Source organism: Amycolatopsis samaneae (genome assembly GCF_039541975.1).
Lineage (GTDB): Bacteria > Actinomycetota > Actinomycetes > Mycobacteriales > Pseudonocardiaceae > Amycolatopsis > Amycolatopsis samaneae.
The window spans coordinates 57,672-168,968 of record NZ_BAABHG010000007.1 but is presented as its reverse complement, the minus strand read 5'-3'; the positions used below and the strand labels follow the sequence as shown (position 1 = coordinate 168,968).

Here is a 111,297-nt window from a genome sequence, read left to right as displayed (position 1 = left end):
AGCCGCTGCACCTCGCGCAGCAGCGCGATGTCCCGCATCGAGTAGCGCCGCCCACCGCCGGAGGTCCGGCCGGGGGAGACGAGACCCTGGCGGTCGTAGGACCGCAGGGTCTGCGCGTGCATGCCGGAAAGCTGTGCCGCCACCGAAATGACGAACACCGGCGTGTCCTCGTCCGCGCCGTGGGGCAGTCCGCCGAACATCGCACTCACCTGCCTTCGAGCAGTTTGGTGATCTCCGGCCGGGGGTCGTGCCCGGCCATCGCCTCGGCGTAGGTCTCCAGCGCCGCACGCGCCTTGTCGTCCAGCTCGGCGGGAACCGCCGCCTGGAGGGTGACCAGCAGGTCGCCCTGCGAACCGTCACGCTTGGCGATGCCCTTGCCGCGCACCCGCAGCACCCGGCCGCTCGCGGTGCCCGCCGGCACCTTCAGCGACACCTTGCCCTCCAACGTGGGCACGGTGATCGTGGTGCCGAGCGCCAGCTCGGTGAAGTCCACCGGCACCGACAGCGTCAGGTCGAGTTCCTTGCGGCCGAACAGCTCGTGCGGCGCGACGTGCACGCGGACGTACAGATCGCCCGCCTGCGCCCCGCCGCGGCCCGGCTCGCCCTGGCCCGCCAGCCGGATGCGCTGGTTGTCGTCGACACCCGGCGGGATCCGGACGGTCAGCGTCCGCGTGCGGGTGCTGACGCCCTCGCCACCGCATTCGGGGCACGGGTCGTCGATGATCGTGCCGCGGCCGCGGCAGTCGCGGCACGGCTCGGAGAACGCGAACGCGCCCTGGCTGCGGCTGACCAGCCCGGAACCCTGACAGTTCGGGCAGGTTCGCGGCGTGCTGCCCGGCTTGGCGCCGTTGCCGCCACACGTCGAGCAGGTCGCCGGGCTCGACAGCCGCAGCGGCAGGGTCGCGCCCTTGACCGCCTCGGCGAAGTCGATCCGGACGTCGGTCTCGACGTCCGCGCCGCGTTGCGGCCGGTTCGCCGTGGCACCGGCGGAACCTCGGCGGCCGAACAGCCCGCCGAGGATGTCGCCGAGCCCGCCGAAACCGCCCTGCTGCCCACCCTGCTGGCCGAAGATGTCGCCGACGTCGAAGCCGCCCGAACCGCCACCGGGGAAGTTGAACCCACCGGCACCGCCGGAGCCGAAGAGGCGCCGCGCCTCGTCGTACTCCTTGCGCTTCGCCGGGTCCGACAGCACGCCGTACGCCTCGGAGACCGCCTTGAACTTCTGCTCGGCCTCCGCGTTGCCCGCGTTGGCGTCGGGGTGGTTCTCCTTGGCGAGCTTGCGGTAGGACTTCTTGATCTCGTCGGCCGTGGCGTCGGAGGAGACGCCCAGCTCACGGTAGAAGTCCTTACCGATCCATTCACGCGCACTCACCGAACGTCTCCTCCTTCCTCACGTGACGACTTACTGCTGGTTCTGCTGCTCATCGAGGCCGTCCAGCGGCAGCTCGCCGCCGACCGGCGGGTCCACCGGCTGCTCCGCCGGCGCGGCGCCCGGCTCGTGGTCGGTGACCGCGACGAGCGCGGCCCGCAGCACCCGCTCCCCGAAGCGGTAACCGCGGCGCATGACCACGGTGACCGTCGGGCCCGACACCTCGGGCGAGGTGTTGTGCTGCACCGCCTCGTGCACGCTCGGGTCGAAGGGCTCGCCCTCCGCGCCGAACGACTCGAGGCCGGCCCGCTGCAACGCGCCGACGAGCTTGTCGGCCACGGCCTTGAACGCGCCGGTGAGGTCACCGTGCTGCTCGGCCCGCTCGAGGTCGTCGAGCAGCGGCAGCAGGTCGTTGACCACCGAACCCTTGGCCGACTGCACCACGGCCTCGCGGTCGCGGTCGACGCGCTTGCGGTAGTTCGCGTACTCGGCCTGCAGGCGCTGCAGGTCCGCGGTGCGCTCGGCCAGTTCCTTCTCGACACCGGAGGCGGGCTCGACGGCTTCGTCCACTGTGGACTCGCCGAGCGAGGGGCCCGCGGCGTGCTTGGGCTCGCGCACGGGCTCCTCGGCGGGCTGTTCGCTCTCCGGGGCGGGCGGGCGGACCTGACCGGTCTGCGGGTCGATCCGCCGCCGATCCCTTACGACCACCGGTTCGTCCGGGCCCCGGCCCTCGGTTTCGTCGTAGCTGTGGGTCACTTCTTCGAGTCCTTCGGCTCTTCCTCGACGATCTCGGCGTCCACGACGTCGTCGGCCTTGGCCTTGGCGCCCGCGTCGGACGCACCGGCCGCACCCGCGGCGCCACCGGCGGCACCCGCGGCACCGGCCGCGGCGTCGGCGTTCGAGTTGGCGTAGAGCGCGGTACCCAGCTCCTGCGAAGCGGTGTTCAGCTTCTCGATCGCCTCGCGGATCTTGGTCGAGTCCGTGCCCTTGAGCGACTCGTTGGCCTCGTCGATCGCGGTCTTGACCTTGCCCTTGAGCTCCTCGGGCAGCTTGTCCTCGTTGTCCTTGACGAACTTCTCGGTCTGGTAGACCAGCGTCTCCGCCTGGTTGCGGGTCTCCGCCTCCTCGCGGCGCTTCTTGTCCTCCTCGGCGTGCGCCTCCGCGTCCTTGACCATGCGCTCGATGTCGTCCTTCGGCAGCGCGGAGCCACCGGTGATCGTCATCGACTGCTCCTTGTTCGTGCCGAGGTCCTTCGCGGTCACGTGCACGATGCCGTTGGCGTCGATGTCGAACGTGACCTCGATCTGCGGCACGCCACGCGGGGCGGGCGGGAGACCGGTCAGCTCGAACATGCCGAGCTTCTTGTTGTGCGCGGCGATCTCGCGCTCACCCTGGAACACCTGGATCTGCACCGACGGCTGGTTGTCGTCCGCGGTGGAGAAGATCTCCGAGCGCTTGGTCGGGATCGTGGTGTTGCGCTCGATGAGCTTGGTGAACACGCCGCCCTTGGTCTCGATGCCCAGCGACAGCGGGGTCACGTCGAGCAGCAGGACGTCCTTGACCTCGCCCTTGAGCACACCGGCCTGCAGCGCCGCGCCGACCGCGACGACCTCGTCCGGGTTCACGCCCTTGTTCGGCTCGCGACCGCCGGTCAGCTCCTTGACCAGGTCGGACACCGCGGGCATGCGGGTGGAACCACCGACGAGCACCACGTGGTCGATGTCGCCGACCGCGATACCGGCGTCCCGGATGACGTTGTTGAACGGCTGACGGGTGCGCTCCAGCAGGTCGGAGGTGATCTTCTGGAACTCCGCGCGGGACAGCTGCTCGTCGAGGAACAGCGGGTTCTTGTCCGCGTCCACGGTGATGTAGGGCAGGTTGATGCCTGCCGAGTTCGAGCTGGACAGCTCGATCTTCGCCTTCTCCGCGGCCTCACGGATGCGCTGCAGCGCCATCTTGTCCTTGGTGAGGTCGATCCCGTTGGTGGCCTTGAACTTGTCGACCAGCCAGGTGACGATGCGCTCGTCCCAGTCGTCACCACCGAGGTGGTTGTCACCCGAGGTCGCGCGGACCTCGACGACGCCCTCGCCGATCTCCAGCAGCGAGACGTCGAAGGTGCCGCCACCGAGGTCGAAGACCAGGATGGTCTGTTCCTTCTCGCCCTTGTCCAGGCCGTACGCCAGCGCGGCGGCGGTCGGCTCGTTGACGATGCGGAGCACGTTCAGGCCCGCGATCTGGCCGGCCTCCTTGGTGGCCTGGCGCTGCGCGTCCTCGAAGTAGGCCGGGACGGTGATGACCGCGTCGGTGATCGGCTCGCCGAGGTACGCCTCGGCGTCGCGCTTGAGCTTCATCAGCACGCGCGCGCTGATCTCCTGCGAGGTGTAGTTCTTGCCGTCGATCTCGGTCTTCCAGTCGGTACCGATGTGCCGCTTGACCGACCGGATGGTCCGGTCGACGTTGGTGACGGCCTGGTTCTTCGCCGGCTGGCCGGTCAGCACTTCACCGTTCTTGGCGAAGGCGACGATGGACGGGGTGGTGCGGGAACCTTCCGAGTTGGCGATGACCGTCGGCTCGCCGCCCTCAAGGACGGCGACGACCGAGTTGGTCGTGCCGAGGTCGATGCCGACCGCTCGCGCCATGGTGTGCTCCTCCTGTGTAACGCAGCTTTGCTGTGGGGTTGTTCGTGACCTGCGGGTTCGGTGTCGCCTTGAGCGACCCCGAAGCAAGTTCTATCCGGCCTCGGCGCACCTCGTCAAGCAGACTTGAGTCGGCTGCGCTCAACCTTCGTACTAGGCTAACGGGCAGGTCTCGGTTCTTGTTCCCGAGTTCGCGGAAAATCTGAAGGTAACCCCGCTGACCAGGAGATACACCACCGGCGCCACTCGAAAGCGTGATCGTTTCACCCCGTCAAACCCGGCGGGGCGGGACGAGCTAGCCGCGTACGCCGGGCGCGGGGACCCGCTTCACCGTGACGGTCCTCATACCGTGCTCCGGGGCGTCCCGGTCGATCGGCACCAGCAGCGAAGCACACTCCGCGCCGGGCTCCTGTGCCGTCGCGCACGGCACCCAGACCGGCGCGGACTCGGCCCGCGCGTGCCCCGCGGCGGACGGCAGGAACAGGGCGGCCGCGACCGCGGCCGCCCCGAGCCAGAGCTTCACGCCGCACGCACCGTGACGCTGCCGCTGTCGGTGCTCAGGTCGAGCGTGTGCGTGGCCGATCCCTCGTTCGGGATCTTGATGTTCCGGCGACCGCTGTCGGTGTTCCCGACGACGTGGTAGGGACCGCCGGGCACGTCGAGCTGGACGTTCCCGCTGTCCGCGTACACCTTGACGTCGTTCGCCGCGGCCAGCTTCAGTTCGACGCCACCGCTGTTCGCCTTGACGTCGATCCTGCCGCGCAACCCGGTGCCCTTGACCGACCCCGACTCCGCGCGCACGGTGACGTCCTGGCCGATGTCGCGCAGTTCGGTCGCCCCGGAGTCGACGGTCAGCTTGACCGGTCCGGCGACGTTGGCGACCTCCGCCCGCCCGGAGTCGACGGTGACGTCGACGCTCGCCACCCCGGCGATGCGGACGCCGCCGGAGTCGTTCTTGCCCGTGACGGGGATCCCGGCAGGCACGACGACGTCGTAGTCCACCGAGCAGTTCCGCCCGCAGCCGGCGAGCACGAGCGTGTCGCCCTCCACCCGGTAGCTGCCGGACGGTTTGCTCCACCGGTACGAGAACTCCTGGTGGACCCGGACGGGCCCGCTCTCGGCGCGGATCCTCACCGAACCCGAGTCGTTGTCCAGCCGCACCTGGTGGATCTGTGCCGTGACCTCGGCGTCGGCCTGCGCCTTTGAGGGCCACAGGAACCCGAACCCGGCCGCCACCCCCACGCCGATCAACACGATGCCACCTATAGCGAGAAGCGGGCGTGCCATGGTCTGTCCCCTCAGTTCCCCTCAGTACCGATTCGCGTCCAGACGACGGTAGAAGCGGCAGCCCCCCGCCGACATCCGGGAAGCCCCCCAATCTTCCCTGAGGGCCACCCCCGCCTCTCCCTGCCATCCGCCCTAACCTGGCAACGTCGGATTCCGTGATCGGGAGGTTCCATGCCGCAGTCACCCAGCCCGTACGACTTCCTGCCCCAGCTTCCGTCGTTCACCCTGCGCAGCAACGACATCGCGGAGGGTGAAACGCTCGCGACGCCGCACCTGTCCGGCATCTTCGGTGCGGGCGGCGAGGACCGGTCGCCGCAGCTGTCCTGGGAGGGGTTCCCCGCCGAGACCAAGAGCTTCGCGGTGACCTGCTACGACCCGGACGCCCCGACCGCCAGCGGCTTCTGGCACTGGGCCGTGCTCGACATCCCGGCCTCGGTCACCGAGCTGGCCTCCGGCGCGGGCGACGCCAGCGGGTCGGGCCTGCCCGAGGGCGCGGTGACCCTGAAGGGCGACGGTGGCGTCCGGCAGTTCCTCGGCGCCGCGCCGCCGGCGGGGCACGGGCCGCACCGCTACATCTTCGCCGTGCACGCGGTCGACGTCGAGAAGCTGGAGGTCGGCGAGGACGCGACCCCGGCGTTCCTCGGCTTCAACCTCTTCGGCCACGGCATCGCGCGAGCCACGCTCACCGCGGTCTACGAGAACAAGGGCTGAACCCGCGCACCGCTCCCGGCGCACCGGGTGCGGTGCGTCTCCCGGCCGTCTGGCCGACCAGACAGATTCGGCCGACCGGGGCTAGGCCGCGCCACCTCCGCTGCCCTTAATGACTCCAGGCACGAACGGCTGGAGGTCCGATGGCGGCAGCGGCGCTGGAACAACGCTCGATCGACCCGATCCCCGCGAGCGAGCGGCACGGGCATCCGCGCAGCCTGTTCACACTGTGGTTCGCGGCGAACATGCAGATCACGTCCGCCGTCACCGGCGCGCTCACCGTGCTGGTCGGCGTCCACCCGCTGTGGGCGATCGTCGCCGTCGTGGCGGGCAACGCGCTCGGCGGCGTCCCGATGGCGCTGCACGCCGCGCAGGGCCCGAAACTCGGTATCCCGCAGATGATCCAGTCGCGGGCGCAGTTCGGCGTGTACGGCGCCGTGCTGCCGCTCGTGCTCGTCGTGGTGATGTACCTCGGGTACTTCGCGAGCGGCAACGTGCTCGGCGGCCAGGCCGTCGCGCAGATCACCCACCTGCCCACCGACGTCGCGATCTGCGTGTACGCGGCGGCCTCCGCGCTGATCGCGATCGTCGGATACAAGCTGATTCACCGGTTCGGCTGGATCGCCTCGGCGCTCTCGGTGATCGTGTTCGTGTACCTGAGCGTCCGGCTCGTCGGCGGGCACGACCTCGGCGCCGTCCTCGCCATGCCGACGCTCGACTTCCCCAAGTTCCTGCTCGCGCTGTCACTCACCGCGTCCTGGCAGCTGACCTTCGGCCCCTACGTCGCGGACACCTCGCGTTACCTGCCCTCGTCGACGTCCGTGCGCGCGACGTTCTGGTGGACCTACGGCGGCACCGTGCTCGGCGCGATCTGGGCGATGTCCTTCGGCGCGCTGGCCTACGCCGTGGCGGGCAAAGCCTTCAAGGGGCACGAGGTCGCCTACGTCGTCGGTCTCGGCGGCGAGGCGCTGCTGATCCCGCTGCTGCTCGCGATCGCGCTGGGCAAGTTCACCGTCAACGTGCTGAACATCTACGGCGGCTACATGACCGTCGCGACCACGCTCACCGCCTTCAGCCGCCGTGCCGTCCTTTCGCAGGGCGCGCGCGTCGGCTACATCGCGATCGTCGGGGTACTCGGCGCCGTCATCGCGGTGCTCGGGCGCGGGGAGTTCCTCGGGAACTTCGTCCTGTTCCTGGACTTCCTGCTGTACTTCCTGACGCCGTGGAGCTCGATCAACCTCGTCGACTTCTACCTGGTACGCAAGGAAGCCTACGATCTCGAAGCCGTCTACGACCCGAACGGTCGCTACGGACGCTGGTCCGCGCCGGCGCTGATCGCCTACGTCATCGGGATCGCCGTGCAGATCCCGTTCTCGAACGTGGAGGGCATCTTCGTCGGCCCGATGGCACCCGTCCTCGGCGGCGCCGACATCTCGTGGCTGCTCGGCCTGATCATCCCCGGCGCCGTCTACCTCACCGTCATGCGCCGCCACGCCCGGGTGAGCCTCGCTGTTACACAGTAATTCAAAATTGTCACCCTGTTTCTCCCGTTGATAACACGATAGAGGCATCAAGGCGACTATCCATCCAACTGTGCCACTCAGTGGGCGATACCCGAGAAGAAACGACGACCTCTCGTGTACTGTGCACGTCTTCACAGATCTTTTGTTGTCGACTATCGCCATACCTGGGTCCGGAGTTGGGGAATGTCATTCGAATCGATCGACGGAACCGTCGTGGCCGTCGACGGGCCGGCGGCCGCGGGGAAGACGACGGCCAGCCTGCGCCTGGCGCGTGCCTTCGGGATGAGCTACCTCGAAAGCGGCCGCGCCTACCGGGTGCTGGCCTACGAAGCCTTACGTAACAACATCAATCCCACCGACCAGGCGGCCATGCTCGCGCTCTGCGCCGCGGTGGGCGGGCGGAGCCGGGCGGAACTACTGGGCCTGAATCGGTACACCTCGGGTGAACTGCGCACCACCGAAGTCGGCCGTGTCGTCAGCGCGGTCGCGAAAATCGCCGAACTCCGGACAAGGGTCACCAATACCCTCCGCGCCTGGGCGGCGGGCAACCGGCGAAGCATCGTCGAAGGCCGTGATATCGGCACCGTGGTTTTCCCCTCGGCCGCGCTGAAGTTCTATCTGACGGCCAGCGTGGAGACACGGGCGGCGCGCCGGGTGGCGCAGGAGGAATCGGGGACATATCAGGAAGTGCTGGCCGACGTCCTGCGCCGGGATCAGGCCGACCTGACGCGTGCCGCTTCACCGTTGCGACAGGCTCCCGACGCCATCCTCATCGACACCACCACGCTGACCGTGGACCAGGTGGTGGATCGCATGTCCCACCGGTGCCGGGACGTGGGGCTGACGGTTCCATGATCATCGCTTCCCGAGCGACGGGCGAGGCGGCTCTCGTGTGCCATCCCCCGTGAACCCTTTCACCACCTCACTCGAACGAGCCGCGTTCTATGATGTTTCGACCGATCGGCGCTATGTTGACGGTCGTCACCCGATGAGCCGGCCAGTGGAATCAGAGGTGAGATCGAGCAGCAGACGAAGGTTTGCACGATGTGTAACTGGCCGGTAACTACATGCGAGTCGAGGTGCTTGATGAACCAGGCGGTCGCCATCGACCCTGCCGAACACCCCTCCGATCAGGAGGAGGGATGCCTGTTCTGCCAGTTCACCGACAGGTCCCTCAACAGAGTGCTCGAGGAGACCGCTCATTTCTATGCCCGATGGGACAACTACCCGGCGGCGAAGGGGCACGTCGAAATAGCTCCCAAGAAGCACATGCTCTCGTTCTTCGACCTGAACCCCGATGATCTCAAAGAGATGTACGGCTTGATGAGCGTGGTGAAATCCCGGCTCGAAGAGAAATACCAGCCGAACGGCTACACGATCGGCGTCAACGACGGCCGCGCCGCCGGGCGGACGGTCGATCACCTGCACATCCATCTCATTCCGCGTTACACCGGAGACGTGACCGACCCACGTGGTGGCGTCAGGCGGATACTGCCGAACTGCGATCCGGACTCCTGGAGTTCCCCCGGGCGGGCTTGACCGCCTCCGCGACGAACCACGGAGGGCGGGGGCACGGATGTGTCCCGACCTCGGCGAATCCCGCCGCGCGCAGCAACCCGGCGAACTCGTCGCGGCAGACATGGGTGAACCACCGCTTCTCGGTCAGCTGCTTGCCCGCGGACCACCCCTCACCCCGGCCCTCCTTCATGCTGATCGCGACCGCCCCGCCAGGACACAGCACCCGGTACAGCTCGTGCAGTGCCTGCCCCAGCAGGCAGCCGGGCAGGTGCACCATGCTCGCGCACACCCACGCGCCCGCGAAGCTACTGCCCCCGAACGGCAACTCGGTCATCTCCAGCTGAACGCCGAGTGCCTCGCCGGTCCGTCCGGCGACGAGCTCCAGCATCCGGTAGCTGAGATCCCCCGCCACGACACGAAACCCCTGTGCGGCAAACCAGTCGACGTCCCTTCCCGTCCCGCAGCCGAGGTCGAGCAGCGACCCGCCCGATGCCAGTCGCCGCGAAAACCGGGCCAACTCGTCTTCGAAGCCAGGGAAGAGGCCGATATCATCGGTGGCCGCGGCGTAGCTCGAGGCACCTCGGTCGTACACCGCCCGCATGGTGGCGGCTATCGGATCCATGAACACACCGTCACGCACACTGGAACTCGTCCTGTCCGATCGCCAGGCCGAGATTGCTCATCTCTTCAAACAGCTCGCGCCTGTTGAGGTACTTGTAGCCATGACTCGCGTCGACACTCACGCAGCCGACGAAGCGGTTCCGTCCGTCCCTGATCGGTACCGCGAACAACGCCGTCCGGTGCTTGACGTGATCGAACTGCCGCCACGTCAGGTGCATCACCGCCTCGGCACCGTGCTCGGCGACGTATCGGTCATAGTCCTCTTCGGACTGGATCTTCTCCGCCGCGTCCGCCGCGTCGAACCGGATCTCGCGATCCCGCTCCCAGCACATCCCGACCACACCGACCCCTTTGGCAGGCGAGAAGGACCGGTTCATCGGAAAGGTCGCCATCCGATAGGTGGCCACCCTGGTCAGTTTTCCGCCGAACGGATGCCGAATTCCCCGCGTCCGCCGCCACACGTGCAACGCCAAGTCTCCGGTATCGAGCGGTGGATCGACCTGGTTCCCGATTTCGAGAACGCGCCCGAAGCTGGACAATATCCGGCGCCGTATCGTGACGCTCCGATTCAGCAGAGAACGTCGATACCAGCTTTCGAACGGCATGAAGGCGCCGAACACACCCACGATCACCAGCAGCACGAGCAGCAGGTAAGGGCGACCACCCAGAATCGCGGACCAGGTGCCGGCGGAGGGCACATGGTAAGCGTTTCCAGCGAGACCGAGAGTGGCCAGCAGCAGCACCGAACGGTCCAGTACCTTCGCCGTGCCCAGCTTCATGGCGACAAGCTAGCCGAGCCCGCAGGGCAAGTAAACGCCTCCTCGGCGACTTTCCTTGATGTTGATCAATGATGCGGCGGCGATTCCGGCGTGTGCCGCCACGCCTTCCCCGGCAATGGACTCAGTTTTCCGGAACTGGCCTCGAAAACGACCTCACCGCCGTCAACCACTACGCCGATGGAGTGAAAGTCGATTCCCGCCCGTTCGAACTCTCCGCGAAGGCGGTCGCAATCCACCGGGGACACTGTGAAGACGAGCTCGAAGTCGACCGAATCCCCCATGATCACCGGCAGTGGTTCAAGATTCAAATATTCGCAGACCTTCCGGACCGCCTCCGGGATACGCAGCTCCCGTTCGAACACCGTCATGCCGACACCGCTGGAAAACGCGATCGACTCCAGCGTTGCCTTGAGTCCGTCGGAGGTGTCCTGACAACTGGTGACCACGCCGCTGTTGCCGAGAACGACGCCCTCGGTGGTGCGCGCCAGCGGCCGGGTCCAGCTGGACAGAAGCTCCTCGCGGTAGTTTTGTTCGATATCGGCACAAACTCGCGGAGAACGGAAATAGGCAGCCGCGGCGCCCGCCATTCCGGTCGGCGCCGTGAGGCAGACCAGATCGCCCGTCTTGGCCCCGCTGCGCAGCAACGCGCCACCGGGGCGGCAGACACCCAACGCGGTCGCGGACAGGATCAATCGTTCCGCGCCACCGATGTCGCCGCCGACGTTCGGCGCGCCGAACGCTTCACACGCGTCCCGAATTCCCTGCATGACCTGCCGGAACACCGAGTCGCTCATCTCCGGCGGGTAGCGCACGACCGACAGCAGTCCGATGGGCTGCGCGCCCATGGCCGCCACGTCGCTGACATTCGCGGCCACCAGGTAGTAGCCGAGATCGTATTCGCCGAGCAACCCGTACTCGTACAGCCGGAACTTCGGGCCACGTACGTAGTCCGACCCGATGACGAGCTGCTGCTCGCCGGAGAAACCGAAAACGGCGCAGTCGTCCTGGGAATCCGCGCCCACGAGCAGCCGCACGCGTCCGGACGGCGTCGCCTCTCGGCTGCGATAGGCCAGAGCCTGGTCACCGAACATGACCTTGACCAGTTCGGCCAACCGGGTCGGCTCGTCGGAATAGCGTTCTTCCCCTGACATCTGTTCCCCTTGTTCCCACATCGGCCGTGCTGGTGCTCAATGCATGGTCCAGTTCGCCGTCCTGCGCACCGTCGAACGCAGGTACTCCTTCCGGATGACCACCGCGTAATCCCATTCGGGATCCGCGATCGACAAGACCGCACCCACCACCGAACGCAGATACTGCCGTTGATGCCGTCCAGCCGGGAGGTAGATCCGGCCCCGCCCGCGATAAAGGCGGAAGTAGTAGGAAACCCGGGTCCACGGCTCGGTGCCCAGCTCACCGAGGTCATCGATGTCGTAGTAGGCGAGGCCGTCCCGTTCGAGCAAGGCGTCGACCGCGTCCCCCGACACCGGGAGCAGATGCCAATGCGCATGGGTGATACACGCCTGCTGGCCGGCTTCTTCGGTGGAGCCGTGCTCCAGGACCAGCGGAGCCGAGAACGCGTCGGTGTACCGGGATGTCACCCAATCGAGTAGACACCTGAGTTCGGTATCGCCTTCGGCGATGACCCTCGCGAACGACAGGTGATGCTTTCTCGGGAGCAGCAACAGATGGCCGACCGCCAACGGCGACATGTCGGCGACGAGCTCGAACCCGCGAAACGACACAATCCGCCTGTCCGGTGGATCACCGCCGTACACCCTGGCAAACGACGTATCGCCGGAGCCGGACAGTTCCTGGCAGAAGTCGGCCCCCTGGCAGAGGGGTGGACTGGTCATGGCACTCCCATCGCGTAGATGGTTCCGGCGCCAGACTACGGGATGATAATCGCGATCAAAACCACCATTCGGCTGGCCGCGAAATGACAAAGAGTTGACAAATCCAGGACAGATACCACTCACAAGGGCTTTTGGAAACAATTGAGGAAATACTGCGATCCAGTGTAACGAAATCCGGATCTTCACTGCGAAGCACCGGGGTAAATCGTGGCAGCGGCCCGTCCGCGGGAGACCGGACCTCGCCGACGGGCCGTACCGCCGCGCGTCAGCTCGACGCCGCGGGCGCGCCGCTGGTCGCGGCGCCCGCCGCGCGGACGGTACGCGCCAGGAACTCCTCCCAGGTTCCCCGGCCCAGCGCGGCACCTTCGAGGGTCAGGTTGTCGCCCGCGCGGTAGGCACGGCCGGCCTTTCCCGGGATTCGCACCGGCAGCGCCAACCGGCGCTTCCCAGTCGCCGTCAGATAGCCGCGCACCAGTTCGTCCATGCCGTAGACCCGCGGCCCGGCGAGGTCGGGCACCAGCCCGGCCGGTTCGCCGAGCACCAGCTCCACCAACCGCTCCGCGACGTCACGCGCGTCGACCGGCTGCAACCGCAGCCCGCCCGGCTTCGGCACCACCGGCAGCTTGACCAGCCCGCGCACCATGGTCAGTGCCAGATCGTGGAACTGCGCGGCCCGCAACGTCGTCCACGGCACGCCCGACTCCGCCACCGCCTGCTCGGCGGCGAGCTTCGAGCGCATCCACGCCAGCGGCACCCGGTCCGCGCCGATCACCGAGATGTAAACCAGGTGCCGCGCCCCGGCGGCGGCCGCGGCACGCGCCAGGCTCCGGGTCGCGACGTCGTCCCCCTTCGGCCCGCCGGCGAGGTGCAGGACGATCGGCGCGTCCGCCACCGCGGCTTCGACACCCTCGCCCCGCACCAGGTCGCCGGTCACGTACTCGACGCCGTCGTGTCCCTCCCGCTCGGTCCGGCTCAGCACCCGTACCCGCTGCCCCGCCGCGCGCAGCCGCGGGACGACCAGCCGGCCGAGTGTGCCGGTACCGCCGGTGATCAAGATGGTCGAGGTCATGGCTTCCTCCGTGGGATTCGGTTCCACCGCACTGACGGACCTCGCCGGATCGATGTGACACGACGTGCGCCACGCCACAGGTCACGTGCAGGAAGGTGGCTCCACGGAGCAGAAACGCACCTCCGGATAACGCGGCGACGGCCGGTCCAGCAGCGGATTCGGGCGCTGCCGGAGGTGCTGGTCGAAGAACGCCAGTACATAGGCGCGGGTGAGGTCCATCGTGCGAGCCCCGGGCTGCTCCGCGCCGAAGTCGAGGCCGAGCTGGTCGCCCAGCAGGACGAGATCGGTGAACGACTGGTGGACGACACCGTCCACCAGCAGCCAGCGTTTCCACCCGGTCAGGTGCTTCCAGTCGTGCTCCCAGCTGAGCGCCTCGGGACGCCCGCTGCCCGGCGTGTAGGTCACCGGCTTACCGAGGAACAGGAACGGCCGGGCCAGCGTGGTGGTGTCCGGGATCGGGTCCTGCGTCGTCCCGTCGATGTCGATCCCGGCGCGGATCCGCGCATCCGCCAGCATCGCGGGAATGGTGCTCGCGCCGCCGACGGAATGCCCCGCCATCGCGATCCTGGCCGGATCGATCAGCTCGGCGCCCCGCCACTTCGGCCGGTGCCCGGTCAGCTCGTCCAGCACGAACGAGACGTCCGCGGCCCGGCCCCGCACCACCTTCCGCCAGAACTCGTCGTTCCGGGGATTCGCACAGGCGAGACACGTCGTGACCCGACCGTCCGGAAAGGACTGTCCGACGTTCTCGTAGGTGTGGTCGATCGCGGCGACGACGTAGCCGTGGCTCGCCAGGTCCTCGGCCAGCGCGGTCAGCGTTCCGCGTTGCTTGGTGAACCCCGGCGAAAGCACGATGAGCGGCAGGCTGTGCCGACGCCCCGCCGCCGGGGCGTCGGCGAAGGCGTTGGTCCTCGTCCGGCTCAGGATGTCCGGCGGCAGGGTGGTGATCTTGCCGTCCTTGAGCAGGAGTTCGGATTCGGCGGGTGTCAGGTACTGCGCGTGCCGTCCGGTCGCCGATTTCGCCGGGTACCACAGGGAAACCAGCAGTTCCCGCGCGTTCACCCCCGGTGCCCACGGATCGGGGCGGGCGGTGTCCTTGAGGTACAGCGACGTCGTCCCCACCGGTGCCCGGCCGGTCGGCGCGGGCAGTGCCGCCGTGGTGTCCGCGGCGGCGGGCGTGACGCCTGCCGCGAGCGGGAGCATGGCAGCGACGACCGCCAATCCGTGAAGCGCTTTCTTCATGGAATTCCCCTTGTCCGATCAGGAAAGACGGGTACGAACCCAGCGGAGACCGAGCGCGGCCAGCAGGGCGGCGAGCGTTAGATGGACCGCCGTCTCCATGCCTTGCAGCGGCCAGAACCGATCGGCGGGCTGGTAGACGATCCGTTGCCGGTAGCCGTCTCCGGCGAGCTTGGCGAAGCACTCCCGCGCGGGCATCGGACGATGTGCCGACCGCCCTGGCGGTGGGACGCACTCCGCCAGCCACGACGGCGGCTTGACCACCTGTCCGGCACCGTCGACGGTCTCGTTGGACAACATCCACGCGCCCGCCGGGCCGGTCACCGTCAGCAGCTCGAACTCGCCCTTGTCGGTCAGGCCCATCCGCCCGAGGTTCGACGCGGTGATCACCACGGTTTCCTCGGTCGCGGGCAGGACGTACGGCCGCGCCACGAACGGCACGGCGAGTTGTACCGCGGCGAAGACCGCGAGCGTGGCGGCCATCGCCACCACGGTCCGGCGCAGCAGGATGCCCAGCACCACACCGAGCACGAAGGCGAACACGGCATAACCGACGGGCGCGACACCGCGAGCACCGAAGACGACCGGCGACAGGCGCACCGAGAAGGTGCCCGAGCCGGTGACAGCGCTGTCGACCGAACCCGACCACCAGGTGATCGCGAGGCTGAGCACCCCGGCCGCGAGCGCCGCGGCGAGCACCCCGGCCGCGAGTTTCGTGCCCAGCCACCGCGTCCGGGTCACGGTCTGGTTCCACGCCAGGCGATGTGTGCCCGCCTCCAGCTCGCGCGCGACCAGCGGCGCGCCCCAGAAGACGCCGATGACCGTGGGGAGCACGTACATCACGACGAACCCGCCGCGGTACAGCAGATCGTCGGTGGAGGTGAGCGGCACGTCGCCGGGAACCGGCTTTCCGGCGAGCACGAGAACCACGGCCAGGACACCGAGCAGTCCGTACACCGCCAGCGCCTGAAGGCGGAACTGGCGCCAGGTCAACCAGATCATCGGAGCACCTCCAGTGCCGGACGGCGACCGGGTTCGGCGGCGCCGCTCAGGTAGGCGAGCACGAGGTCCTCCAGGTCGAGGTCGCCGACCGTCCACTGTGGATCGAGAATCGGCGCCTCGGTACGGACGAGCACCGTCGTCTGCCGGTCGGTGTGGCTCGCGGAGACGACGTGCTGGTGGGCGGGCAGCGTGGACACCTCGCGGCGCGGCCCGGTCAGCCGGTGGTGTGTCGCCAGGATCTCGTCGACCTCGCCGTCGAGCCGCACCTCTCCGGCGACCAGGACCACCAGGTGATCGCAGACGCGTTCGAGGTCGGCCACCAGGTGCGAGGACAGCACGACGCTGACCCCGTGCTCGGCGACGATCTCCATGAGGTCGGCCAGGAACTCGCGCCGGGCGAGCGGGTCGAGCGCGGCCACCGGCTCGTCGAGCAGGAGCAGCTCGGGCCGCTTCGCGATGGCCATGGTGAGCGCGAGCTGGGCCCGCTGCCCGCCGGAGAGCTTCCCGGCGCGCCGACGAGGGTCGAGCCCCAGCCCGGCGACCCGGTCGCGGGCGAGCGCGTCGTCCCAGCCCGGATTGAGCCGGGCGCCGAGCCGCAGGTGCTCGGCGACGGTCAGTCCGGGGTAGACGGGCGTTTCCTGGGCGACGAAGGCGACCTTCGCCAGCTGCGCCCGCCCGCTGCCGGGCGTGCCGCCGCACACCTCGATGGTGCCGGTCGTCGGCGTCAGCATCCCGGCCGCGAGGTTCAGCAGCGTCGACTTCCCGGCGCCGTTCGGGCCGACCAGTCCGACGACGTGCCCGGCGGGGATGTCCAGCGTGCAGCCGGTCAGCGCCCAGTTCCGGCCGTATCGCTTGCCCAGCGCCCTGGCCCCCAGAGCCGCGGTCACGCGGTGTCCTTCCTCGACGCGGCGCGAACCGTTGTCGCGAACAACGCCTCGATGCCTTCGCTGTCGAGACCGGACAGACGCGCCTTCACGAGCCACTTCAGCAGGTCCTGGCGCAGCGCGCCGAGCACGGCGGGGGGCGGCCCGGTGAGCGTCGCCGTCACGAACGTGCCGACACCGGGGCGGGCCCCGACGAGCCCGTCGTGCTCCAGCTCCCGGTAGGCCTTGAGCACGGTGTTCGGGTTGATGGCCAGCTGGGCCACGACGTCCTTGACCTTCGGCAGCTGGTCGCCCTCGCTGAGCAGCCCCAGCCGCAACGCGTGCCGCACCTGCTGGACCAGCTGCTGGTAGGGCGAGAGGCGGGATCCACCGTCGAGATGGAACTCGATCATCAGTTCCTCCATTTATCTATCTACCTAGCACTATAGGTAAATGGGGATGTGCTGTCGACCGGTTAACGACGTGGGGGCCTCCCCGAGGGACTCCAGGTCCCTCAAGGAGGCCCCCACGGACCTTCGGGTGACGCCCGGCTACTCGCGGACGGCTTCGCGCTCCAGGTAGCGGCCCGCGGTGTGCTCGGTGAAGCCGTACCGCCGGTACAGCTCGTGCGCGTCGGAGGTGTGCAGCATCCAGCGGAAGTTCGCGCCGGGACCGTTGTCGATCATCTCCCGGACCAGTTCCTTGCCGAGGCCGGTTCCCCGCGCGTCCGCGACGACGAACACGTCCGCGAGGTAGGCCATCGCGACACCGTCGGAAAACGCCCGCGCGAAGCCGACCTGACGCCCGCCCGCCGTCTCGTACGCGCCGACGACCCGCCACGCGGTCCGCACCTGCTCCTCGACCTGCTCCCTGGTCCGCCACCGGGCCCAGTACGCCTCGGTGGACAGGAACTTCCACACGACGTCGAGGTCGACCCGCGCGAGGTCGTCGTCCAGTTCGTAGACACCCACTGTCCGCATGGCGGCAAAGTAGCCCAGCGTCCCGCGCCGGGCCCAGCCATTTAGGCCGGCTTGAGCAGGTAGTCCACCACCGGCCGCAGTTCCTCCGCCGAGGGCGGCTCGTCGTCGATGAGGCCCTGGATGAGCAGCCCGTCGATCCCGGCGAGGAACACCCGGAACGCGACCTCGTCGTCATGCCGGACCATCGAGGTCAGCACGTCGAGCCAGCGCCGCGCGGCGGGCCGCAGCTCGGGTTTCCGCGCGGCGAGCAGGTAGAGCTCGTACTCCGCCATGGTCCGGCCGCGCTGCGGCCCGAGCGCCTCGGCCAGCAGCCCGGCGACCTCCTCCGCGCCCCGGCTGCCGCGCGAGCGGGCGCGGTCGATCATCCAGTAGACCTCGGTCGCCATGTCGCGCGCGCAGGAGATCAACGTCGCGACGAGCAGATCGTCGAGGCTGGAGAAGTGATAGGTGGTCGACGCCGTCGGGATGCCCGCCTCCGCCGCGACCGTCCGGTGCGTGACCCCGGCGACGCCGTCGCGCTCGATCACCCGCAGCACGGCGGCGATGATCTCCGCGCGCCGCTTGTCCCCGCGCGCCTTCCGCCCGTCGACCTGAAGCTTCATCGCACGCTCCCGACCTCGATCAGCACGACACCGCCGATCACCAGCGCCAGTCCGGCGATCATCGCCGCGTTGACCGGCTCCTTGAGGAACACCACGCCGATGATCGCCACCAGCGCCACCCCGGCCGCGGCCCAGATCGCGTATGCGACCCCGATCGGCAATCCTGCCTTGAGCACCTGTGACAGCGCGACGAACGCCACGACGTACCCGAGCACGACCAGAATCGACGGCCCGACCTTGGAAAACCCTTCGGAAAGCTTCAGCGAGATCGTCGCGGTGACCTCGGCGCCGATGGCCAGAGCGAGCAGCAGGTACGCAACCACGACACAAAAACTACCTGAACGATAGTCCCAATTACCAGCGAGGCGTACACCACATCGGTGGGACTTAGGCGCCACTCACCGGTTACTCATCAGTAAGCACCACTAGTCTGCTGCACCATCGGCACCGCGGCGATCACCGGACACCGCGGCGCTGCACCACCACACCGGACGAGAAAGGCACCCGACGATGGGCGCTGTACAGCTGACGCTCGGCGGACTCTCGGTCCTGCTCGGCATCGTCGCCTGGGGAATGTTCTTCGCGACCATCGCCCGCTTCGTGCGGGTGATCCGGCTCGGGCAGCCCGACTCCACCCGGAACGGGCCGTTCCTGCCGCGCATGAAGACCATGATCAAGGAGTTCGCCGCGCACACGCGGATGAACAAGGTCCGCAGTGTCGGCCCGTGGCACTGGCTGGTCATGTGGGGCTTCCTGATCGGCTCGCTCGCGCTGTTCGAGGCGTACGGCGAGGTCTTCGTCCCGCACTGGGGCTGGCCGATCCTCGACGACTTCCCGCCGTTCCAGCTGCTCATGGAGCTGCTCGGGGTCGGGACCATCGTCGGCATCCTGGTGCTGATCGTGGTGCGGCAGCGCAACCACCCGCGCCGCGCCGACCGCCAGTCGCGGTTCGCCGGTTCGAACTTCAAGTGGGCCTACTTCATCGAGGCCGTCGTGCTCATCGAGGGCGTCGGCATCATCGGTGTCCGCGCCGCGAAGGCCGCGCTCGGCGCCCACGAGACGCCGACCTGGGCCGCGTTCGTCTCGAACCCGATCGGCGACCTGCTGCCCGCCAGCCCGAACCTGGTGTCGGTGTTCGCGTTCGTCAAACTGATGAGCGCCACGATCTGGCTGATCGTCATCTCGCGCACGATGACCATGGGCATCGCCTGGCACCGGTTCAGCGCCTTCTTCAACATCTACTTCAAGCGCGAGGCCGACGGCGACGTCGCGCTGGGCGCCCTCAAGCCGATGATGAGCAAGGGCAAGGTGCTCGACCTCGAAGAGGCCGACCCGGACGAGGACACCTTCGGCGTCGGCAAGGTCGAGGACTTCAGCTGGAAGGGCTGGCTCGACTTCTCTACCTGCACCGAATGCGGCCGCTGTCAATCGCAGTGCCCCGCGTGGAACACCGGGAAGCCGCTGTCGCCGAAGCTGGTCATCACCCAGCTGCGGGACCACGCCTACGCGAAGGCGCCGTACCTGCTCGCGGGCGGCAAGCGCGACATGGCGGGCGACGAGGTCGGACTGTCCGGCGACGACATGTACGCGGGCATCGACGTCCTCGCGATCGCCGAGTCGCAGAAGGCACTGGTCGGCGATGACGGCGGCGTCATCGATCCCGACGTCCTGTGGTCCTGCACCTCGTGCGGCGCCTGCGTCGAACAGTGCCCGGTGGACATCGAGCACGTCGACCACATCGTCGACATGCGCCGCTACCAGGTCATGATCGAGTCCTCGTTCCCCAGCGAGCTGAACGGCATGTTCAAGAACCTGGAGAACAAGGGCAACCCGTGGGGCCAGAACGCGAAGGACCGTCTGCAGTGGACGGAGGACCTCGACTTCGAGGTCCCGGTCTTCGACGGCGACCTCGGCGACGCCGAGTACCTGTTCTGGGTCGGCTGCGCCGGCGCGTTCGAGGACCGGGCGAAGAAGACCACCCGCGCGGTGGCCGAACTGCTGCACATCGCGGGCGTCAAGTACACCGTGCTCGGCTCGGAGGAGAGCTGCACCGGCGACCCGGCCCGCCGCGCGGGCAACGAGTTCCTGTTCCAGATGCTCGCCCAGCAGAACGTCGAGGTGCTCAACTCGGTGTTCGAGGGCCGCGAACGCAAGGCCCGCAAGGTCGTCGTGACCTGCGCGCACTGCTTCAACACCCTCGCGAACGAGTACCCGGAGCTCGGCGGCCAGTTCGACGTCGTGCACCACACGCAGCTGCTGAACCGGCTGGTGCGCGAGAAGCAGCTGGTGCCGGTGGCGCCGGTCGCCGAGGACGTCACCTACCACGACCCGTGCTACCTGGGCCGCCACAACAAGGTCTACGAGGCACCGCGCGAGCTCGTCGGCGCGACCGGCGCGACGCTGCGCGAGATGCCGCGGCACGCCGACCGGGCGATGTGCTGTGGCGCCGGCGGCGCGCGCATGTGGATGGAGGAGAAGATCGGCAAGCGGATCAACGTCGAGCGCGTCGACGAGGCGCTCGGCACCGCGCCGTCGAAGATCGCGACCGGCTGCCCGTTCTGCAAGGTGATGCTCAACGACGGGCTCACCGCGCGGCAGAGCGACGGGCAGGCCTCCGACAAGGTCGAAATCCTCGACGTCGCGCAGCTGCTGCTGACCGCGGTCAAGCGGCAGCCCGCCGCGGCGCCGGTGGCCCCCGGCGCGCCGTCACTCGACGACGAAGGCTGACCGTACGGACGACTCCCGCGTTTTCGCGAGCATCGGCCCGGGCACGTCCGCGTGCCCGGGCCGATGCTTTTCCCGTCCCGGCGGCGTTTCGGTTGCGCGATCGATACGAGAGTGACATTCACAGTTTCACTGTTCCGGGGCCACGGTATTTCCCACGGAACCGGCGGCAGTGATCGCCACCGGCACACCGGACTTCGTCGCCCTACGTGTTTTTCGCTTACCCGCTCTCAGCGCAACGAGCATTAACCAAAGGCCCTTTTTTCCACCCGGACTCGGCCCATGCTGAGCGTTTCTGGTGGTCACACGCAATTCAGTATGGCCCAGTCCGACCTGGACCATCGACGCGCCGCACCCCGTCCCGAATCACTGACCGTGTTCGCCGCCGCGCGACCGCGACCGGTGGCGATCGTCCGCTGCCGCCCGGTTTCGGACTCGCGCGCACGAAGATCCGGACGTCGTCGGCATGTGCACGCTTCCGTTATCGGTAGCCAGCCGCACGCGTGGCGCACAACTCCGCACAGCTGTGCAGCAAATGTGAAGCAAACGTTTTCCCGGCGCCCTGTCACCATTTCCGTCACCCACTCGGCGCAACTCAGAAAACGCCGTTCACAGGACTGGACAATGGGCGTATCCTGGCCTTTCCTCGCAGCCAGGGTGGTCCGCGAGACGGATTCGACGACCATGAAAAGAGGGGGAGCGAAGACATGGGCGGGCACCGGGAAAGGGGATCGACCGGGCGCACCGGTGCGCGTTTCCCGAGCATCGCGCACGTGAAGCGCTACCGCGCCGGATCCGGTGAGAACGCCTCGGCATCGCCACTGTCCACACCCGACCGTCCCACCCTTCCCGCCCGCCCGGCCCTCGGCCGGACCGGGGCGCGGTTCCCCTCGGCACACTCCTCGGCCGACACCCCCGAAATCCCGCTCCAGCAGGTCCCGGCACGGGCATCGCGGAAGCGGTCGGCGCGCAAGCCGCCCGAACCGGTCGAAGTGATCACCGAAGCCGCGGCGTCCCCGCCTGCCCGGCACGAGGACGAGGACGACTGGGCGCTGGAACCAGACCTGGCGGACTTCGGCCCGTTCGGCCCGCGCACGCTGGTCCGGCCGTACGTGCTGACCAGGGGCCGCACCCAGGCCCGCAGGCATCTGGCGATCGAGGCGCTCGTGTCGGCCTGTTCCAGTGCCCGGTGGAACGGACCGCAGGTGTCCGGCGAATTCCGTTCGGTGCGGCGAGTCTGCCACCAGCCGCGATCGGTCGCCGAGGTCGCCGCGACGCTGAGCGTCCCGCTCGGAGTCGTCCGCGTGCTGCTCGACGACATGGCCGACCTCGGGCTCGTCAAGATCCACGAAACGGCCGACGCCCACGGGAAGCCCGCGACGGCGTTGCTGGAACGGGTGCTTCACGGGCTTCAGCGGTTGTAAACGCCCAGCGCGCATTACGCTTTCGCAGGTGAGCGCGGAACCCGAGAACCCGGCCGAGTCCGGCGGCGAAAGCACGCTGACCGTGGTACTGGCCGGTGCCGTGAACCTGGCCATCGCGATCATGAAGCTGGTGGCGGGCGTCATCACCGGGTCCGCGGCCATGCTGTCGGAGGCGGCCCACTCGGTGGCGGACACGTTCACCGAGGTCCTGCTGCTGACGGCGTTGAAGCGGTCGGCCCGCCCCGCCGACCGCGTCCATCCGTTCGGCTACGGCAAGGAACGGTACTTCTGGGCGCTGCTCGCCGCGGTCTCGATCTTCGCGTCCGGGTCGATGTTCGCGTTCTACGAAGGCTTCTCCACCGTGTTCGGGCACAGCGGCGAACAGGCGCGGCCACTGGTCGGCTACCTCGTGCTGGCGCTGGCGTTCGCGCTGGAATCGGTGTCCTGGGTGCAGTCGTTCCGGCAGGTGCGTACCGAAGCGCGGACGGAGAACCGGACACTGTGGACATACCTGCGGCTGATCGACGATCCCGCGCCGAAGACCGTGCTGTTCGAGGATTCCGCCGCGCTCGTCGGCCTGGTACTGGCGTTCGCCGGTCTCGGACTGCACCAGCTCACCGGGTCACCGGTGTGGGACGGCCTCGCGTCGATCGCGATCGGCGTGTTGCTCGCGTGCGTCGCCTACCTGCTGGGGCGGACGAACCGCGGGCTGCTCATCGGCAGGCAGGCTGACCCGGCGATCGTCTACGGCGTGCGTGACCACCTCGCAGGCGCGCCCGAGATCGAGGCCGTCGTCGACCTGCAGACCATGTTGATGGGCACCGACCAGGTACTGGTGTGCGCGCGGGTGGACTTCGACGACGCGCTCGGCGCCGCCGACGTCGAACGCGCCTGCGTGCGGCTGGCGGGCGAGCTGACCGAGACGTTCAACGACGTCACCGAGGTGTTCATCGAGCCGGTGCCGAGGACCGACCCGGAACTGCGCGCGACGGTGCTGGCCCGCTACGGCGAACCGAACCGGATTCAGTACCCGAAGTCCTGAGTCCAGTACCAGCCGTCGGTCGCGACACCGACACCGAGACGGGTCAGCGAGCAGTTCAGGATGTTCGCCCGGTGCCCGCTGGAGTTCATCCACATCTGCATGACCTTCGCCGGGGTCGTCGCGCCCTTGGCGATGTTCTCCGCGCCGGGCTTGGAATAGCCCGCGTCGCGGATGCGCTGGTCGAACGGGACACCTTCGGGAGTGTTGTGCGAGAAGTAGTCGCGCGCGGACATGTCGTCGCTGTGTTTCTGCGCGGCGGTGGCGAGCCGCGACTCCGCCGAGACCGGCCCGCAGCCTGCCTTGGCGCGTTCACCGTTGACGAGGTCGACCACCTGACTCGCCGAACCGCCCGCCGGAGCGGACTTCGGCTTGGGCTGGCTCGTGCTCGTCGTCGTGTCCGGTGGACGTGACGACGTCGGGCTTTCGCTGGAGGCCGGCGGCTCGGAGGTCGGCGTCTCGCTCTTCGACGGCGTGCCCTCCGGCGCGCCCGAGGTCGTCGTCGGCGCGGCCTTCTCCCCGGACGGCGCACCCAGCACCCCCGCGGCTCCCAGCCGGCCGTCCGCTCGGGTGTCCGGTACCCGCAACGCGAGAGTGGCGTTACGCGGCGTATCCGTACCGAATCCTTGGTGCAGCCACAGCGTTCCCCCGGCAGCGCTAAATCCACCGAGGAGAACACTCAGTGACACCAGGATCACGCGACTTCTACCACCAATGGGGGACACAGCCGGGGAACGTATCACGAAACGGTTACGGCGACAGCCCCCAAAAGTCGCAGCGGGCTCGCCGCCCGGTTCGTGCCTCCGACGAAGACGATCCCGGGGCGACTCGCCCCGGGATCGCGCGAACCTCGCGTCCGGCGGGCTGTACGCCCCGCCAGTCCGCCCCGCGGTGGGTTACGCCGGCGTGGCGCCACCATTCTTGATCTGGTGCAGGAAGGCCCGCATCTCGCGGTGCTCGAGGACGAGGATCGGGCTGGCCTCACCGAGCTTCGAATCCCGCACTCCGGCGTAGCCAGGGACGGAGGTGTTGAGCTCGACGCACCCGTTCGCCCCCCGGCTGCGACTGGATTTCCGCCAGCCAGGCACACCGATCAGAGTGGGACGGGAATTTTCTGTGTTCATGATTCTCCTCTGGTCTCCTTCGCCAGTTCTTTCACGAATTCCAGCGACAGTTCCGGCTTCTCTGCCTGCATCTGCAGACGTTCGAAGATATTGCGGAATTCACGCACAGCTTCCGGGGTCTCGTAGTAGAGGAACTGGCGTCGGTTTTCGACATATACGGTGCCGGGGTCCCCGATGAACTCGGCCGGGAAGTCCATGATGGTGAAGGCGCCGTCGACGGCGGCGTGGGCGCCCGCGGCGAAGGGCAGCACCTGGATGTCGACGTTGGGCTTCTCCGCCAGCTCGGCAAGGCGTTGCAACTGGTCGTGCATTACGGCCGGTCCGCCGACCTGGCGCCGCAAGGCACCCTCGTCCAGGATCGCCCACACTCGCGGCGCATCGTTTTCGCGATCCAGTATCGTCTGACGCGCCATCCGCAGATCGACCTTGACGGCGATCTGTTCGTCACTCATTCCCGTCTCGCCGTTTCGAAAGATCGCCCGGGCGTAGTCACGGGTTTGGAACAAGCCTGGTATGACGTTCATGTCCGCACTGCTGATGCGCGCGGCTCCGGTCTCCAGGGCCAGGAACACGTCGAAGTCACCGATGACCGCGTCCTTGAACTTGATCCACCAGTCCCTGTTCCGCTTCGCCCTTCTGACCATGTCCCGAAAAAGCGACACATGCTCTGGTACACCGTAGAAATCGAGCAGCAGTTCCAGGTCCGCCGGCGCGGGCAGGTTTCGCGCGGTCTCGATGTGAGCGATGACCGTGGTGGCCTTGCCGATGCGCGCGGCCGCGGCCGAGCGGTCATGGCCACTGGCCTCGCGGAGGCGCTTCATCTCGAATGCGATCCAGCGCTTGATGGCGGTGGGGGTCGCCGTGCCCATGAAGTTCCTGCCTCCTCTGGCATGTCGCGCTGAGTAACGCGGTTCACCCACAGGGCCTACGCATGGCAGATCCAAATGCCACACGTGCGGAGTCTAGATGCTCACAATGTATAGCTCTACATTGTGAGCATCTGGTGTGCAGTGACTCTACAACGTGGAGCCGACGGTTTGTGCACCGGGTAGGCCCCTACCGGCGTGTCAGCCAGGCATCGCCGGGATCCGGGGCTTTCGCAGGGGCAATTGAGCAACACGCGAGAAGGGGAGGAGGAGGGGAGATGGGTGCACCCGAGTACCACCAGCAACCCGCGGCGGGGATGTCGTGCCGGGGTTGCCTGGGTGCTTCTCGCTCTCGCCCTGGAGGAGGGAGGTGGAGGCAGTGATCGAGATCGTGATGGTCGAGCGCGAGAGCGCGTCGAGCCACGCCTACAGCGGCGCGAGCGGTTCGTGATCGGAAGCCCCGGGAGGAGGAGTTCTCATGCGTCCACGTGTCAAGAACGAGCATTGCCCGATCCGGTTCGGCGACGACTGGGTACGGATCGGCGGCGACGTCTTCGGAGTCGCGGCCGAGATCTGGGACCCGGAGGGTGCCGTGTGGGCGTTGCTGGAACTCCTCGATGGGACGCGAACGGTGGGCCAGGTGGTCGCCGACCTGGCCCGCCTCTTTCCCGACCGCTCGGCCGAGGAGGTGCGGGCGGACATCGAGCTGCTGATCGACAGAGGTTATGCCGAGGACGCCGACGAACCGGAGTGCGTCGAACTGAGCGCCCGGCAGCGTGAGCGCTACCACCGCGGCAGGCTCCTGAACCGATGGGTCGATCTCGCGCGGCGGAGCTCCAGCTGGGAGTTCCAGGTCCGGATGTCCCGTGCCCGCGTGGTGGTGGTCGGCGTGGGCGGGGTCGGCTGCACTGCCGCGTCGGCACTGGCGAGGTCGGGTGTGGGCCACCTCCACTGTGTGGAGCCGGACGTGATCGAGCTGTCCAACCTCAACCGCCAGATCCTCTACACCGAACAGGATCTGGGACGGCTCAAGGTGGACGTCGCCGTGGAACGGTTGCGTGCCACCAACTCCGACATCGCGGTCACCGGAGAGCGGACCCGGATCGACGGCACGGCCTCGCTCCGTGCACTGCTCGCCGGGTGCGATGTCCTGGCGATGTGCGCCGACCAGCCCGGCGAGATCCGGACCTGGACCAACCAGGCGTGCGCACTGACCGGAACCCCTTGGGTGTACGGGGCCTATACCGGCCCCCAGGCCGACATCGGTCTGTACCGGCCGGGGACCGGTCCGTGTTTCGAATGCGCTCGTGCCGCCGAACGGGAGCGCGACGAGCTGCGGCCACCGGTGGCGATCTGGAGACCGAAACCCGCCGAGCCCCCGGAGCACGCCGCGAACGCGGTCACCGCCGGTCTGGTCGGCAACCTCGTCGCGCACGCGGTGATGAGCCTGATCACCGAAGCGCCCCGGCTACGGGTGAACTGTCAGCACGGTTACAGCCTCGCCACCCTGGACCACACCTTCACCACCATTTTGGACAGGCCACACCCGCACTGCCGAACCTGCGGCCGAGGGGCCCGGACGGCCGGGCGACGGCCGGCCTGACCACGTGGCGCGGCAACCCCGATCGGTCAGGAATCGGACGCGGTCAGCTGCCGCGCGACCCGCTGGATCAGCTTCACCGCTTCGCCCCCGGCGACCGCCGCGCCCCGCAACCGGCCGAACAGGCGCTCATAGACGGCGATCTCGTCGGGAGCGACGACGAACACCTCACCGGTCTGCGTCTCCACCTGGACGAATCGGTCGTCGAAGATCATGAATCCGTGCAATGGGGCGACCGGCATCGCGACGGAGAAGGGGATGATCCGCAGATCGACCGTACGCACCTCGGCGAGTGAGCGAAGCCGGTCCAGTTGCCCGAGCTGGGTTTCGACGCTGCCGAACCGAACCCACAGGGCGGCCTCCCCGATCACCAGCGACACGGTCTTGCCGGGGTCGTAGAGCACCGCCTGCCGCTCGATACGGACCGCCACCATCCGCTCGACGTCCTCGGGCGGAGCGTCCGCCAGATCCGCGGGCCCGGCGGGCAACGCGACCAGTTCCCGCGCGTAGGCCGGCGTCTGCAGCAGGCCCGGAACCAACGCGGCGTGGAACTCGGCGATCCGCGTCGCCTCCTGCCCCCGTTCCAGCCATCTCCGCTGGTTGGCGGCGGCCCCGCCCTGATCCCTGAATGTCTCGCGAAACGACACCGACTCCACCCGGGCGCGGGTGAGCAACTCGGTGACGGCGCCCTCCTCGCCGCGGGCACCGGCGGCATCGAGCCAGGCCGTGATGTCCTCGCCGGTGGGGAACTGCGCCCCGGTTTCGATCTTGGACACCCGCGACTGCGGCCAGCCCAGATGCTTGGCGAACCGGTTGCCGGACATCCCGGTGGCGGCGCGGATCTCCCGGAGCCTTGTCGCAAGGCGCGCACGGTCGGGGCCGGAAGGAGTCGGTGCGGACATGACCTTCCCTCGGTGAGCAGCGTGATGCCGGCGATCATGCTACCTCAACGAGGTTTAATCAAGGTTAGTACCCGAATAGGCGCTTCCATGGCGAATAATTCGAGAATAAGCTTGCGCTGTCGCCCACCCGGCGCAGGCGGGCCGCGAGAACGACACACAGCCGCTGAGCAAAGAGGGGAAGTCGATGTTCGCCATGTGGGTTCAGATCGCCGAACTCCTGCTACTACCACTGGGGCTGGGAGCCGGATATCTCGCCGGCCGGGTCAGCGGCCATGACGAACGCGCGTCCTTGCGCGCCGACACCACCGGCGCCCATCCCGGCCTGGCCCCGGAATACCCGTCATATCCCGAGTTCCCCCTGAACCTGTCGTACCCGGCCGCACCCACCGGATGGCGAGCTCGGCGCCACCTCCATCTCGGCCAGGGCCCGGGGTGAGACCGGCGCGGGTGCCGCAGCGCGCGGCGGGGAGGCCCTCGTTGCGGCACCCGCGTCGCCTCGGTCGCCTCACGAGTTCGTGAGGCGACCGAGGCAACCGTGCCACCCCGGCGGTCCCTCAGAAACGGTCGCGACGACGTGCCAGCCGGATCGGACGAAGCAGCAGCAACAGCACGCCGCCCGCGAGCAGGCCGAGGCCGGTGAAGGCGGTGGGCCACAGGTCGTAACCGGTGTCCGGCAGCGACGACGGCGACGGATTCGGCGACAGGCCAGGGGCGCCGAGGCCCGGGGAACCGGCCGGGGGCGGCGGCTGCGGGACGATCACCGCGGCCGTGGCACTGTCGGTGTCGCGCACCGGGGCGCCGGGCTGTGCGGTGTCCGGTTCGGCGGTCACGATCGCGGAATTGGTCAGCAGACCGGCGCTCGGCGCGGTCGCGGCGCAGGTCCACTCCCGGTGCTCGCCGACACCCAGCCGCGCGAAGGAGCGATCGCACGCCGGGAACGTCGAGTCGGTCAGCTCCAGTGCGACGAGGTCGGCGTTGCCGGTGTTGGTGACGGTCAGGGTGAAGGTCGCCGGGTCACCGGCACGCACCGGCCCGTCGCTCTGCTGCACCAGGTCGAGGCCCGGTTTGGCGACCTTCGCGACAGCGTCCGCGTGCGCGTCCACCGGTTTGCCCGCCGGATCCCTGCCGGTCGCGGTCACCGTGGTGGCGATGTCCCTGTCGCCCATGGTCACCTCACAGGTGACCGGCTTCGCCGACTCGCCCGGTTTCAGGGTTCCCACCGGCTCCGCGCACCCCGGCGTGGCCTTGTCGGCGAGCGTGACGTCGGCGAGGGGGACGTCCCCGGTGTTCTTCACGACGACCGTGAAGGTGGCCTTTCCGCCTGGCAACACGGGTTTCGCCGGACCGGTCGCGGTCACCGAGAGGCCGGGGCCGGCGACGTCGACGGCGGTCTCGGCCCGACCCGTCACCGATCGCCCGGCCGGATCGTTTCCGCGCACCGTGGCGAGGTTCGTGACGTCGCGGGCGAAGGCCGAACACGTCCGGCTTTCCGTGGCACCGGCCGCGAGGGTGTGCACGGTGAACGCGCACGACGGGGTCCGTCCGTCCACAGCGGACACTTCGCGCAGCGGCACGTCCCCGGTGTTGGCCGCCGTCAGGGTGAACAGGACCCGCTCGTCCGGCCGGACCCGCCGCGGCTCGATCTCCTTGGTGACCCGCACCGCCGGATGGGCGACCGCGACGCGGGCAGTGCTCTCGTTCGAGACCGGTGCTCCGATCGGAGGTACCGCGGTCACCTTCGCGGCGGTCGTGACGTCGCCTCCCGGCGCCGTCGTCGTGCACTCGTACCGCTGGATTCCGTGCACCGGCAGGGAACCCAGGGTCCGCGCGCACTCGGGGACGGCGTCGTCCTCGACCTTGACGTTGTACAGCTCGACGTCGCCGGTGTTGGTCACCACGAGGTCGAACGGCACTGAATCACCCGTGCGGAACGGCCCGCCCCGCGCCGTCTTGGTGACCGTCACCCCGGGGTGCCGCACGACGAACGACGCCTCGCCGGAGGCGGTCACCGCGCGCTTGGTCGGGTCCGTGCCGGTCGCCTTCGCCGTGTTCGTGAAGCCCTGCGCCCCCGCGACCGTGGTGCAGCTGAACTTCTGCTCGGCGTCGGGCGCCAGCGCCGGGAAGTTCCGGCTACAGGACGGGGTCCGATCGTCCACAACGGACACTTCGGTCAGCGGCGCGTTCCCGATGTTCTTGACCAGGATGCTGAAGGTCACCGTGTCGCCCTCGCGGACCTGGTACGGCGCGGCGTCCTTCATGATCGCGATACCCGGGTAGAAGACATCCACCTTCGCGGCGGCGGTCGCGGTCACCGGCGGACCCACCGGTGGTGTCCCGGTCACCTTCACGACGCTGGTGAAGTCGTCCTCCGGCGCGATCGCCGAACACTGGTAGGTCCGCACCGCCCCGACGTCGAGCACGTCGAACGCCTTGGCACACGAGGGTGTCAGCTCGTCCACAACGGACACCCTGGCCAACGCCGCGTCCCCGGCGTTCCGGACGACGACGGTGAACGTCACCGGGTCACCGGCGCGGGCCGCCTTCGGCGACGCGTCCATGGTGATCGCGACGGCCGGGTGAACGACGTCCACCTTCGCGTCGTCGGTCGCGACGACCGGCGACCCGGTCGGCGGCGTGCCCGCCGCGCTCGCCACGTTCACCACGTCGTCGGCGGGGGCGGTCATGGCGCACTCGTAGGACTGTTTCGCACCCGGCTCCAGCCGGTCGAACGTCTTCACGCACGACGGCGCCAGGTCGTCGGTCACCTTGACCGCGGTCAGCGGGACGTCGCCGGTGTTGGTGACGACGATCGTGAACGTCACCTTGTCACCCTCGCGGAACGGGCCGCCCTTGACGTCCTTCGCGATCGACAGACCCGGGTGCAGCACGGTGAACGTCGCGTCGCCACTCGCGGTGACCGGGCGCTTCGTCGGGTCGGTGCCGGTCACCTTCGCCGTGTTCGTGAACCCGGCGGCTCCCGCGACGAGCGCGCAGGTGTACTTCTCCTCGGCGCCGGCCACGAGCGAGGGGAAGGTGCGCGCGCACGACGGTGTCTTGTCGTCCACAACGGACACTTCGGTGAGCGGGACGTCGCCGGTGTTGCGGACGACGATCGTGAACGTCACCTTGTCGCCCTCGCGAACCTGCGCGGGCACCGCGTTCTTGGTGATCGCGACGGCCGGGTGGATGACGTCCACCGGTGCCGTGCCGGTAGCCGTCACCGGGCGGTTCGTCCCGTCGGTGCCGGTCGCGGTCGCTGTTCCGGCGAAATCGTCCACACCGGACACAAGGGTGCAGGTGTACGTCTGTTTTGCTTGCGGATCAAGGGTTCCGAAACGTTTGGCGCAGTCCGGCGCGACCGGATCCGCGACGGTCACGTCCCGCAGCGGGCTGTCCCCGGCGTTCGTCACGGTGACCGTGAACGTGACGGTGTCGCCCGCGCGGACCACCTTCGGCGTGACGTCCTCGGTGATCGCGATGCCCGGGTGGATGACGTCCACCTTCGCCTCGCCAGCCGCGGTCACCGGCGGGCCCACCGGCGGGGTACCGGTCACCGTCGCCACGGTGGTGAAGTCGTCCGCCGGTGCCTTCCCGGCGCAGCCGAAGCCCCAGATCGCGCCGGGCGGGAGCGCGCCGTCGAAGGTCCGCGCGCACGAGGCCACCAGCGCGTCGGCGACCTTGACACCGGTGAGCGGCACGTCGCCGGTGTTCTTCACGGTGAGCTGGAAGGGCACGGCGTCGCCAACGCGGAACGGGCCGCCCTTCACCTCCTTGGTGATCGTGACGGCCGGGTGCTGCACCGTGAACGTCGCCTCGGCGGTGGCGTCCACGGGGCGGTTCGTCGGATCCGTGCCCGTCACCTTCGCGGTGTTCGTGAAGCCCTGCGCCCCCGCGACCACGGTGCAGGTGTACGTGTTCTTCCCTTGTGGGGCAAGGGTTTCCAGCTTCTTCGCGCACCCCTGCACCCGTTCGTCCGCGACGGTGACGCCGGTCAGCGGGACGTCGCCGGTGTTCGTGACGACGATCGTGAAGGTCACCGTGTCACCCTCGCGGACCTGCGCGGGAGCGGCGCTCTGGGTGACGGCGACGGCGGGGTGGATGACGTCCACCTTGGCGTCGGCGGTCACCTTCAGCTCACGGCCGGTCTGGTCCTTCCCGGTCGCGGTGGCGGTGTTGGCGAAGTCGTCCGCCGGGGCGGGCGCGGTGCAGGTGTACTTCTGCGCCGCGCCGGGAGCGAGGGTCCCGAACGACCGCGCGCAGCCCGGCGTGTGGTCGTCGGTCACCGTGACCTCGGACAGCGGGCTGTCCCCGGCGTTGGTGACCGTGATGGTGAAGGTGATCCGGTCACCCGTGCGCACGACCGCCGGGCTCGCGTCCTTCCGGATCGTCAGCGCCGGGTTGATCACCGTGACCGTGGTGGACGCGGCCGAGGTCACCGGCTGGCCCGACCGGTCGGTGCCGGTGGCGGTGACCGTGTTCGTCGTGGTCTTCGGCGGGTTCGCCGTGCAGGTGTAGGTCTGTGCCGCGCCGGGCGCCAGCGCGCCGAACGCGCGGGAGCAGGCGCTCGTGGTGTCGTCGGTCAGCTTGACCGGGTCGAGCGGGCTGTCCCCGGTGTTCCTGACCGTGATCGTCCACGTCACCTGCTCGCCCGCGCGGATGACGGGCGGGTTCGCGGACTTCGTCACTTCGATCGCGGGCGCGATGGTCGGCGCGGGTGCGTCGGCGGTGGCGTTCACCGGCTTGCCGAGTGGGTCGGCGCCGGTGACGGTCGCGGTGGCGGCCCCGTCGGCGATCGGCGCCGTCGCGGTGCACACGAACGTGCTGCGCTGGCCGGGCGCGAGCGAGCCGGGCAGGGCCCGCGCACACGACGGCGCCTTCGGGTCGGCCACGTTCACCGAGGTCAGCGGCACATCCCCGGTGTTGGTGACGACCACGGTGAACGTCACGGTGTCGCCCGCTCGATAAGCCGCTTTGTCGGCTTTCGCGGTGATCGCGACGGCCGGGTGGATGACGTCGACGGACGCGGTGGACGAGCCGTCGAGCCGGTCGCCGAGCGCACTTCTCCCGGTCACCTTGGCGGTGTTGGTGAAGTCGTCGCCGGGCGCGTTCACGGTGCAGGTGTGGGTCGTCGTGGCGCCTCCGGCCAGCGCGCCGATCCGCCGCGCGCACGCCGGGAACGCCTCGTCGACGATCTCGACGTCGTTCACCCCGGCGTCGCCGGGGTTCTTCACCCTGATCGTGAACGTGACCGGGTCACCGGCGTGTGCCACCGGGGGCGACGCGGTCGTGGTGACCTGTAGCTCGGGCACCGGCGTGGAGAAGGCGATGTTCTGCGCCAGGTAGGCGTCCCCGGTGCTGCCGAAGCCGAGCTTCGCGCTGGTCGCGCCGGCCGGGACGGCGCCGGTGTTGAACGACTTCGCGTCGACGCTGAAGTTGTTCTTCACCTCCGGGTTCGTCGCGCCGTCGGCGTTCGAGACGAAGAAGTTCGAGGTGGAACCCGTCGCGGGCTCGGCGACCCGGTTGTCGTTGATCAGGAAGTGGTCGCCCGAGCCGCCCCAGTCGCCCGCGTAGGCGGTGACGCCGACGTGGGCGTCGGCGGCCGCCGCCCGGAAGCCGTCGATCGTGAGGCCGGCGACCGGATCGGTGCCATTCTGCCGGACGTGCCCGTCGTAGACGAACACCTCGCGTTTGTTCGGCGCGAAGTCCGGGTTCCGCTCGGGATAGGAGTAGACGAGACTGACCGACCAGCCACCCGTGCAGCCGAAGCCCTTGGGCGCCCACACGTTGCCGACCGTCAGGTCCAGTGGCGACCCGCTCGGCGCACCGGCGAACTGGCCCGTGACGTCGGCGTAGGCCGAGTAGTACTGGCCGCCGCCGAAGGTGTTCAGCGGGTCCTCGGTATACGAACCGGGCGCGACATCGACGGATTTCCCGGCCCCGACGGTGAGCCGGACCGACTGACCGGCCGGGCTTCCCGGCGGCGGAATCGCGGGTGTTTTGCCGTTGCGGTCCTGACACATTTTCGTCGGCGAAACAACACCGGGCGCGAGGTTGTACACGCCCGTGTTACCCGCCCAGTTCAAGCGAGCGAATGCGATTTTCGCGCCGGGCGGAATCGTCACCGTCGCCTTCGCCGAGTCGAACGTCCCCGGATCGGCATCGACGTCCGCCCACTGCATGAAAAAGTCGTCGTGGTGGCGGGTGTCGGCACGGTTCGCGGTGTTCGCGCAGGCCGCGGGGGTGTTGCCGGTGCCGGTCGTCGGCGCGGAGTCGGCGGCGACCGGGCAGCGCAGCACGCCGTTGCCCGCGTAGAGGAAATCGCCGTAGACCGTCTGGTGGTAATTGAGCGCGAAGGGCTTGACAATTGCCGCACCCGCCGGTCCGGACGCGACCGCCGCACTCCCGAAAAGTAACGCAAGTACGACGAGGAAGCGGACCGATCTTCCCGACCACGACATACGCGCAACCCTCCGAAAAGGAGCGGACAACGCTGGGAGCGTTGCACGTCCCGGTGAATCACGCGCCCTTTTTTACCCCGATGCGCACGAATCTCACTCCGTCAGGGGACCGGTGTTCTTCCCCTGACGGCTCACCCGTCGCCCAGGTGTGATCGCCGCCCGAGAACTCAGCGCCAGGTGTCGACGCGGTGGAAGTTCTTGTAGGCGCGGCTCGGCGTCGGCCCGCGCTGCCCCTGGTAGCGGGACCCGGCCGCGGAGGAGCCGTACGGGTGTTCCGCCGCGCTGGAGAGCCGGAAGATGCAGAGCTGGCCGATCTTCATGCCGGGCCACAGCGTGATCGGCAGGTTCGCGACGTTGGATAGTTCGAGCGTGATGTGCCCGGAGAAGCCGGGGTCGATGAAGCCCGCGGTGGAGTGCGTGAGCAGGCCGAGGCGGCCGAGGGAGGACTTGCCCTCCAGGCGGCCGGCGAGGTCCTCGGCGAGCGTGACCGTCTCGTAGGTGGAGCCGAGCACGAACTCGCCGGGGTGCAGCACGAACGGGTCCTCGCCCTCCTTCTCGACGAGCGAGGTCAGCTCGTCCTGCTGCAGCTGCGGGTCGATGTGGGTGTACTTGCTGTTGTCGAAGACCCGGAAGAAACGGTCGAGCCGGACGTCGATGCTGGACGGCTGGACCATTTCCGGGTCGAAGGGATCGACGCCGAGGCGGCCCTCGTCGAGCTGTTTGCGGAGGTCACGGTCACTGAGCAGCACACACGAAGCCTATCGGGTGCCACTGGACCACTCGCGTGGTGCGGTACCGGTGACCGGCACCGCCCGCTCAGGCGACGCGCATGTGCTGCGCGTAGGTGGTGTCCGGCGCGAAGATCCGGCCGAGCCGCCGGACGTAGCCGCGGCGGCCCGCCTCGCCGATCCGCTCCTGCAACGCCGTCGCGCCGGGGACAACACGGCGCAGCGTCTCGGCGGCGAAGTTGACCCCGGCCACCGCGAGCACCGCGGCCTGCGCGACCCGGTCGTTCGGCAGTTCCAGGAAGTCGGCGTTGACCTTGCCGAGCACGAGCCTGCTGATCGACGAGTGCACCGCGACGGACAGGTGCGCGAGGACCTTGCCCACCGCGCCGCGTCCTTCGCCGATCGCGGCGTGCGTCTCGGTCAACGCCCTGGCCAGGCGTTTCGAGTCCTCGTCGGGGATGAACTCGGTGCTGGCGAGCAGCCAGAGCAGCCGCCAGGCGTCCTCCTCGTCCGCGGGCAGCAGTTCCTCGTCGACACCCATCAGCCAGCCGACGTAGCGCCAGAGGTGCAGGATGTCCGCGCGCTCGCGCGCCGAATACCGCAGGCCGAGCAGCTGCACCCCGAACACGAAGACCAGCGAGAACAGCAGCAGGGTGCCCACGGTCTGCACCTGGTTGACCGGCCGGTCCCACGCCGCGTAGTCCCAGTCGGGCCGCCGGTTCATCGCGGCGCGGACGTGCGCGTGCACCAGCCGGACCCGCAACGCCGAGGCGTAACCCCGCTCGCCGGGCACGAGCGCCCCCGGCGTGGTGACGTCGATCCACCAGGTCGCGGTCTCGACCAGCCGCCTGGCGGCGCGGTACTCGATCTCCCCGGTCCCGATCAGCGACTTCGTGGCCCGCGACGCCAGGTACCCGCCCATGAGCGACATGTCACCGAGCGGGAACAGCCCGAGCAGCCCCGCCCTGGTGATCGCCCTGGCCCCACGCTCGACGCGCTCCCGGTCCACCCAGAACGGCGTCGCCTCCACGTGCCGGAAGAACGCCGCCAGCTCTTCGGCCGGGCCGTCCAGCGCCTCGAGCCCACCGTGAAGCGCTTTCTCGAACTCGGCACGCCCCGCACCCTGTGGCCGCCGCGCCATCCACGCGACGACGTCGTCCGCCAGCGGGTCCTCGACCTGCGCGAACCGCCGCAACCGCGCGACCTGCCGCTCGTCACCGCGGATGTCGCCGTCGACGAACAGCCGGGTGGCGATCCGGAACCCGCCCTGGCTGAACAACACGGGATCGGGGAGCCTGTCAGCCATCCGGGACCACCTCGCCTCGATGTCGACAACAAGTGTTGTCACTTCGAGGCCGCGGCGTCAAGACCGTTCCGGGCGGCGAAGAGGAGGGGCTCGACAAGGGGAGCGCGGTGTTGTGTATGCTGACGACACACTGCGGATGTAGTTCAATGGTAGAACATCAGCTTCCCAAGCTGAATACGCGGGTTCGATTCCCGTCATCCGCTCCACACCGAAAGCCCCAGGTCAGTGGATGTCCACTGTGGACCTTGGGGCTTTCGTGCATGGATAGACCATGCACGGCGGAACGCTCAGGCCCGCTCCCGCCACCGTTGACCACACCCGCCATGCAGACAGGTCCGCAGGATCAGGGCTGGATCCGCGGTGGGCGCCAGGCCATGGAAGCCCTCGTGCCCGGCGGGACAGGCACAGTACGGCGCGCAGCGCCGCGGCAGGATCGGCGGACCCGCCGCCTCCGCGACGCGGCACAACCGGGCGATCTCGTTCGCGTACCTCGCCAGGGACGAGTCGGTGGCGCCCTCGACCTTCTCGGCCACCCGCACCCCAGGGCCGGTGATGACCAGATATCCCGCCTTGTACGCGGTGGCGAGCCCTGCCAGGCTGTAACGCCTGGCGTCGTCGCCACGTCCGTCGATGAGCCAGGTGGGCGTAACGCGCCACCGGTTGACGATCAACCGTACGTCGTCCCGGCTGTCCTGCGCGCGATTTTCGAATTCCTGCCGCACCTGACGGATCGCGCCATTTCGCCTTCTCTCCTCCTGCCTGGTAATTTCCGCCTTGGCTTCGGCTTCGGCAATGCGCTTCTTCTCGCGACTCCACCGGAAGAGTGCGACCACTCCGGCGACGAGTGACACCACCACGGCCGAGCTGACGAAGGGCGCCGCCTCGAAAGCCCGGACCACAAGTCCCGCAAACAAAAGAGCGGCCAGAATCGCACAACCTGGCCCCTGCATACCGGGTTTCCGCTCGCTACGCGTCATGGGTCTCGTTCCTCCCCGACACTCCGAATCCACAGCCGCACACTTCTTACTGCTCCTCGCCGCGGCTACGAACGCCGTTAGCGAACGGCGCGAAAAACGGATGAAATACCCGGAGGGGGTCAGGCCGAAAGACCCGAAGTGTGCCGATACGACGCGGAATTGCCGCTACTCGGTGTTCTCGTTTGATCACGAGACGCCGTCACTGTCGGGTAGAGCAGGCTTTACCCCGAATCCGGCAGCTGAAGGGATGGGATGCCTCGACGGCCACTCATAGATTCGTCACCATGAGCAAACACAACGAATCCGGGCAGGTCCAGCGTCGGGGCGGGGCGGTCGCCGCGCTGCTGTGGCTGGTCCTGCTGGCCAGCGGGGCCGCCAACGCGGCGGGGACCGCGATCGGCCTGGACGAAACCATGCGCATGATCGCCGGCGGCGTGGCCGTGGTGTGTATCGCCGGGCTGGTCACCTACTACGCCCGCCGCAAAGCGGACTGACCACCGAAAGTCCGTTGTGGACAGGTGTCCTCAGCCTTCGACGATTTCCCAGTCGGCGCGGGGGTTCGCGCGGTCCCAGACCTGGAGCGGCGCCGCGGCCAGCACGGTCGCGACATCCGGGTAGAGGCGGACGACGTGTTCGAGTTCGAGTGCCTCGGTCTCGAAGTCGACCGCCTCGGGCACCTCGAACCCGACGAAGAGCCAGGTGCCGTCGGCTTCCCGGACGACCTGGCGGACGGCGCGGGGCGGGGCCGCCGGGCCGACCGGGATCTCGGCGAGACCGGCGCTGACCTGCACCTCGTCGAGCGGTGAACCCGGATGGGGCCAGGCCGCGACGCGAGCCTGGCGGTGCTGCTGGTCCTCGGCTTCGTCGTCCGAGTCGGCGACGGAGCTCAGCAGCCAGGTGCGGCGCACCGGGTCCCAGTCCGCGGCCATGCCGGGCGGCAGTATCGCGAGCGCGGCCAGCGCCGGGATGTGCGCCAGCGCGTCACGCAGGGGCAGCGAGCCGAACTGGGCGCGGTTGTAGGCCATGTCGTCGGAGTACTCGGAGCCGTCGCTGACGAACCACTCGTCGTCATCGTCGAGGACGACGAAGGCGAGACGCCCGGGATCGGCGGCGAGGGACCGGGCGAAGAGCACCGGCGAGTCCGGTCGTTGCCGCAGCGGCCATTCGGTCGACATGCACGCTCCCCGTGATTGTCGGGCAACGTCATCATCCCATCGTGCGACACAGCGCTCACGGCGGGCTAATTCCACAGCTGTTGATTTTCTGGGCGCCGCCGGTCATGCTGGAGCCATGGTCATTCCCAAGGGTGTGGCCCGGTTCAACCGCGTCGCCACCAACCGGGTCACGAAACACGTCGTCGGCTGGATGCCGGGCTTCGGCACCGTGGTGCACAAGGGCAGGCGTTCGGGCAAGGAGTACCGCACGCCGGTGAACGTTTTCCGTTCCCCGCAAGGGTTTGTGGTCGCCCTGACCTATGGGCCGGACGCGGACTGGGTGAAGAACCTGCTCGCGGCGGGCGGGGGTGAGCTCGTGACGCGGCGCCGTAATCACGTCGTCCGGGATCCCGAACTCGTCCATGATGAGTCGCGTCAGGCGATGCCGCCCGTGGTCCGGCAGTTCCTCGGGCTCATCGACGTCCAGGACTTCCTGCTGCTCAGGCGGGAGTGAACCGAGGGGGACCCGATGCTGACCGGAAAACTGGTCCGGCTGCGCGCGCTGGAGCCGTCCGACGCCGAATCGCTGTACCGCTGGAACAGCGATCCCGACGTCGGACGGTGGATGGTCAACGGCCATCCACTGTCCCTCGCGCAGATCCGCAAACGCTGCGAGGAACGCAAGGAGAACTCCTACGAACACGTCCTGCTCGGCATCGAAGCCCTCGACGAGGGCAAGCTCATCGGCGTCATCGACCTCGAAGGCGCCGAGCCCGAGGTCGGCAACGCCGAGCTCACGATCTACCTCGGCGAAAAAAGCCACTGGGGCAAGGGATACGGCACCGAAGCGATGCGGCTCATGTGCGCGTACGGCTTCAACGTCATGCGACTGCACCTGATCGCGCTGTGGGTGGTCGCGGAGAACGAATCCGCCCGGCGCGTCTACCGCAAGGTCGGTTTCCAGGAGGACGGCAGGCACCGCGAGGCGTTCCGCGGCGAGGACGGCAAGCGGTACGACATGATCCTGATGAGCCTGCTCAACGGCGAGCTCACGTAGCGCCGTCACGCAGCTTGCGAACCTTCGGCGGGGCCTTGAGCAGCCACGCGTCCTCGACCAGCTCGCGCAGCTGCGCGGCGTCAGCCCGTTCCAGGTCGACGAGGATGCTGCCGTAGCCGTCGTAGTGCGGTGTCGTGAAAAACGCCGGATCGCCGGAGCCGAGCAGCGCGGCCTTCTCGTCGAGGCCGCAGACCAGCATGAGCCCGCCCTCGGCCTCGGTGCGCAGCCGTCCGAAGGTCTTGCCCGCGACCTTCAGCGCGGGGGTGCGATAGGACGTGGACTCGGTGACCTCCGGCAGTTCCGAGGCCATTCGCACGACTTCTTCCCAGGTCGTCATGGGTCCATCATGCCCGCCACGTCTTGGTGAAACGGGAGATCCGTGGGGGCCTCCTTGAGGGACTCCAGCTCCCTCGGGGAGGCCCCCACGGACCTTGACCAGCTACGAAGCGGCCGTGATGCGGTTGGCCGCCGGAGGTGTCAGACCGGGGTGCGCGCCGAGGTAGGCGATCAGCGCGTCCAGGTCCACCGGGCCGCCGGTGAGGTTGGTGCCCTTGGTGAACTCGGTGAAGCCGTCCCCACCCGCGGCGAGGAAGTTGTTCACCGACACCCGGTACGACGCGGCCGGGTCGACGGCCTTGCCACCCACGGTGATGTTCGAGACCTTCGAGCCGATCGGGGCCGCCGCCGAGTACGTGTAGTGCAGCGTGTCCGAGATCTGCAGGATCCGCGTCCCGGTCGCCGACCACTGCTGCTCCAGCACGTTCTTCAGGTTCGCGCCGGTCAGCGTGATGGTCTGCATGATGTTCGCGAACGGCTGCACGGTGAACGCCTCGCCGTAGGTCACCACGCCGTCACCCTCGCCCGCGGGCGAAGACTTGTACGTCAGGTCCGCGCGGATACCGCCCGGGTTGGTCATCGCGAGCTGCGCTCCGTTGGTCTTCGTCGCTTCGAGCTGACCGTCCGCCAGGACATCGCCGAGCGCGGACTCACCGGAGGCGACGCCCGCCGCGGGCAGGTCGGCGGTGATGGTGCCGACGGCCTTGTTCGCGATCGGGGCCGACTTGGTCTTCGCCTCGTCGACGAGCTTGGCGACCTCGGGGTCCGGCGCGACATCGCGGGTGACGATCTCGTTGTGCGCCTTCGTCTTCGCGCGCACCACGTCGCGGGTCCGGCGGTCGATCTTGAAGTCCACAACGGACAGCAGCCGCCCGAACGACGCGCCCTGGATGACCGGACGCGGCTGGCCCGCCGGATCGTTGATCGCGCAGTTGTACTGCTGGTGGCTGTGCCCGGTGAAGATCGCGTCGACCTTCGGCGTCACCTTCGCGGCGATCGCGGCGGCCGGGCCGGGACGCAGCTTGCAGTCGTCGGGACCGGCGGCCTCGGTGTTGTCGCCCTGGTGCAGCAGCACGATCTGCGCCTTGATGCCGAGCAGGTCGAGGAACCCGGCGGTGCGGTTGATCGCCTCGACCTCGTCGCCGAACTTGAGGCCCTTGATCGCCTCCGGCGTCACCACCGACGGCAGATCCTTCAGCGTGGCGCCGATGATGCCGATCGGCACGCCGCCGGAGACCTGGACGCTGAACGGGAGCAGCGCGGGCAGCCCGTTCTCGAAGTACACATTGGACCCGAGCATCGGGAACTTCGCACCGGGGAAGGAATCGCGGAACTGGCAGCCGTCCTTCGGGTGGCAGCCGCCGAACTGCTTGCGCATCAGTTCCTGGTAGCCCTTGTCGAACTCGTGGTTGCCGACCACGGACGCCTTGACCCCGAGCGTGTTCAGCAGGTCGACGGTCGGCTCGTCGTGGAACAGCGCCGAGGCCAGCGGCGACGCGCCGACGTTGTCACCCGAGGACACGACGAACGAGTCGCGGACCTGCGAACGCAGCTGCTTGACGTGCGTCGCGAGGTAGGCGGCGCCGCCGGCGAGCACCGTCGAGCCGTTCGACAGCGTGACCTTGCCGCTCGATCCGCCCGGCGGTTCGAGGTTGCCGTGCAGGTCGTTGAACGCGATGACCCGGACGTCGGTCGTCGCGTCCGGCGCCGCGGACGCGGGCGTCGCGGCGGCCACCACCGTCGTCAGCGCGGCGGCGAGCACCACAAGGCGGCTCGTGAACTTCATCCGTTTTCCTCCCGTACCGGCGCCCGGTTTCCCCGAACGGGGCGCACGGCGAGGGATCTTTCCCGGTGAGCGGACCGGTCACCAGGGCAATTCGTCGCCCGATAGGCAAATGTCACCCGCTGTTGGCACTGCCTTCCAGCAACACGCGGGCGACCAGCGCCGGGTCGTCACTCATCGGGGTGTGGCCGCAGCCGGGGAGCGCGACCAGCTCGGCCCGCGGCGCGATCCTCCGCAGGTCGGCGGCCTTCGGGCGGGCGAGGAGCCGATCGTGCCTGCCCCACGCGATGGTGACCGGGATGTCCGGCACCGAACCGTGGAAGGAGAAGCCGTCGCGGGCCTGGGCCAGCGTCGGGTGGAAGCCGGGCGCGGCGCCGAAGGCCAGCGCGTCGGAAACCAGCTTGTCCGGCGGGATCAACCACGGCTTGGCGAAGATCATCCCGGCCAGGGCGATCCGCCCGGCCGTCGTCGCGGCGACGCGGCGGACGAGCGGCTCGGGCATCCGCTCGGCCAGCTCACGATGGACGGCGAGCATCGCGAAGGCCCACAGCGCGCCGGGGCGGGTCCAGATCCCGGCCGGGGACAGCGCGGTCACGCTCCGCACCAGCCCGGCCTCGCCGAACGCCAGCGAAAGCAGCCCGCCGAGCGAGTTCCCCGCGACGTGCGGACGCGCCAAGCCGAGCTCGGCACAGAACTTCTCGAACATCGCGACGGCGGATTCGACGCCGTAGCCGGTCTTCGATTCCGGTGACTCCCCGAAACCGGGCAGGTCGATGGCGATGACGTCGCGATGCGGGGTGAGCAGCGGCAGCACCGCGTCCCACGCCTGCCGCCGGTGCCCGATCCCGTGGACCAGCACCAGCGGCTCGCCCCGCCCGGCCCGGCTGTAGACAACGTCGTCCATGACCCGAGGATAAGCGAAGGTGCTACCTATAAGTAACAGATACTTTCTGTCACCCCTACAGGGAAAGCCGCAGCAGCTCGCGACGTCCCTTGTCCGCGAGTTCCTCCCAGACGCCGGTGGCGACGAAGCCGAGGCGCTCGTAGATCCGCCGCGCCCGCGCGTTGTCCTCGAAGACCTGGAGGACCACGGCCCGCGCGCCGGCCTCCGCCGCGGCCGCCCGCACCGCCGCGACCAGCCGCGCCGCGAAACCGTTGCCACGCGCGGGCGGCGCCACCCACATCGAGAACAGCAGCCATTCCGCCTCGCCGGGCAGGCCGCACACCAGCGCGACCGGGGTGTCCTCGTCGAATCCGGCGAACCACGCGCGTTCGCGCAGCGAATCCGCCCACTCCGAGTCGGGCTTGGCTCCTTCGACGGCGACGAGTTCCCCGAAGTTCTCCGGGGTGTCGGCGAGCGAGCGCAACCGGAGATCACGCAGCACGGACACATCCGTCGTGGTCAGGCGTCGTACGGAAAGCATCCGCGCAGCGTGCCACCCGGCCGGGCTCCGGTAACAGTCATTTACCGGACGACGATGACGGGAGCGGCACGTCGCACGCCCTGGGGGATCGAAAGCAATGGAAGTCCAGCTCGTCGTCATCGTGCTCGCGATCGCCGTCGTCCTGATCGGTGGGACGATGTTCAGCGCGTGGCGCGCCGACCGGGTCGCCGAGCGCGAGCGCACCGCGAAGCACGACGACGAAGCGACGCCGTGACGCCCTGACCGATCGGCCCGCCGCCCGATCGGCCAAGTGGCCGATGGCGTCACCACCGGTCCGGCTCTTCGACCGAAGTGGCGCCCGGCCATGATCAATAGCGTTCTCGGTATGACGAACGCACAGGTCACAGCCCTCACCTCGGGGCTCATCGCCTTCATCGTGGTGTGGGCGCTGATCCTCGTCCCGCAGCTGATCAGCCAGCTCGCCCGGCACGGGCGGTTCCACCTGCGCGGCCTCGTCACCACCGCGGCGGTCACGTGTTACGCCTGCATGGCGCTGGCCGTGGTGCTGCTGCCGCTGCCCGGCCCGAACAGCCCCCGGCTGAGCCAGACCGTGCAGCTGCACCCCTTCCAGTGGATCCTCGACATCCACGAGGAGCTGCTCAAGCACGGGCTGCCGCTGTCGGACTGGTTCACCACGCAGACCTTCCAGCAGGCGATGATGAACGTGCTGCTGTTCGTCCCGCTCGGGGTGTTCGCCAGGATCCTGTGGCGCCGGGGGTTGATCGGCACCGCGCTGATCGGGTTCGCCGCCTCGCTGCTGATCGAGATCACGCAGCTCACCGCGAACTTCGGCACCGCGCCGTTCGTCTACCGCATCTTCGACGTCGACGACCTCATGACGAACACCACGGGCGCGATGCTCGGCTGGGTGTTCGGGGCACTGCTGCTGACGCTGCGCCGAACCACGGCCACGAAGACCTCGGCGACCTCAGCGATCGACGCGCAGCCTGCTCGGCGCGAGCGGGTCCACCTCGCCCAGACTCGCTAGCCGGGCCCGGCGGCGCTGCGCGGCCCGCTTCGCCGCCCGCCGATCCTCGAGAACGACCAGCAGCGCGGCCACGGCCAGGATCAGTGCGACCAGTCCGAGGACGAGCGACAGCTGCACGAAGCCTCCTCGATACGACGTTGTTCAGAGGTGGTGTCCGGGAGATGGTGCGGCGTAGATGTTGTGCGAGAGATCACACAGATTACGCACCTCCGTGCCGCCTCCGCTACCCCCCGCTACGGCTCGTCGCGGCGAACCAGCGGCGATCGGCGGTCAGCCGGCACTCCACCGTCAGATCCGCCGAGTTCAGGGCGTTTTCCAGGGCATCAGCGGTCAGCATCCGGGCGGTGAAGGGCTGCCGCCAGGAGTTCCCACGAGCGGAATACCGCACGACCGCGGACAACAACTCGCCGTCGCGGACCACCTCGGCCAGCTCCACCGACACCTCGCCGAGCCGCCCGCCCTGCCCGTCGGCCACCCGCGCGAACCAGGAGGGCGGATGCCATTCGACGAGCAGCCGCCCGCCGGGTGCGAGGTGCCGCCGGGCGGCGGCGAGCAGGGCGTGCCGCTCGGTGTCGTCTGGAGTGTTGATCAGGTGACTGCCGAGCAGCACCGCGTCGAAGGTCCGGCCGAGCCGCAGTTCGCCGATCCGCGCGCACACCGTCTCCGCGCCGCGGACGAGCGCCAGCATCTCCGGCGAATCGTCGACGGCGACAACCTCGTGACCGAGCGTGACCAGTGGATGCGTGATCCGCCCGGCACCGCAGCCGAGTTCGAGGATCGACGCGCCGGGCGGGACCGCGTCGTGCACGATCTCCGGCTCGCCGCTCGGCGGCAGCAGGCGGTAGACCTCGACCGAACAGCCGTCGGCGGTGTATGCCCCGGTACCCACCCGCCCCACAGTGCCCGAGACTGGCCCCATGAGCACTCGCCCGACCAAGGAACAGCTGGCCGCCGCGCGCGACACGACCATCCCGGACGTGCTGGCGCCGGACCTGGACGTGCTGTTCTGCGGCATCAATCCCGGCCTCTACTCCGGCGCGCTCGGGCTGCACTTCGCGCGGCCGGGAAACCGGTTCTGGCCCGCGCTGCACCTGGGCGGATTCACCCCTCGGCGGTTCGACCCCAGCGAGCAGGACGAGCTGCTGGAGCTGGGCATCGGCATCACCAACGTCGTCGCGCGCACCACCGCGCGGGCGGACGAGCTGACCGACGAGGAGTTCCGCGTGGGTGGCGAGATCCTCACCGCGAAGGTGATCGAGTACCGGCCGCGATGGCTGGCCGTCGTCGGGATCACCGCGTACCGCTCCGCGTTCGGCGAGCCGAAGGCGCGGATGGGCCGTCAGGAGCGGCGGATCGGCGAGGCCGGGGTGTGGGTCCTGCCGAACCCGAGCGGGCTGAACGCGCACTGGACGCAGGCCACGCTCGGTGCCGAGTTCGCCATCCTGCGCCAGGCCACCCTCAGTAGCACCAAGCGTCCCGGCAAGGTTCGCAAACCTCCGTCAACCCCCTGATCAGGAGCCGTTTTCTACGGAGAGTTTGCTGCGACTACCGGGTTCGCCATTGAGGGTGAAACCGCGTCACAAGCACCGCGCTACCGGGTCGTAATAACCACAAGGTGTCATTCCTGTCCGGTCCCAGCAGGAGGAACCGGGTGGCGTCGGGCCACGTGCTCATCGGTGCACGCGTGGGGGGTCCGACCCCGGGAATGGCGGTGCAGAGACGGAGGCCACAGATGCGCCGCATCGAGCCCAACCGGACGCTGGGGAGCGCGTCCGGACCACCAGCGGGGGCCAGAAGCCTCGGCGTGGCCGCTGTCGATCCCGTCCCACTCCTGCGGGAGGGACTCGCCGCGATGGTGCACCGGACCCAGGGCCTGCACTGGGCGGGCATGGCGGCCAGTCACCACGCCGCCATGCAGCTGTGCGAGCAGGTCCGGCCCGACGTCGTGGTGCTGGACTCCGCGCTCGACCCGCACTGTCACCTCACCAGGCTGCTGAGCACCGGTGACCCGGCACTGGTGATCGTCACGCTGATCCGGGACGCCAACCGCACCCAGCAGTACCTCGCCACCGCGATCGCCGCGGGCGCGCACGCGATCGTCCCCCGCTCGATCGACCCGCGCCGGCTCGCCGAGGCGGTGCGACGGGCGCACAGCGATCGGCGCTACATCGATCCGTCGCTCGCCGCGCTCACCGCGCGGCCGAAGCGTCAACCAGCGCCCCGTGCCGCACTCCCCGACGACACCGCGCCGCCGCGCGCCGCGATGCCGCTGTCCCGTCGCGAGTACCAGGTCCTCCAGCTCGTGGCCGAGGGGCTGGAGAACTCGGCCATCGCGAAGCTGCTGTTCCTGTCCGTCGAGACCGTCCGGACGCACGTCAAGAGCATCCTGCGCAAGCTGTCCGCGCGGGACCGGACACACGCGGTGACCATCGCCTTCCGGTCGGGGATCCTGATCGCCAAACCGGACGACTCCATCGCCCCCGCGAGCCCGGTCGCCCCGGCGGCGGCGTCACAGGTACCACACTAGAAGCGAGTTTCCTGGTCCACGTCACATTTCCGGCTGACGAGAACGCCACAGAAGTGGCACAGCGCTTGCTCTGGTTACCAGCAGGTAATATCCTGAAGTTACCGGCGAGTAGGGGAACGCGTGCCCAGCCGGGGAGCCGACACAAACGGAAGTGACGACATGGGCCACTACAAGAGCAACGTCCGAGACCTGGAGTTCAACCTCTTCGAGGTGCTCGGTGTGCAGGAACGCCTGGGCAAGGGCGTGCTCGCCGAGTCCGACGAGGACACCGCGCGCGGTGTCCTGTCCGAGCTGAACAAGCTCGCGACCGGCCCGCTGGCCGAGTCGTACGCGGACGCGGACCGCAACCCGCCGGTGTACGACCCCAAGGACTTCAGCGTGAAGATCCCGGAGTCGTTCAAGAAGAGCTACAAGCAGCTTCTCGACGGCGAGTGGTGGCGGCTCGGCCTCACCAACGACCTCGGCGGCTTCGGCCTGCCCCCGACCGTCCAGTGGGCCGCCTCCGAGCTGATCCTCGGCGCGAACGCCCCGCTGTTCATGTACCTGGCGGGCCCGAACTTCGCCATGATCGTGGACAAGAACGGCACCGAAGAGCAGAAGCAGTGGGCGCGGATCATGATCGAGCGCCAGTGGGGCGCGACCATGGTGCTCACCGAGCCGGACGCCGGTTCGGACGTCGGCGCCGGGCGCACCAAGGCGATCCAGCAGGAGGACGGCTCCTGGCACATCGACGGGGTGAAGCGGTTCATCACCTCGGCCGAGCACGACATGACCGAGAACATCATGCACCTGGTGCTGGCCCGTCCCGAGGGTCCCGGCATCGAGACGCGCCCCGGCACGAAGGGCCTGTCGCTGTTCCTGGTGCCGAAGTTCCACTTCGACCCGAAGACCGGTGACCTCGGCGAGCGCAACGGCGCCTACGTGACCAACGTCGAGCACAAGATGGGCATCAAGGCCTCGACGACCTGTGAGCTGACCTTCGGCCAGCACGGCACCCCGGCCAAGGGCTGGCTGCTCGGCGAGGTACACGACGGCATCGCGCAGATGTTCCAGGTCATCGAGTACGCCCGGATGATGGTCGGCACCAAGGCCATCGCGACGCTGTCCACCGGCTACCTCAACGCCCGCGACTACGCCAAGGAGCGGGTCCAGGGCGCCGACCTGCCGAACATGCTCAACAAGGCCGCGCCGCGCGTCACCATCACCCACCACCCGGACGTCCGCCGCTCGCTGATGCTGCAGAAGGCGTACGCCGAGGGCCTGCGCGCGATCTACCTCTACACCGCCTCCTTCCAGGACCAGCTGTGGACCGGCGAGGGCGACGAGGCGTCGCTGAAGCTGGCGCACGCCGTCAACGACCTGCTGCTGCCGATCGTCAAGGGCGTCGGCTCCGAGCGCGCCACCGAGCAGCTCGTGCAGTCGCTGCAGACGCTCGGCGGCTCGGGCTTCCTGCAGGATTACCCGATCGAGCAGTACATCCGCGACGCGAAGATCGACTCGCTGTACGAGGGCACCACGGCCATCCAGTCGCTGGACTTCTTCTTCCGCAAGATCATCCGCAACAAGGGCGCCGCGCTGGCGCACGTCGCGGGCGAGGTCACGAAGTTCATCGAGGCGGAGGCGGGCAACGGCAGGCTCAAGAACGAGCGTGGGCTGCTCAAGCAGGCGCTGGAGGACACCCAGGGCATGCTCGGCTCGCTGGTGGGCTACCTGACCGCGTCGCAGGAGGACCCGCAGAGCATCAACAAGGTCGGCCAGCACACGGTCCGGCTGCTGATGTCGGTCGGTGACCTGCTCATCGGCTGGCAGCTGCTCAAGCACGCCGAGATCGCCATCCAGAAGCTGGACGGCGGGCCCTCGGCCAAGGACGTCCCGTTCTACGAGGGCAAGATCGCCGTGGCCTCGTTCTTCGCGAAGAGCGTGCTGCCCGAGCTGACCGCGCGCCGCGCGATCGTCGAGGCCGCCGACAACGCGCTCATGGAGCTCGACGAAGCCGCGTTCTGAGTTTCCATCCCCCGGACCCGGAGGGGCCTGCCTCGCTCGAGGCGGGCCCCTTCGTGGTTTCGGGCGTGACGAATCGCGCCGATCTCGTGTCTTCCTGGCGGAAACCCCGGAGAAGTGGGTACCCGGGGGACCTAAGCACACGAGCAGAGGAGACCCGATGACCGTCACCGGCATCATCAGCGCGATCGTGATCGGCCTGATCCTCGGGCTGCTGGGCAAGCTGTTCGCCCCCGGCAGGCAGAGCATCCCGATCTGGCTGACCATCGTGGTCGGGATCATCGCCGCCTTCGTCGGCACCGCCATCGCCCGCGGGCTCGGGTACGCCGACACGAAGGGCATCGACTGGCTGGAGATCATCACGCAGGTCGCACTGGCGGCGATCGGGGTGAGCATCGCCGCCGGGCTCTACGGGCGCAAGGGCATCTCCAGATAAGCCGAGCGGGTCGTGGTCCGTGAATGCCACATCGAGGGACTCTGAATCCCGCGATGTGGCATTCACGGAGGCCGATGCGACATCGGGAGCGGGGATGACTCACCCGGTCAGGGCACATTTGGGGCGGTTTGCCGGATTTGGTGCCACGGTGACACCACAGTGTTCCCACGGACGAAGGAGAGCGTCATGCTCGGTGGACTCTGGGGCATCATCTCGACGATCGTGGTCGGCCTGATTCTCGGCGTGATCGGCAGGCTGCTGGCCCCGGGCGCGCAGAAGATCCCGATCTGGCTGACCATCGTGGTCGGCATCGTCGCCGCCTTCATCGGCAACTGGCTGGCCGGGGTCTTCGGTGTCCGGCACACCAGCGGGATCGACTGGATCCGGCACATCTTCCAGGTCGCCGCGGCCGTCGTCGGGGTCATCCTCGCGACAGGCATCTACGCGAAGGTCAAGGGCGGCCAGCGCACCGGCAGCTGACGAAACCCGGTACCGTCGGCCCCTGTGCACTGGCTCGATCTCAGCGGACAGGGGCTGACGGAGCTGCCCGAGGACGTCGCCCTCGACGACGTCGTGCGGCTCGACCTCGACCGCAACGCCTTCACCGAATTCCCCGGCGAGCTCACCACCGCGCCCCGGCTCGAACAGCTGAGCTTGTACGCCAACGAAATCGCCACGCTCCCCGAGTCACTGTGGACACTCACCGGGCTGCGCGTGCTCAACCTCGCGGCGAACCGGCTGACCGAGATCTCCCCGGCCATCGCCGCGCTCGACCGGCTGCACACCCTCGACCTCGGGCACAACGCGCTCACCGACCTGCCCGACGAACTCGGCGCGCTCGCCGGGCTCACCGAGTACCTCTACCTCAGCGACAACCAGCTCACCGAGTTCCCGGAATCCCTGTGCGGGCTCGGCGGGCTTCGCTACCTCGGCTGCACGGACAACCGGATCGGCGCGCTGCCCGAGGACCTCACCGGCTTCGGCGCGCTGCGCGAACTCCGCTTGTACCGCAACGAAATCACCGAGATCCCGGAGTCGATCGGCACCCTTTCCAGCCTGCGCGAGCTGCACCTGCGCGGCAACCGGCTCCGCACCCTGCCGGACTCGATCGGCGAGCTGCCCGACCTCCGCCAGCTGGACCTCCGCGAGAACGCGCTGACGACGCTGCCGAGTTCGCTCGCCCGGCTGTCCACATTGGACAAACTGGATCTGCGCTGGAACAAGTACTTCCGGGAACCCTCGTGGCTGGCCGACTTCGAGGCGGCGGGCTGCGTGGTGCTCCGCTGAACCTCAGCAGAGCACGATCGGCCGCCCCTGATAGGTCGAGGTCCGGCTGTCCCGCCGCACCTCGGCACCGGAGTTGACGTCGTAGAACACCCGGATGTCCGAAACCGTGAAGCCCGGCGAACCCGGCGACGGCTGGCAGACCGAACCAGGAGTACCCGGGCCGACCTGGACCGGCGGCGGGCTCGGGTCACTCCGCGCCCCGGACACACTCTCGACGCGGAACCGTTTCGTGCCCCAGATCCGCACGGTCACCGCGTCCCCGGAAGCACTCGCCTGGATCGCGATCCCGGTCTGCGCGTCGTTGGTGATCTTCAGCTCGACCGGTGACCCGTCGGTGTTGACGACCTTCGCGTCCCGCGCGGCCGGATACCGATCGAGGTAGTAGTCGTGCGCGACGTGGCCGCCGTCGGCGAGCCCGGCCAGATACGCCGCGTTGAAGAGCACCGACGCGAACTGCGAGACCCCACCGCCCACGACGGCAGGCCCGGTGCCATCCTCGTTCGCCGGCGCGGCGACGTAGCCGTATTCGGCGGTACGCGGGCCCGAACGCGCGCCGAGGCTGAACGTCTCGCCCGGCTTGACGATCGCGCCGGAGACCCGCGCGGCCAGCAGCTGGTTGTTGGTCGCGACCGGACCCGACATGCCGCCGACGGTGAACTCGCCGATCAGGTCCTTGATGCCGAGCGCGTTGGCCGCCTCGGTGGTCACGCTCGGCTTCTTCGCGTCGTAGGTGACGTTCAGGTCCCGCCCGTCCGGCCGCGCGAGGACCTGCGTGAGCGGGACGAACGTCTTCTCCCAGTTGATCTTCCGCGCGTCCTCGGACGGTTTGACCGTGGGCCGGTCGGCCTCGAACACGATCTCCGCGTCCTTGCCGTCGGTCTCGGTCGGCTTCAGCTCTCCGAGCACGGCGTCCCGCAGCTTGCCCTGGTCGATGCGCACCTCGACGGCGCCGCCGTCCTTGCCCGCGAACTGGAACGAACTCGCGATCGCGGCCGGCTTCAGCACCGCCTGGCGCCCCTGTCCGTGGACGACGACCGGTTTCGCGACCGCGGGCGCGACGACCTTGTCCAGCAGCGTGTGTACCCCGGCCGAACTCGCCTTGACCGGGGTGACGGTCATCCGGACGTCGACGCCGTGCGGGGTGAGCCAGCCGTCGGTGATCGCCTTGACCGCGCCGTCGACGTCGTCAAGCCGCTGTCCCTGCCGCGGTTCGATCGCGTACGGCGTCACCCCGCCGTCGCTGCCCGGGATCGGCGTGAACCCGACCGCGCCCTCGACCACCGGATGATCCAGCGTCGCCCCGGCGAGGTGCCGGACGGACTGGGAGACCACCTGCGGATCGGTCTTGGTCACCACGCCGACCTCGCGCTGGGTGAAGAACGACAGGATCCGCGTGATCGGGTTGAGCGGCTGGTGCCCGGCCTGCTCCAGGGTGTTCGGCCAGTCGAGGCCGAGCCCGGAATCGGCGGGCACCAGCTGCGTACGGACATCGCCGCCCCGTACCGAAAACGGCTTCGTCAGCCGAGGCTCCAGCTCCCGGTGCAGCTTGTCCGCCGCGTCGCGGTGACTCAGCCCGCCGACGTCGATCCCGGCGACGGTGACCCCGCGCGGGACGTCACCGGCGCTGCTGAGCAGATCCGTGGCGTAGAGCACGACGAACAGCGCGATGACGCCGCCGACGAGCATGACCACCTTGCCGATGCCCTTGCGGAACCGCTTGGCCGGGGTGGGCGGCGGGACGACCCGCGGAGTTTCGAGCAGTTCGTCGGCGAGATCCTCGTCCTCCTGCCCGAACGGCAGGAGATCGTCCTCGAACAGATCCGTGCCTTCGCCCGGTCTCGGTTCGTCGTGGTTCTCGCGCACGCCCCTGCCTCCGGGTTCCCCTGCCCCTGGCGCCGGCGCTACAGGTAGAGGCCGGTGCCGTGTTCCGTCCGTTCCGTCGCCACCGCGTGGATGTCCCGTTCGCGCATCACCAGGTGCCCCTCGCCCTGGATCTCCACTTCGAGCTGGTCATCCGGGTTGAAGAGCACGCGATCGCCCGGTTTGACGTTCCGCACGCTGGTGCCCACGCCCAGTACATCACCCCAGGCGAGCCTGCGCGCGACCTGAGCTGTGGCGGGGATCACGATGCCGCCGCTGCTGCGGCGCTCGCCCTCCTCCGGGGACAGCCGCACGAGCACCCTGTCGTGCAGCATCTGGATCTCGAGTTTCGGGCCCTCAGACACGCGACTCATGCTACTGACCAGCGACCGGTTCCTTCGGCTCGCCCGCCATGACGAGACTCAGCGCACGCTCACCGCCGGTTTCGAACCGGACCGGGACACCCCAGTCCTGCCGGGTGATGCGGCACGCCGGGTGCTCGCCGCCGTCATCGCAGCTCGCCGCCTGCGCGACGACCTGGAGCACGCCTTCGGTGACGCCCTCGGCGAACCGGATCCGGCGGGTCAGGTCGGTACCGATCCCGCCGCCCTCGGCGAGCAGTTCCGGCGGCGAGGCGCTGATCTCCAGCCGCGTCGACGGGCCGTACCGGTCGTCGAGCTTCTCCCCGGGCGGCGGCGTGAAGACCACGCTGAACTCGACGTCCCCGGTGGCCAGCACGGTCGGCGGGCGCCGGACCGCGTGCGCGTCGCCCGTGACGGTCGTGGCCTCGTCGCCGGACAACGGCGCGACCCGGTTGCCCGCGGACTCGACGACCAGCAGCCTGCCGTCGTGCACGAGCAGGCCCTGCGGTTCGGCCAGTCCCGTGGCGAGCGTGGTGACCCGCCGCGTCGCGGGGTCATAGGCACGCACGGCGCCGTTGTAGGTGTCGGCGACGGCGATCCGGCCGTCGGCCAGCGCGGCGACGCCCAGCGGGTGCTGAAGAAGCGCTTTCTCGGCGGGCCCGTCGGTGTGTCCGAAGGAAAACAGGTCGACGCCGACCGCGGTGCGCACGGTGAACGACTCGCCGTCGGGCTCGATCCAGCGCAGCGCCGAGGTCTCGGCGTCGGCCAGCCACAGCTTGTCGCCGTCGACCGCGAGCCCGGACGTCTGCGCGAAGAACGCCTCGTGCACGTCGCCGTCGCGCAGCCCCTCGACCGTCGTGCCCGCGAAGCGCCGGATGGTCCCCGAAGCCGGGTCGAACACGCTCAGCGTGTGGTTGCCCGCCATGGCGACCACGACGCCGCCCGCGGGCGGCCACCACACGACGTCCCAGGGGCTGGTGAGGTCGATGTCGAGCGCGCGGCCGGTGTCCGTCCCGTCACGCCACTGGTTTCCGGTGCCCGCGACCGTGGTGACCTCGCCGGTGGTGAGATCGAGCCCGCGCAGCCGGTGTCCCGCCGAATCCGCGACCACCGCGTGGTAGCCGACGCGCCGGGCGATCTCCCCTGGCAGCAACGCGATCCCGGACGGCTCGGCGAACGCGGCGATGTCGAACGGCCCGTCCTGGTCACCGCGCTTTCCACTGCCGAACCGGCGGATCACGGTCTCGCCGTCGGAGGCGAACTCGACGATCGAGTGGTGCCCGGTGTCGGCGACCAGCACGCGGCCGCCGTCGGTGGTCACCGCCTTGCTCGGGAACCGCAGCTCACCGGCCTGCTCCTCGACCGGCACGTACGGGCTGCCGCCGCGCCGCAGCGTGCCCTTGGCCTCGTGCTTCGCGACGAGGTCCGCGATCACCCGGCGCAGCGCCTCGCCGTGCCCCTCACCGGCGGCGACGTGCACGACGTAGCCCTCCGGGTCGATGACCACCAGGGTCGGCCACGCGCGCACCGCGTACTGCGACCACAGCGCCATGCCCGGGTCGTTGAGCACCGGGTGGTGCACCTCGTAGCGGCGCACCGCGGCCTCGATCGAGGCCGCCTCGCCCTCGTGCAGGAACTTCGGGGAATGGACACCGATCGTGACCAGTACGTCCGCGAACTCCGCTTCGAGCGGGCGCAGTTCGTCGAGCACGTGCAGGCAGTTGATACAGCCGCTGGTCCAGAAGTCGAGCAGGACGACGCGTCCGCGCAGCTCGGCGAGGGTGATCCGGCGGCCGCCGGTGTTCAGCCAGCCCTCGCCGGTGAGCTCGGGGGCCCGCACGCGGGCCTGCGGTGGTGAAGAAGTCACGTAAGAAGTGAACTACATGTGCTCACGCAGTGTTCCGATGTCCGCGCCGTGGGAGGCCGAGCTCACCCGACAGGAGGACGCCCCCGGCCGCGTCAGGGCGGCGGAAAAGAAAAGGCGACGGCGCGAGGCGCGACTTAGGCTCATGGTTATGTCAACTGTCCAGCCGACCGGCGCGCTGACCCTCGAGGAGGCCCGCGCCGTCCAGGTAAGCCTCCAAGAACCGGTGCGCCCGGGGCTGAGCGACGCCGAGCTCGACGAGGTCGAGGAGCGGTTCGGCTTCCGCTTCGCCGCCGATCACCGAACGTTCCTCGCCGCGGGCGTGCCCATCGGCGACCGGTGGCCGGACTGGCGGTGCGGAAACCCCGACCAGCTGCGCAAACGCCTCGACTGGCCGGTCGACGGCGTCCTGTACGACGTCGAACACAACGCCTTCTGGTTACCCGACTGGGGGATGCGCCCGATCGACCTGTCCGACGCGCTCGCGGTGGCGCGACGTCAGCTCGCCGAGGTCCCGCGGCTGGTCCCGGTGTGCGGGCACCGGTACCTGCCCGCGATCGCGGGTTCGACCGGCTACCCGGTGCTTTCGGTGTACCAGACGGACATCATCGTCTACGGCAACGACATCCGCGACTACCTCGCGCACGAGTTCGGCGACGAACCGGTCGAGTCGAACACCGCCCCGCTCCGGGAAATCCCGTTCTGGTCCCAGTTCCTGGAGTAACCGGGTCGGGTATCGACGCGGTCAAACGCCCCAATGTGGCGTTCGCTGCGTTGGACGCAGCCAATGTGGCATTCGGTGCGTTGGACGCACCCAATGCCACATTGGGGCGCTCGAACCCGGCGACAACGAGCCAGATAAGTCCTTTGTGGAGAGTCAGGCGAGTTCGGCGGCGCTCTTCAGCCGGGCCAGCGTCGCGACGATGTTGGCCCGGTTCGCCTCGGCGCGGCGCCACACCCCGGTCGCGGTCGACGTCGGCAGTTTGAGCCAGCCGGGGCGACGCTCCCAGGTGCTCTCGGTGACGACGCAGCGATTGGCCGACGACTGCTCGATGTCGTACTGCCAGCGCGAAATCGGCAGGCCGAGGAACGTGACGTCGAAGGCGAAGCGCTTTCCCGGATCGGCGTCGGTGATGGTCGCGATCGTGCTCCAGCGCCGCGGCCCGCGGCGGTTGTTCCCGCGGAAGCGCGCGCCGACCGCCGCGGCGCTCGCCCCGCCGAGCCACCGGTGCCCGCTGTACTCCTCGGCGAGCCCGGCCAGCTTCCCAGGGTCGCTGACCAGGTCGTAGACCCGGTCCGGGGACGCGCCGATCTCGATCAGGCCGGTCGCCGTGGGCTCCGTCATTGAGCACCTCCATACCGCTGGTATGGACACATACTGACAGTACGAAGGTTAGTTGTCACGCTTCAGCATGCGGCTGACACCGGCGGCGACCGTCGACGCGAGGATCCAGCCCGACGCGGTGAACCCGGCCGCGACCCATTTGTCGACGCCGTGCATGTACCAGCGTGACTTGTTCCCGAAGTCGACGATCGGCACGAGCAGGTCCGCGGTGTAGATGACCGGGTTCCACTCGATCCCGGTGTCCTGGTTGTTGACCACGCATCGCTGGCCCTTCGCGAGGACCTGCGTACTGGCGTCGGGACTGCGCTCGTTGACGCAGTTGTCCGAGCCGAACCCGAACCAGAGGCTGCCGAGCACGAGCAGGGCCAGCAGCCAGCCGAGCGCGCGCACCGGGCGGTAGCCGTACCCGACCATCGACCGCTGCAGCCAGCTCCAGATCCGCACGCCCGGCCCGAACACCTTGAAACCACGCGCCAGTGCCTCGTACCGGAACTGCTGCTTGCGCAGCATCACCGTGGACGCGTGCTCCTCGTTACCGGACGCCCGCAGCATCGCGGCGAGCTGTTCGTACGGGCCCGGCCGATAGCCGCGCATCGCCTTGCGCAGCAACGCGACCCGGCGATCGAGCGCCTTGTCGTCGTCGAGCGCGATCTTCTTCTTCAGCGCGTCGTAACGGAAGTCCTCCAGCTCGATCCCGCCCTCGGCCGCCCACAGCTCGTCGTTGTCGGCGAGCGTCCCGCAGTGCGCGCGGCGCAGCAGCAGCCGTCCGGAAGGCGCTTCCTTCGGCGCCAGCTTGAACTCGTCCGCGGTGACGTCGCTGGCGTCCATCGCGATGCCGTGCTCGGCCAGCGAACCCAGTTCGGCGCCGGTGAGATCGACGCGCCGGGCGATCTGGGCGCCGTCGAGGTTCACCCCGCCCTCGGCGAGGAACGGGCGGTCCTTGTCCTCGGTGAGCATGAGGTCGCGGCCGATCCGCGCGGTGCGCAGATCGAGGGAAAAGCTGCTGGTGGTGCGCTTTCCCGGCTCGGAAAGCCGGGTGCCGAACAGGTTGACGCTGCCGCCGACCTCCACACCCTGCAGCCGCAACGTCCCTTCCAGGGTGGCGTCGGTGAGCTGGAGGTTCCCGGCGATCTTCGCGCGGCGCGCGGAAAACGCGTCCCGGCCGGGATGCAGCAGCATCGAGTTCCAGGCCAGCAGGTTCCCGCCGACCGTGATGTCCGACAGCCGCAGCTGCCCGCTCGGCACCCGCAGGCTGGTCGCCTCGACGTCACCGCCGATCGACGAGCCGTCCAGGTGCAGCGCCCGGTCGTAGTACGGCGCGTGCTCACCCCGTTTGACCGTGATCTCCGCGCCAGCCAGCCGCAGCGAGCCGCCGATACGCGCGTTGACCATCCGCAGCGTGCCGATCGCCTGGAGACCGTCGCTCAGCTCCAGGTTCCCGTCCACCTTCAGCCGGTCGGCGACGAACGCCGGCCGCGGGTCGAGGTAGGGATCGTTGGACTTCCAGGCGTCCACCACGATCGGCCCGCTCTGGTTGGCCACCATCCTGGCCTCGCGGAACACGATGTCACTGTCCACAGTGGCGCTCGGCAGATACAGGATCCCGTTGGCGGAGAAGCGTTGCCGCTGGCTCGGCGGCCCGTAGTTGTCGACCTCGCAGAGCAGGCTGCCGCCGATGTGCAGACCGTTCCCGTTGAGCGCGAAGCCGTCCTTGTTGTTCAGCGTCGCGCCGGAGAAGTTGACGTTACCGCCGGCCCGAAGGCCGGGGATGCGGACCTCGCCGTGCGCCACCATGCGGTACGCCAGCAGCGCGCCGGTGACCACGAGCCGGTCGGCCTGGATCGCCTTGCCGCGCGGATGCGAGATCGTGGTCCTGGTCAGCACGACCGAGCCCTCGACGACGGCGTCGGTCAGGTTGACCGCGGCGTTCGGCTTGCCGCGTTCCCGGTCGTCGCCGCGCTGGATGGTGGTCTCGTCGAGCTCGTTGTCGTCGTCCTCGACCTCGACCACACTGCGGATCAGCCGGACGTCGTTGCGGCTGCGCATGTTGCGGGCCTTGAGACCGGGCAGCCAGCACTTGCGGAACACCAGACCGAGCAGGTTGGCCTCGCGCACGTCCGGCGGATGCTCGAACCGGCAGCGCTCGAACCGGAACAGGAAGTTGAGGTTGGCCGCGCGCAGATCGAAGGTGCCGGTGATGTAGGCGTCTTCCACCTGCACGATCGGCGCGTTCGTGGCCTGGCGGCGCCAGCGCAGGATGCCCCCGGTCCCCGGCTTGAGCAGGTCGGCCGCCTTGACCTCGTACCGCTTGTCGGGAACACCCGCGAACGGGTCCAGCGGTGGCAGCAGGTTGTCCGTCGACACCCCCCAGGGCCCCCTTCTCGAACACGGGCTTCCGCCGACCGGGCGAGGACCGGTCAGCTGCGTGCTCTCCCGCTCAAGGTAGCGAAACCGAACGGCGCCCGCAGGCGTTCGGGAACAACGAACCGGGCAATTTCGGCACCGGTAACCTGGTTCGCCACGGTCTGTCCACCTCGCGCGACCATCGGTAGTCGCCGACCGGTGCCGACCTGCCTCACGCAGCCCGAAAGGTGCTTCACCGCGTCACAGACCACGGTGAAGCACCCCATTCACCGGACTGGACAGAAATTGTCAGTCATCACCGGTCGACGTACATGTAAACCCAACGTCCGTCGTCCATCTGATAACACTGAAGAATAATCTCGTAGTAGCGCTGGTGGTCCCGTGAATCGAGATGACAGCTCTGATAGTCATTGAACGTCCTACTGCACCCGAGCGGCCGCGGGCACCCGCCACCACCTGCGGTGACGGCGTCATTCGATGCGCTCGCCGCCTCGGCCCCCACGACGGAAAGCGTGCTGACGGCCGCCAAACCCACGGCACCGGCCGCAATTCTCCGCATCCAGTCTCGCACGAAAAACCTCCCTCATTGACGACTACCGAACGAATTCGGTTGATCATGATCAGTTGATCATGTCGCCACCTCGATAGATACCCCGAACCGGAGTATTTCCAGAGTGGAAATTACTCCGGCCCGGGTATTGCATCGAGGCAAACGGAAGGTTAAGAGTTCGGGTTGAGTACCCGCGCCAGGAACGATTTGGTCCTTTCGTGCTGTGGGTTCCCGATGACCTGTTCGGGCGGTCCCTTTTCGACGACGACACCGCCGTCCATGAACAGCACCGTGTCGGCCACCTCGCGCGCGAACTGCATCTCGTGGGTGACGACGACCATCGTCATGCCGTCCTTCGCGAGCTGCTTCATCACGCCGAGCACGTCGCCGACGAGCTCCGGGTCCAGCGCGGAGGTCGGCTCGTCGAACAGCATCAGCTTCGGCTGCATCGCCAGCGCCCGCGCGATCGCCACCCGCTGTTGCTGGCCACCGGACAACTGGCCGGGGTAGTTGAACGCCTTGTCGCCGAGACCGACCCGTTCCAGCAGCTCCAGCGCCCGCTGCCGCGCCTGCGCCTTCGGCTCGCGCCGGACCTGGACCGGCGCCTCCATCACGTTCTCCACCGCGGTCATGTGCGGGAACAGGTTGAAGCGCTGGAACACCATGCCGATGTCCTTGCGCTGCAACGCGATTTCCTTCTCGCGCAGCTCGTGCAGCTTGTCACCACGCTGTCGGTAGCCGACCAGCTCGCCGTCGACGTAGAGTCGTCCGGCGTCGATCTTCTCCAGGTGGTTGATGCAGCGCAGCAGCGTCGACTTGCCCGAACCGGACGGGCCGATCAGGCACAGCACCTCGCGTTCGTGCACTTCGAGGTCGATGCCCTTGAGCACCTCGACCCTGCCGAAGCTCTTGCAGATCCGCTGCGCGGAAACGACCGGGGTCATGCTGTCGAACCTCCGCCCTGTCCGCCGCCGCCTTGACCGGCCTTGAAGCCGAACATCCTGGTCCCCCACTTCGTCCGGTCGACGACTTCTCTCGACGTCCCGCGGGCGAAGTACTTTTCGACGAAGTACTGGCCCACCGTCAGCACCGAGGTGAGGAAGAGGTACCAGAGCGCCGCGACGATGAGCAGTGGGACCGTCTGCAGATTCCGCGAGTAGATGGACTGCGCCGCGACCATCAGCTCGAAGTACCCGATGGCCACGACCAGCGACGTGGTCTTGAGCATCGAGATCGTCTCGTTCCCGGTAGGCGGGATGATCACGCGCATCGCCTGCGGCAGGATGATCCGCCGCAGCGTCGTCGTCCGCTTCATGCCGAGCGCGCTCGCGGCTTCGAGCTGGCCGCCGTCGACGGACTGGATACCGCCACGCACGATTTCCGCCATGTACGCGGCCTCGTTGAGCCCGAGGCCCAGCAGCGAAGCGGTGAACAGGTTGATCAGCGTGTTGGTGTCCCAGCTGATGAAGGTCGGGCCGAACGGGATGCCCAGCCCGATCCGGGAGTACGCCAGCGCGAGGAAGTTCCAGATCACCAGCTGGGTGAGAACCGGCGTCCCGCGGAACAGCCAGATGTACACCGCGGCCGCGCCGGACATCAGCGGGTTCGGCGACAGCCGCATGATCGCGAGCAGGATGCCGCCGACGACGCCGATGACCATCGAGATCACGGTCAGGATGAGAGTGTTCTGCAGGCCCTGCAGGATCCGGTAGTCGAAGAGGTACTCGCCGACGACCGGCCAGTGGAGCGCGTCATTGGTGACCACGCTGCGGACCACGATGAACGCGAGGAAGAGGATGACCAGCCCGGCGGCCCAGCGGCCGTAATGGCGCACCGGGACCGCGCGGATGGGCTCGGCGTCGAGCGGCGCCTCCGGCTTCGGAGGCGCCGCTTCGGGGTTCTGCGACACGAGAACTACGTCCTAACTGCGCGCCTCACGAGGCGGCCGGGTTGATCTCCGACTTCTTCAGCACGCCGACCGGGTTGAGCTTCCACTTGTCGATGAGCTTCTGCAGCGTCCCGTCGTCCATCAGCTTCTGCACCGCGCCCTGGACGGCCTTGCCGTAGTCGCCGCTGTTCTTCTTCAGCACGATGCCGTAGGGCAGGCTGTCGTACGGGTCGCCGACGCGCTCCATCTGCCCGCTGGTCTGGGTGATGGCGTAGTCGATGACCGGCGAATCGGCCAGCTCGCCCTGTACGCGCTTCGCGTTCAGCGCCAGGTTCACGTCGGTCTGCGCCTGCAGCTGGGTGATGTTGATGGCGGGCTTGCCCGATTCGGTGCACTTCTTGTTCTTGGCGTCGAGGTCCTCGACCTGCGTGGTGCCCTTCTGCACCGCGATGTTCTTGCCGCACAGGTCGTCGACGCTCAGCTTGTCCGGGTTGCCCTTGAGCGCGCCCAGCGAGGTACCGGCCTTGTAGTACGAGACCATGTCCACGGTCTGCAGCCGCTCGGCCTTGATCGTGAACGACGAGATCGCCATCTCGTACTTGTTCGCCTCGACGCCGGGGATGATCCCGGCGAAGTCGGAGTTCTGGAACTCGCTCTGCAGGCCGAGCACCTGGGCGACCGCGGTGCCGAGGTCGACGTCGAAGCCGACCGGCTTGCCGTTCTCGACGAACTCGTTCGGCGGATAGCTCTGGTCCTGCCCGAAAAGGATCTTGCCGTCGGCCTTGACGCTGTCCGGCACGAGCGCGGCCAGCTTGTCGTCCTTGGCGGCCGGCTTGATCTCCGTGGCCGCGCCGGGCTCGCCACTGCCCTTCGGCGCGTCGGGAGCGCCGCTCCCGCCCGCGCCACACGCCATGGTCAGGCCGACCAGGGCGAACGCCGGGAGCAGCGCGAACGCCTTCACTTGGGGTCCTCGGGCCACGTCGTTACTCCTCGTGTTCTCAAGCTGTCGAGTGCTCGCATACTGCCACTCATCGGAGGTCTAGCACAGCACCGGGACGTTACGGGGCCGTTTCGCCGATAGCCACCGGACCGGGATACGAACCCGTCCGGCGGAGCGTAGCCGCCGCGCCCACGCCTTGCCCGGAAGCGACTACGTCAGCCGGACGCCCCGGGCGCGGCGGTGCCGGGTTCGGGCAGCTCGGACACCTGAGGCGAACGCCGGTCGGCCTGAGCGCCGAGGAACGCGCAGAGCACTCCACAGATCAACACCACCCCTTCGGAGGTACTTCGCTCCACAATTCTCAAATAACGTAGTACTTCGGAAGCGATATCTTGGAAGCGCTTCTTCGTGTTCGCTTGGGGAGGGTTGAACACTCGACAGGGGAATGCACCGTAATCGCCCGTGCGCGATTACGCAGCGCACATCCCCAGTCATCGGGACACCCTCCCGAGTCGAACAAGATAAGTTCGAGTTAATTGGGAGTCCCATGTTCAAAATGTCTCGTTCTGCCCTTTCTGGCGCATTTGTAGCGTCCCTTACTGCGATTGGCCTAGCCACCGCGCCGGCGATGTCACATGCATCGACCATCGAGGTAAAATCGGCCGATCCGGCAGCCGGGGAGTACTGCGCCGTAATCGTCAGCAAGGAGCTGGACAAGAACGGGCACTCGAAGGTGCTCGCCAAGAGTTGCTCGCACGCGTCCGGCGAAGACGCTCACCACAAGGCGAGATCCGAGCACGCGCGTGCCTCGAACTCGCCGGTCAGCGCCTTCGACGAGACCCTGCTACTGAACGAATACCAGGACGCCAACTACGGAGGCGGGGTGATCTACTCCTTCTACGGGACCGCGGGCGGCTGCGATTCCTCAGGCTATCACCTGGTCAATTACTGGAGCGTCGAAAACAACGTCAGCTCGATGCAGGGGTACAACAACTGCAACCGAGTCAAGGTCCACACCGAAAAATGTGACGCATCCGAAACGAACTGCGACTGGGGTTACTTCAATCTCGACGTCCCTTACCTGGGCGACTACTACAACGATAACGTTGTCGCCCTGCAGGTCTACAACGGGTGATCCACTCGCGTTTTCGCCCGAACTGACCTGGCAGCACTGAGCCAAGGTCACGGTGGCTGGTCTGCCGACAGGCCAGCCACCGTGGCCGCGGCTCAGGGAATTCGCGCGGCGGAAAGTCCGAGTGCAGCGCAGGTCGCGGCGTCTCCGGGAAACACTCCGACCGCTCCGGATTCCGCACCCAGCGCACTGGAGTCGAGCACGCAGGAAACCAGCGCCGGTACGGCGTATTGATGCTGCCCAGGGGAATCACCGGGCGGCTGCCAGTGGTAGACGTTGTCCCTCCAGGCGCTGCCGCAGATCCTCATGGCGACCGCGGCGACATCCCCGCGGCCGTCCTTGCCTGTCCCATTGATCCCGATCGGAACCCGCTGGCTGGGCTCCCGGCTACCGATGTCGGCGGTCCGATAGCAGTACGCGATGTCCCGCACGGTCGGCACCTCTACCTTGACCGCGGGCGGTGCGCCGGCCGCAGCCTGAACGGCAGGCGGCGCTTCCGGAGCGGTCACCAGCGCGACGCCGCCGATGACTGCCGACACCGCAACCGCCGCCCCGGCCAGCGGCGCGATCGACTTCGCTCTACGTCGCCGGGTGTTCGTCGCCTCGAGTGCCTCGAAGTCCAGATTCAGCGGCGGCTCATCGGTTCCGAGCGCTCGTACGAAGAGTTCCTTTTCCTTGGTCATGCTCACTCCTCAGCCTCGATCACCGGACAACTGACTGGACTCGGCAAGGAAGGACCGCAGCGTGTCCAGGCCGCGCGTGGTCTGGGACTTCACGGTCCCCTCCCGGATGTTCAGCGCGGCGGCCGTCTGCGCGACGGTCAGGTCGCAGTAGAACCGCAGCACCAGCACCGCCCGTTGCCGCGGTGGGACGCGCCGTAGCGCATCCCGGATATCCAGGGCATCGTCGCTGTTCAGGGACACCATGGGCCGATCGGGCAGTGCGGCTCGCACCTCCTCGCGGTGGTGTGCGCGCCGGGCCTCGTCCACCGCGAGCCTGGCGATGACCTTCCTCGCGTAGGCGTCGACACCCGCCAGGTCGATCCGGTCCCAGTGCTTGGCCAGCCGGATCAGAGCGACCTGGACGATGTCCTCGGCGCGCCCCCAGTCACCACACATCAGGAAGGCGACGCGCCGCCAGGACACCGCCCGGTCACGCGCCACCTGGGTGAACATCCGGCGCTCTGCCATGGGCACCCCCCTTCTTCCACCGGCTCATACGGACCCGCACACCGGGAAGGTTGCACCGGCCTCATGTTTCTCTCGTGAATCTTCGTCAGCCGCTGTCCGACACGCCGGTATCGCGCCGACCCCGGAGCGTGAGCGAGGATGTCGGGCATGAACAACACCCCCGTGCCCCGCCTGCCTCCCGCCGGACGACGCGCGCGGCCGGCGCAGCGACGCCGCACGTCGCGGCCGGGGGCGCAGTTCGACGGCTACCTCGCGCCGCAGCGGCCGCACGCGGACGCCTACGACGAGATGTTCGCCTCCGACGGCACGGTCCGCGGGCCCTACCGGGCGCTGTACCAGTCCATCGCCGGGCTGGACGCGAACGACCTGACCGCCCGTTCGGCCGCGCTGGACCGGGCGATGGTCGACCAGGGCATCACGTTCTCGCTGTCCGGGCAGGAGCGGCCGTTCCCGCTCGACCTGGTGCCGCGCGTGATCCCTTCCGCCGAATGGAGCAGGCTCGAACGCGGGGTGGCGCAACGGGTCCGGGCGCTGGAGGCGTTCCTCGCCGACGTCTACGGCGACCGCCAGATCCTGCGCGACGGCGTGCTGCCGCGACGGCTGATCACCTCGTGCGAGCACTTCCAGCGCGAGGCCTTCGGCATCGCGCCGCCCAACGGCGTCCGCATCCACGTGTCCGGAGTGGACCTGGTGCGCGACGAGGAGGGCACGTTCCGGGTACTGGAGGACAACCTCCGTAACCCGTCCGGGGTGTCGTACGTGATGGAGAACCGGCGCACGATGGCGCGGGTGTTCCCGGACCTGTTCGCCCAGCACCGGGTGCGTCCGGTCGGCGACTACGCGTCACACCTGCTGCGGGCGCTGCGCGCGGCGGCGGCGTCCAATGTGGCCGATCCGACCGTCGTGGTGCTGACCCCCGGCGTCTACAACTCGGCGTACTTCGAGCACTCGCTGCTCGCGCGGCTGATGGGTGTCGAGCTGGTCGAAGGCCGTGACATGTTCTGCCGGGACAACGTCGTCTACCTGCGCACCACCGAGGGGGAGAAGCAGGTCGACGTGATCTACCGGCGGATCGACGACGAGTTCCTCGATCCGGTGCACTACCGGCCCGACTCGGTGCTCGGCGTCGCCGGGCTCCTCAACGCGGCGCGGGCGGGCAACGTCGTGGTGGCGAACGCGGTCGGCAACGGTGTCGGCGACGACAAGCTCGTCTACACCTACGTGCCCGAGATGGTGAAGTACTACCTCGGGGAGAAGCCGCTGCTGCCCAATGTGGACACCTTCCGCTGCTGGCTGCCGGACGAGTTCGACCATGTCATGTCCCATCTGGACGAACTGGTGGTCAAGCCGGTCGAGGGCTCCGGCGGGTACGGGATCGTGTTCGGCCCGGAGGCGACCGCCGCCGAACTGGCCGCGCTGCGGCGCAAGGTGCGCGCGAACCGGCGCGGCTGGATCGCCCAGCCGGTGGTCCAGCTGTCCACCGTACCGTCCAAAGTGGAGGACCGGCTGGCGCCGCGGCATGTCGACCTGCGGCCGTTCGCGGTCAACGACGGCAAGGAGATCTTCGTGCTGCCCGGCGGGCTGACCAGGGTCGCGCTGCCGGAGGGCAGCCTGGTGGTCAACTCCTCGCAGGGCGGCGGCTCGAAGGACACCTGGGTGCTCGCGGCCCGCTCGTCCACCGCCGAACGAGAGCTGGACCGGCCCGCGCTCGGCGAGGTGTCCGCTGTGGACGGTCTGGTCGCCGAGCAGGGGCCGGAGCTGTCCACGTCCCAGCAGCAGCAACAGCAGCAACAGAACTAAGGGAGGTTCGTAGTGCTGGCACGCAACGCGGAGTCGCTGTACTGGATCGGCCGGTACGTCGAACGCGCCGACGACACCTCCCGGATCCTCAACGTCTCGGTGCACCAGCTGCTGGAGGACGCCACGGTGGACCCGGACATCGCGAGCCGCCAGTTGCTGGCGGTGCTCGGCATCCCGGTCACCGACGTCGAATCGCTGGACGTGTGGAAGCTGACCGAGCTGGTCGCCTACGCGAAGGACAACCCGGCCTCGATCGTCGGCTCGATCAACTCCGCGCGGGAGAACACCCGCGGCGCGCGCGAGGTCGTCTCGACCGAGCTGTGGGAGTGCCTGAACGCGACGTGGAACGCGGTGCCGGACCGGCAACGGTACGCGCGCCGGGCCGGACCGCACGCCTTTCTGTCCTTTGTGGAGGAACGGGCGGCGATGTTCGCCGGGCTCGCCGACTCGACGATGAGCCGTGACGACGGCTGGCTGTTCATGGTGCTCGGCCGCTCGATCGAACGCGCGGACATGATCGTCCGCCTGCTGCTCTCGCGGGTTTCCGACCGCGCGTCCTCGCCGGGCTGGATCACCGTGCTGCGCTCGGCCGGCGCGCAGGACACCTACCTGCGCACCTACCGCGGCGCGCTGGACGCCGGGCGCGTCGTGCAGTTCCTGATGCGGGACACGCTGTTCCCGCGTTCGGTGTTCCACGCGCTGCGTCAGGCCGAGGACTGCCTGCAACGGCTCGACCCCGGCGGCGGCGCGCGCCACAACGAGCAGTCGGAGGCACTGCGCGAACTCGGGCGGGCGCGCAGCGAACTGGAGTTCCTCCGCCCGTCGGACCTGCTGGAGGACCTGCCCCGGCGGCTCGGCTCGCTCCAGACGTCCATAAAGGACATCGGGGAATCGGTCTCGATGCAGTACTTCCACACGTCACCGTGGGTGGCTTGGAGCGGTGCGGAGGTTTCGCTGTGACGTGGCAGCTTCGGGTGGCGCACCGGACGGGCTACCGGTACGCGACCCCGGCGACGCAGTCGTACAACGAGGCCCGGCTGACCCCGCGCTCGGACCGCCGGCAGACCACGGTCGCGACACGCATCGAAACCGCGCCGGCCACCCGCGCCTACCGGTACACGGACTACTGGGGCACCGTCGTGACCTCGTTCGACCTGCACGCGCCGCACACCGAGTTCACCGTGCTCGCGACGTCGGTGGTCGAGACCGCCGACGAGGCCGAGCCGATCCGGACGGCGACGTGGAAGGAACTGCACAGCGACACCGTCGTCGATCACCGGACCGAGTACCTGACGCCGACGCCGTACGCCCCGCGCGACCCCGAACTGTCCAAAGTGGCCCGTGAACTGCGCAAGGGGCTGGATCCGGCGGACGCGGTGCTCGCGGTGTGCGACTGGGTCAACCAGCAGCTCAAGTACCAGCCGGGGACGACCGGGGTGCACAGCACGGCCACCGACGCGTGGCAGGCGCGCGAGGGCGTGTGCCAGGACTTCGCACATGTCACGCTGGTGATGCTGCGGGCGATCGGGATCCCCGCGCGGTACGTCTCGGGCTACCTCCACACGAAGCCGGAGGCGAAGCTGGGCGAGGTCGTCGCCGGGGAAAGCCATGCCTGGGTGGATGTCTGGACCGGCGGCTGGTGGGCCTACGACCCGACGAACGCGATCGGCGTCGGTCCCCGGCACGTCTGGGTCGCGACCGGCCGCGACTACGCGGACGTGCCACCGCTGAAGGGCATCTTCACCGGCGGCGGACAGTCCACACTGGACGTTTCGGTCGAGCTGACCCGGCTCGCCTGATCAGCGTTGCGCGCTCTGCAACCCAGGGCGTCTCGGGGCAGAGATCTTGGACGTGTGAACCCTCCACAGGTTGTGCTGGACAGTCGGTGAATTACGTTTGCCCGCAGGAGCAACCCGGTTCCCGCTACGCCCGTCTGGACAGGCAAAGAGCAAAACCTTCTCAAGGGGGAAGAAACACCATGAACAAGCGCCTGCTCGCCCTGGTACCCGCCGCCGTCGCCGGTGGTGTCCTCCTGCTTTCCTCATGCGGCTCCAACGCCGCGCCCTCGGCCGCCCCGGCGCCCAGCACCTCCGCGGCGCCGCAGATCACCTCCAGCGCGCCGAGCCCGGGCACGAGCGCCAACGGCGCGTCCGGTGGCGGCCAGCAGACCAAGGCCCCGGGTGCCGGACGCCAGACCGATACGCCCCACCGCACACCCGTCGACAAGCCGTCCGAGGGCAAGGACGTCAACTGCGGGCCCACCGATCCGAACCAGAAGGACGCCCAAGACGTGATCGCCGAGGCCAAGCCGGCCGGGACCGTGGGCTGCACCGAGGTGTTCAACGTCCTCGACGAGTACAAGAAGCACCCGATCGACCCGCAGGGCGGCACCATGCGGGAAGCCAGGCTGACTTCGGGCTGGACCTGCGCCATGGCCCCGCACGCCTCGCGGCAGGGCGTCACCATCGTCTCCTGCGGTGACGACGGCGGCCGCTCGTTCCGTTCCGAACCCGCCAAGGGATAGGCCCCCGATCGGCGTAATCCGTGCCGGGTGGCACACCGGCATCCGTTGTGGTGATTCGGCTATGTCGCGCTCCCGTGCTGTTGACCAGCGGTTCTAGGTTGATCGCATGGGAGCGCGAATGGTGACGCCACAGGCCAAGGAACTGGGCGACGATCTACGGTGCGCCCGGCTCGCGGCCGGGTTGACCGAGGCACAGCTGGCGCGGAAGCTGGGCTGTTCGGCCAGCAAGATCTCGCGTATCGAAACCGGGTCGCGGAGGATCGAGGAGTTCGACCTCATCCGGCTGCTGGCCTACTGCGGGGTGGCGACCGACGAAACGCGTCGGATCATGGAGATGGCGCGGGAAGCCGATGATCCGTACCGGCTCCGGCCGCATCGCGACCAGTTGCCGGATGAGCTGAGCACGCTCATCACCCACGAGACCACCGCGAGCAGCATCACGGTCTTCGAACCTCAGTTGGTCCCCGGAATCCTCCAGACCGAGGACTACGCCCGTGCGCTGTTCCGGCTTTCTGGCGTTTTCAACGCCGAAGGAGTCGAGCTCCGAGTCAAAGCCCGACTCGCACGACAAAGGCTGCTGCGCAGCGCTGACCGACCGCAGTTTGTTTTCTTCATCCACGAGCATCCCTTACGGTCCATCGTGGGAAACGAGCAAGTGATGCACGAGCAGATGCTGCACCTCGTGCTTACCGGTCACCGCGCTGGCTGCGCGGTACGAGTAGTTCCCGATGAAGCCTTTCCGCCTGGCATCTTCGGTCCGGCTTTCTGGCTGATGAGGTACCCGGATCACAAGCCGATCGTCTACGCCCAGCACTACACCTCAAGCTTGTTCCTCAAAGAGCCACCGGATGTGGAGGCTTATCGCACCGCGTTGGCACGGGTAGCCGATGACGCGCTGGATGCGAGACAATCCCAGGAGATGCTTGCCACCCTGGCAAGCGACTACGACATTCCGAGGACCGGCCACTATGACCCCAGCCCAGCAGGCACGACTGATCTGGCGCAAGAGCAGCTACAGCAACGGCGGTAACGGCGAGTGCGTCGAGGTCGCCTGGGTGAAGAGCAGCTACAGCGGCACTGGCAACGGTAACTGTGTCGAGATCGCGGTTCTTCCCGAGCAGGTCGCCGTGCGCGACTCCAAGGATCCCGCCTCCGGCGCACTCACCTTCCCCTCGGCCGCCTGGCGCCCCTTCCTCAGGTCGGTGCGCTGACCTGGGCTTCCGGGACGACCCCGGATCACCACGTTACGCGCGACGGCGGCCGACCAGCAGCAACCACACGAAGTAGGCCCCGCCCAGCGTCGCCGCGACGACACCCACCGGCAGCAGCGACGCCCCGAGCACCCGCTGGCCGACGTAGTCCGCGGCGACCACGAGCAGCGCGCCGACGAAGGCCGAGACCACCAGGTTCGGGCCGGGCAGCCGGGTCATCCGGCGCGCGAGCTGCGGGGAGATCAGCGCGATGAACGGGATCGGGCCGACCGCGGCGGTCGCGGCGGCGACCAGCGCGACCGCGCACAGCAGCAACAGGTTCCGCATCCGGCCGACCGCGACCCCGACACCGACCGCCGCGTCGTCACCCATCTCCAGCATTCGCAGCGCCCGGCCGTTGACCAGCACCACGGGCACCAGTACCACCAGCACCGCCGCGAGCGGCACGAAGTAGTTCCAGTCGCGACCGGCGAGATCGCCGACCAGCCACACCGTCGCGCGCGCGGCGTTTTCCTTGCTGGCCTTCACCAGCAGGTACGAGTTCACGCCCGCGAGCACGGCGCTCATCGCGATCCCGAGCAGCACCAGCCGCGAGCTCAACAGCCCGTACGGCGCGCACAACGCGGCGATCAGCGCCATCGTGAGCAGGCCGCCGCCGAGCGCGCCCAGCGCGACGAACCCCGGCGCCGAGCCGACGACCAGGATCATCAGGATGCCGCCGGTCGCGGACCCGGTGGTGAAGCCGATGATGTCCGGGCTGCCGAGCGGATTTCGCGTCAGCGTCTGGAAAACCGACCCGGCCAGCGCGAGCGCGGCGCCGACGAGAACCGCGACCAGCACCCTCGGCAGACGTCCGGTGACGACCAGGTACTGCGCCTTCGTGCCCTGCCCGGCGAGGGTCCGGAGCACCTCGGCCGGTGTCATGTCGTAGTCGCCGGTGCCGACCGAAAGCACGACCAGCGCCAGCGTCACCACCGCGAGGATCGCGACGACCACAATGGACCGTCGGTCGAGCCCGGCTTCGCGCGAAACGAACGTCGTCATCGGCGCACCGCCTTGAGCCGCCGTGCCACCACGATGAACGCGACCCCGCCGACGATGTCCATCATCACGCCGACCTGGATCTCGCCAGGCGAGCCGAGCACGCGGCCGAGCACGTCGCAGACCAACAGCAGCGCCGGCGCGAGCAGTGCCGACAACAGCAGCACCCACCGCTCGTCCTGACCGGCCAGCAACCGCACGACGTGCGGGACCATCAGGCCCACGAACGCGATCGGACCGCACGCGGCGGTCGCAGCGGCGGAGAGCAGCCCGACCGCGGCCATCCCGGCGAGCCGGGTGAACGCCGGGTTCGCGCCGAGGCCGCGCGCGGTGTCCTCGCCGAGCGCGATCGCGTTGAGCGGTCGCCCCAGCACCGCCGCCAGCGCGACCCCGGCCAGGAAGAACGGCAGCAGCCCGGTCAGCCCGGCGAGGTCGCGGTTGACCAGCGACCCGACCAGCCAGAACCGCATCTGGTCCAGACTGTGCGTGTTGATCACCTGCAACGCCTGGTTGAGCCCGACGAACACGGCCTGCACCGCGACCCCGGCGAGCACCAGCCGGATCGGGCTCACCGCGCCGCCGATCACCGACACCAGCCAGGTGCCCAGCAGCGCGCCACCGAACGCGAACCAGATCAGCTGGCCCGGCGCGGTCACCGAGAACGCCACCGAACCGACGACGATCGCGAGCGCGGCGCCGTAGTTGATCCCGAGCAGCCCGGGGTCGGCGACCGGGTTGCGGGTGACCGCCTGCAGCAGCGCGCCGGCCAGGCCGAGCGCCATCCCGACCACGACACCGAGCACGGTGCGCGGCAGCCGGTCGTCACGGATGACGACGTCGTCGAAGCTGCCGTCGTAGGCGAAGAGACCGTGCAACACGCTCCCCAGCGAGAGCGCGTTCGAGCCGAACCCGATGGACAGCAGGAACGCCGCCGCGAGCGCGAACAGCGCTCCGACCAGCACCAACGTCCTTGTCGAGCCCCTGGTGCGCCCCTCGGTGACGCGTGCCATTGCCTGGACCATGGCTTTCACATTAAGGCAAGGCTAGCCTAAGGCTCGATACTCCCCGGTACAAAGGACGATCCCGATGCACAACCTGCCCACGCTGTCCCGCCGCGGCTTCCTCGCGGGCACCGCCGCGGCCGGCGCGATGACCCTGCTGAGCGCCTGCGGCTACGCCGAGGATAAGCCGTCCGGCGGAGGCGGCGCGACGTGGACGTTCACCGACGACCGCGGCCGGAAACTCGAGGGCGAGCGCCCGACGCGGATCGTCGCGCAGGTGACGGCGGCCGCGGCGCTGTGGGACTACGGGATCCGCCCGGTCGGCGTCTTCGGCCCGTCGAAGCTGGCTGACGGCAAGCCGGACCCGCAGGTCGGCGGCGTCGACCTCACCACCGTGACCTCGCTCGGGAACGTGTGGAACGAGTTCAACTTCGATAAGTTCGTCTCGCTCAACCCGCAACTGCTGGTCAGCGTGATCTACCTCAAGCAGCAGATGTGGTACGTCCCGGACACGCAGGCGGACAAGGTCGACAAGGCGGCGCCGAGCGTCGGCATCGGTCTCCAGGGCATCGCGATGCCGGAGGGGATCACGAAGTTCGCGGCGCTGGCGAAGGCACTCGGCGCGGACGTCGAAGCGCCCGCGATTCGCCAAGCTCGCACGGGCTTCGAGCAGGCCGACGCGGCGCTGGGCGAGGCGATCAAGAAGACGTCCGGGCTCAAGGTGCTGTTGCTGTCCGCGCAGAAGGACACCTGCTACGTCGCGAACGCGGCCGCCTTCGCGACCAGCAAGCACTACCAGAACAAGGGCATGAAGTTCGTCGCGCCGGAGAACCCGGACGCCTCCCAGGGCGGCTACTACGAGCAGGTGAGCTGGGAGAACATCGGGAAGTACGAGGCCGACGTGATCATGTACGACTCGCGCGGCGGCTCGCTGTCACTCGGCCCGGACGGCCTCGGCGGCGTCCCGACCTGGCAGCGGTTGCCCGCGGTGAAGGCGGGACGGCTGATCCCGTGGAACAACGAGACGCCGTTCTCCTACCAGCGCTTCACGCCGGAACTCGCGTCCCTCACTGGAGCTTTGAACCGCTTCGCCTGAGAGGACCCAAGCGCTCTGAAGGCCACCATGAGGGCGTCCAAGTCCCTCATGGTGGCCTTCAGAGGCCAGGAGATCAGGACTGCGCGGTCGCTCCACCACCGGTCTCGATCCTGCCTCGCGGCCGGATCTTCACCTGCGGGCCAGACGCCGCCGCGGCACCGCCGGGCGTCGCCGCGGTGCCCGCCGAGGGCGTGCCACTCGGCGCGGGCGCCGGGGTTCCCGGCGTCGAGGTCCCGGGCGTGGCGTCCGCCTTTGGCTGGGCGATGGCGATCGCCTCGTCCGCGATCTTGATCGCCTCCTGAGCCGCTGACATCCCCTGAGTGGCGAGGACGTCGAGCTTGACGAGCTCCTTGGAGTCCTTCGGGAAGCTGCCATCGAAGAGCCCCTGAGCCCGGTCGTCGACGCGCTGACCGGTCAGCTTGGCCCGGTCCGCGGCTTCGAGCGCCAGCTTCGCCTGTTCCGGGGTCGTCGCGTTCCGCGCCACCGCCCTGGCCGTTTCCGCGTCGCTCTTGACCTGGAAACCGTTGTCGTGGAGCGAATTGGCCGCGTCGGTGAAGGTCTGGTCGGCGATCTCGACGGCCTTCCGCGCCGCGGACATCCCCTTGTTCGTGGACAAACTCAGCGGGATGGTCAACTCCGGAGAGTTGGCGTCGAGCACCTTCTGTGCTTCGTCCATGATGCTTTTGCCGGTCAGCTTGACCTTCGCGATGGAGCGGACCGCCGCCGCGGTCCCCGCGCGCCCCGTGGCCCGCTCGACCACGGGCTTCGCCGCCTCGGCGTCACTCACGGCCTGGTCACCGGTTTTGTGGATTCGCGCGACCTGCTCCGCGAGCGTCTCGCTCGGCGCGCTGGTGCCTTCGGCCGCACTCGCGACGACCGGAGTGACCACCGAGGTCAGCAGGGCAGCCGCGACCGCGGCGACAATGACAGATTTCTTCACGCTGAAGATTCCCTCCCCTGAACGTGAAGATATCTCACCACGTCCGGGGAGGGAGCCTCAACGGAGATACGTCAGCCGCGCGCGTGCGCGTCCAGGATGTGCGCGATCGCCTGTGTGACCTGCTGCGCGTAGTCCAGGTTGAGCCATTCGTCGGGCACGTGGATGTTCGAATCCGTCCCGCACGCACCGGTGACGACGAACTGCGCGTCCGGGTACTTTTCGCCCAGCAGCCCCATGAACGGGATCGAACCGCCCATTCCGACGCTGCGATGCGGCCGCCCGAACACCTCGTCGCTCACCCGGCGCAGCGCCTCGGACAGCCACGGCGCCTCGTCCGGGGCGTTCCAGCCGTTCTCCGCCTGGGCGTGTTCGCTCAGCTCGACCTGCGCGCCGTAGGGCACGTCGGTGGTCAGCGCCCGCCTCACCGCGGCCAGCGCGGCGGACGCGTCGGCGGTCGGCGGGAGCCGGAAGCTCAGCGTCAACGTCGTGCTCTCGCGCAGCACGTTGCCCGCCTCGGGCGGCTTCGGCAGCCCGTCGGCGCCGATGATCGACAGCGTCGGCCGCCAGCTCTGGTTGAGCAGCAGCTCCAGCTCGTCGTCGGTGACCGTGGTGGCGTCGCCCGCGAGCGGGAACATCCCCCGCAGTGTGCCGGGGGAGACCTCCACGACGTCCTTCGCCTCGCCACGCCGGTTCGCCGGGATCTCGACCTTCAGCTCGGGCAGCTTGATCTCGCCGGTCGCGGAGTCCTCGATGCGGTCGAGCAGCTGCCGCAGCACACGGAACGAGCTCGCGACGACCCCGCTCGCCAGGCCGGAGTGCTGTGCCGCGCCCAGCAGCCGCACGGTCACGTCGAGGTGCAGCATCCCGCGCAGGCTGTTGACCAGCCACAACCGTTCGTAGTCGCTGCCGCCCGCGTCGAGGCAGACCACCAGCGAGACCGCGCCGAGCTTCTCCTTCAGGTGCTCCAGGTAGGCCGGTAGATCGGGGCTGCCGGACTCCTCACCGGTTTCCAGCAGCAGGACGGCACGCGCGTGCTCACCGCCCGCGGCGTGCACCGCTTCCAACGCGGTTGTCGCCGCGTAACCGGAGTAACCATCATCGACGGCGCCGCGCCCATAGAGGCGGCCGTCGCGCAACACCGGCGTCCACGGGCCAAGCCCCTCCGACCAGCCACCGACCGGCGGCTGTTTGTCGAGGTGCCCGTACAGCAGCACGGTGCCCTTGTCCGTCGCGCCCGGTGTCGCCGGGACGTCCACGAACAACAGCGGCGATCGGCCGGGCAGCTCGACGACCTCGAGCTTCGCCCCCGGCAGCCCTCGCCCGGCGATCCACGCGCGGACGTGGTCGACGGCCGCGGCGAGATGCTTGGTCGTCGCCCAGTCGGCGTCGAACGCGGGGGACAGCGCGGGGATCTCCACCAGACCGGACAGGCTCGGCACGACGTCGTTCGTCCACGCCGAGACCACGGATTCACGTACGGATTTCTGCTCCACACCAAGCATCCTGCCACGCGGACGACGCTGTGGTGGAGGTCACGACCGAAGCTCCCGGGGCCCCGTGCACACCGTGTGCGACCGCCGCGACCCCAGGTGAGCGCCGGAGTGGAAACCCGACCCTCGGCAGCCCGACCCTAGGGCTTCCTAGCGTTTTCCCTGCTCAGCAACGGTTTCTCAGCAACAAATCAGCAACCGTGACTCACCATCGGGCAGTTCTTCGTGTCAGGATGACGGCGAGAACCGTCAACGCCGACGGTGACCGAGCGCTTCGGACCCGACGCGCTGGTCCCGCCGGTGCAGTCGCTGTGGTCGCCACAAGCGGCCACCAGAGGCACCGACATCAAGGAGCAAGCGCATGCCGTCCCCCGAACAGTGGACGCACCCGGAGCCTGGAGCCGGCCCGGCCGCCGAGGCGGCTCAGCCTTCCCCCGAACAGGTGATCGCCGGTTTGCGAGCAACGAGCGAAGGTGGCGCTGAGCTGACTCAGCTGCTCACCCCCGAAGGCGAACGGGTCTCCTCACCCCGATTCGACAAGTACGTCGAGGACATCGACGACGAGGCACTCCGCGGGCTCTACCGCGACATGGTGCTGGTGCGCCGCGCCGACCGCGAGGCCAACGCGATGCAGCGCCAGGGCCAGCTCGGTATCTGGGTCCCCCTGCTCGGCCAGGAAGCGGCGCAGATCGGCTCCGGTCGCGCGCTCCGGCCGACCGACATGGCCTTCCCCAGCTACCGCGAGCACGGCGTCGCCTACACCCGGGGTGTCGACCTCAAAGAGGTGCTCGGGATCTTCCGCTGCACCGACCACAGTGGATGGGACTACCAGGCCCGCCGGTTCCACCCCTACACCATCGTGATCGGCAACCAGGTTCTCAACGCCGCCGGTTACGCGATGGGCCAGAAGTTCGAGGGCAAGGTCGGCGACGACGACGGCGAAGCGACGATCTGTTACTTCGGAGACGGCGCCACCAGCCAGGGCGACGTCCACGAGGGCTTCGTCTGGGCCGCGGTCTACGACGCCCCGCTCGTGTTCTTCTGCCAGAACAACCAGTGGGCGATCTCCGAACCCACCGAGCGCCAGTCGCGGCTGCCGCTGTACCAGCGCGCCCGCGGCTACGGCTTCCCCGGCATCCGCGTCGACGGCAACGACGTCATCGGCTGCCTCGCGGTGTCACGCTGGGCGCTGGAGGAGTGCCGCCACGGTAACGGCCCGGTCCTGATCGAGGCCTTCACCTACCGGATGGACGCGCACACCACCACCGACGACCCCACCCGCTACCGGCTCTCCGACGAGCTGGAGGAGTGGAAACTGAAGGACCCGATCCAGCGCGTCCGCGCGTACCTCGCTCGCGGCGGCGGTGCCGACCAGGCGTTCTTCGACCAGGTCCAGGAAGAGGCCGACGCGTTCGCCGCCGACCTGCGCGAGTACACGTTCAACATGCCGGAACCGCCACCGGACCGGATATTCAGCAACGTCTACGCCGAGTCCTCGCCGGTGCTCGAGGCGCAGCGCACCGAGTATCTGTCCTATCTGGACGGTTTCGTCGGGGCGGGTGAACACTGATGACCACTGTGGACATTCAGAACATTCAGAAGCTGACCATTTCCAAGGCGATCAACCTCGGCCTCCGCCGGGCCATGGAGGAGGACCCGAAGGTCCTCGTCATGGGCGAGGACGTCGGCAAGCTCGGCGGCGTCTTCCGGATCACCGACGGACTGCAGAAGGACTTCGGCGAACAACGCGTGCTGGACACGCCGCTGGCCGAGTCCGGGATCATCGGCACCGCGGTCGGCCTCGCCGTGCGCGGATTCCGGCCGGTGTGCGAAATCCAGTTCGAGGGCTTCATCTTCCCCGGCTTCGACCAAATCTCTTCGCAACTGGCCAAACTGCACTACCGGACGCAGGGCAAGGTCAAGATGCCCGTCGTCATCCGGGTCCCGTTCGGCGGCGGTATCGGCGCGGTCGAGCACCACTCGGAGTCGCCGGAGTCGTTCTTCTCGCACATCGCCGGGCTCAAGGTGGTGTCCTGCTCGAACGCGGTCGACGCCTACTGGATGATCCAGCAGGCTATCCACTCCGACGACCCGATCCTGTTCTTCGAGCCGAAACGGCTGTATCACTCGGGAGCGTTGCGGGCCGAGGTCGACACGACGGCGACGCCCGATCCACTCTTCAAGTCCCGCCTGGTGCGCGAAGGTACGACGGCCACCGTCGTGGCGTACGGCCCCTCGGTGAAGGTCGCGCTCGACGCGGCGACGGCCGCCGAGGACGAGGGCCGCTCGCTGGAGGTCATCGACCTGCGCACGCTCTCGCCGCTGGACCTCGGCCCGGTGTTCGAGTCGGTACGCAAGACCGGCAGGCTCATCGCGCTCAGCGAGGCGCCCTCGGAATCGTCGCTGACCTCGGAGATCGCCGCGCGCGTCCAGCAGGAATGCTTCTACTCGCTGGAGGCCCCCGTCCTCCGGGTGACCGGGTTCGACACGCCGTACCCGCCCGCCAAGCTCGAGGAGCACTACCTCCCCGACCTGGACCGGGTGCTGCACGCCGTCGACCGTTCGCTCGCCTGGTAAGGGGGAAGTTCACGCAATGCCCGAGTACAAACAGTTTCCCCTCGCCGACACCGCGGAGGGGCTGACCGAGGCCGACATCCTCAACTGGCACGTCAAGCCGGGGGACACCGTCACGGTCAACCAGATCGTGGTGGAGATCGAGACCGCGAAGGCCGCCGTCGAACTGCCCATCCCGTGGGCGGGCGTGGTCACCGAGCTGCACGTCGAACCGGGTCAGACGGTCGAGGTCGGGGCGCCGATCCTGACCATCGACGTCGATCCCGGCGGGGCCGCGGCTCCTTCCGCTCCCGCTCCGGCCTCATCGGCTTCTTCGGCTTCTTCGGCACCTGAGCCTGCCGCCGAGGAGGAGATGAAGCCGCTGGTCGGCTACGGCTCCAAGACGGTGGTCACGCAGCGCCGGGCCCGCAAGAGCCCGAATGTGGCATTGGGTGCGCCGAATGAGGACCGGACGCGCAGCGTCTCCGCTGAGGGTGGCGGTGGGGGCATGGGCGGAGCACCCAATGCCACATTGGGGCGCTCGTCCGCCCCCACACCGGCCCCCGCCCCCGCTCCCGCTGTGGCCCCGCGTGGTGGCTACGTGCCGCTGGCGAAGCCGCCGGTGCGGAAGCTCGCCAAGGACCTCGGCGTCGACCTGCACGCGCTGACCGGCACCGCCGACGGCGGCGTCATCACCCGTGACGACGTCCAGCGCGCGGCCGACGGCGCGGCCCCGGCCACCGCGTCGTCCTCTGTGGACACCGGCTACGACCCGGCCACCCGCGAGCGGCGCGTGCCGATCAAGGGCGTCCGCAAGGCCACCGCGGCGGCGATGGTGCAAAGTGCTTTCACCGCACCGCATGTCACGGAGTTCCTGACCATCGACGTCACGCCGATGATGGAACTGCGCGAGAAGCTGAAGAACTCACGTGAGTTCCGCGGGGTGAAGCTGACGCCGCTGGCGTTCGCGGCCAAGGCCGTGTGCATGGCGGCCAAGCGGACACCGGACGTCAACGCGGTCTGGTCCGAGGAGACGAAGGAAATCGTCTTCAAGGACTACGTGCACCTCGGGATCGCCGCGGCCACCCCGCGCGGCCTCGTCGTGCCGAAGCTGCGCGACGCGGATGCCATGTCGCTCAAGGAAATCGCGATCGCGATCGCCGAGCTGACCGACGTAGCGCGCGAGGGCAAGACCACCCCCGCGGCGATGCTGAACGGAACGTTCACGATTTCCAACATCGGCGTCTTCGGCATCGACACGGGCACGCCGATCATCAACCCCGGCGAGTCGGCGATCCTGGCGCTCGGCGCGATCCGGGACACCCCGTGGGTCGTCGACGGGGAGATCAAGGTCCGCAAGGTCATGCAGCTCTCGCTCAGCTTCGACCACCGGGTCGTCGATGGGCAGCAGGGCTCGGAGTTCCTGGCCGACGTCGGCGCCCTGCTCAGCGACCCCGCCATCGCGATCACGTTCTGAGCCAGTCTCCGAAGGGCTGGTCTCCGAAGGCCACCATGAGGGCGCTCAAGTCCCTCATGGTGGCCTTCAGCGCGTATGACCCCTCGGCGTGAACACCATTTTCCCGGAGTCCAGATCGACCCGGTCGCGCGGCGGCGCGCCGTCCTCCTCGCTCTGCACCAGCATCACCTCGGCCTGTCGCTGGTCGAGTTCGTGCCGCTTGGTCCCGTAGAGGAACGCCACCATCTCTTCGGCCCCCACCGAGGCCGCCGTCCGGCCGCTGCGCCGACGCCACGGCAGGTACCTGCCGCCCCACACCTCCAGCACGGCGAGCACGAAGAGCAGCACGAACAGCGCCGGAATCGACATCGCCCAGACAAGGCCCATGCCGTCGAAGCTACGCCGACCTTAATGAACTTGACGGAGTGAGCGCTCACTCCGCACACTGGGCGGCATGACACCACCCGAAACGCGGCGCAGGGCGCCGAGCATGAGCGTCGAGGAACGACGCAAAATGATCATCCACGCGATGTTGCCGCTCGTCCTCGAACACGGCGCCACCGTCACCACCAGCCAGATCGCCCGCGCGGCCGGCATCGGCGAGGGCACGATCTTCCGCGCCTTCAAGGACAAGGACGAGCTTTTCGACGCCTGCACGGCCGAGGTCCTCAAACCGGACCACGTGCTCGACGCGATCGCGGAGATCCCGGTCGACCAGCCGCTGGCCGACCGTCTGGTCGAGGCAGCCGAAGCGCTCGGCGCGCACCTCCAGCGCATGGGCGCGCTGATGGGAGCGCTGCACGCCTCCGGGCGAGCGCGGCGCGATCCGGAGCAGCGGCTGAAGGACCGCAAGAACGTGAAGGACTCGCGACGGGACTCGATGGCCGCGATGCGGGAGGCGGTAACCGAACTCTTCGAGCCGGAAAAGGCCCAGCTCCGGCTCCCCGCCGACCAACTGGCTGCGCTGTTCCTCGCGCTGCTGTTCGGCGGCCGCAGGCTCGGCCAGGTCGACGACACCCCGACCACTCGCGAGATCGTGGATGTCTTCCTCCACGGCGCCGTCCGGGCGGCCGGATGATCCCGGGCGGAGGCGGCGGCCTCGAACTCATGCTCGGCCGGAGGCATGGCAAACGCCGGAGAACCACGACGGTTCCGGACAGCGGCCTCACCGGGCCCGTCGACATCCCGGACGCACCACCACAGGATCAGCCGAAAGGCCTGCGTGAACGCCTCTCCCGGATGCGGACCGCGGTCTCGGGCACCGTCCGCGGACTGCCGAAGGTCGCGCGGCTGACCTGGCAGGCAAGCCCGTTCCTGACGATCGCGATCGCGCTGGTCACACTGTTGTCCGGCCTTCTCCCGACGGTGACCGCCTACATCGCGAAGCTCCTGCTCGACAGCGTCGTCGCGGCGATCCAGGGCCACGGCTCGAAAAACGCGATCGTTCAAGTGGCCGCGATGCAGTTCGGCGTCCTCGCGCTGACGGCGATCAGCTCGTCACTGACGACGATGGCACAGGGGCTGCTCCAGGAACGGATGACGCTGACCATCCGGCACCAGGTCATGGCGCACGCGAGCGAACTGCACCTGGCTTATTTCGAAGGGTCGACGTCCTACGACATGCTGCGTCAGGCAGCGCAGGAGGCGCCGACCCGGCCGCTCACGATGATGACCTCGGCACTCGGCCTCGTCCGCACCACGATCACGTTCGCCAGCATGATCGCGTTGCTGATCGCGATCAGCCCGCTGCTCGCGCTCGTCGCGCTGATCGCGCCGATCCCGGCGTTCATCTCGCAGTCCAAATACGGCTCCCGCGCGTTCTGGATGTCGTTCATGCTCTCGCCCATCCGGCGCCGCATGGACTATCTGTCCTCTTTGGTCACCACCGACACCTACGCCAAGGAGACCAAGCTCTTCGGCCTCGGACCGTACTTTGTGGACAGGTTCCGCAAACTCGGCCAGGTCAACTACGAACGGCAGCGGAAGCTGACCGTGAACCGCAACGTCAGCTCGACGTCCTGGGGGCTGCTGAGCACATTCGCGGGCTCGGCTATCGCGCTGTACATCGCGCTGGAGGCGGTCGGCGGGCGGCTCACGCTCGGCGACCTGGCGTTGTACACCGCTGCGGCGACGTCCGTGCAGACCTCCGTGTCCGGCTTGTTCACCGCGTTTTCCGGGATGTACGAGAACAATCTCTACATCGACACGCTCTATCGCTTCCTCGGCACCAAACCCGAGATCGTCGCGCCACCGGAGCCTCGGTCCCTTCCGTCCACAGTGGAAGGTCACATCGAGTTCGAGTCGGTTTCCTTCAGCTACCCCGGATCGGACGAGCGCGCACTCGACGGCGTCAGCTTCGAAATCCGTCCGGGTGAGACGGTGGCGGTGGTGGGCCGCAACGGGGCTGGGAAGTCCACTCTGTTCAAGCTCCTGTGCCGGCTCTACGACCCGACCGGCGGGCGAATCCTGCTCGACGGTGTGGACATCCGCGAATTCGACCCGGTCGAACTGCGCCGCCGGATCAGCGCGATGTTCCAGGACTACGTGACCTACCAGGGCACCGCGGCGGAGAACATCGGCCTCGGAGACCTGGCGAGGCTGGAAGACCGGCCACACATCGAAGAGTCCGCGCGGCGCGCCGGCGCCTCGGACCGGATCGAACAGCTCTCCAACGGCTACGACAGCCCACTGGGCCGGTGGTTCGACCAGGGCGTGAGCCTGTCCGGCGGGGAATGGCAGAAGATCGCGCTGGCCAGGGCTTTCCAGCGCGAGGCCCCGATCCTGGTGCTCGACGAGCCGACGTCCGCACTGGACGCGCAGGCCGAGCACGACCTGTTCTCGCGGCTACGCGAGCTGGCCGAGGGGCGGACCACGCTGTACATCTCGCACCGGTTCTCCACCGTCCGGCAGGCCGAACGCATCCTGTTGCTGGAGCACGGCAAGGTGGCCGAGTACGGCACGCACGAGCAGCTGATGGCGGCCAAGGCCGGTTACGCCGAGCTGTTCACCCTGCAGGCGCAGGCCTATCTCGACGAGATTCCCGGCTGAAACGCCTCCGCGAGCGGCACCGCCTGGCTATCGTCCCCGCCATGGGGGACTTCGAACCGGCGCCGCCGATCGCGGTGCCGCCCCCGCGTCCGCGGTTCTGGACGCGGGGACGGCTCATCGCCGTGGCTGTCGCGCTCGCAGTGATCGTCACGGCGGTCGTGCTCTTGACACGTCGCGCCCCAGGTCCCGGTGAAGTGAGCTGGCGGCCGCTGTCGGGAACGAGGCAGGTGCACTCCAGCACCGGCGAGGCGGGGCTGCAGTTCGCGCAGATCCTGGAGAACACCGGCGACGTCGGCGTCGTCATCGAATCCGCCCGCGCCGAGGTCCCACCCGGTTTCACCCAAGCCGAGACCGGCACGCTCTCGTTGACCTGGCTCAGCGAGTACTACCTGCTCACCCCGCCGAAACTGACCGCCTTGCCGGTACGAGTGGAGGTCGGCAAGCAGGTGAAACTGGTCCTACGCTTCCACGTCAGCTGTCCTCCGGCTCAACCCGCGAAGCGCGTCCCGTGGCGGCTCTTCCTCACCGTGTCGGCCAGCTCGGTACGCCAGGGAGTCGAGGTCGGAGAGCTGGCCGACATCGAACTCGGCGACCGGTCACTCCCGGAATTCTGCGGCTCGGGAAAGTAACGAAGAGTGACAAGACTCGCTCCTTACGGTGACAGGGAGCAAAACGGGCAGCCCACTCGTTGACCGTGTATGGCTGTCGTGTTCCTGCTCTATGTCATCGCCGAGGTGGCCGCCGTCTGGGCGGTGGGCTCGGCCGTCGGCGTGCTCGGCACGATCGGGCTCCTGCTGGCCGGCGCCTTCGTCGGCTCCTGGCTCGCCCGCCGTGAAGGCGGCAAGGCCATGCGCGCGTTCGTCGAAACCGCCCGCGCGGGCCGCCCCGCAGAGAAGGAACTCACCGACGGCATGCTGGTCGCGCTCGGCGGCGTCCTGATCATGCTGCCCGGCTTCGTCAGCGACGTCATCGGTCTGCTCCTGCTACTTCCTCCCACTCGCTCCGTCGCCCGCAAGATCTGGCTGCGCCGCGCCGAAAAGCGCGCGATCCGCTTCGCCAACCAGCGCCGCGGCCCGGTCATGGTGGTCGACAGCGAAGTCGTCACCGAAGACCACCCACCGCCGCCGCGGTCGTCGCAGCCCCCGATCATCGAAGGCCGCGTCATCGAGGGCTAGCACAAACTGTTGCTCTTGGGAGGAGCTGGGCCGAGCAGGATTTCCAGCCGTGCGCTCACATGACGACTCTGAACGCTGCCCCTCTACCGGGCTGTGCTGCGCGTTCGTTCAGGCCAAAGCGCCGTTTCACCGCCCCCACGGCCGGAAGACTTGCACGAGAACTTGCCTGGCGCCAAGACCGCCGCAGCTCTGCCCAAGCGCATCGGCTGGAGAAACCCCCGGCAACCCCGGATACCAACCGGGTCACGTACGAAGATTTCACCGGGCCTGGTCCTTTGGCTGAGCTCGCGGAATGGCTCGCCCGCCTGCACACCGGGCTGCTGCGGCGGCTGGCGAGAACCACGGGACCGCTCCTCGTGGACCTTGCGCGAGTCCATCGCCCTCTGCGAGAACCCGTCATCGTCACGACCGCCGCCCACCAACTCGGTGCCGCGTGGCCGCCGCTGGTCTGCCCCAAGGCCACCAGGCACCGCGGTCGCGCCTGGCTCCAACACCTGTTCGAAGCGGGCGTCCAGCGGCGCTACCACGGCGACTTCGGCTGGTGCGCCATCCGCATCGCAACTTCCTCTTCGAGCGTCTGCCATACACCCGCGGCGCTTCGACTCGGCAACCTATCGCTAGGCGGTCGCGGTCCACCCCGGCATCGCTCTGGTCGGCAGCCCGCGGTCCCCCTGGGACCCGAGCTTCACCCCGCCATAACCGAGCGCGACGAAGATCGACGAAACACCCCTTCGGACAACGAGCCGACGAACAGGAGCCGGTGGCCCCCTGCGAGCCGCATCAGTCATACTGCCGGATCGCCGCAGCTGACACAGGACTGCTGCCCAGCCATACCCGAGACCACGACACGCCAGTCGATCATGCTAGCCGTCCACATTGGCCGACGCTAAGATCGAACGCGTGTTCGTTCTACGTGATCGCGTCCTCGACGGCCGAAACGGCTTCGAGCAGCGGCACGTGCTCCCAGATCCGGATCACCCGCCAGCCAGCGTCTTCGAGCGCGCTCGTCACAAGCTGGTCACGGTCCATGTTGCGCCGGAGTTTCGGCGTCCAGTACCACTCGTTGCTGGTGGGCTGGCGCCCGTGTTCCGGGCAGACATGCCAGAAGCAACCGTCGACGAAGACCGCGACTTTCCGGCCTGGGAAGACGATGTCCGGCCGGACACGGACACCGTCGAGAACGATGGGAAGATCTTTGCGGTACCGGTAACCAAGCCGATGCAACTCTTTGCGGAGAGTCACCTCCGGCTTAGTGTCTGTACGCTTGTTGGCCCGCATGTTGCGGGACCGCCCTTCGTTCGCGGCGGACGGGTAGGGCTTGGACCTCGCTTCTTTCCCACTGACCGGGTCTATAGGCGGGCTCGGCATGGGCCCGATAGTCTCAGGCGCCACCTCGTCACACCACACCGGGAAGAGCACCGATGACCGCCGCATCCGACGACAGCTCCTTCGAAGTCGTTGAACTGTGCGCGGGTGCCGGCGGACAGGCGCTAGGTTTCAAACGCGCCGGGTTCGCTCACCGGCTCGCGGTCGAGCTGGATGCGAACGCGTACGAGACGCTGCGAACCAACATCAAGGGCACGATCGAGATCAACGAGGAGAAGCGCCCGATCGTGCAGCGAGGCGACGTCGCGGACCCGAAGGTTTTCGCGCCGGAAGAGCACCGGGAAGTAGCGCTGCTTGCCGGCGGGGTGCCGTGCCCTCCGTTCACCATTGCCGGGAAGCAGCTCGGCGCGAACGACGAGCGTGATCTCTTCGCATGGGCCGTCGAGCAGGTTGACAAGGTCCGGCCGCGCGCCCTGATGCTGGAGAACGTCCGCGGGCTCAGCTTGCCCCGCTTCTCCGGCTACCGTCAGTACGTCCTGGACCGACTCGCGGAGTTCAAGTACGTAGCGGAGTGGCGGCTCCTCAACGCGTGCGACTTCGGGGTTCCCCAGCTCAGGCCACGCTTCGTGCTGGTAGCTATGCAAGAGGACGACGCCAAGTTCTTCAAGTGGCCTGAGCCCGTACCCGACGACGAACGCATGACCGTCAGCCAGGCGATCAGTGACCTGATGGGCGTGAACGGCTGGGAAGAGCTCGAGGACTGGAAGAAGGCCGCGGACAAGATCGGGCCGACCATCGTTGGCGGTTCCAAGAAGCACGGTGGTGCCGATCTCGGCCCCACCCGGGCCAAGAGGGCATGGGCTGAACTCGGTGTCGACGCGATGGGCGTAGCCAACGCAGCGCCGGCGCGAGACGACAAGCTCTTGCCGGAGCCGGGCCCCAAGCTCACCAACGAAATGGTCGCCCGCATCCAGGGTTGGCTACCTGGATACGATTGGGAGTTCACGGGCAAGAAGACCTCTCGTTACCGACAAATAGGTAACGCCTTCCCGCCTCCTGTGGCCGAGGCAGTGGGCAAGGCGATAATGCGGGCTTTGAAGCACGAAGGTAAGGCCGTTTCCCGCGAGAGCCCGGACCACGACCCGGTCTACAAGGTGCTCCGGACGCAGGGTGGTTTCGTCTCTGCGCAAAACCTCGCTAGGGAAGCAAGACTGCTCAATGAGGTGGCTGAACTCGAGCAGCGAATCACCCAGCTCCGCCTGGACTTCGAAGTCGAGGAACGCGCACTGAGTGACGGCAGCCTTGCTTACCGGCTTGGGGAGTTCAAGGCGTTCGTCGGTCAGGAAGATCACGAGCGACACGAGAGGTTCAACAAAAACCGGTCCAAGATCAGCTAGACCTAGCGCTCCGAATGTGCGCGAGCAGGGCATCGATGTCTGCCGCGTCCATACCGGCGATCGCTGACGGTTCCTCGAACGGATCGCCTAGCTGCTGAACGGATGCGTCATCGAGGATCTTTCCCATGAACTCCAGCTTCTCGTTGAGCCGCATCGCTACGACCTCGTCCACTGTGGAGCGTGCGGCCAGAATCGTCACCCGCGTCTCTGTGCCCGGCGCAAGACCCAGGCGGTGAATACGGTCCAGACTCTGCAGGAATCTGCCTGCCTGGAAGTCACGGTCGACGTACACGGCGTCATGGCAGACCTGGTGGAGACTGATACCTTCGCCGAGCGTGGCCGGATTGGAGATGAGCACTGAACAATCCGGATCATTGCGGAAGGTCTGAATCTGGTCATCGCGATCCAGCGTGCCACCATGAACGACAGCGGGCTTAAAATCAGCAAGCAATGCCTCCAGTGTCATAATCGAACGGACGAAGCTGGCCCACACAAGAGTTTTTCTCCCATTTTCCGAGTTCTCCTTCACGATAGCCAGAACTTCTTGGTACTTCGGGGGCATTTCGTACTCGGAGAGCGAGCCGAGCAAGCTGTACAGGGGGTCATTGGGTGGGACTTCCAGCGGCGGCACCTGAAGAGATAACGGCTCGTATCTCGTAGCCCCTTCGGACAGAAGCGCGGGGCTGGTCGCAGCCATGATCAGCCGCAAAACACTGCGGCCGAGGGCGTCAAAGTCGGATCGGCTCCGCTCAGCCCGGCTGCTGAAATTCCCGACAATGGCGTCGTAGATCTCCCGGTGCAGGGGTGGAAGGCCCACCATGCGGGTAGCCAGCGACACCGGAGGCAACCCGAGTTCATGCTTGGTTGTCCGGGTGTAAAGAGGCTTCAGAGCACGGCTGGCGTAAACTAAGTTGCCACCGTCGATTGCCTGGGTGACTGCTCGCTTCCCCCGTCCTGGCCAGACAAAGGCCAGCAGGCTTTCAAGATCCTTCGGGCCGTTGGGAGCCGGAGTACCAGTCAGGATCATCCTGATAGAACTGAGCGGGCCGAGCGCCATGCACGCCGCACCATAGACGCCGGCCGTACCCAGCTTCATCCGATGCGCCTCGTCCAGCACCATCATCGTCGGCGCTGATTCCAGCCAGTCAGTAATGAGACCGAGGGACCTGCCCAAACGCTCGTAATTGACCAGCAGTACGTCGGCCGCTAGAGAGGCTCGGCCTCCGAAGACCTGGACGTCCAGTCCGTCGGTAAAGCACTTTTCTCCTTCTTCTCGCCACGCCCCGTAGGCCGACTTCGGGCAGACGACCAGCAAACGACGCACCGTACCGCGCTTTCGGAAGATCGAGAAAGCCGCGAGGGCCACCCGCGTCTTGCCGGCACCCGGAACGCTGAAGTTCGCCCCGTGGCCGAGCGACACAAGCTTCGCTACGTCGCGCTGCTGGAAGGCGGTGAGGTCACCGCACCAATCGGGTTCAAGCTCGTCCGCGACCTCGTCGGCATGGACAACGAGTCCGTCCTCCGCGCCAGTGAGGAAACGCTCGGAACGCTCTGCATCCCTGATCATCGCCATAACCAGGTTGCGGAACGTGCCCTCCCAGGCAACAGACTCAGGTTCCGGCCAGCCTGTGAGCGACTCGAGACCCTCGATGAACTCGTCGATCGGTACGGCGGCGGCGAGGCGCTCCGTCATCTGGCCGCTGGGAAAGGCTGCCAGGAGACTGGCGAGGCTTTCCCGGTGTCGGCTGACCGTCTCCAGTTTCGCTTGGGTTCGGGTCAGGTCGAAGCCGATGACCAAGGTCGGCTGTATTCCAGCCACTCATGACTCCAATTCAAGCACTTGACGCAGCCAGGCTATACCTTCGTGATCGCCTTCGACCGTCTTTGCTGCTTCGACGGCAAGCTTCCGCAGGCCACGCCGGAAGGTGATGACCGCATCGTTGAACGCTTCCGCGTCGACCACTCTCGATGCCCGCGACATCACAAGCTCGGTAACGCACTGCTCGATCTCTGCCGTCGCTGTCTTCAGGCGGTCCGGCGCCGCCTGCTTACGTTTTCGGAGCCGCGCTCTGTCACTAGCAGAGCCGATCGCAACATCCATCGCGTCCTTGAGATCCTTCAGTCGATCGGTGGCTTCGCCGTTGCGCGGGCCCTCACCAGCGATAGCTATCGTTTTTGTCTTCAGCACGGTATCGGTCAATTCTCTGGCCGTCGCGACATCGTCAGACATGCTCTTGACAGAAACACCCAGTCCAGGGATTTCCACCGTCGCGGAGGAGGCCCTTGGCTTAAGCTTGGGAGGCAGAGTGCTGTTCAGGTGACGAGACTGGAAATCCGACTCGATGTGCCGGACGTCGGTCTTGGGGAAACCCAGCACGATAGCCGCGAGCCGCGACTCCTTGAGCAATTCGGCACGATCACCACTTGCTGCCCGTTCCTTCTGGTAACGACGATGCAGCTCTTTCAGTTTCTCCTGATGTTCTTCGAACGTAATGAGCGGAATGCGGCGGCCATCAACCTTACTTCGCTCAATTAGCGACTTGATGCACGAAAAGACCCACATGTCCTGCTTGCAGGCCGGCACCGTGGTTCGGAAGATGGTGGCAATCTTCGCGATCGGCTCTCCCTGGTTCACCAGCTCGTCGATTGCCAGCAGACGATTGATGTACGAGTATGCGCGCCGGTGTTCCTTCCTGAGCTGGAGGGACAACTCGACGCCATGGATGTCCGACCAGTCACACGAGGCAGGCAGCACAGCGACCCTGATGGGTTGCTGTGGGCCCGACAGCTTCAACAGCGCCGCGCGACGTGTGTTTCCGTTGACAAGAACGCCGTCGCGAGTGATGAGGCCAGGGTCGTTCTGCTTGTACTTCTCCAGGCTCTCCATGAGCTCAGTGAACGCAGGGTCTGTCTGGTTTGGATCGGCCGGCAAAGCCTGCAGCAGATGACCGAGATACTCTTGGCTCGCCGTGCTCCACGGCTCGTCTTCGATGAGCTGATCGAGTTTGGCGTCATGGCTGCGCTGAGCGCGGATGCGGTGCGTCGCCGGGTTGTAGTACAGGTCACCGACGGGCATCTGGATCACGTCGAGGTGCAGCTGCCCCCCACGCCACTCGACGGTCTGTGTTTCGCGCGGCCCGCCAGCAGCGGTCACCTCCTTGAGACGGCGCTCGATGAGAGCCCGGTTCTCATCAGCCCGAGGCGGACGACCGTAATCCTTGATCATGATTCTCCTGTACCACCTACGTGCGCAGTGACGACAAACGATATCCGGAACCGCGGCGCCGGCCAGATCAGCCCAGAGATCCGCGCACCACATCCCGAGCGTCAACCGGTAACGCACGGTACTCTGCCCACGCTCGCTCAACCTGGCTGAACGAACGCTCGCCCGCCTCGATCCAGCTGGCAAGGAGCTCACGCTGATCCGGGCTCAGAGCACTGACGCGATCGACGACAGCGGGAAGATCTGCAACGAGATCCTTCGCCCCGACGCGGCAGCGGTTGCACTCGGTGACCAGCTGCACCTCGCGCCGTCCACCTGGCAAGACAACCTCACGGCGTGCGATGTCGAGCTGGGCACCCTCGAACGTGCCGGCGTAGAACTGGCCAGGAGTGATGCCGCATGAACGGCACATGTTGCCATCCTTGGAGATGATTTCCCGCCGTCGCACAGCGCCAATCGCGGGAGCCGAAGCCGGCCGCGAGGCCATCCCCTTCTCCCAAACAGGCTGCCCCTGCTTCACGAAACGCTGCTGAGCCATACTGAGCTCGGGGTCTTCCCGGTTGGTGTCGATGCGCCAGCCGAAACTCCGCAGGTCACGCATCCGGCGATCGATTTGGGAGACCCCGGGGAATGCCGAACGCATCTGCTCTTTGGTGAACACGTTTCCTTCACCAACCTCGGCGATCAGCCACAACGCGACACGCTTCATTGTGCCAAGGTTGCCATCTTTCCATGAGGGCAGCACGTCGGGATACCCACTTTCTTGTCCGAAAAAGAGAGCCGCGGCACGCAGCGGCTTGTCACCTTTGTAGCACGCTCCGGGCGTCGTTCACCGGCTTGGTTGTTTACAAAACTTGCAAACAACCAACATGCCGCCGTTCGCAAAAGCAATTAGTTGAACTCTCAATATTTTGTCGCGAAATATTTTGCGATAGCTAAATTTTGCGATAGCTAAATTTTTCAAAGGAAGCGCCCTCCCCTGGGGGCATCTGGGGCCTCGCGCCGCTCTTCGCGCGCCTTCGCCGCTTCGCGACACGAAGGGACAACGCGACGCGAAGCCGGCGAGAGCTGCTAGGCTGCCGAGGCACTCCTTCACGGTGACTCGTCGCCAGAACCAGAGGAGCGCCTATTCCCAGAGAAGAGGCGTCGCGTGATCCCGCGTCGACGGCGATTAGGAAGGGGAAAGGGGGAGAAACAACCGGCAGGCCGCACAGCAAGGCGAGACACCGTCAAAACACCGCCAGCACCTCTCCGGTCTTTGCTGTGAACAGACTCGAGCGGCTGGCACGGCGAACCCGTAAACCCAGAACGCGGGTACACGCCGCGGTTCAGTGCACCCAAAATAAGGAGAAGGCGAATGAGGACCGATCAAGCCGGGGGGCGCTACCCGCCGGACTCAACTCCGGCACAGCGCGAGCTGGCCAATCTGGTCGACCTGCTGTGCCGATGTATGACACCACGGACACAAGCCGCGCGTGCGCGGCAGCTCTGGATTTCGACTTCCGCGCTGTCTCTCTACGTCAACGCCCGCCGGGTACCCAGCGCAAAGACCCTTGAGCGGCTGCACTCACTCGCCGACCAGGGCGGGCACGCACAGCTTCCGTGCAGCCTGCCCGAGTTGCTTGAACTGCGTGAACTCGCGCGGGCAAGACTGAGCCTTTCCCGGTTCAGCTCTTCCCGCGTCATCCAGGAGTGCAACTGCACGGCACGAGACCAGGAGGAACTCGCATCAGCATGATCACCAGGGGACCGGCGCAACGGAAATTACCCAGGTCCGCTTCGACCGGCGCAACAGAAACTCGCCCGTGTCGGCAAACTCGTCGTTGTCGCCACTGTCGCCACTCCCCCACCGTGACGAACCTTCCTTGCGGCAAGCCAGTGATACGGCTCCGACTGCCCGGCGGGGCTGTCGACGCCACCACCTTGATACACCAGCACGACAGCATGAACATACGAGGACCGCTGACACGCTGGCGGGGACGCATTCCTGTGAGCAACATCACATGTCCTGGTGGTTGCGGATTTCCGCATGGGGCCACGCACGTGTATGTCAAGCGACTGTCACTGTGTTCTTCGCTGACAGTTCTCGTCAACGAACTCGGGGAAGGCCGGCCGGTTGCGCCGGCAAGCACTCGCCGACAGGCCTTCCCCTTCCGCACCCCGTTCCACTGCCCAAACAGCTGTAGGAGCACGTATGTCCAAGTCTAAGCGCTATCGCCGCACCTCGCGGCTGGGTCACCCCGTCGGCAGGTCGAATCGGCCAAGCCGACGCGCATCCGAACAGCCTGGCTGGCCGGCCGCCTTCCTCCACGGTGCGGTCTACACGCTGGGCAAGAAGACGTTCGACTGGTTGGTCGACTTGTTCTGGCCCGGCTCAAACTGACCCTCGGATGCGTAGGGCCTGCTGGACCGGCGGGCCCTACGCGTTCGAGGGCTTGGGGATGTCGAAGTAGCTGCTGAAGCGGACAGCCGGGGCGTACTCGCCCTTGACCTTCACCTTGCCGGTCACGAACATCGCGGCCACCGCGGCGTTGCCGGTCGCCATCCGGATGAAGTCGTCGACGGACAGGGTGATGGTGGTGTCCGGGGTGCGGGCGAGGTCGACGCTGGAGACGCAGGTGCCGTCCTCGATGACGGTCTGGAAACGGTCGAAACCGTCCTCTCCGTCGCCGTCGGAAAAGCGCCAGGAAACCACGAAGTCGACGTGCCGGGCGCGGTCGGGGCGGAAATGCTCGGACATTCTGCGGAATATCTCGTCGAGGAACACCGGACGTAACTCGGGGTGATCCGCGACGGCCTTGAGTTGTTCCTTCGAGGTCTGGCCGAGGATGTCGACGAGCGCCTGGGTCGACAGGGAGCTCAGCTCGATGCCCGCACCGCGACTTCCCAGCATGTGCAGGGTTTCCAGCACCTGGACGAACTCGTCCGGGGTGAGTTTGGCGACCTCGAGATGCGCGGCGAAGCCGTCCAGCGCGTGCCCGGAGCCGTGCCGCGACACGGCCAGCCGGAGCGGCCGCGAAAAGCGCAGCCGCTCGCGCCAGGTGCGGTTCGACGAATTCCGGGACACGAGCGGGAAGTGTAATCGTTCAGGACGGTTTCGGAAGGTCGAAAAAGCCGATCAGGCCGGCGGCGAATGCGAGATCGCCCTTGACCTTGATCTTTCCGGTGACGAACAGTACCGCCGGGGTCGCCTGGTGGGTGATGAGCCGGAAGAAGTCTGTCGGCGCGATCGTGATGGTCACCTTCGGCTTCTCCCGCATCTCGCGGCTGACCGTGCACGCGCCGTGCGAGATGACGGTCTCGTACCGGTCGTAGCCGCCGTCGCCGACGCCACCCGACAGCCGCCAGTGAATGACCGCGTGGACGTTCTTCGCGCGCTCGTGCCGGATGTGCGAGCCCATGCGGTCGAAGATCTCGCCGAGTACGCGCTCACGCAGCGCCCGTTCGGCCACGACGCGCTCCAGTTGCACCCGCGACGCGGCGGCGACCAGGTTCGCGAAGCGGACGGGGTCGACCTTGCTCAGGTCGAACGCGGGCGCGCGCTCCGCGATCCGCACCAGGGCGGCCAGCAGACGCCGGAAGTCGTCCTTGCCCAGATCGCGCGGATTCACCGCGTCGGCGAGTACGTTGACGTCGAGCGCATGCGCCTCCGGGCCGGTCGGGTCGATTCGCTCGACGGCGTCGACCAGCGCCGCGCCACGCAAGCCGCCCAGCCCGGCCCCCGGATCAGTGCTGGTCATCCCGCTGTTGTCCGCCATCGGCCCTTCCTCTCCCTGCCGTCAACTAAGCCTACTCGCCAGTAGGTAAGCGGGGCAAGGCCAGCGGAATGCCCCTTCGACCTCGGCGGCGGGTAGCGTCTTCGCCGTAACAGGGAGGTCTAGACGTGTCCGAAGAGTCCGCTGGAGAGCAGCGTTCACCCGAGCGGGCGAGGCGGCTGCCCCGCGCCGTCCGTGAACGGCAGATCCTGGACGCCGCCGTGCAGGTGTTCTCGCGCCACGGCTACCACTCCGCCTCGATGGACGAAATCTCCGACGTCGCGGGCGTCTCGAAGCCGATGATCTACACCTACCTCGGCTCCAAGGAAGACCTGTTCGGCCAGTGCATCCGCCGCGAGGCCACCCGGCTGCTCGAGGCCATCCAGGACGGCATCAAGCCCGACCTGCCGCCGGACATGCAGCTGTGGCACGGCCTGCGCTCGTTCTACCGGTTCGTCGCCGAGTACCGCGAGTCGTGGACGGTGCTGCACCGCCAGGCGCTGACGGTCGGCGGCAGCTTCGCCACCGAGATCACCGACATGCGCACCCGCGCGATCGAGCTCGTCGCGGCGCTCGTCGTCTCCGCCGGCACCCGCAAGGGGCTCGGCGAGCAGGCCGAGTTCTCCGGCGCCGGGCTTTCGGCGGCGTTGGTCGGGGCGGCCGAATCGCTGGCCGACTGGGCGCTTGACCACCCCGACGTCTCGGACGGCGTCCTCGCCTCGTGGCTGATGAACCTCGTCTGGCTCGGGTTCAACGACCTGGTCGAGGGCGAGATCTGGAAGCCGTCTACAGCGGAGTGACCGAACCTTCGAGGTGCGGCTTCGCCTTGCGCGCGGCCCACAGCTCGAACGCCCAGCCGTCCTCGGCGTGCCAGGTCGTGAACGCGGCCTTGGCGGGCAACAGCACCGGCTGCTTGAACCGGACGTCGACGGTGAACGCCTCCGGCAGCCTGCCCTCGAACGCCGCGAGCGCGTGCGCCTTCGTCCACATGCCGTGTGCGATCGCGGCCGGGAAACCGAACGCCTTCGCGGTGAGCGCGTGCAGGTGGATGGGGTTGCGGTCGCCGGACACCTCGGCGTAGCGGCGGCCGATGTCGCCGGGGACGTGCCACAGCGCGCTCGGCGACGGCGGCGTCAGCACCGCGCGGGGCTTGTCCGAGCCCGAGCCGCCGCCGCGGCGCAGGTACGTGCTCACGTCCGTCCACACGGGAGCGTCCGCCACCAGCAGCTCGCTGACGACGTCGAACTGGCGCCCCTGCGGGTGCGGCCGCAGGTTCTCCGCCCGCACGCGCAGCGTGAACGACTCGTCCAGCCGCAGCGGCCGGTGCTGGGTGATCGTGTTCCGCACGTGCACCATGCCGAGCAGCGGGAACGGGAAGTCCGCCTCGGTCATCAGCGCCATCTGCAACGGGAACGCCAGGATGTGCGGGTAGGTCGCGGGCAGTTCGTCGGCCAGCCGGAAGCCGCAGACCTGGTTGTACGCGGCGAGGTGCGCCGGATCGATGACGACGCCTGCCCGCGCGAACTCGGTGTCCGGCAGCCTGTCCCCGCCGCCTTTGTGGAGCACACCGCCGAGCAGCGCCTTCGGGTACAGCGAGGCCAGACTGGGGGAGCTGTGCAGCTGCTTGACCGCCATCACGCCCCCAGCAGCGCTTGGCCGCAGACGCGGACGACGTTGCCGTTCACCGCGGCCGACGCGGGATTGGCGTACCAGGCGATCGTCTCGGCGACGTCGACCGGCAGGCCGCCCTGGCCGAGGCTGGACAGCCGCCGCCCCGCCTCGCGGATGAACAGCGGGACCGCCGCGGTCATCTTGGTCTCGATGAACCCCGGCGCGACGGCGTTGATCGTGCCGCCGTACCCGGCGAGCTGCTCGGCGCCGACGTCGATCATGCCGATCACGCCCGCCTTGCTGGTCGCGTAGTTGGTCTGGCCGACGTTGCCCGCGATACCGGCGATCGAGGAGACGCCGACGATCCGGCCGTTCTCCTTGAGCACCTTGGCACCGATGAGCTTGTCGTTGACCGCGAGCTGCGCGGCCAGGTTCACCGCGATCACCGAGTCCCAGCCGCCCTCGGTGAGGTTGCCGAGCGTCTTGTCCCGGGTGATGCCCGCGTTGTGCACCACGATGTCGACGCCGTCGTGGCGGGTGGTCAGGTACTCGGCGAGCTTGTCCGGCGCGTCCGCGGCGGTGATGTCGAGTTGCAGCGCCGAGCCGCCGACCTTGTTCGCGACCTTCGACAGATCCGCCCCCTGAGCGGGGATGTCGAGGGCGACGACGTGCGCGCCGTCGCGGGCCAGCACCTCGGCGATGGCCGCGCCGATGCCCCGGGACGCGCCGGTGACCAGAGCGACCTTGCCGTCCAGTGGCTTGTCCCAGTTCTCCGGGGCGGTCGCGGTCCTGGTGTGTGTGCCGATGCGGATGACCTGGGCGTCGACGAACGCGGACTTGGCCGAGAGCAGGAAGCGCAGCGTGGACTCCGTCGCGTCTTCGGCGCCTTCAGCGACGTACACGAGCTGGGCGGTCGCACCGCGCTTCAGTTCCTTGCCGACGGAGCGCACGAAACCTTCCAGCGCGCGCTGGGCGATCCGCTCGCGGCCCTCGGCGAGTTCGGGAGGCGTGCCGAGGACGACGACGCGGCCGGACGAGCCGACGCTGCGGATCACCGGGTGGAAGAACTTGTAGACCTCGCGCAGCTGCTTCGGGTCCGTGACGCCGGTGGCGTCGAAGACGAGGGCGGCGTGCCTGCCCTCGGCCGGGGAGGTGACGACCTCGATCCCGGCGTCGGCGAGCTGGTCCTTCACCGTCTTCTCCAGCCGCCCGCCGGGCGCGGCGCCGAGCAGCGCGGGCCCTTCGAGCGCGGGTTGTCCCGGCTTGTAGCGGCGCAGCGTCGCGGGATTGGGCAGCCCCAGCTTCGGCACCACGAACTTCCCCACCGGGGTCCTCGTGAACTGCTGGTACCTGTCAGCCATCGGTTGCCTCCCGTGCCGGTTGCGTCACTTCGAAGTCTAACCTACTGCCGAGTAGGTTACAGTGTGAGAGGGACGACTCAGTTCGACGAGAGAGGGCGAGATCCATGGCCACGAGGAAAGCGTCACCGATCCGCAAGGTCGCGATCATCGGCGGCAACCGGATCCCCTTCGCGCGGTCGAACGGTCCGTACGCGAAGGCGTCGAACCAGGACATGTTCACCGCCGCGCTGGACGGCCTGGTCAGCCGGTTCGCGCTGCAGGGCGAGGTGATCGGCGAGGTCGCCGCGGGCGCTGTCCTCAAGCACTCCAAGGACTTCAACCTCGCGCGGGAAAGCGTGCTCGGCAGCAGGCTCTCGCCCGCGACCCCGGCGTCGGACGTGCAGATGGCGTGCGGCACCGGCCTGCAGGCGATCATCAACGTCGCCAACAAGATCGCCCTCGGCCAGATCGACTCGGCGATCGCGGGCGGCGTCGACACGACGAGCGACGCGCCGCTGGCCGTCAACGAGGACCTGCGGCAGATCCTGATCCAGCTCAACGCCGCCAAGACCGTCGCCGACCGGCTCAAGCTGGTCACCAAGCTGCGTCCGGGACACATCGTGCCGGAGATCCCGCGCAACTCCGAGCCGCGGACCGGACTTTCGATGGGCGAGCACGCGGCGCTGACCGCGAAGGTCTGGGAGATCACCCGCGAGGCACAGGACGAGCTGGCGGCGACGAGCCACCAGCGGCTGGCCGCGGCGTACGACCGCGGCTTCTTCGACGACCTGGTGACGCCGTTCCTCAAGCTCTCGCGGGACCAGAACCTGCGCGCGGACTCGACCGCGGAGAAGCTCGCGAAGCTCAAGCCGGCCTTCGGCGGACCGGGCGGCACGATGACGGCGGGCAACTCGACGCCGCTTTCGGACGGCGCCTCGGCCGTGTTGCTGGCGACCGACGAGTGGGCGAAGGCGCACAAGCTGCCGGTGCTGGCGTACCTGACCTTCTCGCAGACCGCGGCGGTCGACTACGTGCACGGCGACGAGGGCCTGCTGATGGCGCCGGCGTACGCGGTGCCGCGGATGCTCTCGCGGGCCGGGCTGACGTTGCAGGACTTCGACTTCTACGAGATCCACGAGGCGTTCGCGTCGCAGGTGCTGGCCACGTTGAAGGCGTGGGAGGACCCGGCGTTCGCCAAGGAGAAGCTGGAACTGGACGCGCCGCTGGGCTCGATCGACCGGGCGAAGCTGAACGTCAACGGCTCGTCGCTGGCGGCGGGGCACCCGTTCGCCGCCACCGGCGGCCGGATCGTCGCGACGCTGGCGAAGCTGCTGCACGAGAAGGGCTCGGGCCGCGGCCTGATCTCCATCTGCGCCGCGGGCGGCCAGGGCGTCACGGCCATCCTGGAGAAGTAGCCCAAGACCTCTGAAGGCCACCTTGAGGGAACCAGAGTCCCTCAAGGTGGCCTTCAGAGGCGTCTAAGGCAGGCTGCTCAGTCGCCGGGAAGAGCTTTCGCGGCCTTCTTGCGGAGCTTCTTCGCGCGCTTCTCGGCCTTCTTGCCGAGATCTTCCGAGAAGTCGCCCGCCTTCTTCGCAGCACGACGCGCGCGCCAGCCGACCGACGGCTTCCCGGCGGTGTCACCGACCGCGAGCAGCAGGCCGCCGGCAAGACTGGCGTTCTTGATGAACTGGATCTGCTGCTGTTGTTTCTCCGCCGGGTCCTTGCTCTCCCAGAACCGGTGCCCGGCCAGCGTCGTCGGCACGAGGCTGCCGAGCAGGGCCAGCGACGCCAGTCGCGGCGCCTTGCCCGCGGCCAGCGCGAGCCCGGCGGCCACCTTCACCGCGGCGTCGATGCGGATCAGCGTCGCGGGATCACGGGGCACGACGTCCGGGACGATGCCCTCGACCTTGTCGAAGGTGTCGGTGAGAAACGGTTCGACGGCCTTCGCGTGCCCCTGGGCGTCCCTCAGCGCACCGATCCCGCCGAAGATGAAGATCGAGGCGAGCAGTGGTCTTGCCACACGGCGGAGTATCACGGTCCTTGCCTTCCTTGTTCCGAAGTCTGCAACGCGAACCTACGCCCTGAATGCCCCCACAGCCCGGCGCCAAACCGGTGCTAACCCCTTATCCGGAAATATTGCTCTAGTGCTAGATACCGCTAGACAGCGTTAGCGGGCGCGAGAAACTCGTTCGTGGCTCGGGTTGACCTTGACGCTACGTCAACTTCTATCGTGGTTTTCGTCGACGAGATCAGGAGGGAGGCGGGCATGACGCGGCCGGAATGGTCCATCCAGGACCTCGCCCGATCGGCCGGGACGACGAGCCGGACACTGCGTCACTACGGCGCGGTCGGCCTGCTGGAACCCAGCCGGATCGGCGCCAACGGCTACCGCTACTACGACGAGCACTCGCTCGTCCGACTGCAGCGGATCCTGCTGTTGCGCGAACTCGGCCTCGGCCTGCCCGCGATCGCCGAGGTGCTCACCGGGGAGCGCGACAGCGTCGCCGCCCTGGAAACGCATCTCGAGCTGCTGGATCAGGAACGCCGGCGGCTGGAGCGGCAGATCGAGTCGGTCCGTACCACGGTGAAGAAACTGAAGGGAGGTGAACGACTCATGGCCAACGAAGTGTTCGAGGGATTCGATCACACGAAGTACGAGAAGGAGGTCACCGAGCGCTGGGGTGCCGACGCCTATCGCAAGAGCGCCGACTGGTGGGGCTCGCTGAGCGACGAGCAGAAGCAGGCACACCAGCAGGAACAGCTGGACATCGCGAAGGCGTTCGGTGAGGCACGCGCGGCCGGTCTGCCGGTCGACGGCGCCGAGACGCAGGCGGTCACGCATCGGCTGTACGAGTGGCTGCGACCCGCGGTGTCCTCGGTGTCGAAGTGCTACTTCGCCGGTCTCGGCCAGCTGTACGTCGATGACCCGCGCTACGGCGCGTACGACGAGAAGCACGGCGCGGGCACCGCGGAGTACATCCGCGACGCGATGCGCGTCTACGCCGAGCGGAACCTGACCGACTAGGCATCGACCAGGTCAGGAGGGCGGGGCTGCAGACCCGCCCGTCTCCCGCGCCGGCTCGAGCAACGTCCGGCGCGTCGTGTCGAGATGCCGGACGACGCGGTACTCCGCGATCTCACCCACGGCCGGTGGCTCCTCGGACCAGCCGAACCACGCCCAGGCATCGCCGTAGCGGACGCCGTACTCCCGGTTGGCCGGATAGACGACGCCGACCTCTCCCTCGACCACCGATCCCACCGGGTACGTGATCTTGTGCGCGTCCCATTCCGCCGCCGACATCCCCAAGGGCGGCGCGTCGCTCCTGCGGAACCGTGGATCGAGCGGGAACAACCGCACCTGTCCGAGACGGTGCTGGAGCACCTCGAAGGTCGTGATGGTCCCGACCGGCGGCCACTCCGCCTCCGAGAACGGCAGATTCACGACGTCGGCGAACCCCACCATGCCGTACGGGAGGTCGACGAACAGACCGATCACCCCTGGCCTGGGGATCGAGGACACTCGGCCGGTCACCTCGGCGCCGTCGGGGAAGCGGTGGCGGGCGAGTTCGAGTTCGTCCATCCGGGCCAACCTGGCAACACGCGCTAGGCGTGTATCCCCAAATATCGGGCTGGCGCTAGATACCCCGATAACGTGGCAGAGTGGACCCGATCCGCAACCCCTTCGCCCCTGGCGCCGGCCAGCGGCCGCCCGAGCTGGCCGGCCGCGAACGTGAGCTGAAGGCGTTCGAGGTGGTGCTGGAGCGGGTCTCCCGGGGACGCCCCGAGCGGAGCCTGGTGCTGACCGGGCTGCGCGGGGTCGGCAAGACGGTACTGCTCGGCGAGCTGCGCTCGATGGCGATCAGGCACGGCTGGGGCGCCGGCAAGATCGAGGCCCGGCCGGACGCGGAACTGCGGCGACCGCTGTCGGCGGCGCTGCACCGGGCGATCCGGGACCTCGCGGTACGGCATCGCGCGCCGGACCGCGTCGAAGAGGTGCTCGGTGTGCTCAAGGCGTTCGCGCTGCGGGCCAACAAGGCCGACGCGAAGCTGCGCGACCGCTGGCAGCCCGGCATCGACGCGCCCGCGGCGCAGGGCCGCGCCGATTCCGGTGACATCGAGATCGACCTGGTCGAGCTGTTCAGCGACGTCGCCGAGCTCGCCGCGGACGTCGGCACCGGCGTCACGCTGCTCATCGACGAGATGCAGGACCTCCAGCCCGACGACGTCTCGGCGCTGTGCGCGGCCTGCCACGAGCTGTCGCAGTCCGGGGCTCCGCTGGTCGTGGTCGGCGCGGGGCTGCCGCACGTGCCCGCGGTGCTTTCGGCGTCGAAGTCGTACTCCGAGCGGCTGTTCCGCTATGCCCGCATCGACCGGCTCGACCGCGAAGACGCGGATCTCGCGGTGATGGCGCCGATCGAGCGTGAGGACGCCGGCATCGAGCCGGAGGCACTGGACGCGTTGTTCGACGCCTCTGGCGGCTACCCGTACTTCATCCAGGCGTACGGCAAGGCGGCGTGGGACGCGGCCCCGGCCGATCCGATCACCGTCAAGGACGTCCAGGTCGCCGCGCCCGAGGCCGAAGCCGAGCTCGCGGTCGGGTTCTTCGGTTCCCGCTACGAGCGCGCGACCCCGGCCGAACGGGAGTACCTGCTCGCGATGGCGGAGCTGACCCAGGGCCGGGACGAGGCGGCCGGGACCGCCGATGTGGCCGTCTACCTGGGCCGCAAGCCTTCGTCCTTGTCGCCGGCACGGGACAGCCTGATGAAGAAGGGCCTGGTGTACTCGGCCGAACGCGGCCAGATCGCGTTCACCGTGCCGCACTTCGGCCACTACCTGCTCGGCCGCGACTGAGCGACCACCACCCGTTCTCTCGCGGTGTATGAGGCTGCCTACCGATGTATAGGAAAAAGGCTATATAGCCGTATACGACGGTATGGCGTTAGCAAAACGTGACCGGCGACACCAAATCTCTCCGGCGATATAGCCTGTTTGCCTACGATTCATCGGCAGGTGTGCCATGTCACCGTAGATTCGTTGGCTTCCTTGTGAAAAAAGGTGCATACTAGAGACACAGCAACCGAGACCCTCGAAGGGGATGCAGAAACCGATGAACAACATCGCCGCCAAGCTCCGTGCCCGCCGCGCCGAGGCTCGCACTCGCCGGGCGCTGAACCGGGCGATTGACACCGCGGCCACCGCGACCGTTCGTCAGGAGCTGATCGCCATCGCCCAGGCGCGCCAGGGTTACATGCGCTGAGGCACTCACCCAAGTAGTCGTCGCCCGATCGAGTGACCTACACCACATAGTGCTCAGGGTGTAACGCCGCCGAAAGTCGCGTCGATACCCCTTACGACCCCGTGATGCTGGCGGACCCCCGACCTGGCAGCATCACGGGGTTTCCATATGTCCGGCTCCGTGCAGCCGTCCACCAAACGAGTTGCCCACGACCTCCTTCCGGAGTAATGGTTGACCGCGTCAACGAATTACTTGAGGTGGTCAATGAACGACGTGCGGCTCGCCGATCGGATCGCCACGGTCCGCGCCTTCAATCGCCTGTACACCGGAGTCATCGGCGTCCTCGACGAAGGGCCCGCCGACGCCGAGTACTCGCTGAGCGAGGCGCGGGTTCTGTTCGAAATCGCCCAGCACGACCAGAACTACGTCGCCGACCTGCGCAAACGGCTCGACCTGGACGCCGGGTACGCCAGCAGGCTGCTCTCCAGGCTCGAGGCACGGGGCCTGCTCGTCCGGGAACGCTGCGACGAGGACGGCCGCCGCCAGCTCGTCCGGCTGACCACGGCAGGCCAGGACGCGTTCGCGGTGCTCAACGAACGCAGCTCCCAACGCATCGGCGGACTGCTCGAACGCTTCCCGGACGAGGAGCAGCGAAGGCTGCTCGGCGCGATGGACACGATCACCGGGCTGGTGCGCGGGCGACGCGCGACGCCCGCGCTGGTGCTGCGATCGCCCCGGCCAGGCGACCTCGGCTGGGTGGTGCACCGCCATGGCGCGGTGTACGCCAGGGAGTACGGCTTCAACGACCGGTTCGAGGCGCTGACCGCGCGGGTCGTCGCGGACTTCGCCGAACGGCGGGACGATCCCGGCCAGGCCGGGTGGATCGCCGAGGTCGACGGCGAACGGATGGGCAGTGTCTTCTGCATGCGCGGCGAGGACCCGCGCGTCGCGAAGCTGCGGTTACTGCTCGTGGAACCGGCGGCCCGCGGCCTCGGAGCGGGCAAGCGGCTGGTCGGCGAATGCGTCGAGTTCGCGCGGGCGACCGGGTACGCGGCGATGGAGCTCTGGACCGTTTCGCTGCTCACCGCGGCTCGCGAGATCTATCGCAGGAACGGGTTCCAGCTGGTCGGCAAGGAGCCGGCCGAAGACTTCGGGCCGAGTCTGCTCGGCGAAACCTGGCGGTTGGAGCTGTGAGATGTTCGTCGTCTACTGCGCCGAATGTGATCGCCGGACCCTGCTCGGCGTGGACGAGGTCGACTGGGTCGAGAACCTCACGCCCGGGATGATCTCGGTGTCCGGCCACTGCCCGCGCGGCCACGACGTGGTCGTGCTGACCGGGGACGCCTTCACCCCGCACGAGGACCCGCGCTACTACGGCCCCGCGCCGAAAACCTGGACGAAACCGCTCAGGCGCGTCCGCGCGCTGTTCGGCGTCGTGCTGGCCAGGTTCGAGTTCCGGCGCGACCTGCCGGGCCCGTTCTACCGGTACTGACCGCGGCTCACTTCTCCCGGGGCAGCCTTCCCAGCAGGAAGAACTCGTCGTTGGGCCGCAACGCGGTGAGGTGCGCGAGCCGGTTCGACATCGCGAAGAGCGCGGTGATCGCGCCGACGTCCCAGATCTCGTCGTCGGTCAGGCCCGCCGTACGGGCGGCGTCGAGGTCCGCCTCGCCGAAGAGCGCGGAATCCTGGGCCAGCGCGAGCGCGAGGTCCACGATCACCCGGCCACGCTCGTCGAGTTCGACCTGCCACGGATTGCCGGACACACGGTCGGCCAGCTGCGGGTCCTTGGCGCGGATGCGCAGGATCGCGCCGTGCGCCACGACGCAGTAGGTGCAGTGGTTGGCACTCGAAGTGGCGACCACGACGAGCTCGCGTTCGGCCTTGCTCAGCCCGTCGGCGCGCTCCATCAGCGCGTCGTGGTAGTCGAGGAAGGCCCGCAGCTCGGCGGGCCGGTGCCCGAGCGCGCGGAAGATGTTGGGCACGAACCCGGACTTCCGGGCGATCTCGCCGACGCGCTCGCGCAGATCGTCGGGCAGGTCTTCGAGGTCCACCACCGGGAACCGGCTCACCGACTCGCTCATGGCCACCACGCTAGTCGCCCTCGGCACCTCGCCGCGAAAAGTCCGTGGGGGCCTCCTTGAGGGAGCTGGAGTCCCTCAAGGAGGCCCCACGGACCGGGAGCGCTAGTGGGCGCCGATGGGGCGGAGGTCCTTGTCGTGCTCGTCGGCGTGGTAGTCCTCCGGCTCGGTCTGGTCCGTGCCGTTGACCACCTTGAGCCGCCGCGCGACGAGGGTGACGAGCACGGCCACCACGATGTTCGCGACCAGCGCCACAAACCCGGGGTAGATCTGCACGGCCGAACCCGCGAACGGGTGCCAGCCGAAGATCGACAGGTCGCCCAGTGGCAGCGCCGAGCCGCCGAAGTGCTTCTTGCCATTGGCCGGGTTCGGGATGCCGTAGAGCATGATCAGGCCCCAGGCCATGCCGACGACCCAGCCCGCGATCAGGCCCCAGCGGTGGAACCACCGGGTGTAGAGCGACAGCGCCACCGCCGGCAGCGTCTGCAGGATCATCACCCCGCCCATGAGCTGCAGGTCGATGGAGAACTGCGGGTCGATGAACAGGATGAACGCGACCGCGCCGAACTTCACGATCAGCGAAGCGAGCTTCGCCTGCTTCGCCTCCTGGCCCGGCGTCGCGTTCTTCTTGATGTACTCCTTGTAGATGTTGCGCGTCCACAGGTTCGCCGCGGCGATCGACATGATCGCGGCGGGCACCAGCGCGCCGATCCCGATCGCGGCGAACGCGATGCCCGCGAACCAGGACGGGAACTGGGTGTCGAACAGCACCGGCACGATGGTGTTGCTGTCCGGCTTGCCGGTCGCGTTGTTGTTGATCGGCTTCACCCCGGCGGTGATCGCGATGTAGCCGAGCAGCGCCAGCAGGCCGAGCAGCAGCGAGTACGCCGGGAGCGCGACCATGTTCCGCTTGATCACGCTGCGCCCGCGCGAGGCGAGCACGCTGGTGAGCGAGTGCGGGTAGAGGAACAACGCCAGCGCCGAGCCGAGCGCGAGCGTCGCGTACTGGAGCTGGTTGTTGCCGTTGAGCAGGATCCCGTCGCTCTTCGCCGGGGTCTTGTCGAACTTCGCCGCCGCGGTGTCGAAGATGTGCGACCAGCCGCCGAGCTTGATCGGCAGGTAGATGATCGCCACCAGGATCACGATGTAGATCAGGATGTCCTTGACGAACGCGATCAGCGCGGGCGCGCGCAGGCCCGACTGGTAGGTGTAGAGCGCGAGGATCACGAACGCGATCAGCAGCGGCAGGTGCCCGACGATGCCGGACCCGTTGAGGCCCATCGTGCGCAGCACCGATTCGAGACCGACGAGCTGCAGCGCGATGTACGGCATGGTCGCGACGATGCCGGTGATCGCGACGAGCAGCGCCAGCGTCGGCGAGCCGAAGCGGCCGCGGACGAAGTCGGCCGGGGTCACGTAGCCGTGCGACCGCGAGACCGACCACATGCGCAGCGCCGGGAGTAACACGATCGGGTAGACGATGATCGTGTAGGGCAGCGCGTACATGCCGAGCGCGCCGGCGCCGAACATCAGCGCGGGCACCGCCACGAACGTGTAAGCCGTGTAGAGGTCACCGCCGAGCAGGAACCAGGTGATCCACGAGCCGAACTTGCGCCCGCCGAGCCCCCATTCGTCGAGGTGGTCGAGTGTGTTTCCGGCCTTCCAGCGCGACGCGACGAAGCCGAGCACCGTCACCAGCAGAAAAAGCAGGGTGAAAATGACCAGCTCGGGCCATTGCAGGTTGCTCATTCGCCGCTCCCCGCGTCGAGGTCGTCGACACTCAGCCGATCGGGTTGGTCACTGACCGCTTTCCCTTTCGTGGCCCAGTAGACGATCCCGGTACTGAGCACACCGACCAGCACCATCGCGAACTGGAACCAGTAGAAGAAGGGCATCCCGAACAGCCGGGGACCGTCCAAGTTGAACAGTGGTGTGACCAGCACCACCAACGGGATGACCAGGAGCAGGTTCCACGCGCTGAACTGGAACCCGCGAACCTTCCCGCTCTGCTTGGCAGACGACATCAGACCTCACCTAACACTCGCGCGACTTCGCGTCCGCACGACACTAGAACCTGGGTACGACATCGTCACCCCTGTCCGGTATCGATTCGATCAGGCATTGTGCCGATGCCGACGAAGGGCGGTTGCCGCGTTTGCCCCGGCCGGATATCAATAGCCAACGTTTCCGACACAAAGGGGCAACCGGATGACGAAACTCCGCTATGCGGTGGTGATACCGGCCGTGGCCGGCACCCTGCTGGCTGGGTTCACGCCCGCCTTCGCGGGCGAGGCGGCGAAGCAGCCGCTGAACTCCACGAACATCCCAGCGCAGTACGCGAACCAGCAGCTGGCCTGGCACAAGTGCACCTCGACCGAGCTGCCGACGCCGCCACCGCCCGGAGCCGAGGACATCGAGTGCGCGACCTACAAGACGCCGCGCAACTGGTACCGCGGTGACGAGCGGATCGACCTGACCATCGCCGTCAGCCGCCTGAAGGCGACCAGCGGCAAGGCGACCGACAGCGTGATCACCAACCCGGGCGGGCCGGGCGCGCCCGGCCGCAACTTCCCGGCCCGGCTGCGCAACCAGACCAAGCTGCGCGTCAACCAGGAAATCATCGGGATGGACCCGAGGGGCACCGGGAAGAGCACCAACATCACGTGTGGTGGCGCCATCGGCACCGGCGGCGACCTCGACCCGCGTGACCGCCGCCGGGAAAACCTGAACCTGATCCTGGACGCCACGCGGTACGCCGCGCACTCGTGCCAGGTCAAGTCCGGTGAGCTGGGCCCGCTCATCAACACCGACCAGACCGTGCGCGACATCGACCTGCTGCGGGTCCTGCTCGGCCGCGACAAGATCAACTGGGTCGGCTACTCGGCGGGCACCTGGATGGGCGCGCACTACGCCCAGCAGTACCCGACCCGCACCGGCCGGTTCCTGCTGGACTCCTCGACGGAGTTCACCACGACCTGGCAGAAGTCGTTCGACTGGCAGCCGCTCGGCTTCGAGCGCCGCTGGCGGCAGGACTTCCTCCCGTGGATCGCGAAGTACGACAAGGTCTACCACTTCGGCACCACCACCGAGGAGGCCCGCCAGACCTACGAGCAGGTCCGCTACGCGCTGACGCAGCACCCGGTCACGCTGGACGGCGCCTCGGTGTCGGCCAACTCGCTGGACTCGTTCATCGCGAACCAGATCTACGGCAAGCGGAACTTCATCCCGCTGGCCCAGTACCTGGTCAACGTCCGCACGCTGACCCAGGGCGGCTCCTCGGCGCAGCAGAAGGCGGAGGCCGCCAAGCAGGTCAAGGCCAAGGTCACCGACAAGGTGGTCGGCCCGCAGCCGCTGATGGTGCCCAGTGACGGCGACGCCTACGACGCCAGCTTCTGGACCATCCCGTGCAACGAGGGCCCGTGGACCGGCAGCACGAACAGCGCCATCCGTCAGTCGCAGAAGCTGATCGACGAGCAGAAGCCGCTGCTCGGCGCCGGATGGTTCATCCAGCCGTGCCTGTTCTGGAAGAACCCGCCCGCCCCGCTGCCCGCGATGACCGGCAAGGGTGTGCCGCCGGTGCTGATCGTCGAGTCGGAGCACGACCCGGCGACGCCGATCGAGGGCGCGCGACGCGCGCACAAGGCGTTCGCGAACTCGCGGATGATCACCGTGACCGGCGAGGGTGACCACGGCATCTACGCCGGCGGCAACGCGGGTGTGGACAAGGTGGTGGAGGACTACCTGGTGGACGGGAAGGTCCCGAACGACCAGTCCCTGCCCGGTGTCCCACTTCCGGTGCCTCCCGGCGCCTGAACCCACTAGGGGTAGTGGCCCCGTCGAGCTTCGGCTCGGCGGGGTCTTTTCACATGGGCTTTTCACACCTGTGCACAGAGTTGTCCACAGGGGGTGGACAACTCTGCCGAGCCTTGGGGTGCTAGCCGCACTGGTATTAGAGTTGGTGCCATGGTGCGGGTACCGCTGACGGACGAAGAACGCGAACGGGGCGAACGGCTGGGGCTCGCCCTGCGGGCGGCGCGGGCCGGGCGCAGCATGGTCGACGTCGCGGCGGAGGCCGGGATCTCGGTCGAGACGCTGCGCAAGATCGAGACCGGGCGGATCCCCACCCCGACCTTCTTCACGGTCACCGCGATCGCGGACGCCGTCGGTCTTCCCCTCGACGAACTGCGTGCCGCTACCGAACCGCCGGGGTCGTCCGCACTGTCCCGGGCGAGTTAGGGCGCAGCCGCTCCAGGATCTTGTTCCGGTCGTTCAGGAACGAGAAGCCGGGCAGCGGGATCTCGTAGGAGTTGAGCAGCCGTTCGAGATCGGCGAACTCGTCGGTGCTCAGGCGCAGGTCGACGGTGACGGCGTGCGCGGCGAGCACGTCGATGAGTTCCTCCCACTCGCCCGCCCACAGCAGCGACCGGTAGTGCGCGAGGTCCGGCGGCGCGATCCGATCGGCGAGCTGGGACAGCACGCTGTCGGCGTAGTAGGTGATGCGGCTGTGGGTGAGATCGGCCAGCGTCGGGTTCGCCGGGTCCTCCGGGGTGTCCGGGTTGCGCAGGACGCCGGGACCACCCGCCGGATAGGCCGTGCGCACCTGGCCGTCGTCGTCGGCCAGCACCACGACGTAGACGCCGTAGCGTTCCCCGGCGCAGCGCCAGCGGCCGTTGTGCTGGCGGCGACGCGGCTCGCCGGGGACGTTCGCGACGTCCGTGATCACCGAGATGATCTGCCGGTTGCTCCAGCCCTGCGGGAACTCGCTGGTTCCCCGGCGCCCGACGCCCGGTGCATGCCCGCCACCCACGCGCTGCTCCTCTCGTCGCAGTGAGGGTAGCCCGCGAACGGCCGCAGAGAATGCCCCGAAAGCGGGAACCCGGTGAGCTAGCCCTTTACGGAGAGCACCAAAATGCCGATGACCAGCACATCGACGCCGCGGACGAACTGGCGCGACATGCTGAAACCCCGGCCGTCGGTGTAGTCCATGTCCTTCCGGGTCACCGCGCGGAGCACGGCCAGCACCGCCAGTGGCACCGCGAGCCAGCCGACGGCCGGTATCACGGCGCCCATCAGGAGATTCACCGCCGCGAGCAGGGCCGACCAGGCGAGTCCGAGGACCGCGAGCAGCAGGCCGTGTGTCACACGCAGTTCCAGGTTGGACGTCGCCAGCCAGCGCCGCCGCCCGGGGTTGTGCCACAGCACGCCGAGCCCACCGCCGAAGGGCACCAGCGCGACGAACGCGGCGAGCCCGACCAGGGCGGCCGCCGGGAGCGTGGGCACCGCGACCCGCGCGACGGCGACGCCGATCGCGAGCAGGGCGGCGGCGCCGAGATACCGCGTCCGGCCGAGGAACCCGGCCCAGGCGAGCCGGAGCGCGGTCGGGCGCCGCAGCGACAGCCGTCCGACCGGGGCCGACTCGGGCAGCACGAGCATCGGGTCCATGAACGTCACCGCGACGGTGCGCAGCAGGCGGACGTTCCAGCCCTCGACCAGTGTCATCCGCCCGGCCGCGGTGACCGGCTCCCCGCCCAGCGCGAGACCGCACGCGACGAGCAGGACACCGCCCGCGACGTACTGGACGGTCAGCGGGCCGAGCGCGGCCGCGGCGATCACCAGCCCGGTCACCGCGAGCAGGAGCGGGCCCGCGACGTCGACGCGGAGCGCGGTGCGGCGGGCCGTGGCGAAGATGAGCACCGCGCACGCGACCACCAGCGCGACGCCCGCGGTCCACACGTCCCGGCCGCCGCCACCCGCCGCGACGACCAGCGCGAGGACGTAGCCCGCCGCCAGCACGACCGCCGACCACACGACCAGCAGCCGGGCCCCGACCACCCGGCGCCGATCGGCGTCGGCGAAGTCCAGCCAGGTCAGCTCGGCGGGCTCGGCCCAGACGAACCCGCGACGCAGCAGGACCCGCCAGGCGAAGGCAAGGCCGATCGCGAACAGCCCCAGCACCGCCGGAAAGTCCGCTGTGGACTGTCCGAAAAGGATTCGATGCCACTTGTCGAGATTGAAGAAAGCGGTGAAAAGAAAGCCGAAACCGAACAGGGCGTAGAAGGTCCCGTAGTCACCGCTGAAGATACCGCCGAACCGGCGCCTGCCCGGCACGCGTGTCCGGACGCCGAGATCCACCATCAGAACAGCTCGAGGACGCTGTCCGCGGCTTCCAGCAGCGGCGGGTGGTGGGTGGCCAGCACGACCGCGGCGCCCTCGGCGGTCGACCGGCCGATCAGCTCGACCAGCCACTCCTTGCCCGCCACGTCGAGCGCGCGCTCGGGCTCGTCGAGGATGAGTACCCGGTGCGGACGCGCCGTCGCGCCGAGCAGCAGGAGGCGTCGGCGCTGACCGGCGGAGAAGCTCCCGGCGGTGACCTGGGCCCGTTCTTCGAGCCCGGCGTCGGCGATGAGCGCGTCGAAGTCGCCGAGGTCGGTACCGAACGTCCCGGCCAGCAGCTCCAGGTGCTGCACCGGCGTCAGCTCGGCGAAGAAGTCCGAGTCGTCGAGCAGCACGGACACCTTGCGGCGAAAGGCGACCTTGCGCTCGTCCGGCGGAGCGCCGTCGACGAGCACCCTGCCACGCTGGGGTTTCTGCATGCCGTACAGGCAGCGCAGCAGCGTCGACTTGCCCACTCCGTTCGGACCCACCACCACCGCGCACTCACCGGCGTCGACGGAGAAGTCCAGTTCGTCGAACAACCACACCTCGCCGGCGCGGACGCCGATCGCCCTCGCGTCGATCATCGGCCACGCAACAGTTCGAGCACCGGCGCCATCGCTTCGAGATTGGCCTCCAACACGGTGAAATAGCTGATGCCGAGCCGCTCGCGGGTCCCGACGAGTTGCTCGGCGATCTGCGCGTGGGTGCCGACCAACGCGGTCGGGACCTCGGCCAGCTGCTCGACGGTCAGCTGCCGCTCGACCAGCCTGTGCAGGTTCTCCAGCTCGGCCTTCCGGTCATCGGTGACGCGGGCGAAGTGGGGCAGGAGATTGAACTCGACGTCGCGGCCGGCCAGCTTCCCGCGGACGAACTCCACCCGCTCGGTGATTTCCGCGAGGCCGGCGGGCGCCAGCTTCGCGCCGTCGGGGACCTTCCTCGTTCCGGTGAAGCCGATGATGTCGGCGTGTTCGGCGGCGAGGGTGAGCAGCCGGTCCCCGCGCCCGGCGATCAGGAATGGCGGGCCGGGCCGCTGGACGGGCGCGGGCTTGTGGTCCGGGTCCGCGTACAGCCGCTTGAGCTCCCTGACCGTGTGTTCGAGGTGGTCGACCCGCTTGCCAGCGCCGAGCCAGGGGAGCCCGGCGGCGTCGAACTCCGCCTTGACGTAGCCGGCGCCGATACCGAGCTCCAGCCTGCCCTCGGTGAACTGGTCGGTGCCGGTGACCTCCCTGGCGAGCAGTGCCGGATTGTAGAAGGCGGCGTTGAGCACGAACGTGTTGAGCCGCGCGCGTTCGGTCACCTCGGCGGCGAGGACGAGCGCGGGAAACGGCGGCGCCATGCCGAGATGGTCGGCCGCGCCGATGACGTCGTAGCCGAGTTCGTCGGCTTTGCGGCATTTCTCGACCCACGCGGCGCGGGACTCGGGAATCACCATGTTGACCCCGAACCTGAACGGCTTCACCCCAGAGACGGTCATCTCCCCAAGGTACCGATCAGGGCACGTGGTTGGTTGGGCTGGTCAACAGCGGATCGCGACTTCAGCCGATCGAAGACAGGTCTTCAACCGGGCATCGAATTGCGTGACCGGAAAGGAAAATCGCACGCGCTGACCAGCCCGGGGAAACGACGACGGCCTGACCATCCACAGTAGACACAAGCATCGCCCTTCTCACGGGCCCGCCGTACAGCTCCTTGGCTCGCCGCTTGATGAAGCTCACCGACTCGTCGGGAGGCAACGCTGCGAGCGCAGCCGATCGAAAACCACCCTAGCCTCGCCGACCTCCACGCGAACTCCCGGACCACACTGGCCTCGGTCTCCACGTCGAACGGACCAGATGCACGTCGGCCCTGGTCTCGCTCCCTATGCGCCGAAGGCCACCATGAGGGACTCGAGTTCCCTCATGGTGGCCTTCGGAGACTTACGGCCTTGATCAGCCGAGACGCTGGCGCAGGGCGTCGAGCTCGTCATGCAGCGAGCTGGGCACCTTGTCGCCGATCTTCTCGAACCACTCCTCGATCAGCGGCAGCTCCTGACGCCACTCCTCGGCGTGCACGTCGAGCGCGGCCTGGATGTCGGCGAGCGGTTCGGCCAGGCCCTCGGTGTCGAGGTCCTCGGCCTTCGGCACGAAGCCGATCG

General features: G+C 68.2%; 114 protein-coding genes and 1 tRNA gene (2 of these 115 running past the window's edge). 49 read left to right on the top strand and 66 right to left on the bottom strand.

The genetic code is table 11. From position 1 onward, the window contains the following. The 6 genes from ABD987_RS19785 to ABD987_RS19760 all read right to left on the bottom strand — a co-directional run. Positions 1–200, bottom strand: the start of a protein-coding gene (locus tag ABD987_RS19785) for a heat shock protein transcriptional repressor HspR (RefSeq protein ID WP_345395279.1). It extends 229 nt beyond the left edge of the window; 200 of the gene's 429 nt are visible here — the first part of the coding sequence; its start codon is at positions 198–200; its stop codon lies off the left edge, out of view. A 5-nt stretch (positions 201–205) separates the two neighbouring features. Beyond that, positions 206–1,372 carry a molecular chaperone DnaJ gene (gene dnaJ / locus ABD987_RS19780; RefSeq protein WP_345395276.1) on the bottom strand — a complete coding sequence of 389 codons (1,167 nt, stop codon included), beginning with the start codon at positions 1,370–1,372 and terminating at the stop codon, positions 206–208. Positions 1,373–1,402: 30 nt separating this feature from the next. Then, entirely contained in the window at positions 1,403–2,125 is a 723-nt protein-coding gene (gene grpE / locus ABD987_RS19775) for a nucleotide exchange factor GrpE (RefSeq protein WP_345395273.1), read from the bottom strand. Beyond that, complete coding sequence (gene dnaK, locus ABD987_RS19770) at positions 2,122–4,008, bottom strand: molecular chaperone DnaK (RefSeq protein WP_345395270.1); 1,887 nt, start codon at positions 4,006–4,008, stop codon at positions 2,122–2,124. The genes grpE and dnaK overlap by 4 nt, the downstream gene beginning before the upstream one ends. 292 nt (positions 4,009–4,300) lie before the next feature. Further along, on the bottom strand, positions 4,301–4,528 hold the full coding sequence (locus ABD987_RS19765; protein WP_345395267.1) for a hypothetical protein: 228 nt from the start codon (positions 4,526–4,528) through the stop codon (positions 4,301–4,303). Further along, positions 4,525–5,259: a DUF4097 family beta strand repeat-containing protein gene (locus tag ABD987_RS19760; protein ID WP_345395264.1), complete on the bottom strand. Its 735-nt coding sequence runs from the start codon at positions 5,257–5,259 to the stop codon at positions 4,525–4,527. The genes ABD987_RS19765 and ABD987_RS19760 overlap by 4 nt, the downstream gene beginning before the upstream one ends. A 204-nt stretch (positions 5,260–5,463) precedes the next feature. Here ABD987_RS19760 and ABD987_RS19755 point away from each other — a divergent pair, with 204 nt between their 5' ends. From ABD987_RS19755 to ABD987_RS19740, 4 genes are all read left to right on the top strand, one after another. Next, on the top strand, positions 5,464–6,003 hold the full coding sequence (locus tag ABD987_RS19755) for a YbhB/YbcL family Raf kinase inhibitor-like protein (RefSeq protein WP_345395261.1): 540 nt from the start codon (positions 5,464–5,466) through the stop codon (positions 6,001–6,003). Between the two features lie 140 nt (positions 6,004–6,143). Next, positions 6,144–7,523, top strand: a complete 1,380-nt coding sequence (locus tag ABD987_RS19750) for a purine-cytosine permease family protein (protein ID WP_345395258.1) — start codon at positions 6,144–6,146, stop codon at positions 7,521–7,523. Positions 7,524–7,736: 213 nt separating this feature from the next. Then, positions 7,737–8,378, top strand: a complete 642-nt coding sequence (gene cmk / locus ABD987_RS19745; protein ID WP_345395255.1) for a (d)CMP kinase — start codon at positions 7,737–7,739, stop codon at positions 8,376–8,378. Positions 8,379–8,609: 231 nt separating this feature from the next. Continuing rightward, positions 8,610–9,062: an HIT family protein gene (locus tag ABD987_RS19740; protein WP_345395252.1), complete on the top strand. Its 453-nt coding sequence runs from the start codon at positions 8,610–8,612 to the stop codon at positions 9,060–9,062. On the opposite strand, the gene ABD987_RS19735 is transcribed toward ABD987_RS19740, so the two are convergent. The 12 genes from ABD987_RS19735 to ABD987_RS19680 all read right to left on the bottom strand — a co-directional run bounded on the left by ABD987_RS19735 (position 9,004) and on the right by ABD987_RS19680 (position 18,372). Continuing rightward, the gene (locus ABD987_RS19735; RefSeq protein ID WP_345395249.1) at positions 9,004–9,663 is read right to left on the bottom strand and encodes a class I SAM-dependent DNA methyltransferase; all 660 of its coding nucleotides are present in this window, start codon (positions 9,661–9,663) and stop codon (positions 9,004–9,006) included. The two genes, ABD987_RS19740 and ABD987_RS19735, sit on opposite strands and share 59 nt — an antisense overlap. Before the next feature lie 10 nt (positions 9,664–9,673). After that, positions 9,674–10,441, bottom strand: a complete 768-nt coding sequence (locus tag ABD987_RS19730; protein ID WP_345395246.1) for a hypothetical protein — start codon at positions 10,439–10,441, stop codon at positions 9,674–9,676. A gap of 65 nt (positions 10,442–10,506) precedes the next feature. After that, positions 10,507–11,592 carry a thiamine-phosphate kinase gene (gene thiL, locus ABD987_RS19725; RefSeq protein ID WP_345395243.1) on the bottom strand — a complete coding sequence of 362 codons (1,086 nt, stop codon included), beginning with the start codon at positions 11,590–11,592 and terminating at the stop codon, positions 10,507–10,509. 36 nt (positions 11,593–11,628) lie between these two features. Beyond that, positions 11,629–12,294, bottom strand: a complete 666-nt coding sequence (locus ABD987_RS19720; RefSeq protein ID WP_345395240.1) for an HIT family protein — start codon at positions 12,292–12,294, stop codon at positions 11,629–11,631. Between the two features lie 265 nt (positions 12,295–12,559). Next, entirely contained in the window at positions 12,560–13,363 is an 804-nt protein-coding gene (locus ABD987_RS19715) for an SDR family oxidoreductase (protein WP_345395237.1), read from the bottom strand. A gap of 81 nt (positions 13,364–13,444) precedes the next feature. Further along, positions 13,445–14,605: an alpha/beta hydrolase family protein gene (locus tag ABD987_RS19710; RefSeq protein WP_345395234.1), complete on the bottom strand. Its 1,161-nt coding sequence runs from the start codon at positions 14,603–14,605 to the stop codon at positions 13,445–13,447. Positions 14,606–14,623: 18 nt separating this feature from the next. Beyond that, complete coding sequence (locus ABD987_RS19705; protein WP_345395231.1) at positions 14,624–15,604, bottom strand: transporter; 981 nt, start codon at positions 15,602–15,604, stop codon at positions 14,624–14,626. After that, positions 15,601–16,491 (bottom strand): ABC transporter ATP-binding protein, encoded by an 891-nt coding sequence (locus ABD987_RS19700; protein ID WP_345395228.1) that lies wholly within the window; start codon positions 16,489–16,491, stop codon positions 15,601–15,603. The genes ABD987_RS19705 and ABD987_RS19700 overlap by 4 nt, the downstream gene beginning before the upstream one ends. After that, entirely contained in the window at positions 16,488–16,880 is a 393-nt protein-coding gene (locus tag ABD987_RS19695) for a GntR family transcriptional regulator (protein WP_345395225.1), read from the bottom strand. Before ABD987_RS19695 ends, ABD987_RS19700 begins: the two co-directional genes overlap by 4 nt. A 138-nt stretch (positions 16,881–17,018) precedes the next feature. Then, complete coding sequence (locus ABD987_RS19690; protein WP_345395222.1) at positions 17,019–17,447, bottom strand: GNAT family N-acetyltransferase; 429 nt, start codon at positions 17,445–17,447, stop codon at positions 17,019–17,021. A gap of 41 nt (positions 17,448–17,488) precedes the next feature. Beyond that, entirely contained in the window at positions 17,489–18,049 is a 561-nt protein-coding gene (locus ABD987_RS19685) for a TetR/AcrR family transcriptional regulator (protein WP_345395219.1), read from the bottom strand. Beyond that, positions 18,046–18,372, bottom strand: a complete 327-nt coding sequence (locus ABD987_RS19680; protein ID WP_345395216.1) for a DMT family transporter — start codon at positions 18,370–18,372, stop codon at positions 18,046–18,048. The genes ABD987_RS19685 and ABD987_RS19680 overlap by 4 nt, the downstream gene beginning before the upstream one ends. A 187-nt stretch (positions 18,373–18,559) precedes the next feature. Here ABD987_RS19680 and ABD987_RS19675 point away from each other — a divergent pair, with 187 nt between their 5' ends. The 3 genes from ABD987_RS19675 (at position 18,560) to ABD987_RS19665 (ending at position 23,239) form a co-directional block, all read left to right on the top strand. Further along, positions 18,560–20,776, top strand: coding sequence for a (Fe-S)-binding protein (locus ABD987_RS19675; RefSeq protein ID WP_345395213.1), 2,217 nt, complete (start codon positions 18,560–18,562; stop codon positions 20,774–20,776). 770 nt (positions 20,777–21,546) lie between these two features. Next, positions 21,547–22,197: a DUF742 domain-containing protein gene (locus ABD987_RS19670; RefSeq protein ID WP_345395210.1), complete on the top strand. Its 651-nt coding sequence runs from the start codon at positions 21,547–21,549 to the stop codon at positions 22,195–22,197. Positions 22,198–22,225: 28 nt separating this feature from the next. Continuing rightward, positions 22,226–23,239: a cation diffusion facilitator family transporter gene (locus tag ABD987_RS19665; RefSeq protein ID WP_345395207.1), complete on the top strand. Its 1,014-nt coding sequence runs from the start codon at positions 22,226–22,228 to the stop codon at positions 23,237–23,239. Here the strand turns inward: ABD987_RS19665 and ABD987_RS19660 are convergent. The 3 genes from ABD987_RS19660 to ABD987_RS19650 form a co-directional block, all read right to left on the bottom strand. After that, entirely contained in the window at positions 23,221–23,775 is a 555-nt protein-coding gene (locus ABD987_RS19660) for a CAP domain-containing protein (RefSeq protein ID WP_345395204.1), read from the bottom strand. The genes ABD987_RS19665 and ABD987_RS19660 overlap by 19 nt on opposite strands. Positions 23,776–24,132: 357 nt before the next feature. Then, positions 24,133–24,360, bottom strand: coding sequence for a DUF397 domain-containing protein (locus ABD987_RS19655; protein ID WP_345395201.1), 228 nt, complete (start codon positions 24,358–24,360; stop codon positions 24,133–24,135). Further along, the gene (locus tag ABD987_RS19650) at positions 24,357–25,229 is read right to left on the bottom strand and encodes a helix-turn-helix domain-containing protein (RefSeq protein ID WP_345395198.1); all 873 of its coding nucleotides are present in this window, start codon (positions 25,227–25,229) and stop codon (positions 24,357–24,359) included. The genes ABD987_RS19655 and ABD987_RS19650 overlap by 4 nt, the downstream gene beginning before the upstream one ends. Positions 25,230–25,704: 475 nt before the next feature. On the opposite strand from ABD987_RS19650, the gene ABD987_RS19645 reads away from it, so the two are divergent. Continuing rightward, entirely contained in the window at positions 25,705–26,829 is a 1,125-nt protein-coding gene (locus ABD987_RS19645; RefSeq protein WP_345395195.1) for a PqqD family peptide modification chaperone, read from the top strand. Positions 26,830–26,855: 26 nt separating this feature from the next. On the opposite strand, the gene ABD987_RS19640 is transcribed toward ABD987_RS19645, so the two are convergent. Further along, positions 26,856–27,728 (bottom strand): helix-turn-helix domain-containing protein, encoded by an 873-nt coding sequence (locus tag ABD987_RS19640; RefSeq protein ID WP_345395192.1) that lies wholly within the window; start codon positions 27,726–27,728, stop codon positions 26,856–26,858. Positions 27,729–27,912: 184 nt separating this feature from the next. On the opposite strand from ABD987_RS19640, the gene ABD987_RS19635 reads away from it, so the two are divergent. After that, a complete protein-coding gene (locus ABD987_RS19635) occupies positions 27,913–28,164 on the top strand; it encodes a hypothetical protein (protein WP_345395189.1) in 252 nt (83 codons plus the stop codon). A 118-nt stretch (positions 28,165–28,282) separates the two neighbouring features. On the opposite strand, the gene ABD987_RS19630 is transcribed toward ABD987_RS19635, so the two are convergent. The 3 genes from ABD987_RS19630 to ABD987_RS19620 all read right to left on the bottom strand — a co-directional run bounded on the left by ABD987_RS19630 (position 28,283) and on the right by ABD987_RS19620 (position 36,220). Then, complete coding sequence (locus ABD987_RS19630; protein ID WP_345395186.1) at positions 28,283–34,186, bottom strand: DUF7507 domain-containing protein; 5,904 nt, start codon at positions 34,184–34,186, stop codon at positions 28,283–28,285. A gap of 167 nt (positions 34,187–34,353) precedes the next feature. Then, positions 34,354–34,935: a dCTP deaminase gene (gene dcd, locus ABD987_RS19625; RefSeq protein ID WP_345395183.1), complete on the bottom strand. Its 582-nt coding sequence runs from the start codon at positions 34,933–34,935 to the stop codon at positions 34,354–34,356. A 67-nt stretch (positions 34,936–35,002) separates the two neighbouring features. Then, positions 35,003–36,220, bottom strand: coding sequence for an oxygenase MpaB family protein (locus ABD987_RS19620; protein ID WP_345395181.1), 1,218 nt, complete (start codon positions 36,218–36,220; stop codon positions 35,003–35,005). A 132-nt stretch (positions 36,221–36,352) separates the two neighbouring features. Here ABD987_RS19620 and ABD987_RS19615 point away from each other — a divergent pair. Next, positions 36,353–36,426: transfer RNA gene (locus ABD987_RS19615), tRNA-Gly, on the top strand. An 81-nt stretch (positions 36,427–36,507) separates the two neighbouring features. Here ABD987_RS19615 and ABD987_RS19610 read toward each other — a convergent pair. Beyond that, positions 36,508–37,197, bottom strand: coding sequence for a hypothetical protein (locus ABD987_RS19610; RefSeq protein ID WP_345395178.1), 690 nt, complete (start codon positions 37,195–37,197; stop codon positions 36,508–36,510). Between the two features lie 284 nt (positions 37,198–37,481). On the opposite strand from ABD987_RS19610, the gene ABD987_RS19605 reads away from it, so the two are divergent. Further along, on the top strand, positions 37,482–37,691 hold the full coding sequence (locus ABD987_RS19605) for a hypothetical protein (RefSeq protein WP_345395175.1): 210 nt from the start codon (positions 37,482–37,484) through the stop codon (positions 37,689–37,691). A 30-nt stretch (positions 37,692–37,721) separates the two neighbouring features. Here ABD987_RS19605 and ABD987_RS19600 read toward each other — a convergent pair whose 3' ends face one another. Further along, entirely contained in the window at positions 37,722–38,372 is a 651-nt protein-coding gene (locus ABD987_RS19600; RefSeq protein WP_345395172.1) for a hypothetical protein, read from the bottom strand. Between the two features lie 115 nt (positions 38,373–38,487). On the opposite strand from ABD987_RS19600, the gene ABD987_RS19595 reads away from it, so the two are divergent. Next, positions 38,488–38,865, top strand: a complete 378-nt coding sequence (locus ABD987_RS19595) for a nitroreductase family deazaflavin-dependent oxidoreductase (protein ID WP_345395169.1) — start codon at positions 38,488–38,490, stop codon at positions 38,863–38,865. Between the two features lie 15 nt (positions 38,866–38,880). After that, positions 38,881–39,408, top strand: a complete 528-nt coding sequence (locus ABD987_RS19590; RefSeq protein WP_345395166.1) for a GNAT family N-acetyltransferase — start codon at positions 38,881–38,883, stop codon at positions 39,406–39,408. Here ABD987_RS19590 and ABD987_RS19585 read toward each other — a convergent pair. The 4 genes from ABD987_RS19585 to ABD987_RS19570 all read right to left on the bottom strand — a co-directional run bounded on the left by ABD987_RS19585 (position 39,401) and on the right by ABD987_RS19570 (position 42,951). After that, positions 39,401–39,745 carry an MmcQ/YjbR family DNA-binding protein gene (locus ABD987_RS19585; RefSeq protein WP_345395163.1) on the bottom strand — a complete coding sequence of 115 codons (345 nt, stop codon included), beginning with the start codon at positions 39,743–39,745 and terminating at the stop codon, positions 39,401–39,403. The genes ABD987_RS19590 and ABD987_RS19585 overlap by 8 nt on opposite strands. 102 nt (positions 39,746–39,847) lie before the next feature. Next, on the bottom strand, positions 39,848–41,530 hold the full coding sequence (locus ABD987_RS19580; RefSeq protein ID WP_345395160.1) for a bifunctional metallophosphatase/5'-nucleotidase: 1,683 nt from the start codon (positions 41,528–41,530) through the stop codon (positions 39,848–39,850). A gap of 112 nt (positions 41,531–41,642) precedes the next feature. Continuing rightward, complete coding sequence (locus tag ABD987_RS19575; protein ID WP_345395157.1) at positions 41,643–42,431, bottom strand: alpha/beta fold hydrolase; 789 nt, start codon at positions 42,429–42,431, stop codon at positions 41,643–41,645. A gap of 55 nt (positions 42,432–42,486) precedes the next feature. Continuing rightward, positions 42,487–42,951 (bottom strand): GNAT family N-acetyltransferase, encoded by a 465-nt coding sequence (locus tag ABD987_RS19570; RefSeq protein WP_345395154.1) that lies wholly within the window; start codon positions 42,949–42,951, stop codon positions 42,487–42,489. A gap of 97 nt (positions 42,952–43,048) precedes the next feature. Between ABD987_RS19570 and ABD987_RS19565 the strand changes: the two genes are divergently transcribed. Next, the gene (locus ABD987_RS19565) at positions 43,049–43,186 is read left to right on the top strand and encodes a hypothetical protein (RefSeq protein ID WP_345395151.1); all 138 of its coding nucleotides are present in this window, start codon (positions 43,049–43,051) and stop codon (positions 43,184–43,186) included. Positions 43,187–43,297: 111 nt separating this feature from the next. Beyond that, positions 43,298–43,960, top strand: a complete 663-nt coding sequence (locus ABD987_RS19560) for a VanZ family protein (RefSeq protein ID WP_345395148.1) — start codon at positions 43,298–43,300, stop codon at positions 43,958–43,960. Here ABD987_RS19560 and ABD987_RS19555 read toward each other — a convergent pair. Beyond that, positions 43,901–44,077 carry a hypothetical protein gene (locus ABD987_RS19555; RefSeq protein WP_345395145.1) on the bottom strand — a complete coding sequence of 59 codons (177 nt, stop codon included), beginning with the start codon at positions 44,075–44,077 and terminating at the stop codon, positions 43,901–43,903. The genes ABD987_RS19560 and ABD987_RS19555 overlap by 60 nt on opposite strands. 106 nt (positions 44,078–44,183) lie before the next feature. After that, positions 44,184–44,849, bottom strand: coding sequence for a class I SAM-dependent methyltransferase (locus ABD987_RS19550; protein WP_345395142.1), 666 nt, complete (start codon positions 44,847–44,849; stop codon positions 44,184–44,186). Between the two features lie 28 nt (positions 44,850–44,877). Here ABD987_RS19550 and mug point away from each other — a divergent pair, with 28 nt between their 5' ends. From mug to ABD987_RS19520, 6 genes are all read left to right on the top strand, one after another. After that, on the top strand, positions 44,878–45,471 hold the full coding sequence (gene mug, locus ABD987_RS19545) for a G/U mismatch-specific DNA glycosylase (RefSeq protein WP_345395139.1): 594 nt from the start codon (positions 44,878–44,880) through the stop codon (positions 45,469–45,471). 221 nt (positions 45,472–45,692) lie between these two features. After that, on the top strand, positions 45,693–46,487 hold the full coding sequence (locus tag ABD987_RS19540) for a response regulator transcription factor (protein WP_345395136.1): 795 nt from the start codon (positions 45,693–45,695) through the stop codon (positions 46,485–46,487). A 159-nt stretch (positions 46,488–46,646) separates the two neighbouring features. After that, a complete protein-coding gene (locus ABD987_RS19535) occupies positions 46,647–48,491 on the top strand; it encodes an acyl-CoA dehydrogenase (protein ID WP_345395133.1) in 1,845 nt (614 codons plus the stop codon). 157 nt (positions 48,492–48,648) lie between these two features. Then, positions 48,649–48,924, top strand: coding sequence for a GlsB/YeaQ/YmgE family stress response membrane protein (locus ABD987_RS19530; RefSeq protein ID WP_345395131.1), 276 nt, complete (start codon positions 48,649–48,651; stop codon positions 48,922–48,924). Positions 48,925–49,110: 186 nt separating this feature from the next. Further along, a complete protein-coding gene (locus tag ABD987_RS19525) occupies positions 49,111–49,404 on the top strand; it encodes a GlsB/YeaQ/YmgE family stress response membrane protein (RefSeq protein ID WP_345395129.1) in 294 nt (97 codons plus the stop codon). A gap of 63 nt (positions 49,405–49,467) precedes the next feature. Continuing rightward, complete coding sequence (locus ABD987_RS19520; RefSeq protein WP_378214201.1) at positions 49,468–50,211, top strand: leucine-rich repeat domain-containing protein; 744 nt, start codon at positions 49,468–49,470, stop codon at positions 50,209–50,211. Positions 50,212–50,214: 3 nt separating this feature from the next. Here the strand turns inward: ABD987_RS19520 and ABD987_RS19515 are convergent, their stop codons facing one another. Genes ABD987_RS19515 through ABD987_RS19505 form a run of 3 tightly spaced genes read right to left on the bottom strand, consistent with a single transcriptional unit; the run spans position 50,215 to position 54,273 of the window. Then, entirely contained in the window at positions 50,215–52,074 is a 1,860-nt protein-coding gene (locus tag ABD987_RS19515; protein WP_345395124.1) for a VanW family protein, read from the bottom strand. Positions 52,075–52,112: 38 nt separating this feature from the next. Next, positions 52,113–52,445, bottom strand: a complete 333-nt coding sequence (locus ABD987_RS19510; protein WP_345395121.1) for a GroES family chaperonin — start codon at positions 52,443–52,445, stop codon at positions 52,113–52,115. A gap of 1 nt (position 52,446) precedes the next feature. Then, complete coding sequence (locus ABD987_RS19505) at positions 52,447–54,273, bottom strand: NHL domain-containing thioredoxin family protein (RefSeq protein WP_345396181.1); 1,827 nt, start codon at positions 54,271–54,273, stop codon at positions 52,447–52,449. Between the two features lie 175 nt (positions 54,274–54,448). Here ABD987_RS19505 and ABD987_RS19500 point away from each other — a divergent pair, with 175 nt between their 5' ends. Further along, positions 54,449–55,021: a hypothetical protein gene (locus ABD987_RS19500; protein ID WP_345395118.1), complete on the top strand. Its 573-nt coding sequence runs from the start codon at positions 54,449–54,451 to the stop codon at positions 55,019–55,021. A gap of 153 nt (positions 55,022–55,174) precedes the next feature. On the opposite strand, the gene ABD987_RS19495 is transcribed toward ABD987_RS19500, so the two are convergent. The 5 genes from ABD987_RS19495 to ABD987_RS19475 form a co-directional block, all read right to left on the bottom strand. Then, on the bottom strand, positions 55,175–55,642 hold the full coding sequence (locus tag ABD987_RS19495) for an SRPBCC family protein (RefSeq protein ID WP_345395115.1): 468 nt from the start codon (positions 55,640–55,642) through the stop codon (positions 55,175–55,177). 48 nt (positions 55,643–55,690) lie between these two features. Then, positions 55,691–58,006, bottom strand: coding sequence for an oxidoreductase (locus ABD987_RS19490; RefSeq protein WP_345395112.1), 2,316 nt, complete (start codon positions 58,004–58,006; stop codon positions 55,691–55,693). Between the two features lie 720 nt (positions 58,007–58,726). Next, the gene (locus tag ABD987_RS19485) at positions 58,727–59,500 is read right to left on the bottom strand and encodes an amino acid ABC transporter ATP-binding protein (RefSeq protein ID WP_345395109.1); all 774 of its coding nucleotides are present in this window, start codon (positions 59,498–59,500) and stop codon (positions 58,727–58,729) included. Beyond that, positions 59,497–60,465 (bottom strand): amino acid ABC transporter permease, encoded by a 969-nt coding sequence (locus ABD987_RS19480; protein ID WP_345395106.1) that lies wholly within the window; start codon positions 60,463–60,465, stop codon positions 59,497–59,499. The genes ABD987_RS19485 and ABD987_RS19480 overlap by 4 nt, the downstream gene beginning before the upstream one ends. Positions 60,466–60,490: 25 nt before the next feature. Next, positions 60,491–61,390 (bottom strand): ABC transporter substrate-binding protein, encoded by a 900-nt coding sequence (locus ABD987_RS19475; protein WP_345396178.1) that lies wholly within the window; start codon positions 61,388–61,390, stop codon positions 60,491–60,493. 541 nt (positions 61,391–61,931) lie between these two features. On the opposite strand from ABD987_RS19475, the gene ABD987_RS19470 reads away from it, so the two are divergent. Further along, positions 61,932–62,519 (top strand): hypothetical protein, encoded by a 588-nt coding sequence (locus ABD987_RS19470; protein WP_345395103.1) that lies wholly within the window; start codon positions 61,932–61,934, stop codon positions 62,517–62,519. 92 nt (positions 62,520–62,611) lie between these two features. Here the strand turns inward: ABD987_RS19470 and ABD987_RS19465 are convergent, their stop codons facing one another. Together ABD987_RS19465 and ABD987_RS19460 are read right to left on the bottom strand one after the other, a co-directional pair. Then, positions 62,612–63,199, bottom strand: coding sequence for a hypothetical protein (locus ABD987_RS19465; protein ID WP_345395100.1), 588 nt, complete (start codon positions 63,197–63,199; stop codon positions 62,612–62,614). Between the two features lie 9 nt (positions 63,200–63,208). Beyond that, entirely contained in the window at positions 63,209–63,706 is a 498-nt protein-coding gene (locus ABD987_RS19460; protein ID WP_345395097.1) for a sigma-70 family RNA polymerase sigma factor, read from the bottom strand. 138 nt (positions 63,707–63,844) lie between these two features. Here ABD987_RS19460 and ABD987_RS19455 point away from each other — a divergent pair, with 138 nt between their 5' ends. From ABD987_RS19455 to ABD987_RS19430, 6 genes are all read left to right on the top strand, one after another. Further along, positions 63,845–65,506 carry a circularly permuted type 2 ATP-grasp protein gene (locus tag ABD987_RS19455; protein ID WP_345395094.1) on the top strand — a complete coding sequence of 554 codons (1,662 nt, stop codon included), beginning with the start codon at positions 63,845–63,847 and terminating at the stop codon, positions 65,504–65,506. A gap of 12 nt (positions 65,507–65,518) precedes the next feature. Beyond that, positions 65,519–66,466, top strand: coding sequence for an alpha-E domain-containing protein (locus ABD987_RS19450; protein WP_345395091.1), 948 nt, complete (start codon positions 65,519–65,521; stop codon positions 66,464–66,466). After that, positions 66,463–67,305, top strand: coding sequence for a transglutaminase family protein (locus ABD987_RS19445; RefSeq protein ID WP_345395088.1), 843 nt, complete (start codon positions 66,463–66,465; stop codon positions 67,303–67,305). Before ABD987_RS19450 ends, ABD987_RS19445 begins: the two co-directional genes overlap by 4 nt. Before the next feature lie 179 nt (positions 67,306–67,484). After that, positions 67,485–68,030, top strand: a complete 546-nt coding sequence (locus tag ABD987_RS19440; protein ID WP_345395085.1) for a hypothetical protein — start codon at positions 67,485–67,487, stop codon at positions 68,028–68,030. A gap of 118 nt (positions 68,031–68,148) precedes the next feature. Continuing rightward, complete coding sequence (locus ABD987_RS19435) at positions 68,149–69,060, top strand: helix-turn-helix domain-containing protein (RefSeq protein ID WP_345395082.1); 912 nt, start codon at positions 68,149–68,151, stop codon at positions 69,058–69,060. After that, a complete protein-coding gene (locus tag ABD987_RS19430; protein WP_345395079.1) occupies positions 68,999–69,241 on the top strand; it encodes a DUF397 domain-containing protein in 243 nt (80 codons plus the stop codon). Before ABD987_RS19435 ends, ABD987_RS19430 begins: the two co-directional genes overlap by 62 nt. A gap of 33 nt (positions 69,242–69,274) precedes the next feature. Here ABD987_RS19430 and ABD987_RS19425 read toward each other — a convergent pair whose 3' ends face one another. Beyond that, on the bottom strand, positions 69,275–70,285 hold the full coding sequence (locus ABD987_RS19425; RefSeq protein ID WP_345395076.1) for a FecCD family ABC transporter permease: 1,011 nt from the start codon (positions 70,283–70,285) through the stop codon (positions 69,275–69,277). Continuing rightward, positions 70,282–71,304 (bottom strand): FecCD family ABC transporter permease, encoded by a 1,023-nt coding sequence (locus tag ABD987_RS19420; RefSeq protein WP_345395073.1) that lies wholly within the window; start codon positions 71,302–71,304, stop codon positions 70,282–70,284. The genes ABD987_RS19425 and ABD987_RS19420 overlap by 4 nt, the downstream gene beginning before the upstream one ends. Before the next feature lie 64 nt (positions 71,305–71,368). On the opposite strand from ABD987_RS19420, the gene ABD987_RS19415 reads away from it, so the two are divergent. Next, entirely contained in the window at positions 71,369–72,379 is a 1,011-nt protein-coding gene (locus ABD987_RS19415) for an ABC transporter substrate-binding protein (RefSeq protein ID WP_345395070.1), read from the top strand. A gap of 73 nt (positions 72,380–72,452) precedes the next feature. Here ABD987_RS19415 and ABD987_RS19410 read toward each other — a convergent pair whose 3' ends face one another. Further along, positions 72,453–73,319, bottom strand: a complete 867-nt coding sequence (locus ABD987_RS19410; protein WP_345395067.1) for a hypothetical protein — start codon at positions 73,317–73,319, stop codon at positions 72,453–72,455. 71 nt (positions 73,320–73,390) lie between these two features. Further along, positions 73,391–74,812, bottom strand: coding sequence for a M20/M25/M40 family metallo-hydrolase (locus ABD987_RS19405; protein ID WP_345395064.1), 1,422 nt, complete (start codon positions 74,810–74,812; stop codon positions 73,391–73,393). A 358-nt stretch (positions 74,813–75,170) separates the two neighbouring features. On the opposite strand from ABD987_RS19405, the gene pdhA reads away from it, so the two are divergent. From pdhA to ABD987_RS19390, 3 genes are read left to right on the top strand one after another with little or no spacing between them, the layout of a single operon-like run. Further along, the gene (gene pdhA, locus ABD987_RS19400) at positions 75,171–76,379 is read left to right on the top strand and encodes a pyruvate dehydrogenase (acetyl-transferring) E1 component subunit alpha (RefSeq protein WP_345395061.1); all 1,209 of its coding nucleotides are present in this window, start codon (positions 75,171–75,173) and stop codon (positions 76,377–76,379) included. 14 nt (positions 76,380–76,393) lie between these two features. Next, positions 76,394–77,386: an alpha-ketoacid dehydrogenase subunit beta gene (locus ABD987_RS19395; protein WP_345396173.1), complete on the top strand. Its 993-nt coding sequence runs from the start codon at positions 76,394–76,396 to the stop codon at positions 77,384–77,386. Between the two features lie 16 nt (positions 77,387–77,402). Next, on the top strand, positions 77,403–78,839 hold the full coding sequence (locus tag ABD987_RS19390; RefSeq protein WP_345395058.1) for a dihydrolipoamide acetyltransferase family protein: 1,437 nt from the start codon (positions 77,403–77,405) through the stop codon (positions 78,837–78,839). Between the two features lie 66 nt (positions 78,840–78,905). On the opposite strand, the gene ABD987_RS19385 is transcribed toward ABD987_RS19390, so the two are convergent. Beyond that, the gene (locus tag ABD987_RS19385) at positions 78,906–79,205 is read right to left on the bottom strand and encodes a DUF6191 domain-containing protein (RefSeq protein WP_345395055.1); all 300 of its coding nucleotides are present in this window, start codon (positions 79,203–79,205) and stop codon (positions 78,906–78,908) included. Positions 79,206–79,308: 103 nt separating this feature from the next. Here ABD987_RS19385 and ABD987_RS19380 point away from each other — a divergent pair, with 103 nt between their 5' ends. The 5 genes from ABD987_RS19380 (at position 79,309) to ABD987_RS44600 (ending at position 83,931) form a co-directional block, all read left to right on the top strand. Further along, on the top strand, positions 79,309–79,896 hold the full coding sequence (locus tag ABD987_RS19380; protein ID WP_345396170.1) for a TetR/AcrR family transcriptional regulator: 588 nt from the start codon (positions 79,309–79,311) through the stop codon (positions 79,894–79,896). A 29-nt stretch (positions 79,897–79,925) separates the two neighbouring features. Then, on the top strand, positions 79,926–81,866 hold the full coding sequence (locus tag ABD987_RS19375) for an ABC transporter ATP-binding protein (RefSeq protein ID WP_345396167.1): 1,941 nt from the start codon (positions 79,926–79,928) through the stop codon (positions 81,864–81,866). A gap of 41 nt (positions 81,867–81,907) precedes the next feature. Continuing rightward, complete coding sequence (locus tag ABD987_RS19370) at positions 81,908–82,495, top strand: hypothetical protein (protein WP_345395052.1); 588 nt, start codon at positions 81,908–81,910, stop codon at positions 82,493–82,495. A 69-nt stretch (positions 82,496–82,564) separates the two neighbouring features. Continuing rightward, entirely contained in the window at positions 82,565–83,041 is a 477-nt protein-coding gene (locus tag ABD987_RS19365) for an FxsA family protein (RefSeq protein WP_345395049.1), read from the top strand. Between the two features lie 59 nt (positions 83,042–83,100). Continuing rightward, on the top strand, positions 83,101–83,931 hold the full coding sequence (locus tag ABD987_RS44600) for a DUF2399 domain-containing protein (RefSeq protein WP_378214190.1): 831 nt from the start codon (positions 83,101–83,103) through the stop codon (positions 83,929–83,931). 19 nt (positions 83,932–83,950) lie between these two features. Here the strand turns inward: ABD987_RS44600 and ABD987_RS19360 are convergent, their stop codons facing one another. Then, positions 83,951–84,394 (bottom strand): very short patch repair endonuclease, encoded by a 444-nt coding sequence (locus tag ABD987_RS19360; protein ID WP_345396164.1) that lies wholly within the window; start codon positions 84,392–84,394, stop codon positions 83,951–83,953. Positions 84,395–84,462: 68 nt separating this feature from the next. Between ABD987_RS19360 and ABD987_RS19355 the strand changes: the two genes are divergently transcribed. Continuing rightward, entirely contained in the window at positions 84,463–85,764 is a 1,302-nt protein-coding gene (locus ABD987_RS19355) for a DNA cytosine methyltransferase (RefSeq protein WP_345395046.1), read from the top strand. Here the strand turns inward: ABD987_RS19355 and ABD987_RS19350 are convergent. From ABD987_RS19350 to ABD987_RS19340, 3 genes are all read right to left on the bottom strand, one after another. After that, positions 85,757–87,583: a DEAD/DEAH box helicase gene (locus ABD987_RS19350; RefSeq protein ID WP_345395043.1), complete on the bottom strand. Its 1,827-nt coding sequence runs from the start codon at positions 87,581–87,583 to the stop codon at positions 85,757–85,759. The two genes, ABD987_RS19355 and ABD987_RS19350, sit on opposite strands and share 8 nt — an antisense overlap. Continuing rightward, positions 87,584–88,990 (bottom strand): ParB N-terminal domain-containing protein, encoded by a 1,407-nt coding sequence (locus ABD987_RS19345; protein ID WP_345395040.1) that lies wholly within the window; start codon positions 88,988–88,990, stop codon positions 87,584–87,586. Positions 88,991–89,057: 67 nt separating this feature from the next. Beyond that, complete coding sequence (locus ABD987_RS19340; protein WP_345395037.1) at positions 89,058–89,696, bottom strand: hypothetical protein; 639 nt, start codon at positions 89,694–89,696, stop codon at positions 89,058–89,060. Positions 89,697–90,344: 648 nt separating this feature from the next. On the opposite strand from ABD987_RS19340, the gene ABD987_RS19335 reads away from it, so the two are divergent. Next, a complete protein-coding gene (locus ABD987_RS19335; protein WP_345395034.1) occupies positions 90,345–90,725 on the top strand; it encodes a hypothetical protein in 381 nt (126 codons plus the stop codon). Between the two features lie 681 nt (positions 90,726–91,406). On the opposite strand, the gene ABD987_RS19330 is transcribed toward ABD987_RS19335, so the two are convergent. Both ABD987_RS19330 and ABD987_RS19325 read right to left on the bottom strand, forming a co-directional pair. Further along, entirely contained in the window at positions 91,407–91,958 is a 552-nt protein-coding gene (locus ABD987_RS19330; RefSeq protein WP_345396160.1) for an SCP2 sterol-binding domain-containing protein, read from the bottom strand. Between the two features lie 115 nt (positions 91,959–92,073). Next, on the bottom strand, positions 92,074–92,745 hold the full coding sequence (locus ABD987_RS19325) for an SCP2 sterol-binding domain-containing protein (RefSeq protein WP_345395031.1): 672 nt from the start codon (positions 92,743–92,745) through the stop codon (positions 92,074–92,076). 125 nt (positions 92,746–92,870) lie between these two features. On the opposite strand from ABD987_RS19325, the gene ABD987_RS19320 reads away from it, so the two are divergent. Next, positions 92,871–93,542: a TetR/AcrR family transcriptional regulator gene (locus ABD987_RS19320; protein ID WP_345395029.1), complete on the top strand. Its 672-nt coding sequence runs from the start codon at positions 92,871–92,873 to the stop codon at positions 93,540–93,542. Here the strand turns inward: ABD987_RS19320 and ABD987_RS19315 are convergent. Next, on the bottom strand, positions 93,529–94,377 hold the full coding sequence (locus ABD987_RS19315; RefSeq protein WP_345395027.1) for a MaoC/PaaZ C-terminal domain-containing protein: 849 nt from the start codon (positions 94,375–94,377) through the stop codon (positions 93,529–93,531). The genes ABD987_RS19320 and ABD987_RS19315 overlap by 14 nt on opposite strands. Beyond that, the gene (locus ABD987_RS19310; RefSeq protein WP_345395024.1) at positions 94,377–95,714 is read right to left on the bottom strand and encodes a 3-oxoacyl-ACP reductase; all 1,338 of its coding nucleotides are present in this window, start codon (positions 95,712–95,714) and stop codon (positions 94,377–94,379) included. The genes ABD987_RS19315 and ABD987_RS19310 overlap by 1 nt, the downstream gene beginning before the upstream one ends. Before the next feature lie 104 nt (positions 95,715–95,818). Here ABD987_RS19310 and ABD987_RS19305 point away from each other — a divergent pair, with 104 nt between their 5' ends. Continuing rightward, on the top strand, positions 95,819–97,108 hold the full coding sequence (locus tag ABD987_RS19305) for an acetyl-CoA C-acetyltransferase (RefSeq protein ID WP_345395021.1): 1,290 nt from the start codon (positions 95,819–95,821) through the stop codon (positions 97,106–97,108). A 77-nt stretch (positions 97,109–97,185) separates the two neighbouring features. Here the strand turns inward: ABD987_RS19305 and ABD987_RS19300 are convergent, their stop codons facing one another. After that, positions 97,186–97,728 (bottom strand): DoxX family membrane protein, encoded by a 543-nt coding sequence (locus ABD987_RS19300; protein ID WP_345395019.1) that lies wholly within the window; start codon positions 97,726–97,728, stop codon positions 97,186–97,188. A gap of 231 nt (positions 97,729–97,959) precedes the next feature. Between ABD987_RS19300 and ABD987_RS19295 the strand changes: the two genes are divergently transcribed. Continuing rightward, complete coding sequence (locus tag ABD987_RS19295) at positions 97,960–98,718, top strand: MerR family transcriptional regulator (protein WP_345395016.1); 759 nt, start codon at positions 97,960–97,962, stop codon at positions 98,716–98,718. A 12-nt stretch (positions 98,719–98,730) separates the two neighbouring features. Here ABD987_RS19295 and ABD987_RS19290 read toward each other — a convergent pair whose 3' ends face one another. Further along, the gene (locus ABD987_RS19290) at positions 98,731–99,273 is read right to left on the bottom strand and encodes a hypothetical protein (protein ID WP_345395013.1); all 543 of its coding nucleotides are present in this window, start codon (positions 99,271–99,273) and stop codon (positions 98,731–98,733) included. Positions 99,274–99,353: 80 nt separating this feature from the next. On the opposite strand from ABD987_RS19290, the gene ABD987_RS19285 reads away from it, so the two are divergent. The 4 genes from ABD987_RS19285 (at position 99,354) to ABD987_RS19270 (ending at position 102,421) form a co-directional block, all read left to right on the top strand. After that, on the top strand, positions 99,354–100,544 hold the full coding sequence (locus ABD987_RS19285) for an AAA family ATPase (RefSeq protein WP_345395010.1): 1,191 nt from the start codon (positions 99,354–99,356) through the stop codon (positions 100,542–100,544). 244 nt (positions 100,545–100,788) lie between these two features. Continuing rightward, complete coding sequence (locus ABD987_RS19280; protein WP_345396244.1) at positions 100,789–100,950, top strand: hypothetical protein; 162 nt, start codon at positions 100,789–100,791, stop codon at positions 100,948–100,950. Between the two features lie 243 nt (positions 100,951–101,193). After that, positions 101,194–102,123 carry a bifunctional helix-turn-helix transcriptional regulator/GNAT family N-acetyltransferase gene (locus ABD987_RS19275; protein WP_345395008.1) on the top strand — a complete coding sequence of 310 codons (930 nt, stop codon included), beginning with the start codon at positions 101,194–101,196 and terminating at the stop codon, positions 102,121–102,123. 1 nt (position 102,124) lies between these two features. Beyond that, positions 102,125–102,421, top strand: coding sequence for a hypothetical protein (locus ABD987_RS19270; RefSeq protein WP_345395005.1), 297 nt, complete (start codon positions 102,125–102,127; stop codon positions 102,419–102,421). Positions 102,422–102,428: 7 nt separating this feature from the next. Here ABD987_RS19270 and ABD987_RS19265 read toward each other — a convergent pair whose 3' ends face one another. The 3 genes from ABD987_RS19265 to ABD987_RS19255 all read right to left on the bottom strand — a co-directional run bounded on the left by ABD987_RS19265 (position 102,429) and on the right by ABD987_RS19255 (position 105,031). Continuing rightward, entirely contained in the window at positions 102,429–103,010 is a 582-nt protein-coding gene (locus ABD987_RS19265) for a peroxidase-related enzyme (protein ID WP_345395002.1), read from the bottom strand. A 102-nt stretch (positions 103,011–103,112) separates the two neighbouring features. Further along, the gene (gene mctP / locus ABD987_RS19260; protein ID WP_345394999.1) at positions 103,113–104,756 is read right to left on the bottom strand and encodes a monocarboxylate uptake permease MctP; all 1,644 of its coding nucleotides are present in this window, start codon (positions 104,754–104,756) and stop codon (positions 103,113–103,115) included. Continuing rightward, positions 104,753–105,031, bottom strand: coding sequence for a DUF3311 domain-containing protein (locus ABD987_RS19255; protein ID WP_345394996.1), 279 nt, complete (start codon positions 105,029–105,031; stop codon positions 104,753–104,755). The genes mctP and ABD987_RS19255 overlap by 4 nt, the downstream gene beginning before the upstream one ends. A gap of 184 nt (positions 105,032–105,215) precedes the next feature. Here ABD987_RS19255 and ABD987_RS19250 point away from each other — a divergent pair, with 184 nt between their 5' ends. After that, entirely contained in the window at positions 105,216–106,820 is a 1,605-nt protein-coding gene (locus ABD987_RS19250; protein WP_345394994.1) for an alpha/beta hydrolase, read from the top strand. Between the two features lie 150 nt (positions 106,821–106,970). Further along, entirely contained in the window at positions 106,971–107,243 is a 273-nt protein-coding gene (locus tag ABD987_RS19245) for a helix-turn-helix domain-containing protein (protein ID WP_345394992.1), read from the top strand. Here the strand turns inward: ABD987_RS19245 and ABD987_RS19240 are convergent. The 5 genes from ABD987_RS19240 to ABD987_RS19220 form a co-directional block, all read right to left on the bottom strand. After that, a complete protein-coding gene (locus tag ABD987_RS19240) occupies positions 107,200–107,814 on the bottom strand; it encodes an EndoU domain-containing protein (RefSeq protein WP_345394989.1) in 615 nt (204 codons plus the stop codon). The genes ABD987_RS19245 and ABD987_RS19240 overlap by 44 nt on opposite strands. 77 nt (positions 107,815–107,891) lie before the next feature. After that, on the bottom strand, positions 107,892–109,142 hold the full coding sequence (locus ABD987_RS19235) for a hypothetical protein (RefSeq protein ID WP_345394986.1): 1,251 nt from the start codon (positions 109,140–109,142) through the stop codon (positions 107,892–107,894). Then, complete coding sequence (locus tag ABD987_RS19230; protein WP_345394983.1) at positions 109,142–109,747, bottom strand: ABC transporter ATP-binding protein; 606 nt, start codon at positions 109,745–109,747, stop codon at positions 109,142–109,144. The genes ABD987_RS19235 and ABD987_RS19230 overlap by 1 nt, the downstream gene beginning before the upstream one ends. Further along, complete coding sequence (locus ABD987_RS19225; RefSeq protein WP_345394980.1) at positions 109,744–110,637, bottom strand: LLM class F420-dependent oxidoreductase; 894 nt, start codon at positions 110,635–110,637, stop codon at positions 109,744–109,746. The genes ABD987_RS19230 and ABD987_RS19225 overlap by 4 nt, the downstream gene beginning before the upstream one ends. Before the next feature lie 454 nt (positions 110,638–111,091). Further along, positions 111,092–111,297 carry the 3' end of a phosphoenolpyruvate carboxykinase (GTP) gene (locus ABD987_RS19220; RefSeq protein WP_345394977.1) on the bottom strand. Its footprint extends 1,618 nt past the window's final position, so only the last 206 of its 1,824 coding nucleotides appear in the window; its start codon lies beyond the right edge, outside the window; its stop codon occupies positions 111,092–111,094.

Bases quoted from the DNA above. Each gene is read 5' to 3' on its own strand.
- dnaK (WP_345395270.1), bottom strand. From the start codon at position 4,008: ATGGCGCGAGCGGTCGGCATCGACCTCGGCACGACCAACTCGGTCGTC.
- ABD987_RS19755 (WP_345395261.1), top strand. From the start codon at position 5,464: ATGCCGCAGTCACCCAGCCCGTACGACTTCCTGCCCCAGCTTCCGTCG.
- ABD987_RS19750 (WP_345395258.1), top strand. From the start codon at position 6,144: ATGGCGGCAGCGGCGCTGGAACAACGCTCGATCGACCCGATCCCCGCG.
- ABD987_RS19740 (WP_345395252.1), top strand. From the start codon at position 8,610: ATGAACCAGGCGGTCGCCATCGACCCTGCCGAACACCCCTCCGATCAG.
- ABD987_RS19735 (WP_345395249.1), bottom strand. From the start codon at position 9,663: ATGGATCCGATAGCCGCCACCATGCGGGCGGTGTACGACCGAGGTGCC.
- ABD987_RS19730 (WP_345395246.1), bottom strand. From the start codon at position 10,441: ATGAAGCTGGGCACGGCGAAGGTACTGGACCGTTCGGTGCTGCTGCTG.
- thiL (WP_345395243.1), bottom strand. From the start codon at position 11,592: ATGTCAGGGGAAGAACGCTATTCCGACGAGCCGACCCGGTTGGCCGAA.
- ABD987_RS19720 (WP_345395240.1), bottom strand. From the start codon at position 12,294: ATGACCAGTCCACCCCTCTGCCAGGGGGCCGACTTCTGCCAGGAACTG.
- ABD987_RS19715 (WP_345395237.1), bottom strand. From the start codon at position 13,363: ATGACCTCGACCATCTTGATCACCGGCGGTACCGGCACACTCGGCCGG.
- ABD987_RS19710 (WP_345395234.1), bottom strand. From the start codon at position 14,605: ATGAAGAAAGCGCTTCACGGATTGGCGGTCGTCGCTGCCATGCTCCCG.
- ABD987_RS19705 (WP_345395231.1), bottom strand. From the start codon at position 15,604: ATGATCTGGTTGACCTGGCGCCAGTTCCGCCTTCAGGCGCTGGCGGTG.
- ABD987_RS19695 (WP_345395225.1), bottom strand. From the start codon at position 16,880: ATGATCGAGTTCCATCTCGACGGTGGATCCCGCCTCTCGCCCTACCAG.
- ABD987_RS19690 (WP_345395222.1), bottom strand. From the start codon at position 17,447: ATGCGGACAGTGGGTGTCTACGAACTGGACGACGACCTCGCGCGGGTC.
- ABD987_RS19685 (WP_345395219.1), bottom strand. From the start codon at position 18,049: ATGAAGCTTCAGGTCGACGGGCGGAAGGCGCGCGGGGACAAGCGGCGC.
- ABD987_RS19675 (WP_345395213.1), top strand. From the start codon at position 18,560: ATGGGCGCTGTACAGCTGACGCTCGGCGGACTCTCGGTCCTGCTCGGC.
- ABD987_RS19655 (WP_345395201.1), bottom strand. From the start codon at position 24,360: ATGAACACAGAAAATTCCCGTCCCACTCTGATCGGTGTGCCTGGCTGG.
- ABD987_RS19650 (WP_345395198.1), bottom strand. From the start codon at position 25,229: ATGGGCACGGCGACCCCCACCGCCATCAAGCGCTGGATCGCATTCGAG.
- ABD987_RS19645 (WP_345395195.1), top strand. From the start codon at position 25,705: ATGCGTCCACGTGTCAAGAACGAGCATTGCCCGATCCGGTTCGGCGAC.
- ABD987_RS19640 (WP_345395192.1), bottom strand. From the start codon at position 27,728: ATGTCCGCACCGACTCCTTCCGGCCCCGACCGTGCGCGCCTTGCGACA.
- ABD987_RS19635 (WP_345395189.1), top strand. From the start codon at position 27,913: ATGTTCGCCATGTGGGTTCAGATCGCCGAACTCCTGCTACTACCACTG.
- ABD987_RS19630 (WP_345395186.1), bottom strand. From the start codon at position 34,186: ATGTCGTGGTCGGGAAGATCGGTCCGCTTCCTCGTCGTACTTGCGTTA.
- ABD987_RS19620 (WP_345395181.1), bottom strand. From the start codon at position 36,220: ATGGCTGACAGGCTCCCCGATCCCGTGTTGTTCAGCCAGGGCGGGTTC.
- ABD987_RS19610 (WP_345395178.1), bottom strand. From the start codon at position 37,197: ATGACGCGTAGCGAGCGGAAACCCGGTATGCAGGGGCCAGGTTGTGCG.
- ABD987_RS19605 (WP_345395175.1), top strand. From the start codon at position 37,482: ATGAGCAAACACAACGAATCCGGGCAGGTCCAGCGTCGGGGCGGGGCG.
- ABD987_RS19600 (WP_345395172.1), bottom strand. From the start codon at position 38,372: ATGTCGACCGAATGGCCGCTGCGGCAACGACCGGACTCGCCGGTGCTC.
- ABD987_RS19595 (WP_345395169.1), top strand. From the start codon at position 38,488: ATGGTCATTCCCAAGGGTGTGGCCCGGTTCAACCGCGTCGCCACCAAC.
- ABD987_RS19590 (WP_345395166.1), top strand. From the start codon at position 38,881: ATGCTGACCGGAAAACTGGTCCGGCTGCGCGCGCTGGAGCCGTCCGAC.
- ABD987_RS19585 (WP_345395163.1), bottom strand. From the start codon at position 39,745: ATGACGACCTGGGAAGAAGTCGTGCGAATGGCCTCGGAACTGCCGGAG.
- ABD987_RS19580 (WP_345395160.1), bottom strand. From the start codon at position 41,530: ATGAAGTTCACGAGCCGCCTTGTGGTGCTCGCCGCCGCGCTGACGACG.
- ABD987_RS19575 (WP_345395157.1), bottom strand. From the start codon at position 42,431: ATGGACGACGTTGTCTACAGCCGGGCCGGGCGGGGCGAGCCGCTGGTG.
- ABD987_RS19570 (WP_345395154.1), bottom strand. From the start codon at position 42,951: ATGCTTTCCGTACGACGCCTGACCACGACGGATGTGTCCGTGCTGCGT.
- ABD987_RS19565 (WP_345395151.1), top strand. From the start codon at position 43,049: ATGGAAGTCCAGCTCGTCGTCATCGTGCTCGCGATCGCCGTCGTCCTG.
- ABD987_RS19560 (WP_345395148.1), top strand. From the start codon at position 43,298: ATGACGAACGCACAGGTCACAGCCCTCACCTCGGGGCTCATCGCCTTC.
- mug (WP_345395139.1), top strand. From the start codon at position 44,878: ATGAGCACTCGCCCGACCAAGGAACAGCTGGCCGCCGCGCGCGACACG.
- ABD987_RS19540 (WP_345395136.1), top strand. From the start codon at position 45,693: ATGCGCCGCATCGAGCCCAACCGGACGCTGGGGAGCGCGTCCGGACCA.
- ABD987_RS19535 (WP_345395133.1), top strand. From the start codon at position 46,647: ATGGGCCACTACAAGAGCAACGTCCGAGACCTGGAGTTCAACCTCTTC.
- ABD987_RS19530 (WP_345395131.1), top strand. From the start codon at position 48,649: ATGACCGTCACCGGCATCATCAGCGCGATCGTGATCGGCCTGATCCTC.
- ABD987_RS19525 (WP_345395129.1), top strand. From the start codon at position 49,111: ATGCTCGGTGGACTCTGGGGCATCATCTCGACGATCGTGGTCGGCCTG.
- ABD987_RS19510 (WP_345395121.1), bottom strand. From the start codon at position 52,445: ATGAGTCGCGTGTCTGAGGGCCCGAAACTCGAGATCCAGATGCTGCAC.
- ABD987_RS19500 (WP_345395118.1), top strand. From the start codon at position 54,449: ATGTCAACTGTCCAGCCGACCGGCGCGCTGACCCTCGAGGAGGCCCGC.
- ABD987_RS19495 (WP_345395115.1), bottom strand. From the start codon at position 55,642: ATGACGGAGCCCACGGCGACCGGCCTGATCGAGATCGGCGCGTCCCCG.
- ABD987_RS19485 (WP_345395109.1), bottom strand. From the start codon at position 59,500: ATGACCCCGGTCGTTTCCGCGCAGCGGATCTGCAAGAGCTTCGGCAGG.
- ABD987_RS19470 (WP_345395103.1), top strand. From the start codon at position 61,932: ATGTTCAAAATGTCTCGTTCTGCCCTTTCTGGCGCATTTGTAGCGTCC.
- ABD987_RS19465 (WP_345395100.1), bottom strand. From the start codon at position 63,199: ATGACCAAGGAAAAGGAACTCTTCGTACGAGCGCTCGGAACCGATGAG.
- ABD987_RS19460 (WP_345395097.1), bottom strand. From the start codon at position 63,706: ATGGCAGAGCGCCGGATGTTCACCCAGGTGGCGCGTGACCGGGCGGTG.
- ABD987_RS19455 (WP_345395094.1), top strand. From the start codon at position 63,845: ATGTCGGGCATGAACAACACCCCCGTGCCCCGCCTGCCTCCCGCCGGA.
- ABD987_RS19440 (WP_345395085.1), top strand. From the start codon at position 67,485: ATGAACAAGCGCCTGCTCGCCCTGGTACCCGCCGCCGTCGCCGGTGGT.
- ABD987_RS19435 (WP_345395082.1), top strand. From the start codon at position 68,149: ATGGTGACGCCACAGGCCAAGGAACTGGGCGACGATCTACGGTGCGCC.
- ABD987_RS19430 (WP_345395079.1), top strand. From the start codon at position 68,999: ATGACCCCAGCCCAGCAGGCACGACTGATCTGGCGCAAGAGCAGCTAC.
- ABD987_RS19425 (WP_345395076.1), bottom strand. From the start codon at position 70,285: ATGACGACGTTCGTTTCGCGCGAAGCCGGGCTCGACCGACGGTCCATT.
- ABD987_RS19420 (WP_345395073.1), bottom strand. From the start codon at position 71,304: ATGGTCCAGGCAATGGCACGCGTCACCGAGGGGCGCACCAGGGGCTCG.
- ABD987_RS19415 (WP_345395070.1), top strand. From the start codon at position 71,369: ATGCACAACCTGCCCACGCTGTCCCGCCGCGGCTTCCTCGCGGGCACC.
- pdhA (WP_345395061.1), top strand. From the start codon at position 75,171: ATGCCGTCCCCCGAACAGTGGACGCACCCGGAGCCTGGAGCCGGCCCG.
- ABD987_RS19390 (WP_345395058.1), top strand. From the start codon at position 77,403: ATGCCCGAGTACAAACAGTTTCCCCTCGCCGACACCGCGGAGGGGCTG.
- ABD987_RS19385 (WP_345395055.1), bottom strand. From the start codon at position 79,205: ATGGGCCTTGTCTGGGCGATGTCGATTCCGGCGCTGTTCGTGCTGCTC.
- ABD987_RS19380 (WP_345396170.1), top strand. From the start codon at position 79,309: ATGAGCGTCGAGGAACGACGCAAAATGATCATCCACGCGATGTTGCCG.
- ABD987_RS19375 (WP_345396167.1), top strand. From the start codon at position 79,926: ATGCTCGGCCGGAGGCATGGCAAACGCCGGAGAACCACGACGGTTCCG.
- ABD987_RS19370 (WP_345395052.1), top strand. From the start codon at position 81,908: ATGGGGGACTTCGAACCGGCGCCGCCGATCGCGGTGCCGCCCCCGCGT.
- ABD987_RS19365 (WP_345395049.1), top strand. From the start codon at position 82,565: ATGGCTGTCGTGTTCCTGCTCTATGTCATCGCCGAGGTGGCCGCCGTC.
- ABD987_RS44600 (WP_378214190.1), top strand. From the start codon at position 83,101: ATGACGACTCTGAACGCTGCCCCTCTACCGGGCTGTGCTGCGCGTTCG.
- ABD987_RS19355 (WP_345395046.1), top strand. From the start codon at position 84,463: ATGACCGCCGCATCCGACGACAGCTCCTTCGAAGTCGTTGAACTGTGC.
- ABD987_RS19345 (WP_345395040.1), bottom strand. From the start codon at position 88,990: ATGATCAAGGATTACGGTCGTCCGCCTCGGGCTGATGAGAACCGGGCT.
- ABD987_RS19340 (WP_345395037.1), bottom strand. From the start codon at position 89,696: ATGAAGCGTGTCGCGTTGTGGCTGATCGCCGAGGTTGGTGAAGGAAAC.
- ABD987_RS19335 (WP_345395034.1), top strand. From the start codon at position 90,345: ATGAGGACCGATCAAGCCGGGGGGCGCTACCCGCCGGACTCAACTCCG.
- ABD987_RS19325 (WP_345395031.1), bottom strand. From the start codon at position 92,745: ATGGCGGACAACAGCGGGATGACCAGCACTGATCCGGGGGCCGGGCTG.
- ABD987_RS19315 (WP_345395027.1), bottom strand. From the start codon at position 94,377: ATGGCGGTCAAGCAGCTGCACAGCTCCCCCAGTCTGGCCTCGCTGTAC.
- ABD987_RS19310 (WP_345395024.1), bottom strand. From the start codon at position 95,714: ATGGCTGACAGGTACCAGCAGTTCACGAGGACCCCGGTGGGGAAGTTC.
- ABD987_RS19305 (WP_345395021.1), top strand. From the start codon at position 95,819: ATGGCCACGAGGAAAGCGTCACCGATCCGCAAGGTCGCGATCATCGGC.
- ABD987_RS19295 (WP_345395016.1), top strand. From the start codon at position 97,960: ATGACGCGGCCGGAATGGTCCATCCAGGACCTCGCCCGATCGGCCGGG.
- ABD987_RS19290 (WP_345395013.1), bottom strand. From the start codon at position 99,273: ATGGACGAACTCGAACTCGCCCGCCACCGCTTCCCCGACGGCGCCGAG.
- ABD987_RS19280 (WP_345396244.1), top strand. From the start codon at position 100,789: ATGCAGAAACCGATGAACAACATCGCCGCCAAGCTCCGTGCCCGCCGC.
- ABD987_RS19275 (WP_345395008.1), top strand. From the start codon at position 101,194: ATGAACGACGTGCGGCTCGCCGATCGGATCGCCACGGTCCGCGCCTTC.
- ABD987_RS19270 (WP_345395005.1), top strand. From the start codon at position 102,125: ATGTTCGTCGTCTACTGCGCCGAATGTGATCGCCGGACCCTGCTCGGC.
- ABD987_RS19265 (WP_345395002.1), bottom strand. From the start codon at position 103,010: ATGAGCGAGTCGGTGAGCCGGTTCCCGGTGGTGGACCTCGAAGACCTG.
- mctP (WP_345394999.1), bottom strand. From the start codon at position 104,756: ATGAGCAACCTGCAATGGCCCGAGCTGGTCATTTTCACCCTGCTTTTT.
- ABD987_RS19255 (WP_345394996.1), bottom strand. From the start codon at position 105,031: ATGTCGTCTGCCAAGCAGAGCGGGAAGGTTCGCGGGTTCCAGTTCAGC.
- ABD987_RS19250 (WP_345394994.1), top strand. From the start codon at position 105,216: ATGACGAAACTCCGCTATGCGGTGGTGATACCGGCCGTGGCCGGCACC.
- ABD987_RS19245 (WP_345394992.1), top strand. From the start codon at position 106,971: ATGGTGCGGGTACCGCTGACGGACGAAGAACGCGAACGGGGCGAACGG.
- ABD987_RS19235 (WP_345394986.1), bottom strand. From the start codon at position 109,142: ATGGTGGATCTCGGCGTCCGGACACGCGTGCCGGGCAGGCGCCGGTTC.
- ABD987_RS19230 (WP_345394983.1), bottom strand. From the start codon at position 109,747: ATGATCGACGCGAGGGCGATCGGCGTCCGCGCCGGCGAGGTGTGGTTG.
- ABD987_RS19225 (WP_345394980.1), bottom strand. From the start codon at position 110,637: ATGACCGTCTCTGGGGTGAAGCCGTTCAGGTTCGGGGTCAACATGGTG.